121 protein-coding genes and 5 tRNA genes (1 of these 126 running past the window's edge) are annotated in these 115343 nt (G+C 42.4%); 95 read left to right on the top strand and 31 right to left on the bottom strand.

The window, feature by feature from the left end; genetic code table 11:
• From hisH to tatC, 9 genes are all read left to right on the top strand, one after another.
• Positions 1-464 carry the 3' portion of an imidazole glycerol phosphate synthase subunit HisH gene (gene hisH, locus PSU78_RS08275; protein ID WP_300386934.1) on the top strand. 190 nt of this gene lie to the left of the window's left edge, so the window shows 464 of its 654 coding nt (coding positions 191-654); its start codon lies off the left edge, out of view; its stop codon occupies positions 462-464.
• Positions 465-549: 85 nt separating this feature from the next.
• Entirely contained in the window at positions 550-1293 is a 744-nt protein-coding gene (gene hisA / locus PSU78_RS08270; protein WP_300386932.1) for a 1-(5-phosphoribosyl)-5-[(5-phosphoribosylamino)methylideneamino]imidazole-4-carboxamide isomerase, read from the top strand.
• A complete protein-coding gene (gene hisF, locus PSU78_RS08265; protein ID WP_300386930.1) occupies positions 1283-2047 on the top strand; it encodes an imidazole glycerol phosphate synthase subunit HisF in 765 nt (254 codons plus the stop codon). Before hisA ends, hisF begins: the two co-directional genes overlap by 11 nt.
• Positions 2044-2442, top strand: coding sequence for a phosphoribosyl-AMP cyclohydrolase (hisI, locus tag PSU78_RS08260; protein ID WP_300386928.1), 399 nt, complete (start codon positions 2044-2046; stop codon positions 2440-2442). Before hisF ends, hisI begins: the two co-directional genes overlap by 4 nt.
• The gene (locus tag PSU78_RS08255; protein ID WP_300386926.1) at positions 2435-2764 is read left to right on the top strand and encodes a phosphoribosyl-ATP diphosphatase; all 330 of its coding nucleotides are present in this window, start codon (positions 2435-2437) and stop codon (positions 2762-2764) included. The genes hisI and PSU78_RS08255 overlap by 8 nt, the downstream gene beginning before the upstream one ends.
• Positions 2764-3102, top strand: coding sequence for a histidine triad nucleotide-binding protein (locus PSU78_RS08250; protein ID WP_300386924.1), 339 nt, complete (start codon positions 2764-2766; stop codon positions 3100-3102). Before PSU78_RS08255 ends, PSU78_RS08250 begins: the two co-directional genes overlap by 1 nt.
• Before the next feature lie 21 nt (positions 3103-3123).
• Positions 3124-3330, top strand: coding sequence for a Sec-independent protein translocase subunit TatA (tatA, locus tag PSU78_RS08245; RefSeq protein ID WP_300386922.1), 207 nt, complete (start codon positions 3124-3126; stop codon positions 3328-3330).
• Between the two features lie 5 nt (positions 3331-3335).
• On the top strand, positions 3336-3737 hold the full coding sequence (gene tatB / locus PSU78_RS08240) for a Sec-independent protein translocase protein TatB (RefSeq protein ID WP_300386920.1): 402 nt from the start codon (positions 3336-3338) through the stop codon (positions 3735-3737).
• Positions 3738-3743: 6 nt separating this feature from the next.
• Positions 3744-4487, top strand: coding sequence for a twin-arginine translocase subunit TatC (gene tatC / locus PSU78_RS08235; protein WP_300386918.1), 744 nt, complete (start codon positions 3744-3746; stop codon positions 4485-4487).
• 36 nt (positions 4488-4523) lie between these two features.
• Here the strand turns inward: tatC and PSU78_RS08230 are convergent, their stop codons facing one another.
• Positions 4524-5708 carry a Do family serine endopeptidase gene (locus tag PSU78_RS08230; protein WP_300386916.1) on the bottom strand — a complete coding sequence of 395 codons (1185 nt, stop codon included), beginning with the start codon at positions 5706-5708 and terminating at the stop codon, positions 4524-4526.
• Positions 5709-5886: 178 nt separating this feature from the next.
• Here PSU78_RS08230 and PSU78_RS08225 point away from each other — a divergent pair, with 178 nt between their 5' ends.
• From PSU78_RS08225 to rplQ, 52 genes are all read left to right on the top strand, one after another.
• A complete protein-coding gene (locus tag PSU78_RS08225; protein WP_300386914.1) occupies positions 5887-6636 on the top strand; it encodes a Nif3-like dinuclear metal center hexameric protein in 750 nt (249 codons plus the stop codon).
• A 183-nt stretch (positions 6637-6819) separates the two neighbouring features.
• A complete protein-coding gene (gene petA / locus PSU78_RS08220; RefSeq protein WP_300386912.1) occupies positions 6820-7446 on the top strand; it encodes a ubiquinol-cytochrome c reductase iron-sulfur subunit in 627 nt (208 codons plus the stop codon).
• Positions 7447-7449: 3 nt separating this feature from the next.
• A complete protein-coding gene (locus PSU78_RS08215) occupies positions 7450-8790 on the top strand; it encodes a cytochrome b N-terminal domain-containing protein (protein WP_300386910.1) in 1341 nt (446 codons plus the stop codon).
• A 22-nt stretch (positions 8791-8812) separates the two neighbouring features.
• On the top strand, positions 8813-9520 hold the full coding sequence (locus PSU78_RS08210) for a cytochrome c1 (protein WP_300386908.1): 708 nt from the start codon (positions 8813-8815) through the stop codon (positions 9518-9520).
• A 2-nt stretch (positions 9521-9522) separates the two neighbouring features.
• Entirely contained in the window at positions 9523-10122 is a 600-nt protein-coding gene (locus PSU78_RS08205) for a glutathione S-transferase N-terminal domain-containing protein (protein WP_013147024.1), read from the top strand.
• A gap of 11 nt (positions 10123-10133) precedes the next feature.
• Complete coding sequence (locus tag PSU78_RS08200) at positions 10134-10556, top strand: ClpXP protease specificity-enhancing factor (RefSeq protein WP_300386905.1); 423 nt, start codon at positions 10134-10136, stop codon at positions 10554-10556.
• A 45-nt stretch (positions 10557-10601) separates the two neighbouring features.
• Positions 10602-10677: transfer RNA gene (locus PSU78_RS08195), tRNA-Thr, on the top strand.
• 73 nt (positions 10678-10750) lie between these two features.
• Positions 10751-10835 (top strand) — tRNA-Tyr (locus tag PSU78_RS08190).
• Between the two features lie 78 nt (positions 10836-10913).
• Positions 10914-10989 (top strand) — tRNA-Gly (locus tag PSU78_RS08185).
• A gap of 23 nt (positions 10990-11012) precedes the next feature.
• Positions 11013-11087 (top strand) — tRNA-Thr (locus PSU78_RS08180).
• 118 nt (positions 11088-11205) lie between these two features.
• Positions 11206-12396 carry an elongation factor Tu gene (gene tuf, locus PSU78_RS08175; protein ID WP_300386885.1) on the top strand — a complete coding sequence of 397 codons (1191 nt, stop codon included), beginning with the start codon at positions 11206-11208 and terminating at the stop codon, positions 12394-12396.
• 77 nt (positions 12397-12473) lie between these two features.
• Positions 12474-12549: transfer RNA gene (locus tag PSU78_RS08170), tRNA-Trp, on the top strand.
• A 52-nt stretch (positions 12550-12601) separates the two neighbouring features.
• Positions 12602-12949 carry a preprotein translocase subunit SecE gene (gene secE / locus PSU78_RS08165; protein ID WP_300386903.1) on the top strand — a complete coding sequence of 116 codons (348 nt, stop codon included), beginning with the start codon at positions 12602-12604 and terminating at the stop codon, positions 12947-12949.
• Positions 12949-13485, top strand: a complete 537-nt coding sequence (nusG, locus tag PSU78_RS08160) for a transcription termination/antitermination protein NusG (protein ID WP_013147028.1) — start codon at positions 12949-12951, stop codon at positions 13483-13485. The genes secE and nusG overlap by 1 nt, the downstream gene beginning before the upstream one ends.
• Before the next feature lie 96 nt (positions 13486-13581).
• Positions 13582-14013 carry a 50S ribosomal protein L11 gene (rplK, locus tag PSU78_RS08155; RefSeq protein WP_300386901.1) on the top strand — a complete coding sequence of 144 codons (432 nt, stop codon included), beginning with the start codon at positions 13582-13584 and terminating at the stop codon, positions 14011-14013.
• 1 nt (position 14014) lies between these two features.
• Positions 14015-14701 carry a 50S ribosomal protein L1 gene (gene rplA / locus PSU78_RS08150; protein ID WP_300386899.1) on the top strand — a complete coding sequence of 229 codons (687 nt, stop codon included), beginning with the start codon at positions 14015-14017 and terminating at the stop codon, positions 14699-14701.
• A 372-nt stretch (positions 14702-15073) separates the two neighbouring features.
• On the top strand, positions 15074-15565 hold the full coding sequence (gene rplJ, locus PSU78_RS08145; protein WP_300386897.1) for a 50S ribosomal protein L10: 492 nt from the start codon (positions 15074-15076) through the stop codon (positions 15563-15565).
• A gap of 40 nt (positions 15566-15605) precedes the next feature.
• Positions 15606-15980 (top strand): 50S ribosomal protein L7/L12, encoded by a 375-nt coding sequence (gene rplL / locus PSU78_RS08140; RefSeq protein ID WP_300386895.1) that lies wholly within the window; start codon positions 15606-15608, stop codon positions 15978-15980.
• A gap of 194 nt (positions 15981-16174) precedes the next feature.
• Positions 16175-20347, top strand: coding sequence for a DNA-directed RNA polymerase subunit beta (gene rpoB / locus PSU78_RS08135; RefSeq protein WP_300386893.1), 4173 nt, complete (start codon positions 16175-16177; stop codon positions 20345-20347).
• A gap of 47 nt (positions 20348-20394) precedes the next feature.
• Positions 20395-24639: a DNA-directed RNA polymerase subunit beta' gene (rpoC, locus tag PSU78_RS08130; protein WP_300386891.1), complete on the top strand. Its 4245-nt coding sequence runs from the start codon at positions 20395-20397 to the stop codon at positions 24637-24639.
• 170 nt (positions 24640-24809) lie between these two features.
• Positions 24810-25196 (top strand): 30S ribosomal protein S12, encoded by a 387-nt coding sequence (gene rpsL, locus PSU78_RS08125; RefSeq protein ID WP_013147035.1) that lies wholly within the window; start codon positions 24810-24812, stop codon positions 25194-25196.
• A gap of 115 nt (positions 25197-25311) precedes the next feature.
• Entirely contained in the window at positions 25312-25782 is a 471-nt protein-coding gene (rpsG, locus tag PSU78_RS08120) for a 30S ribosomal protein S7 (protein WP_292841752.1), read from the top strand.
• 97 nt (positions 25783-25879) lie between these two features.
• A complete protein-coding gene (fusA, locus tag PSU78_RS08115; RefSeq protein ID WP_300386887.1) occupies positions 25880-27970 on the top strand; it encodes an elongation factor G in 2091 nt (696 codons plus the stop codon).
• A 42-nt stretch (positions 27971-28012) separates the two neighbouring features.
• Positions 28013-29203, top strand: coding sequence for an elongation factor Tu (tuf, locus tag PSU78_RS08110; RefSeq protein WP_300386885.1), 1191 nt, complete (start codon positions 28013-28015; stop codon positions 29201-29203).
• A gap of 118 nt (positions 29204-29321) precedes the next feature.
• Positions 29322-29630, top strand: coding sequence for a 30S ribosomal protein S10 (rpsJ, locus tag PSU78_RS08105; protein WP_013147038.1), 309 nt, complete (start codon positions 29322-29324; stop codon positions 29628-29630).
• A 132-nt stretch (positions 29631-29762) separates the two neighbouring features.
• Positions 29763-30422: a 50S ribosomal protein L3 gene (gene rplC / locus PSU78_RS08100; protein ID WP_300386883.1), complete on the top strand. Its 660-nt coding sequence runs from the start codon at positions 29763-29765 to the stop codon at positions 30420-30422.
• On the top strand, positions 30422-31048 hold the full coding sequence (gene rplD / locus PSU78_RS08095; protein ID WP_300386881.1) for a 50S ribosomal protein L4: 627 nt from the start codon (positions 30422-30424) through the stop codon (positions 31046-31048). Before rplC ends, rplD begins: the two co-directional genes overlap by 1 nt.
• Positions 31045-31359, top strand: coding sequence for a 50S ribosomal protein L23 (gene rplW / locus PSU78_RS08090; RefSeq protein ID WP_013147041.1), 315 nt, complete (start codon positions 31045-31047; stop codon positions 31357-31359). The genes rplD and rplW overlap by 4 nt, the downstream gene beginning before the upstream one ends.
• 11 nt (positions 31360-31370) lie before the next feature.
• On the top strand, positions 31371-32204 hold the full coding sequence (gene rplB / locus PSU78_RS08085) for a 50S ribosomal protein L2 (RefSeq protein WP_013147042.1): 834 nt from the start codon (positions 31371-31373) through the stop codon (positions 32202-32204).
• Between the two features lie 3 nt (positions 32205-32207).
• Positions 32208-32483, top strand: a complete 276-nt coding sequence (gene rpsS / locus PSU78_RS08080; protein ID WP_013147043.1) for a 30S ribosomal protein S19 — start codon at positions 32208-32210, stop codon at positions 32481-32483.
• 9 nt (positions 32484-32492) lie between these two features.
• Positions 32493-32822: a 50S ribosomal protein L22 gene (gene rplV / locus PSU78_RS08075; RefSeq protein WP_013147044.1), complete on the top strand. Its 330-nt coding sequence runs from the start codon at positions 32493-32495 to the stop codon at positions 32820-32822.
• Positions 32823-32831: 9 nt separating this feature from the next.
• Complete coding sequence (rpsC, locus tag PSU78_RS08070) at positions 32832-33557, top strand: 30S ribosomal protein S3 (RefSeq protein ID WP_300386876.1); 726 nt, start codon at positions 32832-32834, stop codon at positions 33555-33557.
• Complete coding sequence (gene rplP, locus PSU78_RS08065; protein ID WP_013147046.1) at positions 33541-33957, top strand: 50S ribosomal protein L16; 417 nt, start codon at positions 33541-33543, stop codon at positions 33955-33957. Before rpsC ends, rplP begins: the two co-directional genes overlap by 17 nt.
• Before the next feature lie 16 nt (positions 33958-33973).
• Positions 33974-34168, top strand: a complete 195-nt coding sequence (gene rpmC / locus PSU78_RS08060) for a 50S ribosomal protein L29 (RefSeq protein WP_300386873.1) — start codon at positions 33974-33976, stop codon at positions 34166-34168.
• A 2-nt stretch (positions 34169-34170) separates the two neighbouring features.
• Positions 34171-34416, top strand: coding sequence for a 30S ribosomal protein S17 (gene rpsQ, locus PSU78_RS08055; RefSeq protein ID WP_300386871.1), 246 nt, complete (start codon positions 34171-34173; stop codon positions 34414-34416).
• Between the two features lie 225 nt (positions 34417-34641).
• On the top strand, positions 34642-35010 hold the full coding sequence (gene rplN, locus PSU78_RS08050) for a 50S ribosomal protein L14 (RefSeq protein WP_013147049.1): 369 nt from the start codon (positions 34642-34644) through the stop codon (positions 35008-35010).
• A gap of 8 nt (positions 35011-35018) precedes the next feature.
• Positions 35019-35336: a 50S ribosomal protein L24 gene (gene rplX, locus PSU78_RS08045; RefSeq protein ID WP_013147050.1), complete on the top strand. Its 318-nt coding sequence runs from the start codon at positions 35019-35021 to the stop codon at positions 35334-35336.
• 8 nt (positions 35337-35344) lie between these two features.
• Positions 35345-35884 (top strand): 50S ribosomal protein L5, encoded by a 540-nt coding sequence (gene rplE / locus PSU78_RS08040; protein WP_013147051.1) that lies wholly within the window; start codon positions 35345-35347, stop codon positions 35882-35884.
• Positions 35885-35887: 3 nt separating this feature from the next.
• A complete protein-coding gene (rpsN, locus tag PSU78_RS08035) occupies positions 35888-36193 on the top strand; it encodes a 30S ribosomal protein S14 (protein ID WP_013147052.1) in 306 nt (101 codons plus the stop codon).
• A 15-nt stretch (positions 36194-36208) separates the two neighbouring features.
• Positions 36209-36604 (top strand): 30S ribosomal protein S8, encoded by a 396-nt coding sequence (gene rpsH, locus PSU78_RS08030; RefSeq protein WP_013147053.1) that lies wholly within the window; start codon positions 36209-36211, stop codon positions 36602-36604.
• A gap of 10 nt (positions 36605-36614) precedes the next feature.
• Positions 36615-37148: a 50S ribosomal protein L6 gene (gene rplF / locus PSU78_RS08025; protein ID WP_300386867.1), complete on the top strand. Its 534-nt coding sequence runs from the start codon at positions 36615-36617 to the stop codon at positions 37146-37148.
• A 10-nt stretch (positions 37149-37158) separates the two neighbouring features.
• Positions 37159-37512: a 50S ribosomal protein L18 gene (gene rplR / locus PSU78_RS08020; protein WP_300386865.1), complete on the top strand. Its 354-nt coding sequence runs from the start codon at positions 37159-37161 to the stop codon at positions 37510-37512.
• A gap of 27 nt (positions 37513-37539) precedes the next feature.
• Positions 37540-38052, top strand: coding sequence for a 30S ribosomal protein S5 (rpsE, locus tag PSU78_RS08015; RefSeq protein WP_013147056.1), 513 nt, complete (start codon positions 37540-37542; stop codon positions 38050-38052).
• Positions 38053-38054: 2 nt separating this feature from the next.
• The gene (gene rpmD / locus PSU78_RS08010; RefSeq protein ID WP_300386862.1) at positions 38055-38252 is read left to right on the top strand and encodes a 50S ribosomal protein L30; all 198 of its coding nucleotides are present in this window, start codon (positions 38055-38057) and stop codon (positions 38250-38252) included.
• The gene (gene rplO / locus PSU78_RS08005) at positions 38252-38692 is read left to right on the top strand and encodes a 50S ribosomal protein L15 (RefSeq protein WP_300386860.1); all 441 of its coding nucleotides are present in this window, start codon (positions 38252-38254) and stop codon (positions 38690-38692) included. Before rpmD ends, rplO begins: the two co-directional genes overlap by 1 nt.
• 10 nt (positions 38693-38702) lie before the next feature.
• Positions 38703-40028, top strand: coding sequence for a preprotein translocase subunit SecY (gene secY, locus PSU78_RS08000; RefSeq protein WP_300386859.1), 1326 nt, complete (start codon positions 38703-38705; stop codon positions 40026-40028).
• Between the two features lie 50 nt (positions 40029-40078).
• The gene (gene rpmJ / locus PSU78_RS07995) at positions 40079-40192 is read left to right on the top strand and encodes a 50S ribosomal protein L36 (protein ID WP_013147060.1); all 114 of its coding nucleotides are present in this window, start codon (positions 40079-40081) and stop codon (positions 40190-40192) included.
• A 169-nt stretch (positions 40193-40361) separates the two neighbouring features.
• Positions 40362-40724, top strand: coding sequence for a 30S ribosomal protein S13 (rpsM, locus tag PSU78_RS07990; RefSeq protein WP_013147061.1), 363 nt, complete (start codon positions 40362-40364; stop codon positions 40722-40724).
• 67 nt (positions 40725-40791) lie between these two features.
• Positions 40792-41181, top strand: a complete 390-nt coding sequence (gene rpsK, locus PSU78_RS07985; protein ID WP_013147062.1) for a 30S ribosomal protein S11 — start codon at positions 40792-40794, stop codon at positions 41179-41181.
• A gap of 43 nt (positions 41182-41224) precedes the next feature.
• Complete coding sequence (gene rpsD / locus PSU78_RS07980; protein ID WP_013147063.1) at positions 41225-41854, top strand: 30S ribosomal protein S4; 630 nt, start codon at positions 41225-41227, stop codon at positions 41852-41854.
• A 109-nt stretch (positions 41855-41963) separates the two neighbouring features.
• Positions 41964-42950 (top strand): DNA-directed RNA polymerase subunit alpha, encoded by a 987-nt coding sequence (rpoA, locus tag PSU78_RS07975; RefSeq protein WP_300386854.1) that lies wholly within the window; start codon positions 41964-41966, stop codon positions 42948-42950.
• A 37-nt stretch (positions 42951-42987) separates the two neighbouring features.
• On the top strand, positions 42988-43377 hold the full coding sequence (rplQ, locus tag PSU78_RS07970; RefSeq protein ID WP_300386852.1) for a 50S ribosomal protein L17: 390 nt from the start codon (positions 42988-42990) through the stop codon (positions 43375-43377).
• 76 nt (positions 43378-43453) lie between these two features.
• On the opposite strand, the gene PSU78_RS07965 is transcribed toward rplQ, so the two are convergent.
• Positions 43454-43711, bottom strand: coding sequence for a glutaredoxin family protein (locus PSU78_RS07965; protein ID WP_300386849.1), 258 nt, complete (start codon positions 43709-43711; stop codon positions 43454-43456).
• Positions 43712-43918: 207 nt separating this feature from the next.
• On the opposite strand from PSU78_RS07965, the gene PSU78_RS07960 reads away from it, so the two are divergent.
• Both PSU78_RS07960 and PSU78_RS07955 read left to right on the top strand, forming a co-directional pair.
• A complete protein-coding gene (locus tag PSU78_RS07960; RefSeq protein WP_300386846.1) occupies positions 43919-45253 on the top strand; it encodes a CorA family divalent cation transporter in 1335 nt (444 codons plus the stop codon).
• Between the two features lie 66 nt (positions 45254-45319).
• Positions 45320-46588: a mechanosensitive ion channel domain-containing protein gene (locus PSU78_RS07955; protein ID WP_300386844.1), complete on the top strand. Its 1269-nt coding sequence runs from the start codon at positions 45320-45322 to the stop codon at positions 46586-46588.
• Between the two features lie 96 nt (positions 46589-46684).
• On the opposite strand, the gene rpmG is transcribed toward PSU78_RS07955, so the two are convergent.
• The 5 genes from rpmG to coaBC all read right to left on the bottom strand — a co-directional run bounded on the left by rpmG (position 46685) and on the right by coaBC (position 51232).
• A complete protein-coding gene (gene rpmG, locus PSU78_RS07950) occupies positions 46685-46840 on the bottom strand; it encodes a 50S ribosomal protein L33 (protein ID WP_013147069.1) in 156 nt (51 codons plus the stop codon).
• A 12-nt stretch (positions 46841-46852) separates the two neighbouring features.
• On the bottom strand, positions 46853-47089 hold the full coding sequence (gene rpmB / locus PSU78_RS07945; protein ID WP_013147070.1) for a 50S ribosomal protein L28: 237 nt from the start codon (positions 47087-47089) through the stop codon (positions 46853-46855).
• A gap of 165 nt (positions 47090-47254) precedes the next feature.
• Positions 47255-47707, bottom strand: coding sequence for a dUTP diphosphatase (gene dut, locus PSU78_RS07940; RefSeq protein WP_300386838.1), 453 nt, complete (start codon positions 47705-47707; stop codon positions 47255-47257).
• Positions 47708-47836: 129 nt separating this feature from the next.
• On the bottom strand, positions 47837-49942 hold the full coding sequence (locus tag PSU78_RS07935) for a TonB-dependent receptor (RefSeq protein WP_300386835.1): 2106 nt from the start codon (positions 49940-49942) through the stop codon (positions 47837-47839).
• Between the two features lie 87 nt (positions 49943-50029).
• Positions 50030-51232 (bottom strand): bifunctional phosphopantothenoylcysteine decarboxylase/phosphopantothenate--cysteine ligase CoaBC, encoded by a 1203-nt coding sequence (coaBC, locus tag PSU78_RS07930; protein ID WP_300386832.1) that lies wholly within the window; start codon positions 51230-51232, stop codon positions 50030-50032.
• A 14-nt stretch (positions 51233-51246) separates the two neighbouring features.
• Here coaBC and PSU78_RS07925 point away from each other — a divergent pair, with 14 nt between their 5' ends.
• The 4 genes from PSU78_RS07925 to PSU78_RS07910 are packed head-to-tail and all read left to right on the top strand — an operon-like array spanning position 51247 to position 56110.
• A complete protein-coding gene (locus tag PSU78_RS07925) occupies positions 51247-53355 on the top strand; it encodes a PEP/pyruvate-binding domain-containing protein (RefSeq protein WP_300386829.1) in 2109 nt (702 codons plus the stop codon).
• A 45-nt stretch (positions 53356-53400) separates the two neighbouring features.
• Positions 53401-54165, top strand: a complete 765-nt coding sequence (locus PSU78_RS07920) for a hypothetical protein (protein ID WP_300386826.1) — start codon at positions 53401-53403, stop codon at positions 54163-54165.
• A gap of 13 nt (positions 54166-54178) precedes the next feature.
• The gene (gene radC / locus PSU78_RS07915; protein WP_300386823.1) at positions 54179-54853 is read left to right on the top strand and encodes a DNA repair protein RadC; all 675 of its coding nucleotides are present in this window, start codon (positions 54179-54181) and stop codon (positions 54851-54853) included.
• 9 nt (positions 54854-54862) lie between these two features.
• Complete coding sequence (locus PSU78_RS07910) at positions 54863-56110, top strand: DUF4010 domain-containing protein (RefSeq protein ID WP_300386820.1); 1248 nt, start codon at positions 54863-54865, stop codon at positions 56108-56110.
• 18 nt (positions 56111-56128) lie between these two features.
• Here PSU78_RS07910 and PSU78_RS07905 read toward each other — a convergent pair whose 3' ends face one another.
• From PSU78_RS07905 to PSU78_RS07895, 3 genes are read right to left on the bottom strand one after another with little or no spacing between them, the layout of a single operon-like run.
• Complete coding sequence (locus tag PSU78_RS07905) at positions 56129-56557, bottom strand: DUF6691 family protein (protein WP_300386817.1); 429 nt, start codon at positions 56555-56557, stop codon at positions 56129-56131.
• On the bottom strand, positions 56554-56985 hold the full coding sequence (locus PSU78_RS07900; protein ID WP_300386814.1) for a YeeE/YedE family protein: 432 nt from the start codon (positions 56983-56985) through the stop codon (positions 56554-56556). The genes PSU78_RS07905 and PSU78_RS07900 overlap by 4 nt, the downstream gene beginning before the upstream one ends.
• Positions 56986-56991: 6 nt before the next feature.
• Positions 56992-57687 carry an MBL fold metallo-hydrolase gene (locus tag PSU78_RS07895; RefSeq protein WP_300386811.1) on the bottom strand — a complete coding sequence of 232 codons (696 nt, stop codon included), beginning with the start codon at positions 57685-57687 and terminating at the stop codon, positions 56992-56994.
• 90 nt (positions 57688-57777) lie between these two features.
• Here PSU78_RS07895 and PSU78_RS07890 point away from each other — a divergent pair, with 90 nt between their 5' ends.
• From PSU78_RS07890 to PSU78_RS07865, 6 genes are all read left to right on the top strand, one after another.
• Positions 57778-58104 carry a helix-turn-helix transcriptional regulator gene (locus PSU78_RS07890; protein ID WP_300386808.1) on the top strand — a complete coding sequence of 109 codons (327 nt, stop codon included), beginning with the start codon at positions 57778-57780 and terminating at the stop codon, positions 58102-58104.
• Complete coding sequence (locus PSU78_RS07885) at positions 58101-58439, top strand: TIGR01244 family sulfur transferase (protein WP_300386806.1); 339 nt, start codon at positions 58101-58103, stop codon at positions 58437-58439. Before PSU78_RS07890 ends, PSU78_RS07885 begins: the two co-directional genes overlap by 4 nt.
• Position 58440: 1 nt before the next feature.
• The gene (locus tag PSU78_RS07880) at positions 58441-59253 is read left to right on the top strand and encodes a sulfite exporter TauE/SafE family protein (protein WP_300386803.1); all 813 of its coding nucleotides are present in this window, start codon (positions 58441-58443) and stop codon (positions 59251-59253) included.
• Between the two features lie 116 nt (positions 59254-59369).
• Positions 59370-60176, top strand: a complete 807-nt coding sequence (locus PSU78_RS07875) for a tetratricopeptide repeat protein (protein ID WP_300386800.1) — start codon at positions 59370-59372, stop codon at positions 60174-60176.
• A 44-nt stretch (positions 60177-60220) separates the two neighbouring features.
• Positions 60221-60787 (top strand): DUF4337 domain-containing protein, encoded by a 567-nt coding sequence (locus PSU78_RS07870; protein ID WP_300386797.1) that lies wholly within the window; start codon positions 60221-60223, stop codon positions 60785-60787.
• Between the two features lie 19 nt (positions 60788-60806).
• Positions 60807-61508: a DUF1345 domain-containing protein gene (locus PSU78_RS07865; protein ID WP_300386794.1), complete on the top strand. Its 702-nt coding sequence runs from the start codon at positions 60807-60809 to the stop codon at positions 61506-61508.
• 78 nt (positions 61509-61586) lie between these two features.
• Here PSU78_RS07865 and PSU78_RS07860 read toward each other — a convergent pair whose 3' ends face one another.
• A complete protein-coding gene (locus PSU78_RS07860; protein WP_300386791.1) occupies positions 61587-63416 on the bottom strand; it encodes an ABC transporter transmembrane domain-containing protein in 1830 nt (609 codons plus the stop codon).
• 167 nt (positions 63417-63583) lie between these two features.
• Between PSU78_RS07860 and PSU78_RS07855 the strand changes: the two genes are divergently transcribed.
• The 3 genes from PSU78_RS07855 to PSU78_RS07845 are packed head-to-tail and all read left to right on the top strand — an operon-like array spanning position 63584 to position 66115.
• Positions 63584-65653 carry a carbon starvation CstA family protein gene (locus PSU78_RS07855; protein WP_300386789.1) on the top strand — a complete coding sequence of 690 codons (2070 nt, stop codon included), beginning with the start codon at positions 63584-63586 and terminating at the stop codon, positions 65651-65653.
• A gap of 1 nt (position 65654) precedes the next feature.
• A complete protein-coding gene (locus PSU78_RS07850; protein ID WP_300386786.1) occupies positions 65655-65858 on the top strand; it encodes a YbdD/YjiX family protein in 204 nt (67 codons plus the stop codon).
• Entirely contained in the window at positions 65831-66115 is a 285-nt protein-coding gene (locus tag PSU78_RS07845; RefSeq protein ID WP_300386784.1) for a TIGR03643 family protein, read from the top strand. Before PSU78_RS07850 ends, PSU78_RS07845 begins: the two co-directional genes overlap by 28 nt.
• 26 nt (positions 66116-66141) lie before the next feature.
• On the opposite strand, the gene PSU78_RS07840 is transcribed toward PSU78_RS07845, so the two are convergent.
• Together PSU78_RS07840 and lgt are read right to left on the bottom strand one after the other, a co-directional pair.
• Positions 66142-66342, bottom strand: coding sequence for a hypothetical protein (locus tag PSU78_RS07840; protein ID WP_300386781.1), 201 nt, complete (start codon positions 66340-66342; stop codon positions 66142-66144).
• 221 nt (positions 66343-66563) lie between these two features.
• Entirely contained in the window at positions 66564-67349 is a 786-nt protein-coding gene (gene lgt / locus PSU78_RS07835; RefSeq protein WP_300386778.1) for a prolipoprotein diacylglyceryl transferase, read from the bottom strand.
• Positions 67350-67636: 287 nt separating this feature from the next.
• Here lgt and PSU78_RS07830 point away from each other — a divergent pair, with 287 nt between their 5' ends.
• The 4 genes from PSU78_RS07830 to PSU78_RS07815 all read left to right on the top strand — a co-directional run bounded on the left by PSU78_RS07830 (position 67637) and on the right by PSU78_RS07815 (position 73593).
• Positions 67637-70123 (top strand): EAL domain-containing protein, encoded by a 2487-nt coding sequence (locus PSU78_RS07830; RefSeq protein ID WP_300386775.1) that lies wholly within the window; start codon positions 67637-67639, stop codon positions 70121-70123.
• An 84-nt stretch (positions 70124-70207) separates the two neighbouring features.
• The gene (ilvD, locus tag PSU78_RS07825) at positions 70208-72058 is read left to right on the top strand and encodes a dihydroxy-acid dehydratase (protein ID WP_300386772.1); all 1851 of its coding nucleotides are present in this window, start codon (positions 70208-70210) and stop codon (positions 72056-72058) included.
• Between the two features lie 60 nt (positions 72059-72118).
• Complete coding sequence (locus PSU78_RS07820) at positions 72119-73048, top strand: D-hexose-6-phosphate mutarotase (protein ID WP_300386769.1); 930 nt, start codon at positions 72119-72121, stop codon at positions 73046-73048.
• Positions 73049-73275: 227 nt separating this feature from the next.
• Positions 73276-73593 (top strand): c-type cytochrome, encoded by a 318-nt coding sequence (locus PSU78_RS07815; protein ID WP_300386766.1) that lies wholly within the window; start codon positions 73276-73278, stop codon positions 73591-73593.
• Positions 73594-73732: 139 nt separating this feature from the next.
• Here the strand turns inward: PSU78_RS07815 and PSU78_RS07810 are convergent, their stop codons facing one another.
• From PSU78_RS07810 to PSU78_RS07800, 3 genes are all read right to left on the bottom strand, one after another.
• Positions 73733-75091 (bottom strand): sodium-dependent transporter, encoded by a 1359-nt coding sequence (locus tag PSU78_RS07810; RefSeq protein ID WP_300386763.1) that lies wholly within the window; start codon positions 75089-75091, stop codon positions 73733-73735.
• A gap of 27 nt (positions 75092-75118) precedes the next feature.
• The gene (locus PSU78_RS07805) at positions 75119-76447 is read right to left on the bottom strand and encodes a sodium:alanine symporter family protein (RefSeq protein ID WP_300386760.1); all 1329 of its coding nucleotides are present in this window, start codon (positions 76445-76447) and stop codon (positions 75119-75121) included.
• Positions 76448-76530: 83 nt separating this feature from the next.
• The gene (locus tag PSU78_RS07800; protein WP_300386757.1) at positions 76531-77847 is read right to left on the bottom strand and encodes a M18 family aminopeptidase; all 1317 of its coding nucleotides are present in this window, start codon (positions 77845-77847) and stop codon (positions 76531-76533) included.
• A 299-nt stretch (positions 77848-78146) separates the two neighbouring features.
• On the opposite strand from PSU78_RS07800, the gene eat reads away from it, so the two are divergent.
• From eat to eutC, 3 genes are all read left to right on the top strand, one after another.
• A complete protein-coding gene (gene eat / locus PSU78_RS07795; RefSeq protein WP_300386754.1) occupies positions 78147-79505 on the top strand; it encodes an ethanolamine permease in 1359 nt (452 codons plus the stop codon).
• A 150-nt stretch (positions 79506-79655) separates the two neighbouring features.
• Positions 79656-81053: an ethanolamine ammonia-lyase subunit EutB gene (locus PSU78_RS07790; RefSeq protein WP_367186334.1), complete on the top strand. Its 1398-nt coding sequence runs from the start codon at positions 79656-79658 to the stop codon at positions 81051-81053.
• Between the two features lie 25 nt (positions 81054-81078).
• The gene (gene eutC, locus PSU78_RS07785; RefSeq protein ID WP_300386748.1) at positions 81079-81924 is read left to right on the top strand and encodes an ethanolamine ammonia-lyase subunit EutC; all 846 of its coding nucleotides are present in this window, start codon (positions 81079-81081) and stop codon (positions 81922-81924) included.
• Between the two features lie 53 nt (positions 81925-81977).
• On the opposite strand, the gene PSU78_RS07780 is transcribed toward eutC, so the two are convergent.
• The 6 genes from PSU78_RS07780 to dusB form a co-directional block, all read right to left on the bottom strand.
• Positions 81978-82982 (bottom strand): helix-turn-helix domain-containing protein, encoded by a 1005-nt coding sequence (locus tag PSU78_RS07780; protein WP_300386745.1) that lies wholly within the window; start codon positions 82980-82982, stop codon positions 81978-81980.
• 292 nt (positions 82983-83274) lie between these two features.
• Entirely contained in the window at positions 83275-84213 is a 939-nt protein-coding gene (hemF, locus tag PSU78_RS07775) for an oxygen-dependent coproporphyrinogen oxidase (protein WP_300386742.1), read from the bottom strand.
• Positions 84214-84215: 2 nt separating this feature from the next.
• Complete coding sequence (gene purD, locus PSU78_RS07770; protein ID WP_300386739.1) at positions 84216-85484, bottom strand: phosphoribosylamine--glycine ligase; 1269 nt, start codon at positions 85482-85484, stop codon at positions 84216-84218.
• 57 nt (positions 85485-85541) lie between these two features.
• Complete coding sequence (purH, locus tag PSU78_RS07765) at positions 85542-87149, bottom strand: bifunctional phosphoribosylaminoimidazolecarboxamide formyltransferase/IMP cyclohydrolase (protein WP_300386736.1); 1608 nt, start codon at positions 87147-87149, stop codon at positions 85542-85544.
• A gap of 53 nt (positions 87150-87202) precedes the next feature.
• Entirely contained in the window at positions 87203-87436 is a 234-nt protein-coding gene (locus PSU78_RS07760; protein WP_300386733.1) for a helix-turn-helix domain-containing protein, read from the bottom strand.
• The gene (gene dusB / locus PSU78_RS07755; RefSeq protein WP_300386730.1) at positions 87436-88473 is read right to left on the bottom strand and encodes a tRNA dihydrouridine synthase DusB; all 1038 of its coding nucleotides are present in this window, start codon (positions 88471-88473) and stop codon (positions 87436-87438) included. The genes PSU78_RS07760 and dusB overlap by 1 nt, the downstream gene beginning before the upstream one ends.
• Positions 88474-88648: 175 nt before the next feature.
• Between dusB and PSU78_RS07750 the strand changes: the two genes are divergently transcribed.
• Complete coding sequence (locus PSU78_RS07750; RefSeq protein ID WP_300386727.1) at positions 88649-89944, top strand: MFS transporter; 1296 nt, start codon at positions 88649-88651, stop codon at positions 89942-89944.
• A 1-nt stretch (position 89945) separates the two neighbouring features.
• On the opposite strand, the gene PSU78_RS07745 is transcribed toward PSU78_RS07750, so the two are convergent.
• Both PSU78_RS07745 and PSU78_RS07740 read right to left on the bottom strand, forming a co-directional pair.
• Entirely contained in the window at positions 89946-90227 is a 282-nt protein-coding gene (locus tag PSU78_RS07745) for a YkgJ family cysteine cluster protein (RefSeq protein ID WP_300386724.1), read from the bottom strand.
• A gap of 14 nt (positions 90228-90241) precedes the next feature.
• Positions 90242-90994: a molybdopterin-binding protein gene (locus tag PSU78_RS07740; protein ID WP_300386721.1), complete on the bottom strand. Its 753-nt coding sequence runs from the start codon at positions 90992-90994 to the stop codon at positions 90242-90244.
• A 174-nt stretch (positions 90995-91168) separates the two neighbouring features.
• Between PSU78_RS07740 and PSU78_RS07735 the strand changes: the two genes are divergently transcribed.
• A complete protein-coding gene (locus PSU78_RS07735; protein WP_300386719.1) occupies positions 91169-92350 on the top strand; it encodes a diguanylate cyclase in 1182 nt (393 codons plus the stop codon).
• 101 nt (positions 92351-92451) lie between these two features.
• Here PSU78_RS07735 and PSU78_RS07730 read toward each other — a convergent pair whose 3' ends face one another.
• The 3 genes from PSU78_RS07730 to PSU78_RS07720 all read right to left on the bottom strand — a co-directional run bounded on the left by PSU78_RS07730 (position 92452) and on the right by PSU78_RS07720 (position 95710).
• Positions 92452-93228 carry a hypothetical protein gene (locus PSU78_RS07730; RefSeq protein ID WP_300386716.1) on the bottom strand — a complete coding sequence of 259 codons (777 nt, stop codon included), beginning with the start codon at positions 93226-93228 and terminating at the stop codon, positions 92452-92454.
• 125 nt (positions 93229-93353) lie between these two features.
• Positions 93354-94892 (bottom strand): alkaline phosphatase, encoded by a 1539-nt coding sequence (locus PSU78_RS07725; RefSeq protein WP_300386713.1) that lies wholly within the window; start codon positions 94890-94892, stop codon positions 93354-93356.
• Between the two features lie 47 nt (positions 94893-94939).
• The gene (locus tag PSU78_RS07720) at positions 94940-95710 is read right to left on the bottom strand and encodes an FxDxF family PEP-CTERM protein (RefSeq protein ID WP_300386710.1); all 771 of its coding nucleotides are present in this window, start codon (positions 95708-95710) and stop codon (positions 94940-94942) included.
• Positions 95711-96114: 404 nt separating this feature from the next.
• Between PSU78_RS07720 and PSU78_RS07715 the strand changes: the two genes are divergently transcribed.
• Positions 96115-96849 (top strand): PEP-CTERM sorting domain-containing protein, encoded by a 735-nt coding sequence (locus PSU78_RS07715; RefSeq protein ID WP_300386707.1) that lies wholly within the window; start codon positions 96115-96117, stop codon positions 96847-96849.
• Positions 96850-96930: 81 nt separating this feature from the next.
• On the opposite strand, the gene polA is transcribed toward PSU78_RS07715, so the two are convergent.
• Positions 96931-99717 (bottom strand): DNA polymerase I, encoded by a 2787-nt coding sequence (gene polA, locus PSU78_RS07710; protein ID WP_300386704.1) that lies wholly within the window; start codon positions 99715-99717, stop codon positions 96931-96933.
• A gap of 184 nt (positions 99718-99901) precedes the next feature.
• On the opposite strand from polA, the gene PSU78_RS07705 reads away from it, so the two are divergent.
• The 4 genes from PSU78_RS07705 to PSU78_RS07690 all read left to right on the top strand — a co-directional run bounded on the left by PSU78_RS07705 (position 99902) and on the right by PSU78_RS07690 (position 102906).
• Positions 99902-100630, top strand: a complete 729-nt coding sequence (locus tag PSU78_RS07705; RefSeq protein WP_300386701.1) for a TIGR00730 family Rossman fold protein — start codon at positions 99902-99904, stop codon at positions 100628-100630.
• A gap of 81 nt (positions 100631-100711) precedes the next feature.
• Positions 100712-101092, top strand: a complete 381-nt coding sequence (locus PSU78_RS07700; protein WP_300386698.1) for a DUF2782 domain-containing protein — start codon at positions 100712-100714, stop codon at positions 101090-101092.
• A gap of 102 nt (positions 101093-101194) precedes the next feature.
• Positions 101195-102157 carry a homoserine kinase gene (gene thrB / locus PSU78_RS07695; RefSeq protein WP_300386694.1) on the top strand — a complete coding sequence of 321 codons (963 nt, stop codon included), beginning with the start codon at positions 101195-101197 and terminating at the stop codon, positions 102155-102157.
• An 11-nt stretch (positions 102158-102168) separates the two neighbouring features.
• Positions 102169-102906, top strand: a complete 738-nt coding sequence (locus tag PSU78_RS07690) for a BPSS1780 family membrane protein (protein WP_300386691.1) — start codon at positions 102169-102171, stop codon at positions 102904-102906.
• Positions 102907-102943: 37 nt separating this feature from the next.
• On the opposite strand, the gene uvrD is transcribed toward PSU78_RS07690, so the two are convergent.
• Entirely contained in the window at positions 102944-105142 is a 2199-nt protein-coding gene (uvrD, locus tag PSU78_RS07685; RefSeq protein ID WP_300386688.1) for a DNA helicase II, read from the bottom strand.
• A 365-nt stretch (positions 105143-105507) separates the two neighbouring features.
• On the opposite strand from uvrD, the gene PSU78_RS07680 reads away from it, so the two are divergent.
• On the top strand, positions 105508-109455 hold the full coding sequence (locus PSU78_RS07680; RefSeq protein WP_300386685.1) for an EAL domain-containing protein: 3948 nt from the start codon (positions 105508-105510) through the stop codon (positions 109453-109455).
• A 165-nt stretch (positions 109456-109620) separates the two neighbouring features.
• Here the strand turns inward: PSU78_RS07680 and groL are convergent, their stop codons facing one another.
• Positions 109621-111264 carry a chaperonin GroEL gene (groL, locus tag PSU78_RS07675; RefSeq protein ID WP_300386682.1) on the bottom strand — a complete coding sequence of 548 codons (1644 nt, stop codon included), beginning with the start codon at positions 111262-111264 and terminating at the stop codon, positions 109621-109623.
• Between the two features lie 114 nt (positions 111265-111378).
• On the bottom strand, positions 111379-111669 hold the full coding sequence (locus PSU78_RS07670) for a co-chaperone GroES (RefSeq protein WP_300386679.1): 291 nt from the start codon (positions 111667-111669) through the stop codon (positions 111379-111381).
• A 280-nt stretch (positions 111670-111949) separates the two neighbouring features.
• Here PSU78_RS07670 and PSU78_RS07665 point away from each other — a divergent pair, with 280 nt between their 5' ends.
• The 4 genes from PSU78_RS07665 to PSU78_RS07650 all read left to right on the top strand — a co-directional run bounded on the left by PSU78_RS07665 (position 111950) and on the right by PSU78_RS07650 (position 115255).
• Positions 111950-112510 (top strand): hypothetical protein, encoded by a 561-nt coding sequence (locus PSU78_RS07665; RefSeq protein WP_300386675.1) that lies wholly within the window; start codon positions 111950-111952, stop codon positions 112508-112510.
• 11 nt (positions 112511-112521) lie between these two features.
• The gene (locus PSU78_RS07660) at positions 112522-113580 is read left to right on the top strand and encodes an aldo/keto reductase (protein WP_300386672.1); all 1059 of its coding nucleotides are present in this window, start codon (positions 112522-112524) and stop codon (positions 113578-113580) included.
• Positions 113581-113634: 54 nt separating this feature from the next.
• A complete protein-coding gene (locus PSU78_RS07655) occupies positions 113635-113976 on the top strand; it encodes a zinc ribbon domain-containing protein YjdM (protein WP_300386669.1) in 342 nt (113 codons plus the stop codon).
• A 148-nt stretch (positions 113977-114124) separates the two neighbouring features.
• Positions 114125-115255 (top strand): phospholipase A, encoded by a 1131-nt coding sequence (locus tag PSU78_RS07650; RefSeq protein ID WP_300386666.1) that lies wholly within the window; start codon positions 114125-114127, stop codon positions 115253-115255.
• The last annotated feature ends 88 nt before the right edge of the window (positions 115256-115343 follow it).

Below are 115343 nucleotides of genomic sequence, written 5' to 3'. Positions count from 1 at the left end.
CTAGAGGCTTGCGCAATTCAGTGATGCATGCAGCCAACAATAAACCATTTCTAGGTATTTGTATCGGTTTGCAGATGCTATTTGAACATTCTGAAGAAGGCGATGCTGCTGGATTAGGCTTGTTTAAAGGCAGTGTTAAGCGCTTTGCTGCAACTGAAATGCATGATGAGAATGGTGCAAAGTTAAAAGTGCCGCATATGGGTTGGAATCAGGTCTATCAAAACCAACAGTCGGAAGCGCATGCATTATGGAACAATATAGAAGACGGTGCGCGTTTTTACTATGTGCATAGTTATTATGTGCAGCCTGATGATGCACGTATTGTCGGTGCTTATAGCGAGTATCCCAAACGATTTACAAGCGCGATAGCACGGGATAATTTGTTCGCAGTGCAGTTTCATCCAGAAAAAAGTGCAACGGCAGGCTTGCAAATGTTAAGCAATTTCGTAAACTGGTTACCTTAAATAAAGGTAAGCTTGAAGTTATTTTTACCATATTTTTTAATCACTTCATTTCAATTTTTATCAAATAAATCAATATCAAATCATTATGTTAATTATCCCAGCAATTGATCTTAAAGACGGCCACTGTGTAAGACTAAAACAAGGCTTAATGGAAGAATCCACTGTATTTTCTGAAGACCCAGGTGCCATGGCGCGCCATTGGGTAGATAGTGGTGGTAAACGCTTACATTTAGTTGATTTAAATGGCGCTTTTGCAGGTAAACCTGTCAATGAAGCCGCTATTAAATCTATTGTTCGTGCGGTTGGTGGTGAAATACCTATTCAACTCGGCGGCGGTATTCGCGACCTTGAAACGATAGAGCGTTATTTAGATAACGGCATTGACTATGTGATTATCGGCACAGCAGCGGTAAAAAACCCAGGTTTCTTGCATGAGGCTTGTGATGCGTTTCCTGGTCAAATTATCGTTGGGTTAGATGCAAAAGAAGGCAAAGTCGCTGTGGATGGCTGGTCAAAACTGACAGGTCATGATGTGATTGATTTAGCGAAAAAATTCGAAGGCTATGGCGTTAGCTCGATCGTTTATACCGACATTGGTCGTGATGGCATGTTAACTGGCGTAAATATTGAAGCGACTGTCGCTTTAGCCCAAGCGCTAACAATCCCAGTGATTGCTTCTGGTGGCGTGACTAATTTAGACGATGTACGTAAGCTTTGTGCCGTAGCGGCAGAAGGTATTATTGGAACGATAACTGGTCGTGCAATTTACGAAGGTACGTTGGATTTTACTGCGGCACAACAACTGGCAGATGAATTAAGTGCTCGCTAAACGCATTATTCCATGTCTAGATGTGACTGACGGACGCGTAGTTAAAGGCATTAACTTTCTAGAGTTACGCGATGCGGGCGACCCTGTTGAAATTGCTAAACGCTACGATGACCAAGGCGCTGATGAACTCACATTTTTAGATATTACTGCCAGCTCAGATAATCGAGGTTTGATTCTACATATAATTGAAAAAGTCGCTTCTCAGGTTTTTATACCATTAACGGTTGGCGGCGGGGTGCGTGAAGTTGAGGATGTGCGTAGGCTATTAAATGCTGGTGCAGATAAGGTTAGTATTAACACTACTGCAGTGCTCAATCCGCAGATGGTGCAAGATGCGGCAAGTCGATTCGGTACGCAATGTATTGTAGTTGCGATTGATGCTAAAAAAGTAGATAACCAACCTTTTGAGTGGGAAGTGTTTACTCATGGTGGTCGCAAAGCCACTGGCTTGGATGCTGTGAAATGGGCTGAGTATATGGCTCAACTAGGCGCTGGTGAATTGTTAATCACGAGTATGGATAGAGATGGCACAAAAATTGGCTTTAACAACCCATTAAATAGAGCTATTTCAAATGCTGTAGATGTGCCGATTATCGCTTCTGGCGGCGTGGGAAATCTGCAGCATTTGGTTGATGGTGTGAACGAAGGCGGCGCAGATGCCGTACTGGCTGCGAGTATTTTTCACTATGGTGAATATACAGTTAAACAAGCCAAAGAGTATATGCAGAAAAATGGTATTGAGGTAAGACTTTGAGTTGGTTAGATGACGTTAGTTGGGATGCAAACGGTCTTGTACCCGTCATCGCGCAAGAACATGACACGGGGCGCATACTCATGTTTGCCTGGATGAATCGCGAAGCCTTGCAATTGACCAGTGACACTAAGCAAGCTGTGTATTGGTCACGTTCGCGCAATAAATTATGGCGTAAAGGTGAAGAGTCAGGTCATGTACAACGTGTGCATGAGATTCGTTTAGACTGCGATGAAGATGTCATTCTGATTAATGTAGAACAAGTCGGTGGTATTGCTTGTCATACTGGAAGACATAACTGTTTTTTTAAAAAGCTTGAAAATGACGAGTGGCTTGTAGATCAGCCTGTTATTAAAAACCCAGACGAAATATACACGGAAGTTAAAAAAAGTGAGTGAAACATTAAATCGCTTGGCGGAATTATTGGAGCAGCGCAAGAGTGCAGATCCACAAACTTCTTATGTGGCTAAGTTATATGCCAAAGGCATGGATAGCATACTTAAGAAAGTTGGAGAAGAAGCCGCTGAAACTATTATTGCCGCGAAGAATGGCGATAATGAGCATCTCATCTATGAAACTGCAGATTTATGGTTCCATACTTTGGTGATGTTGGCACAGGCAGGTTTAAAGCCTCAAGACGTATTGGATGAGTTGGCAAGACGTGAAGGCCTCTCAGGCTTGGTAGAAAAGGCTTCTAGAGTAGAAGAGGGCTCAAAATAATGAGTGCTGATTGTATTTTTTGTAAGATAGTCGATGGCAGTATTCCTGCAAAGAGAATCTATGAAGATGACGATGTCATTGCCTTTCATGACATTAATCCATCTGCTAGAGTACATTTTTTAATTGTTCCCAAACTGCATATTGAAAGTCTAGCCAGTTGTGAAGCGCATGATCAAGCTTTGCTTGGCAAAATGCTTTTACTCGCACCGAAACTTGCAAAAGAGCAAGGTTTGGCTGGTTTCAAAACGCTGATTAATACAGGTAAAGATGGCGGTCAGTTAGTATTTCATATTCATGTGCATGTGCTAGGTGGCGGTAATGTGCCACTTACAGTTTAATTATATTTCTGGAGAATTATCATGGGTTCATTTAGCATTTGGCATTGGTTAATTGTATTGTTGATCGTGGTATTGGTATTTGGTACTAAAAAGCTTAAAAATATTGGCGGTGATGTGGGCGGCGCGGTCAATGAGTTCAAAAAAGCGATGCATGATGATAAGGTTGCTGATAGCAAAGAGACTAGTAATACTATCGAAGGTGAAGTCACGAGCAAAACTAAGCAATAACGGATATGTTTGATGTTTCCTTCTCAGAGTTAATCGTTATTGCAGTGGTGGCTTTGATTGTCATCGGCCCAGAAAAGCTGCCTAAGGTGGCGCGTACGCTGGGTGCGCTTGCTGGTCGCATGCAAAGATATGTGGCGCAAGTGAAAGAAGAAGTGAACCGAGAGGTACGTTTTCAGGAGCTGCAACAATTGCAGCAAGAGATTCAAGAAACGGTCACTAAAACCAAAGAGACGATTGAATCAAGCGTGCAAAATAGCATAGGGGCGGTTTCTAAGGAGGTTTCTGAGTTTAAATTAGAGGCTAGTCATCCGAAAGCGCCAGAGGTAGAGTCTATAGATGTGACATCTATAGATACAAAACCTAAAGCCAAAAGAACCCGCACTAAAAAAGTCCCAACTACAGAATAAACCCTAGTGACCCCTACAGATAACTTCATTTCACACCTAATTGAGTTGCGCGACCGCTTATTACGTATCGTGCTGGGCTTTATTGTCGTCTTCATCGGATTTTTCCCATTTGCCAATAAGATTTACGCGCTGTTAGCAGCACCATTGCTCAGTAAGCTGCCTGCAGGTGGCCAAATGATAGCTACAGCAGTTACCACGCCATTCTTTGTGCCGATGAAAGTGGCCATGATGGCAGCATTTATTGTTTCATTACCGCATACCATGTATCAAGTTTGGTCATTTATAGCACCTGGTCTTTATTCTCATGAAAAGAAATTCATGATTCCAATGATTATTGCCAGTAGCCTGCTATTTTTATCGGGCATGGCATTTGCCTATTTTGCGGTGTTTCCCGTAGTGTTTGGCTTCATTGTAGGTTCGGCGCCAAAAGGTGTTGCGGTGATGACTGATATTAGCAACTACTTAGATTTTGTCTTAACTCTATTTTTTGCTTTTGGTCTAGCGTTTCAAGTGCCAATCGCCGTGGTGATGACTGTGCGTTTTGGTTGGTTAACTGTCGCTCAGCTTAAAGAGGCGCGTGGGTATGTGGTGGTTGCTGCGTTTATCATTGGCGCGATATTCACCCCTCCAGATATTATTTCTCAGTTTATGTTAGCTATGCCAATCTGGATGCTATTTGAGCTTGGCTTAATTGTGGCGTCATTCACTAAGCAAGCTCCAACACAGGCTATACTGCCACCAAAATCATAAGGCTGCTGGCTTAGAGCAAAGAGTGGGGTTAATCGCTTACTCCTTCAATAAAGCAGGCTTCGGGCGCTTGCCAATCAGTACGGCGATGCTCAGTCTTTGTTCTGCTCTTGCGATTTTGAATGTCGCCTTTTGATTGGGCTGGAGTGCAGCAATTAAATTCAACATGTTGCTCGTGTCAGCAATCGGTTTGTTGTCAATCGTCAATAAAATATCACCCGCGCGAAGCCCAGCTTTTTCTGCAGGACTATTCTTCAGTACGCCAGCGATTAATGCACCTTCCGCCGCCTGTAGTTTGAATGATTCGGCAAGCTCAGGGGTAATGTCTTGCGCCTCAATACCTATCCAACCCCTAGTCACATTACCTTGGCTGACAATTTGATCCATGACTTGGCGCGCCAAGGTTGCTGGAATAGCGAAGCCGATACCCATAGACCCGCCGCTACGAGAGTATATGGCACTGTTAATGCCCACTAGGTTACCCTCAGCATCAATTAAGGCGCCACCTGAGTTGCCTGGGTTAATTGAAGCGTCAGTTTGAATAAAATTTTCAAAAGTATTAATGCCCAAATGGTTGCGACCAAGCGCGCTAATAATACCTTGCGTTACTGTTTGACCAACGCCAAAAGGGTTGCCAATGGCTAAAACAACATCACCAACACTTAGTTGGTCTGAACTGGCAAAAGTGATTGCTGGTAAATTATCGGCTTCAATTTTAATTAAAGCTAAATCGGTGTCTGGGTCTGTGCCAACTACCTTGGCGGACATTTTACGGCCATCTGCAAGTGCAATTTCGATTTCATCTGCTGCGGCTACCACATGGTTATTTGTTAAAATTAAACCTTGTTCGCTGACGATAACGCCAGATCCAAGGCTATTCTCAGGTTGAGTCTGAGCATCAGGGTCATCCAGTTGGTCGCCAAAAAACTGACGAAAAGCTGGGTCGTCTAAATATTTCTGATGTGGGTTTTCTGGCGCCTTTTTACTAGTGAAAATATTGACTACAGATGGCATCGCTTTTTTCACAGCTAGACTATAAGAGCTAGCTAAACTGCTGCCATTATTAGGTTCAGCTTGCTTTACCAATAAGGTATTATTGGGTTTGGCCAGCATGTTTTCCAACAAACTTGGGAAAAAAAGCCGCAGTACAAAAATTAGCGCCAAACAAACTGTGACTGTTTGAGCAAAAATGAGCCATAATTTTTTATGTAGTTGATTATTCATTTTGGTGATGGCATTTTGTAATGGTTAGAGTAATGATAGAAAAGCCGCGTTCATTAAAATGATGATTGTATCCATTTGAAGTTAATGTTGCGTTTGTTTGAGTAATGTCATGTACGCAATCTAATATCAGGCTATTCTAGCGAATATTCAAGAGTGATGTGATAAAAAGGTCGTAAAAATGGTAAAACTGAATGAGTTACTTCATTATACCCAAGAACTTATGCAGGTTGAGCGCTTCAAAGACTACTGTCCTAATGGTTTGCAGGTAGAGGGGCGACCAGAAATTAGAAAAATAGTCACAGGTGTGACGGCTAGCATGGCGCTACTCGAAGCAGCAAAACAAGCAGATGCTGATTTGATTTTAGTGCATCATGGTTATTTTTGGCGTAATGAAGATCCTCGAGTGGTTGGTATTAAGCGCAGTCGATTAGCGTTTTTGTTAAAAAATGACTTGAACTTAATGGCATATCATTTGCCACTAGATGCGCATGCTGAGTTTGGTAACAATGTGCAGCTTGGGCAAGTGTTGGGAATTACACCTAGTGGTTTTGCTGGAGAATCTAAACTCATGGCTTATGGCGCGTTGGTTAAGCCTGTCACGCTAGCAGTGTTTGCGGCACAAATTGAATCAACTTTGCAGCGTACACCATTGGTAATAGGCGACCCTCAGAAAATAGTGCAGAAAGTAGCTTGGTGTACAGGTGCTGCGCAGGGATACATTGATGCCGCGATTGAGGTAGATGTGGATGTGTATATTAGCGGTGAAATTTCTGAACAAACCACGCATCAATCGATTGAGTCGGGTGTGTCATATATTTCTGCGGGGCATCATGTAACAGAACGTTATGGTGTTCAAGCATTAGGTCAGCATTTAGCTGAGAAATTTAATTTAATGCACGAGTTTATAGATATAAAAAATCCAGTTTAGTTGTTTTATTTCAGTCACTTATAAAATAAAGCTTTAATTAGCTTGTAAAGAATTGTATAATCGCAGCCTTTATAATTGCGTCGTATTTTTGAGCTTCTAATTTTTTTAATGTAAAAATATAGTTAAGCGGATTGATGTTGGCCCCCAAAAGGCAAGAATTCATAATCAGTAGCCGAGGAAATCATGTCAGACAATCACAGTGACAAGCATCAAGCTGGTTCGCAGTCAGAACCAGCTAGTACTTCAGTAGATTTAGAAAAACGTAAATTTTTAATTGCCACTTCTGCTGTTGGTGCGCTAGGTTGCGCTGCTGCTGCTGTGCCATTTGTTAAAAGTATGACGCCTAGCGAACGCGCTAAAGCTGCAGGTGCGCCAGTTGAGGTCGATATTGCTAAAGTTGCGCCGGGTGAAATGATGGTCGCGGAATATCGCGGTCAGCCAGTATGGATTATCCATCGCACTAAAGAAATGCTTGAAAAGCTTGCTCACCATGATGCGCAGTTAAAAGACCCTAAATCTGAAGTGCCTCAGCAGCCAGATTATTGCAAAGAGAATGATCGTGCAATTAAGGCTGAATATGCGGTGATGTTGGGTACTTGTACGCACTTGGGCTGTTCTCCAAACTCACGTTTTGATGTGACGCCAGATTGGGATGGCGGTTTTGTTTGTCCGTGCCATGGTTCTAAGTTTGATCTAGCTGGACGCGTGTTTCAAGGTTCGCCTGCACCAACCAATTTGGTGGTGCCAAAGTATCATTATTTAACTGAAACTACGTTGCTTATCGGTGTCGATCCTGAAGGGAAGGCTTAAATCATGACGAATAAATCTGTAACAGAAAAAAAATCAGTATTAGCTGGCGCTATAGAAAACACTGTTAATTGGGTGGATGAGCGTTTTCCACTTACTAGCAATGTAAAAGCGCATTTGACCGAGTATTACGCGCCAAAAAACTTCAATTTTTGGTATTTCTTTGGCTCGCTAGCAATGTTGGTGTTGGTGATTCAAATTGTCACTGGTATCTTTTTAACGATGCATTACAAGCCGGATGCTTCACCGCTTGATGGTATTTTAGGTAATCCATCAGTGGCTTTTGCATCAGTAGAATACATTATGCGCGACGTGCCTTGGGGTTACGTGATCCGTTACATGCACTCTACAGGCGCTTCAATGTTCTTTGTGGTGATTTATTTGCATATGTTCCGCGGTATTATTTACAGTTCGTATCGTAATCCGCGCGAGCTTATTTGGTTATTCGGTATGGGTATTTTCTTGGCGTTAATGGGCGAGGCATTTTTTGGTTACCTATTACCTTGGGGTCAAATGTCTTACTGGGGTGCACAAGTAATTACTAGTTTGTTTGGTACGGTACCATTGATTGGGCCTGACTTAATGGAGTGGTTGCGTGGTGATTATCTAGTGGGTGATGCTACCTTAAACCGCTTTTTTGCATTCCACGTGATTGCATTGCCTTTAGTATTGCTGGGTTTGGTTACAGCGCATTTAATTGCGTTACATGAAGTGGGTTCAAATAATCCTGATGGCGTTGAGATTAAAAAAACGAAAGACAAAAAAACTGGTATTCCATTAGATGGCATTCCATTCCATCCTTACTATACTGTTAAAGATATGGTCGGTGTAGTGGTGTTCTTAATCGTATTTTCGGCTATTATTTTCTTCGCACCTGAAGTGGGCGGCTACTTCTTAGAAGCTAATAATTTTGTGCCAGCTAATCCGCTAGTAACGCCTTCACATATCGCACCTACTTGGTATTTCACGCCGTATTATTCAATATTACGTGCAGTGCCGCCAATTGGTGTTTCACAGTTTCCAGGCGTTGTTGCAATGGGTCTGTCAGTAGTTGTGTTTGCCTTCTTACCTTGGTTGGATAGAGGTGCAGTCAAGTCAATTCGTTATCGCGGCACGCTTTACAAAAAATGGCTTTTTGCCTTTGTTGTGAGCTTTTTAGTGCTGGGTTATTTGGGCACAGTGCCTGCCGATAAGTTTGGTCAGTTTGGTGCTTGGTTAGGTAAAGCGGATATTGCTACGGTAGTCGCACGTATCTTTACCGTCGTTTACTTTGCTTTCTTCTTGCTTATGCCGTGGTACACAAAACGAGATAAAACCTTGCCAGTGCCAGAAAGAGTAACGGGGTAATATCATGAAAATTAAAAATATAATGAAAAAATCTTTATTGGCTCTAGCCTTGATTCCAAGCTTATTGTTAACGCAGCTAGCAGTTGCTAATGAAAGCGTGCATTTAGATCAGGCGCCGATAGATGCGTCTAATCACGACTCTTTGCAACGCGGTGCGCGTACTTTCATCAATAGTTGTTTGAATTGTCATAGTGCAAGCTTTATGCGTTATAACCGGTTACAAGAGATCGGTTTAACGGAAAAGCAAATTAAAGATAATTTACTTTTTGCGGGTGAAAAAGTTGGCGATACCATGAAGGTCTCTATGAATAAAAAAGAGGCTAAAGTATGGCTAGGCGTTGCGCCACCAGATTTGTCGGTAGAAGTGCGCGCGCGCGGCGCCGATTGGGTTTATACCTATCTGCGTAGCTTCTATCGCGATGATGCGCGTCCAACAGGTTGGAATAACGTGGTGTACGATAAAGTGGCAATGCCGCACGTGCTTTATGAGCTGCAGGGCGAGCAAGCCTTTAATCATGAGACGCATGAGCTTACGCTAACTAAGCCAGGTAAGCTCAGCACGGAAGAATACAACACTTTAATTGGTGACTTAACCAACTATATGGCCTTTATGGCCGAACCTGGCAGGCAACAGCGCAATCATTTGGGCTGGTTTGTACTACTGTTTTTAGGAGTGTTGTTGGTACTTACTTACAAACTCAAAAAAGCTTATTGGAAAGATATACACTAAATATGATGACCTTATACTCGGGGACAACTGATCCCTATAGCCACCGCTGCCGTATTGTTTTGTTTGAGAAGGGCATGGATTTCCAAGTAATCGATGTTGATCTCGCAAACAAACCAGAAGATTTGGCCGTAATTAACCCATACAACCAAGTGCCAGTCTTGGTTGAGCGTGATTTGGTGTTGTCGGAAGCTAATATTATCAATGAATATATTGATGAGCGTTTCCCGCATCCGCAGTTGATGCCGCCAGATCCAGTGATGCGTGCGCGTGCAAGATTGTTTTTATATAACTTTGAAAAAGAGTTATTTGATCATATTAAAGACATTGAGTCTGGCGATGATGAAAAAGCAGATAAAGCACGTATTACTATTCGTGATAATTTGACGCAGCTAGTGCCGATTTTCTCTAAACAGAATTATTTGTTGGGTGATGATTACTCAATGTTGGATGTTGCGGTAACGCCATTATTGTGGCGTTTGGGTCACTACGGCATTGACTTGCAAAACCAAGCTGCACCAATATTAAAATATGCAGAGCGTTTATTCTCAAGACCATTGTACTCAGATGCAATGACGCCTTCAGAAAAAGCGATGCGTAAATAATAGTATATTCAATGGCTAATTTCACCTCAACTAAACCCTATATGGTGCGTGCTATACACGAATGGTGTATGGATAATGGCTGCGCGCCGCACTTACTAGTCGCGGTAGATAGTCACACCCGCGTACCTGTGGCGTATGTTAAAAATGGTGAAATTGTATTGAATGTTAATTACACGGCGACCAAAGACTTGCTGATAGACAATGAAGCGATTAGCTTTTCAGCAAGATTTGGTGGTGTTTCGCAAAATCTCTATGTGCCTATGCACGCAGTAAAAGGTATTTTTGCACGTGAAAATGGTCAGGGGATGTTCTTTGAAGTAGAAGATGTTTCAGTTTTTGCGGGTAAAAATGAAGCATCAGATGGCCAAGCGCAGCCTTCTGAAGATAAAAATGCAATAAAAAATAAAAAACCTACATTAACTATCGTAAAGTAGGTTACTTTTTTAAAAATATCAGTATAATACGCAACTCAAATAAACGCCGGATTAGCTCAGTTGGTAGAGCAGCGCACTTGTAATGCGAAGGTCGTCAGTTCGATTCCGACATCCGGCACCAAATTCTTAAACGTTTACCCTTTTATACAATTTGACAGTCAGTCAAATTTTCAGCATAATCGCGGGTTCGGTTTGGAGGGGTGGCCGAGTGGTTAAAGGCGACGGACTGTAAATCCGTTCTCTCAGAGTACGAAGGTTCGAATCCTTCCCCCTCCACCAAAGTTTGTAACACACCGATTGTGCAAAAGTAGTAGCTGTATATAGTTTGAGCCTGTTGGCGCTGGTTAAGATGGATGCGCGGGTGTAGCTCAGTTGGTAGAGCTTCAGTTTTCCAAACTGAATGTCGCGAGTTCGAGTCTCGTCGCCCGCTCCAAAGACTGGGTACGCAGAATAAGCGCCCATGTGGCTCAGTGGTAGAGCACTCCCTTGGTAAGGGAGAGGTCGCGGGTCCGATTCCCGCCATGGGCACCAAGTGATATATTGAAAATTTAAAGTTGTATCAATTTGATTTAGGTAAGTTTAATTTGAACAAGTTTTGTTAATTCTAATAAAACTTATAGTTAATAAAATATTGTAAAGGACTGAAGCAATGGCAAAAGGTAAATTTGAGCGGACCAAGCCGCACGTTAACGTAGGCACAATTGGCCACGTTGACCATGGTAAAACAACACTAACAGCAGCGATTACCACAATCCTGTCTAAAAAATTCGGTGGCGAAGCAAAAGCCTACGATCAAATTGATGCAGCACCAGAAGAAAAAGCACGTGGTATTACCATTAATACAGCCCACGTTGAATACGAAACAGCAAACCGCCACTACGCACACGTAGACTGTCCAGGCCATGCTGACTATGTTAAAAACATGATTACCGGTGCAGCACAAATGGATGGCGCGATCTTAGTATGTTCAGCCGCTGATGGTCCTATGCCACAAACCCGTGAACACATCCTATTAGCACGTCAAGTGGGTGTTCCATACATTGTTGTATACCTAAACAAAGCAGACTTAGTAGACGATGCTGAACTATTAGAACTCGTTGAAATGGAAGTGCGTGACTTGCTAAGCAAATACGACTTCCCTGGTGACGATACACCAATCATCACAGGCTCAGCACGTGCAGCATTAGAAGGCGACCAAACAGAAATCGGCGAGCCATCAATCTTCCGCCTGGCAGAAGCATTAGATACCTACATCCCAATGCCAGAACGCGCCATTGACGGTACATTCCTCATGCCAGTTGAAGACGTATTCTCAATCTCAGGTCGTGGTACTGTAGTAACAGGCCGTATCGAACGTGGTATTGTAAAAGTCGGTGATGAAATTGAAATTGTTGGTCTAAAACCAACCGTAAAAACCACCTGTACTGGTGTTGAAATGTTCCGTAAACTACTAGACCAAGGTATGGCTGGTGATAACGTAGGTGTATTACTACGTGGTACAAAACGTGAAGACATCGAACGTGGTCAAGTATTAGCTAAATCAGGCTCAATCAAACCACACACAAAATTCACAGCAGAAATCTACGTGCTAGGTAAAGATGAAGGTGGTCGTCACACACCATTCTTCCAAGGTTACCGTCCACAATTCTACTTCCGTACCACAGACGTAACGGGTGCAGTAGAATTGCCAGAAGGCACAGAAATGGTGATGCCAGGTGATAACGTATCAATCGTAGTCACATTGATCTCCCCAATCGCGATGGAAGAAGGCTTACGCTTCGCTATCCGTGAAGGTGGTCGTACTGTGGGTGCTGGTGTTGTTGCTAAAATTATTGAATAGTAAGAAGTTTTAAATAAAAAGCTACGCTAACAACCCAGCGTAGCTTTTTAAGTTGTGAGGCGTTAAGCCTAAACTACAGGCCAATAGCTCAATTGGTAGAGTATCGGTCTCCAAAACCGAGGGTTGGGGGTTCGACACCCTCTTGGCCTGCCAAATTTGAAGTGATGTTTTAAACATTATTTAAGTAACGCTAATTAAGTAAATTATGATCAACAAAATTAAGTTGTTGGTGGCATTTTTGCTACTCGCTGCAGGCATTGCAGGATTTTACCTGCTGGCAGATAAAGCTACCGTGTTGCGCATACTCGCAGTACTTGCTGGCTTAGGTGCTTCTATTGCAGTGCTATGGACAACACCTATTGGTCAGCAGTCACTAGTCTTTATCGGTGAGGCTGTAGCTGAAGCGCGTAAAGTGGTGTGGCCAACACGTAAAGAAACAACGCAAACTACTTTAGTGGTGTTTGTGTTAGTGGTGATTATGGCTGCATTCTTAGCGGTGGTTGATATCGGATTTGCATTTATGGTGCAGTGGTTAATGGGACGGGGCGCGTAATGAGTATGAAATGGTACGCGGTGCAAGCTTTCTCAGGTTTTGAGAAGTCAGTACAAAAAGGTTTAGAAGAGCGCATCGTTCGCACTGGCCTACAAGAGCAATTTGGTCAGATTCTAGTTCCAATCGAAGAAGTGATTGAGATGAAGGCTGGTCAAAAAACCATCTCTGAGCGCAAGCTTTACCCAGGTTATGTGCTAGTGCAAATGGCGATGACTGACGAAAGCTGGCATCTGGTTAAAAGCACTCCACGTGTCACCGCGTTTATTGGGGGCAGTGCGCAAAAGCCTACCCCAATCAAAGACAAAGAAGTGGATATCATCTTGCAGCGCATTGATGATAGTAAAAGTAATCCTACGCAAAAACTTACCTTTGAAAAAGGCGAGTCAGTGCGTATTGTTGATGGTCCATTTAAAGACTTCTCTGGCAACGTTGAAGATGTTAACTACGAGAAAAGTAAGTTACATGTGTCTGTTGTAATCTTTGGACGCTCAACACCAGTTGAACTTGAGTTCAGTCAAATCGAAAAAGAAGTTTAGTCAGGCCTGGATTTAATAAGAAGTAGTATTTAAGTAGTTATGTTTAACGGGGAGCTAAAGTAATTTAGCGATATTACCCATTTTAGGAGTTATACCATGGCAAAGAAAGTCATTGGCTACATTAAACTGCAGATCCCTGCAGGTAAAGCCAACCCAAGTCCACCAGTCGGTCCAGCATTGGGTCAACGCGGTTTGAATATTATGGAATTTTGTAAGGCATTTAATGCTGCAACGCAAGGCGTAGAGCCAGGCTTGCCAATTCCAGTAGTGATTACAGCGTTTGCTGATAAGAGCTTCACTTTTGTGATGAAAACGCCTCCGGCGACTATTCTGATCAAAAAAGCTGCGAATATCACTAAAGGTTCACCTACACCACATACTAATAAAGTGGGTAAAATTACTCGCAAACAAGCTGAAGACATTGCAACTACAAAAATGCCTGACTTAACAGCGTCAGATATGGATGCTGCGGTGCGTACTATTGCAGGTAGCGCACGTAGTATGGGTATTGAAGTGGAGGGTGTATAACATGGCTAAAAGAATTGATGCACTACGTGCAAAAGTAGACCGTAATAAACTTTATCCAGTGGCTGATGGTTTAACTATTGTTAAAGAAAATGCAACTGCAAAATTCAATGAGTCAATTGATGCTGTTGTGAATCTAGGTATTGATGCACGTAAATCTGACCAATTGGTTCGTGGTGCTTTAGTATTGCCTAACGGTACAGGTAAAACAACGCGCGTTGCAGTATTTGCACAAGGTGCGCAAGCTGAAGCGGCTAAAGCGGCTGGTGCTGATATTGTTGGTTTTGAAGACTTAGCTGAACAAGTTAAAGCTGGTGTAATGGATTTTGACATTGTTATCGCAACACCAGATGCTATGCGTATTGTGGGTGCTTTAGGTCAAATCTTAGGCCCACGTGGTTTAATGCCAAATCCAAAAGTAGGTACTGTGACACCTGATGCTGCTACTGCTGTTAAGAATGCAAAAGCTGGTCAAGTGCAATACCGTACAGATAAGGGCGGTATTATCCACTGTACAATCGGCCGTGCTTCTTTCACCGTTGAGCAGTTGCAAGGTAACTTGTTAGCTTTGGTTGATGCTTTAAATAAAGCAAAACCAACTTCAACAAAAGGTGTTTACCTTAAGAAATTATCTATTTCTAGTACTATGGGTGCTGGTGTACGTGTAGATCAAGCAAGTTTAGTAGCTTAATAAAGAATGATGATTGGACTTGCTAAGCTAAGTCCAATCGCAAAGGGCTTTGGGCTCATTGATTAGTTAATTAACTTGACGAATCAATGAGGTTATCAAAGACCGTAGGTGTCCGAAAGGGCTTAATGTCAGTGGTTTATAAGTGGGTGAAGAAGTGCTGGTGTGAGTATATGCGCTTTAACCTCTGCTTTAAATTTGCTAAACCCTACGCAGATGGCGCATCCCTAAACAGGAAAAGTATCTCCTAGTGAATGATCGCCGTAAAATGGTTTTTAGTGTTTCTGATACTAAGAGCAGATTCTGTTTTAGTAATAACTTTATTATTCTTTAATTTTATTATTTAGGCAGAGATTTTAACGGAAGGAGAAGACCTTGAGTCTAAATCTTACAGAGAAAAAAGCAGTAGTTGCTGAAGTAAGCGCGCAAGTTGCGGAAGCTCAAGCAATTGTTCTTGCTGAATATCGTGGTATGGGCGTGGCTGACATGACTGTATTACGTGCAGATGCTAGAAAATCAGGCGTGTATCTACGTGTGTTGAAAAACTCATTAGTACGCCGTGCAGTTGAAGGCACAGCATTTTCAGCATTAGCAGACAGCATGATTGGCCCATTGGTGTTTGGTATTTCATCAGACCCAGTTGCTGCGGCTAAAGTGTTGAACAATTTTGCAAAAACTAACGACAAGTTCGTGATTAAAGCGGGTGCTATTCCGAATCAGTTAATGGATGTTGCTGGCGTACAAGCCTTAGCATCTACACTAAGTCGTGATGAATTGCTTGCTAAGTTTGCTCGTACGCTCAACGAAGTGCCAACCAAATTCGCTCGCGCGATGGCGGCAATTCGTGATGCTAAAGAAGCAGCTTAATTCATTTAACTACATTATTAAATTATAGGAAATATTCAAAATGGCTATTACAAATGCAGAAATTTTAGATGCAGTAGGCAGTATGTCAGTTTTAGATTTGACAGCATTTATTAAAGAAATCGAAGAAAAATTTGGCGTATCAGCAGCAGCGGTAGCTGTAGCAGCTGGTGCTGCAGGTGCTCCAGCAGCAGCAGCAGCTGAGCAAACTGAATTCACAGTGTTTATTTTAACGGCTGGCGAACAAAAAGTTAGCGCAATTAAAGCTGTTCGTGAATTAACTGGTTTAGGTTTGAAAGAAGCTAAAGACTTAGTTGATGGCGCACCAAAAGCTGTTAAAGAAGGCGTAAACAAAGCTGATGCTGATGCAGCATTGAAAAAATTGATTGAAGCTGGTGCAACTGGCGAAATTAAGTAATCACTTTGTTTTAGTGTGATTTAGGCTGACGGGAAACCGTCAGCCTTCGCCGTTTCTAGCTGCGTAAAAAATGTAACAAAATGTAATTAAATTTCGTACTTAACATGAAGTTAGAAATAAAAATACTTTCAACGTTTTAGATTCAACTCTATAACAAGTATTTTAATTTCTGCCCTCAAACAATAGGAGATGCAATGAGCTATTCCTTCACCGAAAAGAAGCGCCTTCGTAAAAGTTTCGCCAAGCGCGAAAGTGTTCAAGAAATTCCATACTTGCTTGCAATGCAGTTAGAGTCATATAAAGCATTCTTACAAGCAGAAATTCCAGCAGATAAGCGTACAGAAGATGGTTTACAGTCAACTTTCGCTTCAGTTTTCCCTATCATCAGCCATTCAGGTAACGCACGTTTAGATTACGTAAGTTATCAATTAGGTGCTGAGCCTTTTGATGTAAAAGAGTGTCAACAGCGTGGTTTAACTTACGCTGCACCTTTGCGCGTAAAAGTCCGTTTGACCATTATGGACAAAGAAGCTTCTAAACCAACGGTTAAAGAAGTGAAAGAGCAAGAAGTTTACATGGGCGAATTGCCTTTGATGACGGAGAATGGCTCGTTTGTGATTAACGGTACTGAGCGTGTGATTGTTTCTCAATTGCATCGTAGCCCAGGCGTGTTCTTTGAGCATGACCGTGGTAAAACGCATAGCTCAGGCAAATTGTTATTCTCGGCACGTATTATTCCTTACCGTGGCTCATGGTTAGATTTCGAGTTTGATCCTAAAGACTACTTGTATTTCCGTATTGATCGTCGCCGTAAAATGCCAGTGACCATTTTGCTTAAAGCACTTGGTTACACACCAGAGCAAATTATTGCTACATTCTTTGATTTCGATACATTCCACGTCAGTGCAAAAGGTGTTGAGTTCACATTAGTACCAGATCGCCTACGTGGCGAAGTTGCTAAGTTCGACATCGTCGCTAAAGATGGTGAAGTATTAGTTGCTAAAGACAAACGTATTACCGTAAAACATATCCGTGATATGGAAAAAGCTGGTGTAAGCAAAATTGCTGTGCCACAAGACTTTATTCTAGGTCGTGCGATTGGTAAAAATATTGTCGATAAAGAAACTGGTGAAATCGTTGCGAATGCCAATGATGAAATTACAGAATCGTTGTTAGAGAAATTAGTCGACGCAAAAGTAGGCGAAATTAACACGCTCTATTCTAATGATTTAGACCACGGCGACTATATCTCTCAAACATTACGTATTGATGAAATTCCTGACCAATACAGCGCACGTGTTGCGATTTACCGCATGATGCGCCCAGGCGAGCCACCAACTGAAGATTCAGTTGAAGCTTTATTTAACGGTTTATTCTTCAATGAAGATCGTTATGACTTGTCACGTGTTGGTCGTATGAAGTTTAACCGTCGCGCATTCCCAGAGAAAGCGGAAGACCGTCAATCAAACTGGATGCGCAAGTTCTACGAGACTGTAGGCCCACGTGGTGCTGAAGGTGCTTATATCCTTTCAAATGACGATATTCTTGCTGTTATCGGCGTGTTGCTTGAGTTACGCAATGGCCGCGGCGAGATTGATGATATTGACCATTTAGGTAATCGTCGTATTCGTTCAGTTGGTGAGTTGGCAGAGAATCAATTCCGCACAGGTTTGGTTCGTGTAGAACGCGCTGTTAAAGAGCGTTTGTCACAAGCTGAGTCGGATAACTTAATGCCACATGACTTGATTAACGCTAAACCAGTGTCTAGCGCGATTCGTGAATTCTTTGGTTCAAGCCAATTGTCACAATTTATGGATCAAACCAATCCATTGTCTGAAATTACGCATAAACGTCGTATTTCTGCATTAGGCCCAGGCGGTTTGACACGTGAACGCGCAGGTTTCGAAGTGCGCGACGTTCACTCTACTCACTATGGCCGTATGTGTCCAATTGAAACGCCAGAGGGTCCAAACATTGGTTTGATTAACTCTTTAGCTCTGTACGCACGTACTAACGAATACGGTTTCTTAGAAACACCGTATCGCCGTGTTGAAGGCAATAAAGTATCTGACACCATTGACTATCTTTCAGCGATTGAAGAAAGTCAGTACATGATCGCGCAAGCGAATACAGACTTAGATACTAAGAACATGTTTGTTGAAGACTTGGTTTCATCACGTCATCACAACGAGTTCACAATGACTCAGCCAGACCGCGTTCAATATATGGACGTTGCGCCAGGTCAAATTGTATCTGTTGCGGCTTCATTGATTCCATTCTTGGAACACGATGATGCGAACCGCGCATTGATGGGTGCCAACATGCAGCGTCAAGCAGTGCCATGTCTACGTGCTGAAAAAGCCGTGGTTGGTACGGGTATTGAACGTACGGTTGCGGTTGACTCTGGTACTACAGTGCAAGCACGTCGTGGCGGTTTAGTGGATTACGTTGATTCAGGCCGTATTGTGGTTCGTGTCAACGATGACGAAGCAAAAGATGGTGAAGTTGGTGTAGATATTTACAACTTAACTAAATATACGCGTTCAAACCAAAACACAAACATTAACCAACGTCCTTTAGTTCGCGTAGGCGATAAATTGGCGCGTGGTGATGTGATTGCGGATGGTGCTTCTACGGATATGGGTGAATTGGCTTTAGGTCAAAACATGTTAGTAGGCTTTATGCCTTGGAACGGTTATAACTACGAAGACTCGATTTTGATTTCTGAGCGCGTTGTGGCTGATGATCGTTACACTTCAATTCACATTGAAGAGTTAACTGTTGTTGCTCGCGATACGAAACTTGGTGCTGAAGAGATTACACAGGATATTTCAAACCTAAGCGAGCGTATGTTAGGTCGTTTAGATGAAGTGGGTATTATCTATATTGGTGCTGATGTTGAAGCGGGTGATGTACTTGTTGGTAAAGTGACACCAAAAGGTGAAACGCAACTGACACCAGAAGAGAAGTTGTTACGCGCTATTTTCGGTGAAAAAGCATCTGACGTTAAAGATACTTCATTGCGCGTGCCTTCAGGCATGAGCGGTACAGTGATTGACGTACAAGTATTTACCCGTGAAGGTTTAGAGCGTGATTCACGTGCACAACAAATTATCGATGATCAGCTAACGCATTACAAACAAGACTTAGCTGACCAAATGCGTATTGTTGAAGACGATGCATTCGGTCGTATCCGTCGTTTGATTGAAGGTAAAACTGCCACTGGCGGTCCTAACAAACTGAAAAAAGGCGATACTTTAACTGCTGAGTACTTGGCATCAGTAGGTCGCTATGACTGGTTTGATATTCGCTTAACTGACGAAGAAACAGCGCGTCAATTAGAGCAGTTAAAAGACAGTTTGGCACAAGCGCGTGTTAACTTTGACAGCAAGTTTGAAGAGAAAAAACGTAAATTAACGCAAGGCGATGAGTTGCCAGCTGGCGTACAAAAAATGGTTAAAGTGTATTTAGCTGTTAAACGTCGCATTCAGCCTGGTGATAAAATGGCTGGTCGTCACGGTAACAAGGGTGTTATTTCAAAAATCTGCCCAATTGAAGATATGCCGCACATGGCGGATGGTACACCAATGGACATCGTGTTGAACCCGCTAGGCGTTCCTTCACGTATGAACATCGGTCAGATTTTAGAGGTTCACTTGGGTTGGGCTGCTAAAGGTCTAGGTTTGCGTATTGATGAAATGTTGCGTGAAGAAGCTAAAGTGGCTGAAATTCGCAAGTTCCTTGAGCAAATCTACAACGACAGCACAGGTAAAAAAGAAGACATCAATTCGTTTACTGACACTGAAGTATTAGAGCTTGCACGCAACTTAACAAACGGTGTGCCTTTTGCAACGCCAGTGTTTGATGGTGCGGCAGAATCTGATATTAAAGCGATGCTTGATTTAGCTTACCCTGATGATGCAGCACGTACAAAACAGTTGCAATTCCATGCTGGTAAAACACAAGTAACATTGTTTGATGGTCGTACTGGTGATGCATTTGAACGTCCAGTGACAGTTGGTTATATGCACGTATTGAAATTGCATCACTTGGTGGATGACAAAATGCATGCACGTTCAACAGGTCCGTATTCTCTTGTTACGCAACAACCATTGGGCGGTAAAGCTCAATTCGGTGGTCAGCGTTTCGGTGAGATGGAGGTTTGGGCGCTTGAAGCTTATGGTGCTTCATATACATTGCAAGAAATGCTGACAGTGAAGTCTGATGACGTGACTGGCCGTACAAAAGTATATGAAAATATTGTTAAAGGCGAACACAAAATTGATGCTGGTATGCCGGAATCATTCAACGTGTTAGTGAAAGAAATTCGTTCACTTGCTATCGACATTGACCTAGACCGCAATTAATTTATATACATGCGCCCTCAAGTGGGCGCATTGTAAGGAGAACAGACTTGAAAGCTCTATTAGACTTATTTAAGCAAGTTACCCAAGAAGAAGAGTTCGATGCTATTAAGATCGCACTCGCTTCACCTGAAAAAATCCGTTCATGGTCATATGGCGAAGTTAAAAAGCCAGAAACTATCAACTACCGTACATTCAAGCCTGAGCGTGATGGCTTGTTCTGTGCAAAAATCTTTGGCCCGATAAAAGATTACGAGTGCCTATGCGGTAAATACAAACGCTTAAAACATCGCGGTGTAATTTGTGAAAAATGTGGCGTTGAAGTGACATTGTCAAAAGTGCGTCGTGAGCGTATGGGTCATATTGACCTAGCATCACCAGTAGCGCATATTTGGTTCTTGAAGTCATTACCAAGCCGTTTAGGTATGGTGTTGGATATTGCTTTACGTGATATTGAGCGCGTATTGTACTTTGAAGCATTTATCGTAGTGGATCCAGGCATGACGCCGCTTACACGCGGTCAGTTGTTAACTGAAGATGACTACTTGGCAAAAGTTGAAGAATACGGCGACGAATTCAATGCTGTCATGGGTGCAGAAGCGGTGCGTGAGTTATTACGTACAATGGATATTGAGCGTGAAGTGGTTCAATTACGTCAAGATCTGGGCGCAACAGGCTCTGAAGCAAAAATCAAGAAAATTGCAAAACGCTTGAAAGTACTAGAAGCGTTCCAAAAATCTGGTATTAAGCCAGAGTGGATGATTCTTGAAATCTTGCCGGTATTGCCACCAGAATTACGTCCATTAGTACCATTGGATGGTGGACGATTTGCAACGTCTGATTTGAACGATTTATATCGTCGCGTGATTAACCGTAACAACCGCTTAAAACGTTTGTTAGAGTTAAAAGCACCTGAAATTATCGTACGTAATGAAAAACGTATGTTGCAAGAAGCGGTGGATTCACTATTAGATAACGGTCGTCGCGGCAAAGTGATGACTGGTGCTAACAAGCGTCCATTGAAATCATTGGCTGACATGATTAAAGGTAAAGGCGGTCGTTTCCGTCAGAACTTGTTGGGTAAACGTGTGGATTACTCAGGTCGTTCAGTAATTGTGGTTGGTCCACAACTGAAATTGCACCAATGTGGTTTACCTAAGAAAATGGCTTTGGAATTGTTCAAACCATTCATTTTCCATAAATTGGAAGTGTTAGGTATTGCAACAACGATTAAAGCTGCGAAGAAAAAAGTAGAAGAAGAAGGACCAGAAGTTTGGGATATTCTCGAGGATGTTATCCGCGAGCATCCAGTATTACTTAACCGTGCACCTACATTGCACCGTTTAGGTATTCAAGCTTTTGAGCCGATCTTGATCGAAGGTAAAGCGATTCAATTGCACCCATTAGTTTGCGCGGCATTCAACGCCGACTTCGATGGTGACCAAATGGCTGTTCACGTTCCATTGAGCTTAGAAGCGCAAATGGAAGCACGTACTTTAATGTTGGCTTCAAACAACGTGTTGTCTCCAGCAAACGGTGAACCAATTATTGTGCCGTCACAAGATATCGTGTTGGGTCTTTATTACATGACGCGTGAAAGAGTAGCCGCTCGCGGTGAAGGCATGCGCTTTGCTGATGTTAAAGAAGTGCAACGTGTGTATGACCAAGGCTTAATTGACCTTCATGCCAAAGTTACCGTGCGTATTAAAGAATACGAGCTAGATTTAGACGGCGTTAAAACTGAAAAAATCAATCGTTACGAAACAACGGTAGGCCGTGCATTATTGTCACAAATTCTACCTGCTGGTTTAGCTTATAGCAATCTAGATAAGGCATTGAAAAAGAAAGAAATTTCTAAATTAATCAATGCTTCATTCCGTAAGGTGGGTATCCGCGAAACAGTTATATTCGCTGATAAGCTTAAAGATGCTGGTTACTCATACGCAACTAAAGCTGGTATCTCTATCAGTATTAACGATATGTTAGTACCAAAAGAAAAAGGCGGGTTGATTGCTGCTGCTGAATCTGAAGTGAAAGAAATTGAAGATCAGTACGTTTCAGGCTTGGTAACTCAAGGTGAGCGTTACAATAAAGTGGTGGATATTTGGGGTCGTGCAAGTGATAAAGTTGCTGATGCCATGATGAAGCAACTTAAAGAAGAAGATGTATTAGACGCTGATGGCAAGCAAGTGAAAGACAAAGCAGGTAAAGTGCTACGTCAAGAATCATTCAATGCTATTTACATGATGGCCGACTCTGGTGCGCGTGGTTCTGCAGCGCAGATTCGTCAGTTAGCTGGTATGCGTGGTTTGATGGCTAAACCAGATGGTTCTATCATTGAAACGCCAATTAAAGCGAACTTCCGTGATGGTCTAAACGTATTGCAATACTTTATTTCAACCCACGGTGCTCGTAAGGGTCTAGCCGATACTGCGTTGAAAACAGCGAACTCTGGTTACTTAACACGTCGTCTAGTGGACGTAACGCAAGATTTAGTCGTGACTGAAATTGACTGTGGTACTAGTGATGGTTTGGTGACTAAAGCCTTAGTAAAAGGCGGTGAAGTAATTGAGCCGTTGCACGATCGTATTTTAGGTCGTACTGCTGCGCTTGATGTAGTTAACCCAGAAACGCAAGAAGTGATTTACCCAGCAGGTACATTATTGGGTGAAGATGAAGTTGAGCACCTTGATGCGCTTGGTATTGATGAAGTGAAAGTGCGTACTGCACTTACCTGTGATACGCGTTACGGCATCTGTGCTAAATGTTATGGACGCGACCTAGGTCGTGGCAAATTGATTAGTATGGGTGAAGCTGTAGGTGTGATTGCGGCGCAATCAATCGGTGAGCCTGGTACGCAGTTGACAATGCGTACGTTCCATATTGGTGGTGCGGCATCACGTGCGGCTTCAGTGTCGCAAGTTGAAGGTAAGTCTAACGGTGTGTTGAACTTCACTTCTACGATGCGTTACGTAACGAATGCGCGTAATGAGCAAGTAGTGATTTCACGTAATGGTGAAGTGATTATTGCTGATGAAAACGGTCGTGAGCGTGAGCGTCATAAAGTGCCATACGGCGCAACATTGCAAATTACTGATGGTAAAACTGTAAAAGCGGGTCAAGCGATTGCAACTTGGGATCCACATACCCGCCCAATTATTACTGAGTACGCGGGTCAAATTAAATTTGAAAACGTGGAAGAAGGTATTACCGTTGCTAAGCAAATCGATGATGTAACAGGTTTGTCATCATTGGTAGTGATCGATCCTAAACAACGTGCTGGCCAAACTAAAGGTCTGCGTCCACAAGTTAAATTGCTGGATGCTAATGGCGTTGAAGTGAAAATTACGGGTAGTGAGCAGTCTGTCAATACGACATTCCAATTGGGTTGCATTATTACTGTTAAAGATGGTCAAGCAGTAGGCGTTGGTGAAGTGATTGCACGTATTCCACAAGAATCATCTAAAACACGTGATATTACTGGGGGTCTTCCACGCGTCGCTGAGTTGTTTGAAGCACGTTCACCAAAAGATGCAGGTATGTTAGCTGAAGTGACAGGTACAGTGTCGTTCGGTAAAGATACTAAAGGTAAACAACGTTTAGTGATTACTGATTTAGATGGCATCACCAGCGAGTTCTTGATTCCTAAAGATAAACACGTAACGGCGCATGATGGCCAAGTGGTGACTAAAGGTGAGAGCATTGTTGATGGCCCAGCTGAACCGCAAGATATCTTGCGGTTACAAGGTCGTGAAGCTTTAGCACGTTATATTATCGATGAAGTGCAAGACGTTTATCGTTTACAAGGTGTAAAGATTAACGATAAGCATATTGAGGTGATTGTACGCCAAATGCTACGTCGTGTACGTGTGACAGATGCTGGCGATACAACCTTCATCATGGGTGAGCAAGTTGAGCGCGCAGATCTATTGTCGCAAAATGAGCAAGTTGTTCTTGAAAATAAACGCCCAGCTGAATTTGAGTATGTGTTGCTAGGTATTACTAAAGCATCATTATCTACAGATTCATTTATCTCTGCGGCTTCGTTCCAGGAAACAACACGTGTGTTAACTGAAGCGGCTATTTTAGGTAAACGTGATGAATTGCGTGGCTTGAAAGAAAACGTGATTGTTGGACGCTTGATTCCAGCAGGTACGGGCTTGGCATACCATGATGCGCGCAAGCGTGCGGCGGTAGCAGGCAGCGCTCCAGCTAAAGAAATTCCAGCTGAAGCATTATTTACGGAAGCTGAAGTTCCAGCGGTAGAAGTAGTAAGTGAAACGGCAGCAGAATAAAATCAAACAATTAAAGGCTTGACAATAAAAGTCAGGCTAAATAGAATGTTGGGTTTTTCAGGATAGCTAAATTGTCAGCGATGACATTGCTATCCTGATTTGTTTTGCAAAATTTTAAAAGTAATATTTGAAGACATCAATTTAGATGACTTAAATTAGGGATTAGGGCAATGCCAACCATCAATCAGTTAATACGCAAACCACGCGCTAAAGTGGTCACAAAAAGTAAAGTGCCAGCACTTGAATCATGTCCACAAAAACGTGGTGTATGTACTCGTGTTTATACAACAACACCTAAAAAGCCGAACTCAGCTTTACGTAAAGTTGCAAAAGTACGTTTGACTAATGGCTACGAAGTGATTAGCTATATCGGCGGTGAAGGTCATAACTTGCAAGAGCATAGCGTGGTATTGCTACGTGGTGGTCGTGTAAAAGATTTGCCGGGTGTGCGTTACCATATGGTACGTGGTAGTTTGGATACGGCCGGTGTTAAAGACCGTAAGCAATCACGTTCTAAATACGGTGCTAAACGTCCTAAAGCGGGTAAAGCAGCGTAATTTACTTTGCGTAATGTGTTCGTAATGTATTGCGCATAAGATATGCATTTAAGCGGCTGAGATGCCTTGCTAATGTATTTGCTAGCAAAATTAATTTAATAGAATAGAGAAAATAATGCCAAGACGTAGAGAAGTCCCCAAACGCAACATTCTTCCTGATCCAAAATTTGGAAGCCAAGAAGTATCAAAATTTGTAAACGTATTAATGACAGGTGGTAAAAAATCTGTTGCAGAGCGTATTCTATACGGTGCGTTTGATCAAATTACTGCTAAAACAGGTAAAGATGCTTTGGAAGTATTTACCCTTGCATTAACAAACTTACGTCCATTAGTGGAAGTTAAAAGCCGTCGTGTTGGTGGTGCTAACTATCAGGTGCCAGTTGAAGTGCGTCCTAACCGTCGTAGTGCCTTGGCGATGCGTTGGATGCGTGATGCAGCGCGTAAACGTGGTGAGAAGTCAATGGGCTTACGTTTAGCTGCTGAGTTAACTGAAGCTTCTGAAGGGCGTGGTTCAGCAATGAAAAAACGTGAAGAAGTTCACCGTATGGCAGAAGCGAATAAAGCATTCTCACATTTCAGATTCTAATATTTGAATGTTGTTTGTTTGGCCTAAGTAAGTGCTTAGGCTATTTGCATCGCTCTTTAAGAATTTAAGCAATAATATTTAAGTAAAGGTAATAGCCGTGGCTCGTATAACCCCTATTGAACGCTATCGTAACATTGGTATTTCTGCGCACATTGATGCAGGTAAAACTACAACGACTGAACGTATCTTGTTTTACACAGGCGTAAACCACAAAATTGGTGAAGTGCACAATGGTGCTGCAACAATGGACTGGATGGAGCAAGAGCAGGAGCGCGGTATTACTATTACTTCAGCGGCAACTACTTGCTTCTGGAAAGGTATGGCTGGTCAATTTGATCAACACCGTATTAATATTATTGATACTCCAGGCCACGTTGACTTTACGATCGAAGTAGAGCGTTCAATGCGTGTGCTTGATGGTGCATGTATGGTGTATTGTGCTGTGGGTGGTGTTCAACCTCAGTCTGAAACTGTATGGCGCCAAGCAAATAAATACAAAGTGCCTCGCTTAGCGTTCGTTAATAAAATGGACCGTGCTGGTGCTAACTTCTTTAAAGTGTACGATCAAATGCGTGCGCGTCTAAAAGCAAATCCAATTCCTTTACAAGTGCCAATCGGTGCGGAAGATAAATTCGAAGGCGTTGTTGATCTAATTAAGATGAAAGCTATCTACTGGGATGATGCTTCACAAGGTATGAAGTTTGACTACCGTGAAATTCCAGCAGACTTAAAAGCTGAATGTGATAAATGGCGCGAAAACATGGTGGAAGCGGCAGCTGAAGCTACTGAAGAGTTGATGAATAAATACCTTGAAGAAGGTGATTTGTCAGAAGCTGACATCATGGCTGGTTTGCGTATGCGTACTATCGCCTTTGAAATTGTACCGATGGTGTGTGGTTCAGCTTTCAAAAACAAAGGTGTTCAAGCCATGTTGGATAAAGTTGTTGAGTTGATGCCAGCTCCAACAGATATTCCTCCAACTAAAGCTGAAGACGGTGAAGGTAATGAAATCCGCCTTAGAGCTTCTGATGATGAGAAATTCTCAGCGTTGGCATTTAAAATCATGACTGACCCGTTTGTTGGCCAATTGATTTTCTTCCGCGTTTATTCTGGTGTAATTAACGCGGGTGACACGGTGTACAACCCAATTAAGGGTAAAAAAGAGCGTATCGGTCGTATCGTGCAAATGCACGCAAATACACGTGAGCCTCTAACAGAGGTTCGTGCAGGTGATATTGCTGCAGCTATTGGTTTGAAAGAAGCGACTACAGGTGATACTTTATGTAGCTTGAATGATGAAATCATTTTAGAGCGCATGATATTCCCGGAACCAGTGATTCACGTTGCTGTTGAGCCAAAAACAAAAGCTGACCAAGAAAAAATGGGTGTTGCTTTAAACCGCTTGGCGCAAGAAGACCCATCTTTCCGTGTGAAAACCGATGAAGAAACAAACCAAACGATTATTTCTGGTATGGGTGAGTTGCATCTTGAGATTCTAGTAGACCGTATGCGTCGTGAATTTAACGTTGAAGCTAACGTTGGTGCGCCGCAAGTGGCTTACCGTGAAGCGATTAAGAAAAAGGTTGAAGTTGAAGGTAAATTCGTTAAACAATCTGGTGGTAAAGGTCAGTATGGTCATGTGTGGCTAATTCTTGAACCAAATGAGCCAGGTAAAGGTTTTGAATTTATCGATCAAATTAAGGGCGGTACAGTTCCGCGCGAGTTTATTCCTGCTGTTGAAAAAGGTTTACGTGAGACTATTCCGTCAGGCGTATTAGCTGGCTTCCCAGTAGTAGACGTTAAAGTGACATTGTTTGATGGTTCATACCATGATGTTGACTCGAACGAAAACGCCTTTAAGATGGCAGCTTCAATCGGTTTCAAAGATGGTATGCGTAAAGCAGACCCAATCTTGCTAGAGCCTATGATGGCTGTAGAAGTTGAAACGCCTGAAGATTACATGGGCGACATCATGGGTGACTTGTCATCTCGTCGCGGTATGATTCAAGGTATGGAAGATAATGCAACAGGCAAAGTGTTGCGCGCTGAAGTGCCATTGGCTGAAATGTTTGGTTACTCAACCACTGTGCGTTCGTTGTCGCAAGGTCGCGCAAGCTATAGCATGGAATTTAAGCACTACACAGAAGCACCAAGAAACGTGGCTGAAGCCATTATGAATAAGAAGTAATTAAAAACTATTCTTAATATATTAAATTTAAAGGAAAATTAAATGGCAAAAGGTAAATTTGAGCGGACCAAGCCGCACGTTAACGTAGGCACAATTGGCCACGTTGACCATGGTAAAACAACACTAACAGCAGCGATTACCACAATCCTGTCTAAAAAATTCGGTGGCGAAGCAAAAGCCTACGATCAAATTGACGCAGCACCAGAAGAAAAAGCACGTGGTATTACCATTAACACAGCCCACGTTGAATATGAAACAGCTAACCGTCACTACGCACACGTAGACTGTCCAGGCCACGCCGACTATGTTAAAAACATGATCACCGGTGCAGCACAAATGGATGGCGCGATCTTAGTATGTTCAGCTGCTGATGGTCCTATGCCACAAACACGTGAACACATCCTATTGGCACGTCAAGTTGGTGTACCATACATCGTTGTATACCTAAACAAAGCAGACTTAGTAGACGATGCTGAACTATTAGAACTAGTTGAAATGGAAGTACGTGACTTACTAAGCAAATACGACTTCCCAGGTGACGATACACCAATTATCACAGGCTCAGCACGTGCAGCATTAGAAGGCGATCAAACAGAAATCGGTGAACCATCAATCTTCCGTCTAGCAGAAGCGTTAGATACCTACATCCCAATGCCAGAACGCGCCATCGACGGTACATTCCTCATGCCAGTTGAAGACGTATTCTCAATCTCAGGTCGTGGTACTGTAGTAACAGGCCGTATCGAACGTGGTATTGTAAAAGTCGGTGATGAAATTGAAATTGTTGGTCTAAAACCAACCGTAAAAACCACCTGTACTGGTGTTGAAATGTTCCGTAAACTACTAGACCAAGGTATGGCTGGTGATAACGTAGGTGTATTACTACGTGGTACAAAACGTGAAGACATCGAACGTGGTCAAGTATTAGCTAAATCAGGCTCAATCAAACCACACACAAAATTCACAGCAGAAATCTACGTGCTAGGTAAAGATGAAGGTGGTCGTCACACACCATTCTTCCAAGGTTACCGTCCACAATTCTACTTCCGTACCACAGACGTAACGGGTGCAGTAGAATTGCCAGAAGGCACAGAAATGGTGATGCCAGGTGATAACGTATCAATCGTAGTCACATTGATCTCCCCAATCGCGATGGAAGAAGGCTTACGCTTCGCTATCCGTGAAGGTGGTCGTACTGTGGGTGCTGGTGTGGTAGCTAAAATCATCGAGTAAGATGATTTTAACTAAAGCATATTGAGTAATTGTAATAAATAGGTAGTTTAATCAAGCGGCAGAGTGAACTCTGCCGTTTCGCTCTTTGAAAAGTAGTAAATTAGAAAGGCAGTAAATAATGTCAACACAGAAAATTCGTATTCGTCTTAAAGCATTTGACTATCGTTTGATTGATCAGTCAGCTCAAGAGATCGTAGAAACTGCCAAACGTACAGGCGCTGTGGTAAAAGGTCCAGTGCCATTACCAACACGCATCGAACGTTTTGATATTTTACGTTCACCTCACGTTAATAAAACTTCACGTGATCAGTTCGAGATTCGTACACACCAACGTTTGATGGATATTGTTGATCCAACAGATAAAACAGTGGATGCGTTAATGAAGTTAGATTTGCCAGCTGGTGTGGATGTGGAAATCAAGCTGTAAGAATTTAAGTAGTAAAAATGTTGTTGTAATAAACTGGTTGTAAAAATATTGAGGGTTCGGTATAATCCGCCCTCTTTCACAGAAGTCGGTCAATTGTAATCGACTTTTTAACTAAATAATAAGGATACGATCATGAGCTTAGGGCTTATTGGTCGCAAAGTGGGTATGACCCGCGTGTTTACTGAGGACGGCGCAAGCATCCCAGTAACCGTGTTGGAAGTTGTACCTAACCGCGTGACACAGATCAAGACGATCGCAAGCGATGGCTATACTGGCCTTCAAGTTGCTTACGGTACACGTCGTGCTAGCCGCATCAACAGTGCATTGACTGGGCATTATGCCAAGTCAGGTTCTGCTGCAGGCGCTGGTATACATGAATTCCCAGTGACTAGTGATGTTTTGGCTAATTACACTGCAGGCGCAAATATCTCTGTTGATATTTTCCAAGCGGGTCAAATAGTAGACGTTACTGGTATTTCTTTGGGTAAAGGCTTTGCTGGTGCTATCAAGCGTCATCACTTTAAGTCTAACCGCGCATCTCACGGTAACTCTAAATCACATAACGTACCTGGTTCTATTGGTATGGCGCAGGATCCAGGTCGAGTATTCCCTGGTAAGCGTATGCCTGGTCACTTAGGTGCAACTAAGGTAACAACACAGAACCTAGAAATCGTTCGTGTTGATGCTGAGCGTAACCTATTGTTGATTAAAGGTGCAATCCCTGGTTCTAAAGGCGGCGATGTTGTTGTGCGCCCAGCTATTAAAGCTAAGCTTCAGAAGGGGATGAAATAATGGAACTGAAATTACAAGACAAAAATGGTAAAGCGGTTAAAGTTGGCGTAACTGTATCTGACGATACTTTTGGTCGTGAATTTAACGAAGCTTTAGTGCATCAAGTGGTTGTAGCTTACATGGCTAATGCCCGTACAGCAACACGTGCACAAAAAGGCCGTGGTAATGTTGCGCATACTACGCACAAGCCATACGCACAAAAAGGAACGGGTAATGCACGTGCTGGTATGACGTCTAGCCCAATCTGGCGTGGAGGCGGCCGTGCATTTCCTAGCTCACCGCTAGAAAACTTCAGTCATAAAATTAACCGTAAAGCTTACCGTGCTGGTATGCAAACGATTTTATCTGAATTAGTTCGTCAAGAGCGTTTGAATGTGGTTGAAGAATTTGTTGTAGCTACCCCTAAAACTAAAGCTTTTGCTGAGAAAATTAAAAATCTAGGTTTTGAAGGCGGCGTATTAGTGCTGACTGATGGCTTTGATGAAAACTTATATTTATCTTCACGTAACTTGATTAACGTCATGGTGGTTGAAGCGCAATTTGCTGACCCAGTCAGCTTAGTGCGTTTCCCAAATGTAGTGGCTACAGTTGCTGCGGTGAAGAAACTTGAGGAGATGTTAGCATGATGACCGCTATGACTAAAACTCAAGATCGCTTGTTGCAAGTAATCTTAGCACCACAAATCACTGAAAAAGCAACTTACATTGCTGATAAGCATCAGCAAATTGCTTTCATCGTACGTACTGATGCAACTAAACCAGAAATCAAAGCTGCAGTTGAGCTTGTTTTTAAAGTTGAAGTTGAAAAAGTTTCTACGATCAATGTTGGTGGTAAAACAAAGCGCGCTGGCAAAAGTATGGGCAAGCGTAAAGACTGGAAAAAAGCTTATGTAAGCTTGAAGCCAGGCCAAGAAATTAACTTCGCAGCGGCTGAATAAGGAGAGATGAGATGGCATTAGTTAAAGTCAAGCCAACGTCCCCGGGTCGTCGTGGTGTAGTAAAGGTGGTAACACCTGACCTTTATAAAGGTAAACCACACGCACCGCTGTTGGAGAGTCAAAGTAGAAACGCAGGTCGTAATAATAACGGCCGTATTACAGTGCGTCACCAAGGTGGTGGTCATAAGCAGCATTATCGTTTAATTGACTTCTTACGCAATAAAGCTGGTATTCCAGCGACAGTGGAACATATTGAATATGATCCAAACCGTACGGCACACATTGCTTTGCTTTGTTATGCTGATGGTGAGCGTCGTTATATTATCGCTCCACGTGGCGTAAGTGCTGGTATGCAATTAATTAGTGGTTCAGAAGCGCCTATTAAAGTAGGTAACGCGATGCCGCTACGTAACATTCCAGTAGGTAGCACGATTCACTGTATCGAATTGCAGCCTGGTAAAGGTGCGCAAATTGCTCGTTCAGCAGGTACTTCAGTACAATTGCTAGCGCGTGAAGGTGCTTATGCTCAATTGCGTTTACGTTCAGGTGAAGTTCGCCGCGTACACGTTGATTGCATGGCAACTTTAGGTGAAGTGGGTAATGAAGAGCATTCACTACGCTCAATCGGTAAAGCTGGTGCAATGCGCTGGCGTGGTGTTCGCCCAACCGTTCGCGGTGTGGTGATGAACCCGGTAGATCACCCGCATGGTGGTGGTGAAGGTCGTACAGCTGCAGGTATGAATCCAGTTAGCCCATGGGGTGTTAAAACTAAAGGTTATCGTACACGTAGTAGTAAGCGTACAGATAATATGCGTATTAGTCGTCGTCCGAGAGGCGTAAGGTAATTTATGGCACGTTCACTTAAAAAAGGTCCATTTATTGATGGTCATTTGGCTAAAAAAGTAGAGGTTGCAGCTGCAGCGCGCGATCGTAAACCAATTAAGACTTGGTCACGTCGCTCTACAATTTTCCCGGATTTTATCGGTCTTACTATTGCAATTCATAATGGTAAGCAACACATTCCAGTGTTGATTTCTGAAAACATGGTAGGTCACAAGCTCGGTGAATTTGCGTTAACGCGTACATTCAAAGGTCATGCAGCCGACAAAAAAGCTAAGAAGTAGGAGCTGAAGATGCAAGTATCTGCAATATTAAAAGGTGTTCATCTCTCTCCTCAAAAGGCTAGATTGGTGGCAGACCTTGTTCGTGGCAAGAAAGTAGATCACGCACTTAACATTCTTAATTTCACACCTAAAAAGGGTGCTGAGATCATTAAGAAGGTGGTTGAGTCTGCAATCGCTAACGCGGAACATAACAATGGCGCTGATATCGACGAATTGAAAGTTACTTCAATTTATGTTGATAAAGGTATTGTGCTTAAACGTATTCGTCCACGTGCAAAAGGTCGCGCTGGTCGTATTACTAAACCAACCTGTCACATTCATGTGACAGTCGGTAACTAAGGGATAATCATGGGTCAGAAAATTCATCCAATTGGTTTCCGTCTGAGTGTCCAAAAAAACTGGTCCTCACGTTGGTATGCCAATAGCAAGAACTTCCCTGCAATGTTGCAAGGCGACATTAAAGTACGTGAGTTCTTAAATAAAAAATTAGCCAGTGCTGCTGTAAGCCGTATTTTGATTGAGCGTCCTGCAAAGAATGCAAAGATCACTATTTATAGTGCGCGTCCTGGTGTTGTTATCGGTAAAAAAGGTGAGGATATTGAGTCTTTGCGCGCAACTTTACAAGGTTTAATGGGCGTACCAGTTCATTTAAACATTGAGGAAGTTCGTAAGCCTGAAATCGATGCAGCATTGATTGCGCAATCTATTGCTCAACAACTTGAAAAACGCGTGATGTTCCGTCGTGCTATGAAGCGTGCAATGCAAAATGCAATGCGCCTTGGTGCACAAGGTATCAAAATCATGAGTTCAGGTCGTTTAAACGGTATCGAAATTGCTCGTACTGAATGGTATCGTGAAGGCCGTGTGCCATTACATACACTTCGTGCTGACATTGATTACGGTGTTGCTGAAGCTTCAACGACATACGGTATTATCGGTATTAAAGTTTGGGTATTCAAAGGCGAAATCTTTGCTGGTAACGTACAAGCTCCTATCGGCGCTACTACAACTCCAGTTGCTGAGCCAGAGAAAAAAGTAAGAAAGCCGAGGGCTAAAGATGCTACAACCGTCTAGACAAAAATATCGTAAGATGCAAAAAGGCCGTAACAAAGGCATTGCAACTACGGGTAATAAAGTAAGTTTTGGTGATTTTGGTTTGAAAGCAGTAGGCCGCGGCCGTTTAACTGCACGTCAAATTGAAGCTGCTCGTCGCGTTATGACTCGTCACATTAAACGTGGTGGTCGTGTATGGATTCGCATATTCCCGGATCAACCAATTTCTAAAAAACCTGCTGAAGTACGTATGGGTAATGGTAAAGGTAGTACAGAGTACTACGTTGCTCAAATCCAACCAGGTAAAATGTTATACGAGATGGACGGAGTAAGCGAAGAGCTTGCACGTGAAGCGTTCCGTTTGGCTGCTGCAAAGTTGCCAATTGAAACGACATTCATGACTCGCCAAATCGGTAGTTAAGGATAAGGAAGCTAAAATGAAAGCAACCGATTTAAGAGTAAAAAGCGTTGAAGAGCTAAATGCAGAGTTGATTGAATTGCGCCGTGCGCAATTCTCTCTACGTATGCAAGTAGCAACTCAGCAATTATCTAAAGTAGATCAGCTAGGTAAAGTACGCAAAGATGTAGCGCGTGTGAAGCTTGTGTTAGCTGAGAAAGCGAAACAGGCATAATCATGACTGAAACGACAAAAGTAGTACGTAGCTTAACAGGCCGCGTAACAAGCGACAAAATGGATAAAACAGTTACGGTGTTGGTTGAGCGTAAAGTTAAACATCCGTTGATTGGTAAAGTTATTCGCCAGTCTAAAAAGTTTCATGCACATGATGAAACTAACAGCTGTAAAGAAGGTGACATTGTAACGATTGTTGAAAGTCGTCCGCTTTCTAAAACAAAAAACTGGGTTGTTAAAGCAGTTTAAGTAAAAGTAAGTTCAATTAGCGTAATTATTAGTAATAGTAATTGCGCTAATTGATGATGCAAGTTATAATGTTTGGCTATTTAGGCGAGCGACTTTTAGTAAAAAATAAGTCATAAGCTCTCGCCCCAATACTGACCGGGTCTATCGGCCGTGTTAATTGAAAGATAATTTTCAATTAAAAATGGCTGGTGTTGGTTTTAACGGATTAAGTTGGAGTTTATTCTCATGATTCAAATGCAATCTCGGCTTGAAGTTGCCGATAACACTGGTGCGCGCTCTGTGCAATGCATCAAAGTGTTAGGTGGCTCTAAACGTCGCTACGCTGGAATAGGCGATATCATTAAAGTGAGCATCAAAGATGCTGCACCACGTGGTCGCGTAAAAAAAGGCGAAGTTTACAGCGCGGTAGTTGTGCGAACTGCTAAGGGTGTTCGTCGTCCAGACGGCTCATTAGTTAAGTTCGATGGCAATGCTGCGGTACTGTTAAATAATAAGCTAGAACCGATTGGTACCCGTATATTCGGGCCAGTAACACGTGAATTACGTACTGAAAAATTCATGAAAATCGTTTCATTAGCGCCAGAAGTGTTGTAGGAGCTCACATGAACAAAATTCGCAAGGGTGATCAAGTCATCCTAAATACCGGTAAAGACAAAGGTAAGCAAGGTACAGTTATAGGTATTCTTGATTCAGGTCATGTTGTTGTTGAGGGTCTTAACTTGGTTAAGAAACACGCAAAAGCAAACCCGATGAAAGGTATCGCTGGCGGCATCATTGCTAAAGAAATGCCATTAGACATTTCTAACGTTGCTTTATTTAACAGCGCGACCCAAAAAGGTGATCGCGTAGGCTTCAAGACATTAGATGATGGTCGCAAAATTCGCGTATTCAAATCTAATGGCGAAGCAGTGGACGCATAGGAAGAATTATGGCGCGCTTAAAAGATTTTTATAAAGACTCAGTTGTTAAATCTATGACTGAGCAATTTGGTTACACTTCAGTAATGCAAGTGCCTCGTATTGATAAAATCACTCTTAATATGGGTGTTGGCGAAGCGGTTGCAGATAAAAAGGTAATGGAACACGCTGTTGGCGATATGGAAAAAATTGCTGGTCAAAAAGCAATTGTTACTAAAGCTAAAAAATCAGTGGCTGCATTTAAGATTCGTGATGACTATCCTGTTGGTTGTAAAGTAACTTTGCGCCGTGAACGTATGTATGAGTTCTTGGATCGTTTGGTTACTGTAGCAATTCCACGTATTCGTGACTTCCGCGGTATTTCTGCGAAATCATTTGATGGTCGTGGTAACTACAACATGGGTGTTAAAGAGCAAATCATTTTCCCTGAAATTGAATACGATAAAATCGATGCAATTCGCGGAATGAATATCACTATTACAACTACTGCGAAAACGGATGAAGAGGCAAAAGCTTTGCTTGCTGCGTTTAGTTTTCCTTTCAGAGGTTAAGTCATGGCTAAAACCTGTATGACAGAGCGCGAAATCAAACGTCGCGCAACTGTAAGTAAATTCGCTGTAAAACGTGCTGCACTTGAAGCGGCAATGAATGACGTTACTGCAACTGCAGAGAGTCGCCTTGAAGCGCGGATGAAATTCCAAGCGCTTCCACGTAACTCTAGTCCAGTTCGTCTTCGTAATCGTTGTGCTTTAACTGGTCGCCCACGTGGTGTGTTTAGTAAATTCGGTATTGGGCGTAGTAAATTACGCGATTTAATGATGGCTGGCTTCGTGCCGGGCGTTACTAAAGCCAGCTGGTAATAGGAGGATATAGCTATGAGTATGAGTGATCCGATTGCCGACATGTTGACGCGTATTCGTAATGCGCAAATGGTTAACAAAGCGGTTGTTGCTATGCCTTCATCAAATGTTAAGACTGCTATTGCTAGCGTGCTTAAAGAAGAAGGTTACGTAGAAGATTTTGCAGTGCAAACTGAAGGTGGTAAAGCTACTTTAACTATTAGCTTGAAATATTATGCTGGTCGCCCAGTTATTGAGCGTATACAGCGTATTAGCAAGCCGGGTTTGCGTGTATATAAAGGGTCTCAAGAGATTCCTAAAGTAATGAATGGCCTTGGTGTGACGATTATGTCTACATCTAAGGGTGTAATGACAGATCGTAAAGCACAAGCAGCCGGTATCGGTGGCGAAGTGTTGTGCGTAGTGGCTTAAGGAGAAGCAAATGTCACGTGTTGCTAAAAATCCAGTCGCTATTCCAGCTAAAGTTGAAGTGGTATTAAGTGCTAATTCAATTGATGTTAGCGGTCCATTAGGTAAATTATCACATCCACTAACAAGTGCGGTTGTGCTTAAGCGTGAAGGTGAGACGATTACGTTTCAAGCTTCAAGTGATGCGCAACACTCACGTGCAATGTCAGGTACATTGCGTGCATTAGTGGCAAATATGGTTAAAGGTGTTTCAGAAGGCTTTTCACGTAAGTTAACACTTGTTGGTGTTGGTTACAAAGCTGCTGCACAAGGCGCTATATTGAACTTAGAGTTAGGTTATTCACATCCAATCAACCACAAAATGCCAGCTGGCGTGACTGTGGCAACTGCTACGCCAACAGAAATCCTGTTAACAGGTGTTGATAAGCAAGTGATTGGCCAGGTTGCTGCACAGATTCGTGCTTATCGGGCGCCGGAGCCATATAAAGGCAAGGGTGTTCGTTACGCTGATGAAGTTGTTGCGATTAAAGAAACCAAAAAGAAATAAGGCTTAAAAAATGAACATCGTAAATAATCGCTTGCGTCGTGCACGTAAAACCCGTGCCAAAATTGCAGAGCTAAAAGTTACACGTCTAAGTGTGCACCGTACTAATACGCACATCTATGCACAAATTATTGCTGAATCTGGCGATAAAGTAATTGTTAGTGCTTCAACGGTAGAAGCTGACGTTCGTAAAAATATTAAAAATGGCGGCAATGTGGAAGCAGCTGCAGCTATTGGTAAACTTATTGCTGAAAAAGCGGTTAAAGCTGGTGTTACAACTGTTGCTTTTGATCGTTCAGGCTATAAATATCACGGTCGTATTAAAGCGTTGGCTGATGCCGCTCGCGAAAACGGCTTATCCTTCTAATTGGTCTGATTGCTAAAGAGGTTAATGATGGCGAGAGAAATGGAACAGCAACAGCAGCAGACTGATGGTTTGCGCGAAAAAATGATTGCAGTTAATCGTGTAAGTAAAACGGTTAAAGGTGGTCGTATCATGAGTTTTGCAGCTCTTACAGTAGTTGGTGATGGCGATGGTGCTGTTGGTATGGGTAAAGGTAAAGCACGTGAAGTACCTGTAGCTGTACAAAAAGCAATGGATGAAGCACGTCGTGGTATGTTGAAAATCAACTTAACTAACGGTACTTTACATCACGCAGTGACTGGTGTGCATGGCGCAGCTAAAGTGTTTATTCAACCAGCTTCAGAAGGTACAGGCATTATCGCTGGTGGTGCAATGCGCGCTATTTTTGAAGTGATGGGTGTTACTAACGTTGTGGCTAAATGTATTGGTTCAACTAACCCTTATAATTTGGTTCGTGCTACTTTAAATGGCCTAGAGTCAATGAATACACCAGCAGAAATCGCAGCTAAACGCGGTAAATCAGTTGAAGAAATTAGAGGCTAATCATGGCTAAAACACAGAAAGTTGCGACACCTATCAAGGTGACGTTGGTTAAAAGTACTATTGGTCGCATTCAATCACATAAAGCTACCGTTACAGGTTTAGGTTTACGTCGTATGCACCATACAGTTGAGTTACAAGACACTCCAGCAATCCGCGGTATGATCAATACTGTGGGCTATCTATTAAAGGTAGAAGGATAATGCAATTAAATACAATTAAGCCTGCTGAAGGCGCAAAGAAAGAACGTCGCCGTGTTGGTCGTGGTATCGGTTCTGGTTTTGGTAAAACTGCTGGTCGCGGTCATAAAGGTCAGAAGTCACGTACTGGTGGTTTTCATAAAGTCGGTTTTGAAGGCGGACAAATGCCTATTCAACGTCGTCTACCAAAACGCGGTTTTAAATCAATGACTAAAGCTAAGACTGCACATGTGCGTACTAGTGAATTAGCGCTGGTTCCAAATGAAGTGATCGATTTGTTAGCTTTAAAAGCAGCAAATATCGTTTCTGGCACAGTTAGAAATGCGAAGTTATTTTTATCTGGTGATGTAACTGCAAAATATAATATCCAAGGCTTATTGTTAACTAAAGGCGCTCGCGCCGCAGTTGAAGCAGCTGGCGGTAAAATTTTAGAAGCTGCGTAAGAGTATAGTTTTGGCACAGGATAGTTTATTAAAAACAGCGTCAAAAATGGGCGAACTTAAAAGTCGCCTGCTTTTTGTGCTAGGTGCGTTAATCGTATATCGTTTAGGTGCTCACGTACCTGTTCCTGGAATTGATCCAGTAGTTCTAGCTAAGCTATTTGAATCGCAAAGCGGTGGCATTTTAGGCATGTTTAACATGTTCTCAGGTGGCGCTCTTTCTAGATTCACAGTGTTTGCTTTAGGTATCATGCCGTATATTTCTGCCTCTATTATTATGCAGTTATTGTCGGCGGTGTCACCTAAGTTAGAGCAATTGAAAAAAGAAGGCGAAGCTGGTAGAAGAACCATTACAAAATGGACACGCTACGGCACAGTTGTTTTAGCTGCATTTCAGGCTTTAGGTATTGCCATTGCCCTTGAAGGTCAACCTGGTTTAGTTATTGATCCAGGTCTAGCGTTTAGATTAACTGCTGTCATTACTTTGGTCAGCGGTACTATGTTTATCATGTGGTTAGGTGAACAGATTACAGAACGTGGCATTGGTAATGGTATTTCTATCATCATTTTTGCTGGTATTGTTGCGGGTTTACCTAAAGCAATTGGTAGTTCGGTAGAGATGGCTAATTCAGGTGGATTTGGAGCAGCCGGTCCTTTAATTTTATTCTTTTTGTTAGTCACTATTGTTCTTGTGACAGCATTGGTAGTATTTGTAGAGCGTGGCCAACGTAAAATTACTGTCAACTACGCTAAGCGTCAGGTTGGCAATAAAGTTTACGGTGGGCAAACGACTCATCTACCGTTGAAATTAAATATGGCAGGTGTTATTCCTCCAATTTTTGCTTCTAGTATTATTTTGTTTCCAGCAACGTTGGCAAACTGGTTTAGTGGTAAAGAAAGTATGTACTGGCTGAAAGATATTTCTAACGCATTATCACCAGGTCAGCCGATTTACATTTTGTTCTTTACCGTCGCTATTGTGTTCTTTTGTTTCTTTTACACTGCATTGCAGTTTAATCCAAAAGACACAGCTGATAACCTAAAGAAAAGTGGTGCGTTTGTTCCTGGGATTCGTCCGGGCGATCAAACTGCAAAATACATCGATAGAATTATGGGTCGTTTAACATTAATCGGTGCTATCTACATTACGTTGGTTTGTTTGTTACCAGAGTTTTTAAGATTGAAATTTAATACGCCGTTTTATTTTGGCGGTACATCATTGCTAATTATTGTTGTTGTTACGATGGATTTTATGACGCAAGTCCAGTCACATCTGATGTCGAATCAATATGAAGGATTGCTTAAAAAGGCTAACTTCAAAGGTAATACACAAAAGTAATTAATAGTAATAATTTAGAACCTGTAGTTTAAGAAGTGATGGAGTTATAAATGAGAGTTCGTGCATCTGTAAAAGCATTATGCCGTAATTGTAAAGTTGTTCGTCGTCGTGGCGTTGTACGTATCATTTGTACAGATCCACGTCACAAACAACGTCAAGGTTAATAGATTTTTATTAATCCAATGAGTGGTTGTTTTATTACCATTCATTAAGTTGGTCAATATTTTAATTGATCAGAAGATAAGCTAATTGATATAAATTGGTTTTACTGTTAAAATCGTCGGCTTTTTTAAAGCAATAGATTTTTAGGTAAACCTAAATTTGGAGTAAAGTATGGCGCGTATTGCAGGGGTAAACATCCCAAATAACAAACATGCTGACGTTGCATTAACTGCAATTTTCGGTATTGGACGTGTTACAGCACAAAAAATCTGTGCTGCAGCTGGCGTTTTAGCAACAACAAAAATGAAAGATTTAAATGACGCAGATGTAGATAAATTGCGTGATGAAGTTGCTAAAGAAAAAGTTGAAGGTGATTTACGTCGTGAAGTATCTATGAACATCAAACGTTTGATGGACTTAGGTTGCTATCGCGGTATTCGTCATCGCCGTGGTTTGCCAGTTCGTGGTCAGCGCACAAAAACAAATGCGCGTACACGTAAAGGTCCAGTTAAAGCGATTAAACAAGCTAAATAAGCTGTTGATTAGCTCAAAATTTTAGGTTTACAAATTTTAGTAAGATTATTGGTAAGGATAGTGCAACATGGCAAAAGCTAATGTACGCGTAAGAAAAAAAGTTAAAAAGAATATTGCAGAGGGCATTGCCCACGTGCATGCATCTTTTAACAATACCATCATCACCATTACAGACCGTCAAGGTAATGCGTTGTCATGGGCAACTTCAGGTGGTCAAGGCTTTAAAGGCTCGCGTAAGAGTACGCCTTTTGCTGCTCAGGTTGCTGCCGAAGTGGCTGGTAAGTCAGCGCAAGAAAATGGTGTTAAGAATTTAGAAGTGCGTATTAAAGGACCAGGCCCAGGTCGTGAATCTGCAGTGCGCGCACTTAATGCAGCTGGTTTTAAAATCACCAGCATTACTGATGTGACGCCAGTGCCACACAACGGCTGCCGTCCACCTAAAAAACGCCGCATTTAAGTTGAGCTTAAGCTCACTTTAGTAGAGATAACAGGAGAATCCCTTGGCTAGAAATTTAGACCCTAAGTGCCGTCAATGTCGTCGTGAAGGCGAAAAGCTTTTTTTAAAAGCTGAAAAGTGCTTTACAGACAAATGTGCAATCGAAAAACGTAACTTCCCACCAGGTCAGCACGGTCAACGTCGCAACCAACGTCTATCAGACTATGGTGTTCAATTGCGTGAAAAACAAAAAGTTCGTCGTATTTACGGCGTTCTAGAAGCTCAATTCCGTAGCTACTACGCTGAAGCTGATCGTCAAAAAGGTATTACAGGTGAAAACTTGTTACAACTTTTAGAGTGTCGTTTAGATAATGTTACTTACCGTATGGGTCTTGGTGGTTCACGCACTGAAGCACGTCAAATTGTTCGTCACAACAGTATTTTAGTAAATGGTCGCCGCGTAAATATTCCTTCATACCAAGTCAAAGCTGGTGATGTTGTGAGTGTGGCCGAGTCATCTAAAACACAGTTGCGTATCAAAGGCGCTCTTGAAGCTGCTGAACAACGTGGCTTCCCAGCATGGATCGAAGTTGATGTTAAAGCGCTTAAAGGTACATTTAAGGCTAAACCACAACGTGATGAGTTGCCGCCAACAATCAATGAATCATTGGTAGTTGAGCTTTACTCAAAATAATTAAGATTTAAATTGTTATGTTAGGTGAGCCGTTTACGGCTCACCTAAATATTTACTCTAAGCGCTAACAAGTTAATAGAGATTAATACAAAAATTAAAAGGTATAACTATGCAAAACAGTCCTACCGAATACTTAAAACCACGTGTAGTAGATGTTGAGGTGTTGTCTCCATTGCGTGCACGTGTAACACTAGAACCTATGGAACGTGGTTTTGGTTACACTTTAGGTAATGCTTTACGTCGCGTTCTATTGTCTTCAATTCCTGGCTTCGCTATTACAGAAGTTAAAATTGATGGCGTTGTACATGAGTATTCAACTTTAGATGGCGTTCAAGAAGATGTAGTAGATATCTTGCTAAATCTTAAAGGTGTAGCTTTAAAATTAAATACTAAATCAGAAACAATTTTGGTGTTAAATAAATCTGTTGAAGGTGTTGTTACAGCGGCTGACTTTGAAACAGGTCATGATGCTGAAATCGTTAACCCTGATCATGTGATCGCTCATCTTACAAAAGGTGGCAAGTTAAATTTAGAAGTTAAAGTAGCAATGGGTCGTGGTTATCAACCAGTTCCAGCACGTCAAAAAGCAAATGAAGAAGACCGTGTCCTAGGTTTTATCATGGTTGATGCATCATTTAGCCCAATCAACAAAGTGAGCTATCAAGTTGAAAGCGCACGTGTTGAGCAACGTACTGACTTGGATAAGTTGGTCATGGATGTTGAGACTAATGGTGTGATTGAGCCTGAGCAAGCTATTCGTGATGCTGCGCGTATCTTAATGGGTCAATTGTCTGTATTTGCTGATTTAGAAGGCGCACCAAGTGAAGTTGAAGTGAAATCTGCACCACAGGTTGACCCAATTTTATTACGTCCTGTAGATGATTTGGAATTAACTGTTCGTTCAGCAAATTGCTTGAAAGCTGAAAATATATTCTACATTGGTGATTTGATTCAACGTACTGAGAATGAGCTGTTAAAAGCGCCAAATCTTGGCCGTAAATCATTGAATGAAATTAAAGATGTACTTGCAACTCGCGGCCTAACATTGGGCATGAAACTAGAAAACTGGCCACCAGTTGGGCTTGAAAAAGCTTAATAGACCAGCATAAATAAAGAAACTTTAAGGAATTACTATGCGTCACGGTAATAGCAATCGTAAATTAAATCGTACAAGCAGCCATCGTGCAGCTATGTTCCGCAATATGACAGCATCGTTGCTACGTCATGAAGTGATTAAAACTACTTTGCCAAAAGCAAAAGAGTTGCGTAAATTTGCAGAACCTTTAATCACATTAGGTAAAACACCTACTTTAGCTAATCGTCGTTTAGCGTTCAGTCGCTTACGTGATCGTGATATCGTGGGTAAGTTATTCGGTGAATTAGGTCCACGTTACCTTACGCGTAATGGCGGTTATTTACGTGTGCTTAAATGTGGTTTCCGTAACGGCGATAACGCACCAATGGCTTTAGTTGAATTAGTTGATCGTCCTGACACAGGTGCAGATGTAGTGGTTGCAGATTAAGTTCTGTAATTATTGATTAGTTAGTGAAAAAGCCAGCTTTTGCTGGCTTTTTGCTTATGTGGAAACAGTTATTCATTTAGCTTTTGATTTCGCTGTTCCTTAGTAGTAACTTGATGTCATCTTCATTAAATGGCCAGAAAATTTCATCTTTAGTATCTACTCTTCTCAATACTGGAATTTTGATTTCATAGATTTCATACAAGCTTGCGTTATCTGCTATTTCAATCGAGGTCCATACTAACTCATACTCAAGACTTAATTTAAGTAGTAATGCCTCGGCCTGCTCACATAAATGACAGTGTGAAGTTGAATACAGAATAAGATTTGTAATCATTAATATTTGTCCATTTAACACACAAAGTCTAATATTAAATATTAACATTGTTTAGATTTCTACAGATTTGGCTGTAAGCAATTCAACATTAACAAGCAAAGTATTTCGTGTGCTCATTGTTAGTGCACTATTTGCGGCTAATTGAATTACTGCGTGTTAGAATTGGGGCTAAATTGATAGTATCGTTATGAATTAAAGGCAGCTCAAATGAGTGAACTCGAAAGCATTCAAGAATCACGTGCTAAAGTTAAAGGCATGATAGAGAGACATAAACTTGTTGAAGACTTGGTGCATCGTCAAGACATGCAACGCCATGACTTGGTTGAAGGGATGGTGCACCAAAATAACCTATCGGAATTACGTCGACTTTTAGATAAGCTCGAAACTCAAGCGATAGCAAGCATACTTGAATCATTGTCTACGGAAGATTGTAAGATCATTTGGCCGCTAGTCAGTGAGGAGCGCAAAGAGGAAATTTTGCTTGTGGTGTCGGATTCTGTTCGTGTGGAATTAGTCTCGGAGCCTAAGCCTACCAATCAAAGTATGGTGATCCGCGTGTTTGATTTGCACGAAGGAAAGCTGAGGCAAATACCCATTTATAATAGAGAGGATTTGGTGCAAGCTAAGCCTATCTGGGTTGACCTTGTTACACCAGAAGACGAGCAGCTCGCCTGGGCAAAGGAAATCTTTGGCGTTAATCTGCCCAATCCTAAAGAGTTAACGGATTTAGAAACTAGTGCCCGTTTTTATGAAGAGGAAAACGGTGAAGTACATTTGCACTCTGCGTTCTTGCTTGAGCGTGAAAACGAGTCGCGAAATGTCGCCGTAGCATTTATTCTCAACAAAGGTACGCTATTTTCAGTGAGAAGCGAGGAGCTTCCAGTATTTCGCTTACAGCGCTTGAGAGCGCGCGCTCAGGCTGGCTATGTTTCTGAAGCGAAAGATGTACTACTAGATCTTTACGCAGCCGATGTTGAGTATTCAGCAAATGCATTAGAGGACGAGTATGTGCGTCTGGAAGAAGTTGGCAGGCAAGTATTTAGATCGCACATGACCAATGAACAGGCAGCAAAAATACTGACTGATATTTCTGTAGAGGAAGACCTAAATGGTCGTATACGCCGCAATGTTCTAGATACACGCAATGCATTATCTTTTTTAATGCGACGTAAATTCTTATCAATCGCACAACATGAAGATGTGCGTGAAATTTTGCGTGATATTGAGTCGCTAGACGGACATACCACTTTCTTGTTTAATAAAATTAACTTTCAAATGGACGCCACTGTGGGTTTCTTGAATGTAAATCAGAATAAGGATCTTAAGCGTTTAACCGTAATTAGTGTTGTGATTATGCCGATCAATGTTTTGGCTGGCATCGGCGGTATGTCTGAGTTTTCTATGATGACGCATGCTATTCCGTGGCCTATCGCATATAGCATATTCATTATTGTGATGATAGGAATAGGTTTATTGACTTATATTGGATTGCGTCATTTAGAAAACCGTAAAATAAAGAGTCATCGAATGGAAAGTCATTAGTTTGATATATTCAGCTACAAGTATTTCCATTGTCACTAATTTACTTCAGATTAGAAACTCATTGAAATGAACCCAGAAATACATTTGTTGTGGAAAGAAATGTTAGCGGATTTATCGACCACAGCTGCACTGTGGGAGCTGACGATAATTGCCGTTGCATGTGGTATAGCATTGGCAGTTAACGGCGCCTTGCGCGCTTATGTAATGCGTAATGCACCAGAAAAATGGAGGTTGGGCATAGGTGGTGCTAATCGTGTTTTATTTCCTTTGTCCACACTTATATTTGTTCAAATTGGTAAGATAGCTATGTCGCATTGGCAACATACTAGTTTGCTGCAATTAACCAGTACGTTGTTGTTCGCCATGGCTATCATCAGGTTAGCTGTTTATGCAATACGCTACATTGTTGCACCTGGTGGCCTGCTAAAGACTTTAGAGAATACAATATCGACGTCAATTTGGGCTGTGCTCGCTTTGCATTTAAGTGGCTTGCTGCCGGAAATTTTTCAGGTGCTTGAAGATGTGAAGTTTAAGATAGGCAAGCACCCAGTTGACTTGTTATTAGTTTTGCAGGCAGTGTTGACTATTCTTGTTACGATTTTTATCGCGCTATGGATTAGTCGTGTAATTGAAAACAAAGTCATGCGAGCAGAGCATGTGAGCGTTAATCTGCGCGTAGTCATGACTAAACTATTGCGCATGCTTTTATTAACGATAGCGCTCTTAATTGCACTCTCAGCAGTAGGTTTAGATATTACCTTTCTATCGGTTTTTGGTGGTGCATTAGGTGTGGGTTTAGGTTTAGGTTTGCAAAGGATTGCTAGTAATTATGTGAGTGGATTTATCATTCTGCTCGATAAATCTATGCAAATTGGCGATGTGATTACTGTCGATAAGCATTATGGTGTGATTAATGACTTACGCTCCCGCTATATGATATTAGCAAAACAAGATGGTACGCACGTGATTATCCCTAATGAAGCCTTGGTGACAACTTCTGTTGTAAATCACTCGCTGATTGAACATAAAGGTCGCATACAAATTAACTTAAGTATTAGCTATAAGAGTAATTTAGAGCGCGCTATGGCGTTGATGCATGACGAGGCAATGCAGCAGGAGCGGGTGTTAATGAAGCCGTCGCCAGATGTGCTAGTGAAAGGATTTACCGAGAACGGAATCGATTTAAGTTTGACGGTGTGGGTAATGAATCCTGAGTCAGGCGGAGGAGCACTACAGTCTTCACTTTATTTATCAATATGGCGAGCCTTTGAGGCTAACGGTATTGTCTTTGCTAAGTCAGATGCGGCCGCAAAGCTTGCTGAGGCGACCGCTTAGATGTCAACCAGTAAAATAAGTTAAGAATAGATAATAAAAAACCCGCGAATAGCGGGTTTTTTATTAAACTAAACTTAGCATATCTAAATATAGATATTATTTAAGTTTAGTTTCTTTGTACATAACGTGTTGGCGCACTACTGGATCAAATTTCTTGATTTCCATTTTGCCAGGCATAGTACGTTTGTTTTTAGTAGTGGTATAAAAATGACCTGTACCAGCACTAGACTCTAATTTGATTTTTTCGCGCATGATATTCTATCCTTAGATTTTCTGGCCAGCTGCACGCATATCAGCAAGCACGGCATCAATACCGTTTTTGTCGATTGTACGTAACGCATTATTAGTAATGCGCATGCTTACCCAGCGATTTTCGCTCTCAACCCAAAATTTGCGGTTTTGCAAATTAGGTAAAAAACGACGTTTTGTTCTGTTATTAGCGTGAGAAACATTGTTACCCACCATTGGCTTTTTGCCAGTTACCATACATACACGTGCCATGGTTAATCTCCAAACTTCTGCTTTTTTTGAAAGACCGCAATTATAGTATGAAAGCCAACTTATTCTCAAGAGAAATATCAGAAAAAATCAATAATATTCAAGATTTAACGGATATTTAAGCGTTAGCTATGATTAATGTTGGAATTCAGTCCTCAATGCGGCTAATTAATGTTTACCTGTGCTACCAAATCCACCTTCGCCACGCTCGCTTGCATCAAAGTCATCTACCAGATGAAAGTCAGCTTGCAGAACAGGTACGATGACTAATTGCGCAATGCGCTCCATAGGGTTTAACTCGAATGCGGTGTTGCCTCTATTCCAGCACGACACCATGAGTTGACCTTGATAATCAGAGTCAATCAAGCCAACCAAGTTGCCTAGAACGATGCCATGTTTATGGCCAAGCCCTGAGCGCGGCAAAATGAGCGCGGCGTGATATATATTATCTAAATGAATCGCCATGCCAGTTGGAATGAGCGTAGTTTCACCAGGTTGTAACGTGATGGGAGCGTCAATACATGCGCGTAAATCTAGCCCTGCTGAGCCTTCTGTGGCGTAGGTGGGCATTTGCTCATGTAGGCGGTCATCTAGAATTTTTAGGTCGACGATAATTTTCATAACATTCTCATTAATATGAATTAGTAAATAGCGAATATATTTTAGGTTAGCATTAAACACTAATTATAGTTATTAAAAAAGCCAGTAAGTATGCTCACTGGCTTTTAGTTAATATTTTAGTTTCGAAAATTAGTTAAATTTATAATTAGCATTAACGCCTAATAAGTAATTACGCCCTGCAGATGGTTCATAGAAGCGGTCATTTGTGTCATTAATTCGCACTGAGCCTATATAATCTTTATCAAACATATTTTCAATACGAAGGTATTCACTTAAAGTGAAGCTTGCTAATTTTTGTTCGAAGCCTGCGCGAATATTAAATATTGTATAAGCTGGAGCTGAGTCAGTATTTCTATCATCCACATAGACCTTACTGTTGTGGCGGCCTTCAAATGCTGTAGAAAAGCCTGCTGATGGGGCTTTCCAAGAAACTTCAGCATAGAGTTGACTGCGATAGGTGCCTGGAATGTAGTTCCCAGAAGCAACTTTGCCTTTGCTACCAGTGAAGGCATCGTCAAATCTAGCATCTAAATAGGTGTAGGCAGCATATAAGCCAATATTATGTTTTAGTCGTGTATCGGCAGAGAATTCTAAGCCTTTACGTTTAGTTTTACCTGCGTTGGCATAAACAGCATATGGCGCGCCAGAAATAGCAACTATTTCTTTATCGGTATTTGTTTGGAATATAGATACATTAACGTTTGTATTGTCTGTTATAAATGATTTCAAACCGATTTCATAGTTGTCACTGGTGCTTGGTTTGATGTTGAGGTTTGGCCCAGTGCCACTAGATGAGTTATCGTATGCAACTTCAATAAATGTAGGTGTCTCAAAGCCTTTACCATAGTTTGCGTATAGATTTAATGTTGGCGTTGCTTTCCAAACGGCGCCTATGACGGGTGTCGTTTTTTCATGCGTTACGCTGCCAGAGGTGTCACGAAATTTACCTGTATTAGTTGAGTTTACTAAATTATCTTCAACTTCTAATGTTACTTTAGTTCTTCTCACACCAGCATGCAAATCAACATTATCTAATATGGCCCATTGTCCTTGAATGTACTGGTCGAAATTGGTTGAAATGTTCTCTTCATCACGATTTACATTGGCTAAGTTTGATGATGGTAATGTAATACCATTGGTGGTATTGATATCCATACGTGCATCGTTCATTTTCCCGTAAGTTATCCCCACAGATATAGAATAAGGTCTGTTGATAAGCTCGCCTTTATGGTTCCAGCGTAAGTCAGTACCCCAAAAATCACGTGAAATGATGCTAGCGCGTCCAGAACCTGTAGAATTTAAAGCCAAATGCTGCTCATTTTCTCGCGTGCCAACATAAGTCATAACATTGATTGAGTTATTCATGTTTAAGGCGTGTTCAAGATTGAACCCAACTTGTGTATGGCTGCGGTAAACGCGAGTATTTGATTTTATTGAGCCAGGCGTAACGCTTTCTGGGTTGTTAAAAGCAGCAGCACGCTCTAAGCCAGAGGGATCTTCAGCTTTTTGGTCAAACCAGTTTACCATTGATGTAAGTTTGGTATCTTCATTTAAGTTGATTTTAAATTTTGCTGTTGCTTGCTGTTTATCTGCTGAGTTATGGTCGCGGTAGCCGTTAGTTTCAAAGTTTGAGACATTCAATAAATACTCTAGATTTTCTGATGTGCCCGTTGCATTTAGCACTTGTCTTTTTGTGTCATAGCTACCAAGCATTACTGAGCCGCCTACCTCTAGATTCTTAGGAGCATCCTCAGTTAAAAGCTGAATCACACCACCTGATGAGTTGCCGTAAAGTGAAGAAAATGGGCCTCGCATAACCTCAATACTTTTAACTGCCGATAAATCTACGACGCCAGGCTGACCTTGGCCATCTGGCATGGTCAAAGGAATGCCATCAACGTATACACGGACGCCACGCACACCAAAGCTAGAACGAGAGCCAAAACCGCGGCTAGAGATTTGTGGGTCTTGAGATTGATTGTTACGATTTTGTGCAGTGATGCCAGGTACTCTTATTAAGCTTTCAGAAAGTGTCATTTGCAATTGACCGTCTTGAATGTCTTTTTTCTCAACAACGTCAATGGCGACAGGTAAGTCAAAACTATTTTGTTCTGTACGTGTAGCGGTTACAACTACAGGTGCAAGTGATATGGTGTCTTCAGCGTAGGCTTGTGGAGAAACGATCGCTGCGATTAATATAAATAAGGGTTTTCTGTTCAGCGATTTGATTTTCATGGCGAATTGCATTCATTTTTGGAAAGGTTGCATAATATATTGCCTTATAGATCAAGGCAATGAAGAAAACCATGATTAATGCAAGGGTTAAATGCCGCTCATATTCGCTATGTGCTGTAACAATAGTTTGGCCACTTCGGCTTTAGGGGCGCGTTGTATTGGGTGCGCACCATTTTGATCAATAAGTGTGACGCTGTTTTCTTCGCTTCCCATGGCATCGTTAACTAGATTTGCGACGATTAAGGGTAGTTTTTTCGCTTTACGTTTGGTTTCGGCGTATTCGAGTAAGTGTTCAGTTTCTGCTGCAAAGCCTACGCAAAATGGCGCGTTGGGCAGGCTGGCAACATCTGCCAATATGTCTTTGTTCGGTGTGAGCTCTAGTGTGAGTGGCGACGTGCTTTTTTTGATTTTTTCGTGATGTTGCGTCACTGGGCGGTAATCAGCTACGGCGGCTACTGCGATGAAAATATCCTGATGGATAACATTGTTCATCACTGCCTCATACATGGCCTGAGCGCTTGCGGCTTTGATGTTGGTGGCATTTGTTATTTTATTGAGCGCAGTTATTCCGCTAACTAACGTTACTTCTGCGCCCATATCAGCTGCCGCTTGAGCAATAGCGTAGCCCATTTTTCCTGAGCTTAAGTTGGTGATACCGCGCACAGGGTCTATCATTTCCAATGTGGCACCAGCGGTAATCAGCACACGTTTTCCAGCTAATAATTTAGGTGTAAAGTGAGTGTTTACTAACGCTAGTAGAGCCTCCGCTTCTAGCATTCTGCCTAAGCCAACTTCGCCACACGCTTGTTCGCCGCTATCAGGGCCTAATATGCTAATGTCATCTGCAATCAGCTGATTGATATTGCGTTGCGTGGCTGGGTTTTCCCACATTTGTTTGTTCATGGCTGGCGCGACTAATAGTGGACAATCCCTTGCCAAACATAATGTGGAAAGTAAGTCATCCGCACGACCATGCGCTAGTTTTGCTAAAAAATCTGCACTGGCGGGGGCGACTAAAATCGCATCTGCCTCACGACTTAATTCTATATGTGGCATGCCGTTGCTAATGCTGCTATCCCACATGTCAATAAACACGGGTTTGCCAGACAGCGCCTGCATAGTTACTGGTGTAATGAATTGGCAAGCGGCAGCGGTCATGACTACTTGTACGTCGTAATTGGCTTTAACTAGCAGACGCACTAGTTCCGCAGCCTTGTATGCCGCGATGCCGCCAGTAATGCCTAGTACCAGCTTTGTTGAAACTATTCGTTTATTTATCTGCGTTGTCATGGTAGATTTTGCTTATGCTAAAAACAATAAAATTGCTGAAAATTTCAGATACAAGTTCAAGTTTAACATGGGTGGTTATGCTGTGTGCAAGTATGCTGCTTAGCACCACTTCGGCAGAAGCGCGGCGTATGAATCCTGTTTTAATAGATTCCGTTGACAATAATCAGATAAAAACTCAGTCAACGCCTGTTGCAGGCATTATGTGTAAAGATTGCACAAATACAAAACCGCCCACGGAAGCGCCTTCTGGTCGAGTGTGGCAAGCAGAAGTGCGGGATATAGCGACTTGGAAGCAGCTAAGTAAACCGCTTCGAGATGCTGAGTTTAGTAAGTTTGTGATAGATCTGAAAACCAACAAGATTTACTTTGTTGATAGTAATGTGTTTATGCTACACGCAGATTTTGTGGTGGATTATTTGAAAAAAATTCCGCGTACCGTAGCCAATATGAAAGCTTATAACCGGAATTACAGCACTAAAAAACCACAGTTTATTTTGGGTTATTTAACTCACTATCCTAAGTTAGACTTATCTAAACAAGATACAAATGCAACGCCCCATGATTTATGGACTTTCTCATTTTGGGAGGGCGATACTATTCAAGCGCAGGATATTCAGCTGGCTTATAAGCGCTTGCAACAAACGTTTACCGTTGCGCCCTTGGTATTTAGACCTGACTCATCTGAGCAAGAGCGCGTAGCCAACCAGTTAAAATCATTTCATATTCCAACTATCAATAACAACCAAATTTATCAGTCGCTACCCTATCAGGCATTTAACACTGGCAGTGCGATTGGCCGCTTGGTGATCGTGCCGCCAACGACACCAATTGAAAACTTAACATTTGATGAGGATGATATTGTGTTGTTGCAAAGTAGTTATCCTGATATTTCACCAGTAGCAGGTGTAATTACCACGCAGTTTTCTACACCGTTATCTCATGTGAATTTGCGTGCAAGTGCATGGGGGGTTCCTAACGCGACTATCAAAAGTGCTGCTAATGAGTTTAAGGGTTTTGATGGAAAGCAGGTAGTTTATGAGGTGACTGAAGCTGGTTATCACATGCGGCTGGCAACGGAAGTTGAGGTAACACAACATAAGAATAACAAGCTCGCTAAAGCTGCAGTTGTCATGCCTGCTGCCGATTTAACGACGACAGCATTATTACCACTGAATAAAATCAGCGCTGAAGATGCCAATAAATACGGCGCTAAAACCAGTAATTTAGGCGAAATGGTGCGTGCCAACAACAATTTGAATATCCCTGATGGCTTTGGCATCCCTTTTAGTTATTACCTTGCGCATATCAAGCTACATCATATCGATCAATTGATAGTGAATGTTTTAAACGACCCAAAATTTAAACAAGATGCGAATTGGCGTAAAAAACACTTAGAAGATATTCGTTTTTCGATTACAAATGCGCCGCTAGCTCTGAGCAGCTTTAATAAAATTCAAACACAGTGGCAAAAACAGCTAGGTGGCAGAGGTGTGTTTGTGCGCAGCTCTACTAATGCAGAAGATTTAAAAGGTTTTAACGGCGCTGGGCTTTATGACACGGTGCCTAACGTAAAAGATAAAAAAGCCTTGGAAGCTGCAATTAAGCAGGTATGGGCGTCGGTTTGGAATTTACGTGCAGTTGAAGAACGTACACACTTTGGTATTCCGCATGAACAAGTTTATCCAGCTGTGTTGATACAATCTGCCGTCAATGCCGCAGCGGCAGGTGTGTTATTGACCACAGATATTTGGGGACATCAAACGACTACTTATACCATTAACGCCAAATGGGGTTTGGGTATGCGCGTAGTTGAAGGGCAAAAGATTGCTGAGCAGATTTTGTTTGATACCAGCAATAATGGCACGCGCGTGATTAGCCGCTCGGATGAGTCGACCATGTTAGTGGCTAATCCCAAAGGCGGCATGATGGAGAGACCCGTTACAAAAGGTACGGCGATTTTGACAGAGAAGCGTGCCAAAATGTTGGGTCAAGCTGCGCAGCATGTTGCTGAGATTTTTAATCAAACGGATGTGTTAGATATTGAGTGGGTGCTAGAAACCCAAAGCGGCCAAGATGTTTTTTGGATAGTCCAAGCCAGACCATATGTGACTAATAAGTACTAAAATCAATTGTCAAAAAATTATTCAAGAAAATGAAAGTCATTGGGTATGTGGAAGAAAATTAGAATCATTATTTTATTATTGATTTTAGCGACCGTTGTACAAAATACTTGGTTGGATAAAGCTGATTTAGCATGGAAAGATAATTTCTATGTTGCGCTCTATCCAGTCAATGTCGATAATAACGCCAAAGTGAGTGATTACTTACGTACCTTAACGCGTGAGGATTTTGAGCCAGTAGCAGAATACTTTGCAATTGAAGCGGAGCCGTATCATTTGGGTTTACGTCGACCAATAGAAGTGCAATTAGGGGCACAAGTGACGGATATTCCACCAGCACCGCCTAAGGATGGAAGTGTTTTAGGCACGATTGTTTGGAGTTTAAAATTTAGATATTTCGCATGGCGTCATAGCCCTAAAGTTAATGTTAAACCTGCGATTCGGTTGTATTTACTGTATTACGATCCAGTTACTCACCCACGTTTAAGTCACTCAACCGCGCTTAATAAAGGCAGAATTGGTCGCGTGAATTTGTTTGGTGATAGTGCCTACTCAAAGCAGAACTTGGTGATTTTGTCGCATGAGTTACTGCACACGCTTAATGCTAACGATAAGTACGATTTGGCGACTTCTATGCCTGTCTACCCAGATGGCTTTGCCGAGCCCGATAAGTCACCACTTTATCCGCAAGACTTGGCTGAGTTGATGGGTGGGCGAACGCCAATTAGCGAAAATAAAGCTGAAATTCCTAAAAGCTTGAAGCAGACGTTAATTGGTGCAAAAACCGCTCGTGAAATTGGTTGGCTGAAATGATGAAGGAGTAAATATGGCAATTACCGATTGGCCTGCAAGCGAGCGTCCACGTGAAAAGCTATTAGAGCTTGGCGTAGAAGCGCTTTCTGATGCTGAACTGCTCGCCATTTTTTTACGTGTGGGGGTAACGGGTAAAAGTGCGGTAGACTTAGCACGCGATTTGCTCACGCAGTTTGGCAGCTTAAACGGCATTTTTGCTGCACAAGTGAGTGAATTAACGCAAGTACACGGCATAGGCACTAGTAAATATGTGCAATTACAAGCCATTTTTGAAATGAGCCGCCGCGCCCTAAACGAGCAAATGCAAGTGAAAGATATACTCAGTTCACCCAAGCAAGTGCGTGATTACCTTTGTTTGAAATTAGGCAATCTGACGCGTGAAGTATTTTTTGTCTTGTTTTTAGATGCACAAAATAGAGTAGTGACGACTGAAGAAATGTTCAGCGGCACACTCACGCAAACTAGTGTATACCCGAGAGAAGTCGTTAAACGCGCATTGCACCATAATGCTGCCAGCGTGATTTTTGCGCATAATCATCCCTCTGGCATTGCTCAGCAAAGCCAGGCTGATGAGTTAATCACAAAGCAATTAAAAGAAGCCTTGTCGCTAGTGGATGTAAGGGTATTAGATCATTTTATTGTTGCTGGCAATACTACGCTTTCATTCGTTGAACGCGGGTTGTTGTAAACTAGGTTGATGGAACACATTTTAATTAATAACTCACTTTGGCTGAACTTGGCCGTGTCTTTAGGTATAGGGCTTTTAGTGGGTACCGAGCGTGAACGTAGTAAAGGTGTCGATCCTGATAGGTCGTTAGCGGGAATACGTACTTTTACTATTGCCTCCTTGCTTGGCGCGGTAAGTACAATCATTAGTTTTTGGCTGTTAGTTGTCGCAGTCGTCAGTGTCACTGTTTTTGCTGCCATTTCCTATGCGGTGAGAGTCAATAAGCACCCCGGATTAACGACAGAGATCACACTAATTTTTACGTTGATCCTAGGTGGGTTAGCGCTTACTGCCCCGTCTTTAGCTGCTAGCCTTGCGGTAACAGCATCCATACTACTAGCTGCAAAAGAGCCTATTCATGGTTTTGTTCGCGGAACTGTGACTAAAGATGAGTTGAATGATTTTTTAATACTTGCGGCAGCTACGCTGATTGTGTTGCCATTAGTGCCAAATGAACTTATTGGGCCATTTAATGCAATCAATCCGAGAAATCTTTGGTTAATTGTAATATTAGTGATGTTTATTAGTGCGCTGGGTCACCTTGGATTACGCTTGCTTGGTGGGCGTATAGGCTTGCCAATAGTGGGTTTGGTTTCTGGTTTTATTTCTAGCATTGCGACGATAGGAGCAATGGGTGAGCGCGCTAAAGAAATACCAGCTTTAATGGGTTCGGCGGTATCAGGCGCTTTATTGTCCTGCCTTTCTACTGTTTTGCAGTTAACTCTATTGCTTGCCGCAATTCATAGGCCAACATTACAAGCTTTAGCTGTACCACTGATTTTTAGCGGTGTTTCGATAGCAGTTTATGGCTTGTTAGTCACGCTAAGTTCATTCCATCACCATGGCGCAGAAATGACCAAGCCAACCCGATCCTTTAGTGTTAAAACTGCACTCATCTTGGCTGCGGTCATTGCAGTTGTATTGATTGCTTCCGCGGCGCTGAAGGCATGGTTTGGTCAAGCGGGGCTCGTCGTTGCATCGGCAGTCGCAGGGCTGGCAGACGTGCATGCTTCAACAATTTCTGTTGCTTCCTTGGCCGCTGCTGGTAACCTAAGTGCAGCCAATGCTGTCATTCCTATACTCGTTGCTTTTTCAGTCAATACTTTATCCAAAATAGTCGCATCCATCGCGGGTGGTGGCAAGGCATTTGCACTTCAAGTGGTGCCTGGATTAATCATACAAGTTGCAGCAACGTGGCTAGGTTGGTGGTTATTCTGAGTTTAAAGCTCATTATGTTTAATGTTTTAACTGCGCTAATTTCAAATATATCTGGTCGTGCAAAATCATACCAATAAGCATTGCTGCGACAAATATCCACGCTTCTTTTAACCCTGCGCCAAATGCAACAATTGCTGGCCCTGGGCAAAACCCAGCTAAGCCCCAGCCAGCTCCAAATAATACACTACCAATAATGAGCTCTTTTGTGATGTGTGTTTTGCCAGGCAAGTGAATTGCCTCATTAAAAACAGTTAAAGGCTTATTTTCAGCACGCCTAAAAGCAAAAAAACCAATCAATATAGCGCCTATCATCACAAAAGCTAAATTTGGATTCCATTTGCCAGTGACATCTAAAAAACTAATGATGTTTGCAGGGTTTGTCATCCCAGAAAGTATCAAGCCTATGCCAAATATAAGCCCAGCTAAGAGTGTGAGAATGTTTTTCAAAATTTTGTCCAGTGAAGTAGTAAGTAACAAATGATTACACCAGTCACCATGAAACTGATGGTTGCGACTAAAGAGCGAACTGATAATCTACTAAGTCCGCAAATGCCGTGACCGCTGGTACAGCCTGAGCTCATTCTTGTTCCAAATCCAACCAGAAGACCTGCAATAATTAGAGTTGAATTTGAGGCTGAGATTTCAGAAGTGGGTAATGGTGCAAAAAACTTATAAACATAACTAGACGAAAGCAAGCCAGCTATAAATAAAATCCTCCATAGATAATGATCTTTTGGCGTGTTTTTAACTTGCATTAAGGCACCAACAATTCCACTGATGCCAGCAATTTTCCCACTAGTAAGAATGAGTATTGCCGCAGAAAGTCCGATTAATAATCCACCAACTAGCGGTGAAATAAAGGTTAGGTCGCTCATTATAAATTATCCTTGCTGCGGCTCAGGCACGCCGCATTTGCGGTTTGCAGGGACAGCAATGTCCATTAAGTGAGGTTTCGGTAGGTTTAAGTGATTCATGATGCTAATGAATTCGTCCTTAGTTTTGTTAGCTAAACGCTGATTTGTGAGTTTCTCTTGTGCAATCGAACTGACTCTTCTGCCATTATAGTCATGGCCTGGAAAAACCAATGTTTCATCAGGCAAAGTGAATAATCTCGTAGTTATGCATTCATAAAGTTGACCTGCGTCACCACTTTGGAAGTCTGTTCTACCGCAACCATTGATCATTAAGCTGTCTCCAGTAAACAAGCGATCTTTCCACAAAAAACTAACGCTGCCAGCCGTATGCCCAGGTGTGGCAATGACTTTAATTGTTTCATTACCAAAAGAAATGACATCATTATCTTTAAGCTGAATGTCGGCAGTATCTGCACCACAGTCTTTACTTACAGCAGTTTTTGCATTGGTGATGTTTTTGAGTCTACCCCCAGCCGTAATGTGATCGGCATGTACATGTGTTTCTAGCGAATACAGCAGCTCAAATTGATTTGCTTTAATCACATATAGATACTGTTCAATATTTTCAGTAACTGGGTCAATTAATACGGCCTTTTTACTATCTGAATCAGTGAGTAAATAGGTGAGGGTTGATGAAGTTTGATCATAAAATTGCTTAAACATGATATCTCCTTTAATTACATTAATAAGCACTTGCTGTATTGTATAACAACATTATATAATTATATATATTATATTTTTATGTATTAAAAAATGCACACAGAAGAGTTAAATTTTGACGAATTAAGAGCCTCAGCAGATAAAGCGACCATGTTGTTGAAAACGATGGGTAATAGTGATCGTTTAATGTTGCTTTGCCAGTTATCACAGGGTGAAAAGTCAGTAGGCGAGTTAGAGGAGCTTCTGCAGATTAAACAGCCAACCTTATCTCAGCAACTCACAGTGCTTAGAGGTGCGGACTTGGTCAGCACTCGTCGCGAAGGAAAAAATATTTATTACATGATTTCGAGCTCTTCCGCATTAGCCATTATGAAAGTGCTTTACCAAGAAATTTGCATGCAATCAGGAAAACAAAAATGACATTAATAATTAATCAGTTAAATAAAGATTTTAGCTTTACCAGCCAAATTCATATGGATGATATTGGCGAAATCGCGGGTTTAGGTTTCAAAACTATTATCAACAATCGCCCAGATTTTGAAGGCGGTAGCGAGCAGCCAACTAGCACTGAAATAGAGGCTTTTGCAAAAATATACGGAATTTCTTATGCGTATATTCCTGTGATTCCCAATCAAATAACGCCTGAAAATATTGCCAAATTTAAACAGGCATTTGATGATGCGCCCAAACCAATATTAGGATTCTGTCGAACAGGAAATCGTGCGTCTACGCTTTTTCACTTAGCCTCAACATAAAATGCTAGACATCAACGTAGTCGCAATTCTACTTGGCTTATTTGTGGGTTTTGTCATGTCGGTTACTGGCGCTGGCGGCGCAATATTATCGTTACCTTTATTAGTGATATTCATGCATTTAGGAATGCGTGAAGCCGCGCCAATTGGATTGCTCGCAGTATCTCTTGCTGCAGGTGTTTCTAGCGTCATAGGGATAAAGCAGGGAGTAGTGAGGTATAAAGCAGCTAGCCTGTTAGCCTTAATGGGCGTTGTTATGTCACCGATAGGCGTTGTGCTTGCCCATCAAGTTTCAGCCACTTTTTTACAGATGATGTTTATTTTAGTCTTGCTGTATGTTTCGCTAAATGCATTCACTACCTCAAATAAAGTCCGTAACCCACAAGGGCATTTATTTAAACCTCAAGTAACACCATGTGAAATAAATCCTTCTACCTCAAAACTATTTTGGACAGCCTCTTGCACGAAGCGTCTACTTTTAACTGGCTCAGTTGCTGGATTATTATCTGGTTTGCTAGGTGTTGGTGGCGGCTTTGTTGTTGTGCCTACTATGCAAAAAATGAGTAATATGGAAAACCGTATGGTTGTTGCCACCGCGCTGGCCATGACCGCATTAGTTTCTATGGTGGGTGTTATATCCTATGCAGGTTATAACGCAATTAATTGGGTAGTTGCGGTGCCGTTTGTTAGCGCTACGCTTCTCGGCAGCTTGTTAGGTCGAGGTTATGCCAACAAAATTACATTGAGAAAATCAAAACTGATATTCGCTAGTATGAGTTTATTGATCGCGATATTGATGATGATTCGATTGATGTAGCTAATGCGCGATGACCAAAATCGTCAAATTAGAATTTACAAGAAAGTCAGTGTAAGCCTTTTGTAAGCATGCAAGCTTAATATGCAATATATTAATTTTTGTATAGGAGCTTGCATATGAATATAAAGTCATTAGTACAGACCGCAGCAATAGCGCTATCAATCTCATTTACAGTACCAGCATTTTCCGCTGATGATGCTTCGATGCATCAGGTTTACCTCGCCGCGGAAGCTGGTAAAATTAATGAGGCACAATCTATGATGGATAAAGTGCTGCATGATCATCCAAATAGTGCTAAAGCGCATTTTGTAGAAGCTGAGTTGTTAGCGAAACAAGGACGCTACACAGGTGCTCAAGATGAGTTAACTATTGCGGAGCGTTTGCAACCTAATTTATCGTTTGTTAAACCTCAAGCATTAGAAAAACTTAAAGCACAAATATCGACAGCTCATCCAGTTTCTCAAATACCTAGCAACCATAATTTCCAGTCAGCAAGTAGTGGTGCAACACCATGGGGAATGATTTTATTGATGGTCGGCTTAATTGCATTTATTTACTTAGCTGCAAAATGGATGACTAAGCGTAATGCTGATATGGTGCCTGTGAACTATTACCCTAATAATTCCAATCTTAACTCATCGCAATATGGGGCATCAGCTCCCCCAATGGGGCAAGCAAGTGGCGGCTTAGGTTCGACGATCATGAGTGGGTTGGCAACAGGCGCTGCAGTCGGTGTCGGCATGGTTGCAGGCGAAGCAATCATGCACCATTTTACTGATGGTGAGCGCAGCAATAATGACCTTATCAATACTGCACAGGCAAGTGATTGGCCAGAAAATAAAAATGATATGGGTGGTACAGACTTCGGTATTGCAGACAGTTCGTCATGGGATGATGCTTCAGGAAGTGATGACTGGAGCTAATTAAGCTGTTTTAAGCTGTCAGAATTGGTATCTAAAGGGCAAAAATGAGTGAAGAGTTTGAAGTAAAAGGTCCGCATGAAGAGGTTTTAGAAGCCAATGAAGAAAGTAACGGCTTTAACGCTAGGCTTGCGGTGATGACTGCTGTGATGGCTACTATTGGCGCCATACTTTCTTATGAAGCTAGTGTCACATTGGGCGAAGCGATTATTTTTAAAAATGAAGCGTCTATTCAGAAGACTAACGCGTCAGATCAGTGGAATTTTTATCAGGCTAAAAGCAATAAACAAAGCTTAGCTGAGTTGACAGTTAAATTAACCACTGGCAAAGATCACGATGAAAGTATCAATGACGCTAAACGCTTTAGTGCTGAGAAATCTGACATCAAAAAGAAAGCTGAGGGTTTCGAAACATTAAGTCATCAGGCTGACGTGCAGTCAGAGCATTCTATGCATCTCCATCATCGCTGGGCTACTGGTACGACTGCTTTACAGATAGCCATATCACTTGCTGCAATTGCATTACTCACACGTAGAAAGTGGTTGCAATATGCGAGTATCACTTGTGCTGCTATTGGGATAGGTTTCGGTATATGTGCTTGGTTTGGAATTTAACTTAACTCGAAGCTAATGAATGAAAAAACAATCAACGTCAGCAAACTTACAAAAAACACCTTGGCCAAAAATACTTCGTATCGTGTATTTACGACCACGATTATTCATTTCAATTATTTTCGGGGTGTTGGTAGCCATTTTTCTGCCGCAGTCTTTTGCTCTTCATACAGTGACGCGCGCAATTATCGGCTGGAATGCTGGCGCATGGCTTTATTTGATTTTTGCCTTCAGGATGATGTTTTGGACCACCCGCGAAAGAGTCCGCACCAGAGCGATCGAGCAAGATGATGGAAGACTGGTAATTTTGGGTATGGTGGTTATAGCCGCAATCGTGGCAATTGGCGCCATTGTTGCAGAGTTGTCAGTAGTGAAAGATATGCACGGCATGCTACGTTATGCTCATATCACTCTAGCAGTGCTCACTATTATGTCTTCATGGACATTTACTCAAGTCATGTTTGCGTTACATTATGCTCACGATTTTTATGTATCTAAAGAACGTAGTGATTCAGGTGGTTTGACGTTCCCAGGAACAGCCATGCCTGAATATAGCGATTTTCTTTATTTCGCTTGCGTAATAGGAACTTCAGGCCAGACGGCAGATGTAAGTTTTACAAATAGAAAGATGCGCCAAACAGGGTTGGTGCATTGCATTTTAGCTTTCTTTTTTAATACCACTTTAGTGGCTTTAACAATCAATATCGCGTCAGGCTTAATTTAACCAAGTGCAAAGTTGTGTTTAATCTAAGCTTAATAAACCCACAGGAGTCTTTATCTGTGGAGCAATATCGGCATCGAATTAAGCTAGTTGAAGTGCCGCTAAGCGCGAATATAGCCCACCTTGTTCACGTAGTTGCGCTGGACTACCAATTTCTATAATACGCCCATTTTCCAGCACGATAATTCGGTTGGCTTTTTGCACTGTGCTTAATCGATGCGCAATCATCAACGTGGTGCGGCCTTGCATCGCGGCATTTAAACCTCGCTGAACAAGTATTTCTGATTCTGCATCCAATGCGCTAGTGGCTTCATCTAATAACAAAATTGGCGCATCTTTAAGGATGGCGCGGGCGATGGCGATACGTTGGCGTTGCCCACCAGATAAACGGGTGCCGCGTTCGCCTAAAAAGGTTTGGTAGCCATCAGGCAGTTTATGCACAAATTCGTCTACTTGGGCGGCTTTGGCTGCGGCAATCACTTCATCATCAGTCGCATCAGGTTTGCCATATCGAATATTTTCCAGTGCGTTGGCTGAGAATATCACCGCATCTTGCGGCACAATGGCAATATTACTTCGTAAACTATTTAAGCTAAGCGTATCTATATTTTGTCCGTTGATACTGATTTGACCAGCATTTGCCTCATAAAACCTGAGCAAACATTGGAATAAAGTGGTTTTGCCAGCACCAGAAGGGCCAACCAATGCAATCGTTTCGCCAGCGGCAATGCTTAGTGATACGTTATCTAAAGCGGCAATTTGCGGACGCGATGGGTAGTAAAACACCACATTTCTGAATTCAATTGCGGCATGAGTTGGGTTGATTAGACTTTGTGCATTTGTGGATTCTTTAATTGAAACTTCTGCATGCAAAAGCTCAAGCAAGCGCTCGGTTGCGCCTGCTGCTCGCATTACATCTCCCCAAACTTCTGCCATTGTGCCTACCGCACCAGCTACCATCATGGCGTAAAGTACAAAACTAGCCAGCTCGCCGCCAGTCATAGTGCCAGCGCTGACTTGGCGCGCACCTATCCATAGCACAAAAATAATTGTGCCTAATACGGCAGTGACCATTAACATAGTCAGCATGGCGCGGACACGGACTCTTTTTAAAGCAGTGGTAAAACTAAGGTCGGCGCTTTTGCTAAAGCGTGCAATCTCGCGTTGTTCTTGGGTATAGGATTGCACAGTCGGCATGGCGTTAAGTATTTCACCTGCCATGGCAGAGCTGTCGGCTATACGATCTTGCGATTCACGTGAGAGCTTTTTCACTGAGCGACCAATGATAATAATAGGCAATATCAGCAATAACATTAGGCCAATATTCAGTGAAAATAAGTAAAAATTAGTCACCGCCAACATGACCATGCCACCAATGAACTGAAATAAACTCCGTAAACCCATAGAAATTGAGCTACCAACCACGGTTTGAATTAATGTGGTGTCGCCAGTGAGGCGAGAAAGCACTTCGCCAGTTTGAGTGGTCTCAAAGAACTGTGGTGATTGTGTCATGACTCGAGCATATACGGCGCTACGCAAATCAGCTGTCGCACGTTCGCCTACCCAAGAAACTGTGTAATAGCGAGATGCAATCATCAGCGCCCAAAATACCGCCAGCGCGAACATCACTAAAAAGTGACCATTTAAGCTTAATGAACCAATCAAACCTGGATGAGCAGCTGCAGAAGTTGCCTTCGTGACAAAACCAAAGTCGATTAAATCTCTAAAGGCTAGCGGTACCAATAATAGCGTGGCGGAACCTAAACACAGTAATATAAATGCCAGAAATACGCGTGAACGATAAGGGTGCAAAAATGGCCAAAGATTAGCTAGTGACGATAGTTTTTTAGCTGGAGATTTTGCGTGGAGAGATAAATCAGTTTTTGTCTTATTTGTATCAGTAGCTTGCATGCTTATCGGTTCAGTTAAGTTGTATTAATGACAGTATAACTGGCAACTGAAAACCATTTAGGTTCATTGCGACTCAAGTTCACAAATACAAAGTTTCCAATAAAGTTTTTAGCGTGGTAGCAGGTCTGATTTATACTTGGCGAATCTAATTATTTCAAATAGTCATTATGCATAAAAATTTCAAAATAATTATCTGGATTGCAGTGCTTGTTATAGGCGTTTCTGCAGTGAGTGCTATTGCGCTTAATCGCGGCGAAAGCATTAGCGCCATGTGGTTTATTACAGCGGCACTGTGTATTTACGCAATTGCGTATCGTTTTTATGCGGCTTGGATTGCAGCGACGGTATTAACCGTGGATGAAACCCGCGCTACGCCTGCTGAGAGGTTAGACAATGGCCGTGATTTTATTCCAACTAATAAATGGGTGGTGTTTGGTCACCACTTTGCTGCCATCGCAGGGCCTGGGCCTTTGGTTGGCCCTACTTTAGCCGCACAATTTGGCTATTTACCCGGCACGTTGTGGATTCTCATCGGCGCCGTATTAGGCGGCGCGGTGCAAGATATGGTGACCTTATTTTTCTCAACGCGCCGTAATGCTCGGAGTTTAGGGCAAATGGCGCGTGATGAAATTGGTCCAATTGGCGGCGCCGCGGCGCTTATTGGTACATTTTTAATCATGATTATTCTGATCGCGGTGCTGGGTTTAGTTGTGGTCAATGCGATGAAGCACAGTCCTTGGGCGACTTCTACTGTAGCAGCAACGATTCCAATCGCCATGATTGTGGGTTTTTACATGCGTAACTTCCGCCCAGGTCGTGTGTTAGAAGCTTCGGCATTAGGGGTAGTCTTGTTGTTATTAGCTGTTGTTGGTGGCGGTTGGATAGAGCACAACCAATCTTTACGAGGCTTGTTTGATCACGAAGGCTTAACGTTGGCTTGGGTGATTATTGCTTATGGTTTTGCGGCGGCAGTCATGCCAGTATGGTTGCTGCTGGCGCCACGCGATTATTTATCCACTTTTGTGAAGTTGGGCACAGTTACTTTGCTAGCCGTTGCGATTATCATTTTGCAGCCGCATATTCATATGCCAGCGATGACGCAATTTACGGATGGAACTGGGCCAATATTTGGCGGCAAGCTATTTCCATTTGTATTTATTACCATTGCTTGTGGTGCCATCTCAGGTTTTCATGCGCTTATTTCATCTGGCACAACGCCTAAGCTTTTAGCCAATGAACGCGATATTCGTATGATAGGTTACGGCGCCATGCTGCTAGAAAGCTTTGTGGCGATTATGGCGATGATAGCTGCCACAGTGCTAGAGCCTGGCGTATTCTTTGCTATTAACAGTCCAGCAGGCGTGGTGGGTAAAGAAGCTATTGACGCGATTGCCAAAATCAATAGCTGGGGTTTTGCGGTGAGCGTCGAGCAAATGAGTCAGCTCGCTAAAGACATGGGCGAAAGCAGCTTGTTTGCCCGTACTGGTGGCGCGCCAAGTTTAGCGGTGGGTATGGCCAGTATTTTTGGTAATGCTTTTGGTAAAAGCATGTTGGCACTGTGGTATCACTTTGCCATTATGTTTGAGGCGATTTTTATTCTTACCACGCTAGATGCTGGTACGCGCGTTGGACGATTCATGTTGCAAGATATGCTGGGTAATATTTGGCCAAAACTTGGCCGCACCTCTTGGATGCCATCTGTAATTTTCACCAGTGCGCTAGTGGTCGCTGGCTGGGGTTACTTCTTATATATCGGCGTGATAGATCCTAATGGCGGTGTGAACATTTTGTGGCCATTATTTGGTATTGCGAACCAAATGCTAGCAGCCATTGCCTTATGTGTAGCAACAGGAATTTTTGTTAAGTCTGGTAAAGCTAAATATGCTTGGGTCACAGGTTTGCCTCTAGTGTGGCTAGTCATTATTACCAGTAGCGCTGCATGGCAAAAAATATTCAGCGATGACGTTCGCGTTGGTTTTTTTGCTGCGGCAAATGATTTGGCAACTAAGTTGGCTGCAGGTGCGCTACCAGCAGAAAAGGCGGCAGTAGCGCCTCAGCTCATATTTAACCAGCAGCTAGATGCCTATTTAACGATGTTTTTTGTTGCCGTACTATGGGTAGTGATTGTTGACATGCTCTATGTCACCTATAAGTATTTAGCCGGTAAGCCTGTGTTACCTATAACAGAAGTGGCACGTGAGCCAAGTCGTTTGGTAGAGAATTGGGTGAGAGATTGATATGTTAGAAAAATTAAAAGATTTTTGGCGTTATGTCCGCCGCCTGACGGGCGATGACGCCTATGAGCAATACTTAAAGCATTTTGCAGAGAATCATGCGGGTCAAGAGGATTCTGTAGAAGGCGAGATTGCTCCGCTTACACGAGAAGCTTTTTTTAAAGAGTGGCAAGATAAAAAATGGAAAGGCATCAAACGTTGCTGCTAAGTGCAAATTTTAGTGAGGCTGACATTTCACGCATTATAGAAATGGCTTGGGAAGATAGAACCGCCTTTGAGGCGATTGAAGCGCAATTTGGCTTAAATCAAGATGGTGTGATTAAAGTGATGCGCGCTCATTTAAAGCTGAGTTCTTTCAAGCTATGGCGTGAGCGTACGCATGGGCAAAAGACCAAGCATGTAATGCTGAGAACCGCAGACGTCACGCGTCATCAGTCAAAACAGCACAACAAGTTGCACAGGTAGTTTTATACCAAAAGGCTAGAAAAAAACTACAAACTACGATATATGTTATCAATTTGCATCTCGTCTTGTTGTATTTCGTCAGAAATAGAAGCCTTTTCAAACTCATGCTCTGAGTCATCCACAGCATTCAAGAAATTAGGTGAATTAATATATAAAGGTTGAAACTCAGCCTTGAGATCACTTAATCCAGACTCTTTTTTGAACATTACTTCAAATAAATTTTTCATTTTCATTCACCTCAAATGGTCATGTACATTATTCAATATGCAAAGTACATACCATCTTTACGGCATGAAATGAGTAAAATTAAGTGATTGATTTATAAATATTATTAATTTGAGGTGATATGTGAAATTTAGAGTTGCAGATGTAACGCTAGATTGAGATGTTGGATTTTAATCGCTTGGTTTAGATTTTCATCATGGGCAAGACCAAGCGATTAAGTGTGCTAATTAAATCGTTGTTTTTGTGCCTGAATCCACATCCAGATGCCGAGTAATATCATCGGCAAACTTAGCCATTGCCCCATGCTAAAGCCCATCGACAACAAGCCTAAATAGGCATCTGGCTCGCGAGTATACTCAGCTAGAAATCTAAAACTACCGTAACCAATTAAGAATAAAGCTGACACCGCGCCAGTTTCGCGTGGTTTTGATGAATATATCCAAAGTGCAGAGAATAGTACGATGCCTTCAAGACCAAATTCATATAGTTGCGAAGGGTGACGCAATAGATTGTCCACTTTAGGGAATACCATGCCCCATTGAGCATTGGTCACACGCCCCCAAAGTTCACCATTAATAAAGTTGCCCATGCGCCCTGCACCTAGGCCAATGGGTACAAGTGGCGCTACAAAATCCATAATATTCAGCCATTTAACTTGGTATTTACGTGCAAATAACCACATTGCCACTAATACGCCTAAAAAGCCGCCATGAAAGCTCATGCCACCCTGCCACACTGCAAAAATCTCTAGTGGATGATGGATAAAGTAACTGAACTGGTAAAACAAAACGTAGCCCAGACGGCCACCTAAAATCACACCTAAAGCCCCAAAAAACAGCGCATCATCGAGCATTGCTATGGTCCAGCCATGCCATTTTCTGTGATTAATTTGCCATTTACCTAAGCCCAAAAATGCTAAGAATCCTACTAAGTACATTAGGCCGTACCAGTGAATACCAAACTTACTAAGGTGAATTGCTATCGGGTCAAAACTAGGGTGAACGAACATGAGAGGTGCGCTATTAAGTGAAGTTTGAATTTTACCTAAGTTTTAATAGTTAAAGGTTTAAATAAAGGTAATTAAATTGTAATGATCTTGAGCTTGTTATTTCTAGCAGGTTCTTTAGCTAAGCTTTGCAAGTCTGATCGCTATTCTGAATGCGGTTTAGATTGGCATAGTCAAAGTCCATAAACTTGGCGTATAGTTCAAATATTATGAATATCAATAACAATCTATTTTAATTAGACGATTTATTGAATTTAACACATTAGATGCAATTTTTGTCTGGGATATTTATGTCAGAATCAAATGCTTACATTAACACATCAGAATTGATTAATCTAAAGGCGGACAAAGGTTTAGCTGCTTATGTAAGCCTATGTGAAAGACTTTTTCTACTCGCGCAAGATAATATCTGCATGATTGATACCCATGGTAAACAGGTATATAGGAACCCTGCGCTACTTGCTTTAGACGCTGCATATGCTAACACCCATGCTGAAACAGCATGGAATAACGTTTGCCAAGAAGTGAATGTGCAAATGATGCGTGCGATGCATATGCGCACCAATACGACTTTTGACTTTAAGTGTGTAGGCCCAGTGGCGCAATATAATGTCTATGATTTACTGCATATAGCCCCAATCATTGATGAACAAAATCAAATCTTAGGCGTTCTAGCCATCGGTCGAGATCACGGTTTCTATAAACAAATTGAAAGTCAGGAAATCAGGCGCCGTGAATATTACTTACGTGCTTTATTGGATACCTTTCCATTTATGGTCTGGATGAAAGATAAAGAGAGTCGTTTTCTAGCTTGCAACGATGCTTTTGCTAAGGTGGCTAAGCAGCTTTCTGTATATGATCTAGAAGGTAAAACGGATTTCGATTACTTTTCAGCGGAGGCGGCTACTGGCTATGTCGAGGATGATCGAGAGGTGATGCAATCGGGTATTAGTAAAGTAGTCGTGGAGCCAATTGTAAAAAATAACGGTGAAACACATTGGGCTGAAACCTTCAAGTCTTGTGTTGTTGTGAATGACGAGGTGATCGGCACGGTTGGCTTTGCCCGCGATATTACTAAAGAGCAATACCTGCAGGCGCAAGTGGCCAAACGGCAGCAAGATTACATGACCTTGGTGAAGAATCTGCCAATTACCATTGTGCGATATGACTTGGATTGTAAGCGTATTTTTGTGAGTGCGCATTGTGATGAGCAATATGGCGTTTCAGACAAAGTTTATCTTTATAAAACACCTGAAGAGGAATGGAGTCCGTATATTCTTAATCTCTCTGCCAAGGAGTTTACTCTGCGACTTAAGCAGGTGATGCAAACACAAAAGAAGCAGTCGTTTGAATTGCACGCTAAGGTTGGTGAAGCCTTTTCTGTCAATCAAGTGAGGCTGATTGCCGAGTATGACGAGCATCACAATGTGACAGGTGCGCTAACCATAGCTACAGACATTACTGAGAATGCCGAGTATAGACAGACGATTGAGCATTTGGCATTTCATGATGTACTGACTGATTTACCGAACCGCAGATTCTTTAATCAAGCCTTAAATAAAGCGATTGAGCGAGCCGAGCAGAATCAAGCGCCATTTGCCGTACTCATCATGGATTTAGATCACTTTAAAACAATTAACGACACCATGGGACATGCCGTGGGTGATAAGTTATTGATCGGCGTGGCTAATCGCATTAAACAAAGTCCGGATGAAAGCTACTTCTTTGCTCGCATGGGCGGTGATGAGTTTGCCATATTGATTCATGGCTACGAAAGCACCGAAGCACTGATTGCAAAATCTACCCGTTTATTAGAGCAGGTTGTTCAGCCCTATTATATTGCAGGTTCGGGTTATTTTGTTTCAGCCAGTATCGGTGTTGCCTGTTATCCCAAAGATAGTCGTGACGTCGATGATTTGCTTAAATATGCTGATTCAGCCATGTACTCGGCCAAACAAAAAGGCCGAAATAATTGCCAATTCTACTCACCAGTATTAACGGAGGATATGAGATATCAACTAGAAATTGAAACAGCATTGCGATATGCGCTGGCTAAACATGAACTGTACTTAGAGTTTCAGCCAATTATTGATATGCAGACCAAGCGCTTAATTGGCGTAGAAGCCTTGTGTCGTTGGAGTAGTGCTACATTAGGCGAAGTTTCTCCAGCATCTTTTATTCAGGTGGCAGAAGAGTCTGGGCTCATTGTGGAGATTGGGCAGTGGGTCATCAAGCAAGGTTTTATTGCGGCAAAAATCATTAATGAAACCAGCGCAGCGCTTATTTCAGTATCGATTAATCTTTCATCTAGGCAGTTTGTTGAGCTTAACTTTTTGCAGCGAATCAAGGCGTTGCTGGATGAAACAAAATGCCAGCCTGCGTGGATAAAATTTGAAATCACCGAGGGATTGCTCTTGCAGGATGCTTATGAAGTGCATCGAGTGCTAGGTGCTTTTGATGAAATAGGCATTAGAATTTCTATCGATGATTTTGGTACAGGCTATTCAGCATTGGCTTATTTGAACAAATTTCCAATTCATCAAGTCAAAATAGACCGCTCTTTCATTAACGAAATTACGACCAATAGTAGCCATGCCTTATTAGTAAAAGCCATTGTTGCCATGGTGTATAGTTTGGGTAAAGAGCTGATTGCCGAAGGCGTTGAAACCGAAGCACAAGCCTGCTTGTTACAAAGTTATGGCTGCCAATATGCTCAGGGGTTTTTGTTTAGCAAGTCTGTAGGTTTAGATAATTTGATGTTGATGCTCAAAAAATAAACATATTTAATCCGCTCTAGCTTCACCATCTGGTCTAAAATTATACTTTACATATAGTACTCATTATTTTACGGATTTTTACCTATGCCAGTTTATCGTTCTCGAACCACTACTCACGGCCGCAATATGGCAGGGGCACGCGCCTTATGGCGTGCTACTGGCATGAAAGATGGCGATTTTGATAAACCTATCATTGCAGTTTGTAACTCATTTACGCAGTTTGTTCCAGGTCACGTACACCTTAAAGACTTAGGTCAGTTAGTTGCGCGTGAAATTGAGCGTGCAGGCGGCGTGGCAAAAGAGTTCAACACCATTGCTGTGGATGACGGTATTGCGATGGGTCATGGCGGCATGTTGTATAGCTTACCTAGCCGCGATTTGATTGCTGACTCAGTCGAGTACATGGTGAATGCGCACTGTGCGGATGCGTTGGTGTGTATTTCAAACTGTGACAAAATCACGCCCGGCATGTTGATGGCGGCGCTACGTTTGAATATTCCTGTGGTATTTGTTTCAGGTGGTCCAATGGAGGCTGGTAAAGTAAACTGGCAAGGCGAAATCTTGAAACTAGACTTAGTGGATGCCATGGTGGCTGCGGCTGATAGCAAAGTGAGTGACGAAAAGGCTGAGGCAATTGAGCGTTCAGCTTGCCCAACTTGCGGCTCATGCTCAGGCATGTTTACTGCCAACTCAATGAACTGCTTAACAGAGGCACTTGGTTTAAGTCTACCAGGTAATGGCTCTGCACTTGCCACGCATGGTGCACGCAAAGAGTTGTTCTTAAAAGCGGGTCGTTTGATTGTTGAATTGGCAAAACGCCATTACGAGCAAGATGATTACTCAGTGTTGCCACGCAGCATTGCTAATATCAAAGCGTTTGAAAATGCCATGGCACTTGATGTAGCGATGGGTGGCTCAACCAATACCGTATTACATTTATTAGCTGCTGCGCATGAGGCAGAGGTTGATTTCACCATGAGTGACATTGACCATATTTCTCGCAAAGTGCCTTGCGTATGTAAAGTGGCGCCAGCTACACAAAAATATCACATGGAAGACGTGCACCACGCAGGTGGCGTGATGGGTATTTTAGGCGAGTTAGACCGTGCTGGTGTGATTCATCGTGATACGCCAACCGTGCATAGCGCAACTTTGGGCGATGCGCTCGATAAATGGGACATCAAAGTCACACAAGATGAAGACGTTAAAAAATTCTTCCGCGCAGCACCAGGTGGTATTTCTACCACGATTGCCTTCAGTCAAAGTATGCTTTTCCCAACCCTTGATGATGACCGCGAAGAAGGCTGTATTCGTGACAAAGCCCATGCTTATTCACAAGATGGTGGCTTAGCTGTGTTGTACGGTAATATCGCTTTAGATGGCTGTATTGTTAAAACCGCAGGTGTAGACGATAGTATTCTTAAGTTCACAGGTCGCGCACGTATTTTTGAAAGCCAAGATGCTACAGTTGAGGCGATTCTTGCCGATAAAATAGTAGCAGGAGATGTAGTGGTGATTCGCTATGAAGGCCCACGTGGTGGTCCTGGCATGCAAGAAATGCTGTATCCAACTTCATATTTGAAGTCTAAAGATTTAGGCAAGGTATGTGCGCTACTGACAGATGGCCGCTTTTCAGGCGGTACGTCAGGTTTGAGTATTGGTCATGCATCACCAGAAGCTGCTGAAGGCGGCGCGATTGGTTTGGTTGAAGAGGGCGATACAATTGAAATCGACATTCCAAATCGTACAATTCATTTAGCTGTTTCTGATGAAGAAATGTCACATCGTCGCGCCAAAATGGTAGCTAAAGGTAAAGATGCTTGGAAGCCAGTTGGTCGTGTGCGCGCAGTTTCTCCTGCCTTGCGTGCTTATGCAGCAATGAGCACCAGCGCGGCACGCGGTGCAGTGCGCGATGTTAGCCAAATTGAAAAGTAAACTATAATCTATTTATAGAGCCTATTAATTAATCCGTGTAATCTAAGAGTAATGGATAAGATGAATACAGAAACACTAGAGCTAAACATGCCACAAACAAAAAAACGTTTAAAACTTCATGCGCATGTCATGCAAACGCAAGATGAAAATGGCTTGCAATATCTTGAAGTTGATAACCCGCTGTGTACGGCTAAAATTGCCCTACAAGGCGCGCATGTGATGGCTTGGCAACCCAAGTTTTTAACTGAGCCAGTGTTATGGCTTTCAAGCAATGCACGATATGTAAAAGGCCGCTCAATACGCGGTGGCGTGCCTATTTGCTGGCCTTGGTTCGGTGCGCATCCAACAGACAGTACTTTTTGCCCGCATGGCTTCGCAAGGGTTATTCCTTGGCGTGTGATTGATGTCGATGCCACACCAACAGGTGCTACGCGTATTATGTTGGAAATGGCCGATACGCCAGAAGCTCAGCGTCAGCTTTCATACCCATACACACTTGTCGCGACGATTACAGTTGGGCGACGTTTACGTGTTGATTTAGCCACGACAAATAAAGCTGATCATCCATTTGTGATTAGTGAGGCATTTCACACCTATTTAAATATTAGTGACATTGCCAATGTGAAAATTACAGGTCTGCAAGATTGTGTATATTCAGACAAAATGCTTAAATATGAACGTCATGTAGAGCATAACCCACTTACGTTTGACGGTGAGTTTGACCGTGTGTTTATCAACCATAGCTCGGATTGTACGGTACATGACAAGGGGTACAATCGCCTGATTCATGTTTCAAAATCAGGTAGTGACACCACAGTAGTGTGGAGCCCTGGTGCTGAAAAATCTGCACAAATGGCAGATATGGGTACGGCAGATGAATGGCGCAAAATGGTTTGTGTAGAAACGACAAATGCGATGGATAATATGGTAGTCATTAACCCTGGGCGTACCCATATAATCAGCGCAGAATATGCTGTTGAGACGCTGTAACTAATCTGTAACTAATAAAGTTTCGAAAGCTGTCAACGTACAAATATATAAAGGCGTTACATATTCACAGAGCATTGATAATGTTATAAGTTTGATGAAAACTTTAATTTATTAAGTATTCTTTAAGTAATTGATAAAGCTCACTTGTTTAAATTAAAATTGTAGGTATCATAGCTCGTTGCAAAAAAAATCAAACTAATTATTAAGTGTAAATTCAAGGAGATAGCATGAAAGCTTTAATGTTAACAATCGCTTTGGCTGGTTCAATGTTAGTTGCTGGTCAAGCAAACGCAGAAGATGCTAAAGCATTAGCACAAAAAAGTGGCTGTTTAGCATGCCACAGCGTAGATGCAAAAATTTTAGGCCCAGCGTATAAAGATGTTGCTGCAAAATACAAAGGTGATAAAGGCGCTGAAGCTAAGTTAGTAGCTAAAGTTAAAGCGGGTGGTAGTGGTGTTTGGGGTCCTATGCCAATGCCAGCAAACAGCCCACAAGTTAAAGACGAAGATATCAAAACTATCGTAAAATGGATCTTGTCACTATAATTTACTAGCTTTAGTTTAATCGCTATAAATAGCTCAGTAAGTTAAGTAGTAAATGAAAAGCCAGCTCAAAAAGCTGGCTTTTTCTATCAGTACGCTTTATTTATTGATGAACTGGATTTATTAATGAGAGCTGGCAGATTTATTTCACAAGCCCAAACAGATACAAGAACACTGCCCCAATAGCGATGGGGGCAATGTAGTTGTTAGTAAAGCGCCAGAGTTTGAAATGTTGATCATTTAAGTCTAACTCTTCTTGCGCATGGTGTTTATTCATAAAATAACCTGCAAAAATCGCCATCAATAGTCCACCAAGCGGCAATAAGATAGTGGAAGTTAGTTTATCCAGTGTTTCAAAAATATTCAGTCCAAATACTATTTTTATTGCTTTCCATTCGTTGAAAGATAACACCACGGCAGTACCAAGTATCCAAACGACTAGCCCAATTGCCCATGCTGCAGTATGGCGTTTAATTTTGGTGTTTTCTACAATCCATGCGATAGCAGGTTCAACCAATGAAATCGATGAAGTCCAAGCAGCAAATGCGACAAGTATGAAAAATAACATACCAATAAAGCCACCTGCAGGCATGTGACCGAAAGCAATCGGCAGCGTTTGAAATATTAGGCCTGGTCCTGCATTTGGCGCTAAATGATTGGCAAACACTAAAGAGTAAATGGCTAGGCCTACTAATAAACCAAGCATGGTGTCTGCCAGTGCAATGTAAATGGTAGTGCGCGCAATAGAGACATTACGCTGAAGGTATGAGCCATACACCATGACCGCGCCCATACCTAAACTAAGTGAAAAGAACGCATGCCCTAGGGCAGATAACACTGCAACGGGTTTGATTTTAGAAAAGTCAGGCTTGAACATGAATTGAAAGGCTGCATGCATATCACCCACTGACATGCTGTAGCCTAGTAATATCAACAGGATGGCAAACAGTGAAGGAATAAGAATGTTGTTAGCTTTTTCTAGGCCAGAGTTGACACCATGCGCTACCACGCTCATGGTCATGAACATAAATAATGTGTGCCAACCTAGTAGCTGCAATGGGGAGGCTAATAAAGCATCGAAGTTGGCGGTAGATTGCGTTGCAGTAATTTGACTAAAACTGCCACGAGCGGCTTCAATAATATAGGCTAGAACCCAGCCGCCAATAACGCTATAGAAGCTCAATATCAACAATCCAGTGAGCATGCCCATGCCGCCTAGATATTTCCAAGCCGTAGATCTTTTTGCTTCAATTGCGAGTGCTTGCATGCCATCAAGTGGATTTTTTTGTGCGCGACGACCGAGTAATATTTCAGTCATCATCAATGGGATGCCCACTAAAAAAATGCAGGCGACAAATACCAATACAAATGCACTGCCGCCATTCACACCTATCATGTAGGGTAGTTTCCAAATATTACCCAAGCCAATTGCCGAGCCAGCCGTGGCTAGCATGAATGTCCAGCGACTGTTCCAATGGCTACGGTGTGATGGATGGCTCATATTTTAGAAGTAGTTTAAAAATAACGATTAGTGTTTCTCGCTAAAGAATCTGTCAGTTTCTGCTTTGACTACTTTCGAGAGTAGTAATAAACCAATCAGATTCGGAATCGCCATCATGCCGTTCATTAGGTCTGAGAAATTCCAAACTAACTCTAGGCTCATGGTTGCGCCTACAATCACAGCAGCGGTAAAAACGACGCGATAAATAGCAATCGATTTAGAACCAAATAAGTACTCAATGGCTTTCTCACCGTAGTAATTCCAGCCAATCAATGTAGAGTAAGCGAATAATGCAGTTGAAATGGCGACGATGATTTTACCTGTATCGCCCAATGTTTCAGCCATGCTGGCACTGGTGAGTTCGCTTGCGCTTACACCTTGTGTCCAAGAAGTTGCCGTTAAGATGATCAGTGCGGTCATGGTGCAAACCACTAGAGTATCAATAAAGGTCTGTGTCATGCTAACCAAGGCTTGTTTCACTGGGTCGGCAGTGCGCGCTGCGGCGGCTGCGATTGGCGCAGATCCCAAACCAGACTCATTAGAGAACACACCACGAGCAATACCATAGCGCATGGCTGCTGCAATGGTAGCACCCGCAAAGCCGCCAGTGGCGGAGGCAGGGCTAAATGCGCTGGAGAAAATTAAACCAAAAGCATGTGGAATTTGGTCCGCATGAATAAATAAAACGACTAAGGAAGTGCTGACATAGCCCACAATCATAAACGGTACTAAGAACGAGGTGAATTTACCAATAGATTTAATGCCGCCAAGTATGACCGCGCCAGTGAGTATCATCAGCACCCAACCAGTAATATAGGGTGCGATATGAAAGGTGGATTCGAAAATTTTAGCGGTAGCATTGGCTTGCGTCATGTTGCCAATACCAAATGCGGCGCAGGCTGTGAATACTGCGAATATTGTCCCTAACCAAGGTAAGCCTGCCCCTTTGGCTAGGTAATACATTGGTCCACCACGCATGCCATGCGGGCCTTTTTCTCTGTATTTCATGGCTAATACGGCTTCTGAATATTTAGTAGCCATGCCCACCAAGCCCGTCATCCACATCCAAAATACTGCACCTGGACCGCCAAGTGTAATTGCGGTGGCTACGCCGACGATATTGCCAATCCCTACTGTGGCGGCAAGCGCAGTCATCAATGCCGCAAAATGCGAAATATCGCCTTCATGGTGATGGTCTTTGCGAAATACAAGTTTGAAGGCTAGTGGCAATGCACGAAACTGCATGCCTTTAAGTAAAATGGTGAGGTAAAGCCCAGTACCTACTAGTAGGGTTAACATTGGTGGACCCCACACCCAGCCAGAAAGAGTAGAGATGAGCGCCTCGAATGTTTGCATGCTGATTTACCAGTAGGTTGAATTAAGTTTGATTATAGACATAAATTCATTATTGTGTGCGGCACATAAACTCTCGCTTGCGACTAACTATTGAATAGCGCTTTCAATACAGCAATCATATAGCTGTGGTCTAGCACGCCAGCACTTTCGCGTATGCTGTGCATCGCCCACATCGGGTTGCCAACATCCACGCTTGCTACTCCAAGTTGAGCCGCTAATATCGGGCCTATTGTGCTACCGCAACCTAAATCGGTGCGATGCGCGTATTGCTGGTAAGGTACTTCTGCACGTTTGCAAAGCTGAATAAAGCGCGCGGCCGTATCTGCATTGGTGCTATAGCGTTGATTTGCGTTGGTTTTAATCACAGGGCCTTGGTTTACAAGTGCGTGGTGACAGGGTTCGTAGCTGCTTGCATGGTTAGGATGGAATGCATGAGCCATATCTGCACTCACAAAAAAGCTATTTGCGAGTGCGCGTAAACGGTCTTCTGTGCTTGTGTTGGTTGATGCGCAAATGCGCGTAATCACATCATTCATAAAGCTTCCACTTGCACCAGTTGCGCTTTCACTACCAACCTCTTCATGGTCAAATAGTGCGCAGATGTTAGTGCTATCTGGCTTTTTATCGCTCAATAAAGCGCTTATAGCCGCATGGCAAGAGGCGAGATTGTCTAATTGACTATTGGCGATAAACTCTTCATTTAGACCCCAAAAGCTACCTTTTTGTGTGTCGTAAACGCTTAAATCCCAAGTCATAATGTCAGCAGGTTCTACTTTTAATTGCTCTGCAAGCACGCTGGTTAGCTGTGTTTGTGCCTCGGCGCTGTCAGCAGCAAAGCCAAAAATAAGCGGTAAGCCAGTTTGTTTGTTAAGTACCAAACCCTTGTCATTCACCTCACGATTCATATGAATGGCGAGGTTAGGTAAGCGCACAACTGAACTGCTAAATTGTACGTGGCGCGCCACGTGTGAGTTGCCATCGCGCACCATCACGCGCCCAGCTAGGCTCAAATCGCGGTCGGTAAACGTAGCTAAAATAGGGCCGCCGTATACTTCAACGCCAAGTTGAGCAATGCCTTGGCTGCTGAATGCGGCTTTTGGCTTTAAGCGCAACCCAGGTGAATCAGTATGCGCGCCAACAATACGAAAACCTGTTTCTGCTAACGCTTGGTTGCCAATAACAAAGGCAATAATAGAAGCACCATCACGCACCACATAATAACGACCACTCTTTTTAAACTGCCAAGGCTGGTTTTCTATGAGCGGCTTAAAACCATTTTCTTTTAATAATTTCGCTACACTGTCAACCGCATGCCAAGGGCTTGGACTTGCGTCAATGAAGTTAAGCAAGTCTTGGGCTTGCACTTTTGCGTGGATCAGAGAGTTTGTTTCGACGGGCATTTTTGTCTTAAATATTTTACATAGATGCTGGAAGTTTATCATGCCAGTGTTTCATCACCAATTCTCCAATAATGTTGATATTGAGCGCTGAATATCACTAGTTAACCTTAATTTAAGAAGCCTGTTAAATATAAAACAACCAAAATGAACGAAGTGCTGATTGCCAAAATGGGATAGTGCAATTTCCTAAAAAGTTACACTATCGCATTCAGGCTAACATATTGTGGTCACAATGCTTTAAGTTGGTGACCATTAAGGGTGCCATTTTCATACAAAGGTTCATACTAAGGAGAGTAGTAATGAGTTCATCATTAAAAGCCACGCTAAATGGCTGGCATTTGTGGGGGTTAGCCGTTGGGTTGGTCATATCGGGTGAGTATTTTGGTTGGAGTTATGGTTGGGATAAGGCCGGCACGCTAGGCTTTCTTGTCACCTCTATTTTAATCGCAATTATGTATACAACATTTATTTTTAGTTTTACTGAATTAACAACTTCCATTCCTCACGCTGGTGGACCTTTTGCTTATGCACGACGTGCATTTGGCTCAAAAATGGCCTATGTAGCAGGGTTTGCTACGCTGGTTGAATTCGTGTTTGCACCACCTGCAATTGCGATGGCTATTGGCGCTTATTTGAATGTGCAGTTCCCGGGAGTTGATCCTAAAATGTTTGCGATGGGAGCCTATGTAGTATTTGTTGCCTTGAATATCATCGGTGTACGAATAGCTGCTACGTTTGAATTGTTCGTGACCATATTGGCTATTTTTGAATTGTTAGTATTTATGGGCGTGGTTTCACCGGGTTTTTCTATGAGCAATTTTGTGGCGAATGGTTGGGCTGGTCAGAATGATTTTAGTATGGCGGCTATTCCTGGCATGGTTGCCGCTATTCCTTTTGCTATTTGGTTCTTCTTAGCCATTGAAGGGGTTGCCATGGCAGCAGAAGAAGCTGAAGATCCTAAAAGAACTATTCCTAAGGCTTACATCGGTGGGATTTTAACTTTACTGGTGTTGGCAATTGGCGTGATGATATTTGCGGGTGGTGCAGGTGATTGGAAAGCACTTTCAAATATTAACGACCCATTACCGCAAGCCATGAAAATGATTGTTGGTGAACATAGTGGTTGGTTGCATATGTTGGTCTGGATAGGTTTGTTTGGCCTGATTGCCTCATTCCATGGCATTATTCTTGGCTACTCACGTCAGATATTTGCTTTGTCACGCGCAGGTTATATGCCCAAATACTTTGGTGAGGTTAATAATAAATTCAAAACGCCGCACCGTGCAATTATTGCTGGTTCAGTAGTTGGTGTTGCTGCGATTATGGGCGATAGCTTTCAATTTGCAGGTCAAACATTGACTGCAAACTTGATTACTATGGCTGTATTTGGGGCGATTGTGATGTATATCGTGTCAATGATGAGTTTGTTTGCACTACGTAAAAATGAGCCTAATTTAGAACGCCCATTTGCAGCCGTGGCCTATCCGCTATTTCCAGCAATTGCCTTGGGTTTAGCTGTGATTAGTTTGGTGACAATGATTTATTACAATCAACAATTGACTATGGTGTTTTTTGGTTTAATGGCGCTAGGCTATATTTACTTCAGTATGACGCAGCATCATCGTGATGCATCTGCTGATAATAAAGTCGCAGCCTAGGTGTTTTAGGGTTAAGTCGCGCTAGAGTTGATTTCTAGCGCGGTTAGTTTTATCTTTATGTGATGTGCATTTACTTTTAGTGATAGTCACTAAAAGTAAATGCACATCAAGTAATGATAGAAGAGTAAATAAAAGTGAAGTGAGTACATGATGAGCTATCAATATACTGCGGGAGTACATACTTATCAGTTCGCAGACCTGAAATGTGTGTTGGCTAAAGCAACTCCAGCGCGCTCCGGCGATTATCTTGCAGGTGTAGCTGCTGAAACCTATGCAGAACGCATGGCTGCCAGAATGTGTTTAGCTGCCATCCCACTTAAAAGGTTTTTGGAAGAGTTAATCATCCCCTATGAAACCGATGAGGTGACACGGCTCATTGTTGATACGCATGATAAGCAGGCATTTGCCGAAATTAGCCACCTGACTGTCGGCGATTTTCGTGATTGGTTACTATCTGATATTGCAGACTCTGCTACTTTAAAACGTGTGGCACCTGGTATCACTCCAGAGATGGCAGCCGCTGTGAGTAAACTGATGCGCAATCAGGATTTAATCCTTGTTGCTAAAAAATGTCATGTGATAACCGCATTTCGAAATACTATCGGCTTGCCTGGGCATATCTCGGTACGCTTACAGCCAAACCATCCAACCGATGATCCACGCGGCATTGCTGCCTCACTGTTAGATGGCCTGCTTTACGGCTCGGGTGATGCTGTGATTGGCATTAATCCTGCCACAGATAGCCTACCTGCTTTAATGAACTTATATTATTTGGTGGATGAAGTCATCAACCAATACAACATTCCTACCCAGTCCTGCATACTCACGCATGTGACAAACCAGATTCAATTGATTGAAAAAGGCGCGCCGCTCGACTTGGTATTTCAGTCTATTGCGGGTACCGAAAAAGCGAATAAAAGTTTCGGCATAGATATAGCGTTGCTTAAAGAAGCTCAGTCGGCAGCTTTGTCATTAAATCGTGGCACGGTGGGTAACAATGTCATGTATTTTGAAACAGGCCAAGGTTCGGTGTTATCCGCCAATGCTAATTTTGGCGTGGATCAACAAACCTGCGAAGCCCGTGCCTACGCGATTGCAAGGCATCTATCTCCTTTGCTGACTAATACCGTTGTCGGTTTTATTGGCCCAGAGTACCTATATGATGGTAAACAAATTATACGTGCAGGTTTAGAAGATCACTTTTGCGGCAAATTGTTAGGCGTACCTTTGGGTTGCGATGTTTGCTATACCAATCATGCAGAAGCCGATCAGGATGATATGGATACGTTAATGACTCTGCTAGCGACTGCTGGGTTGACCTTCATTATGGGCATTCCTGGCTCTGATGACATCATGCTTAACTATCAAACCACTTCATTCCATGATGCCTTATATCTGCGTAAAGTACTAGGTTTAAAAGCGGCACCAGAGTTTGAGCTATGGCTTAAGAAAATGAATATTATGGATGCACAAGGCCAGATGCAAGCCGTGAAGAGCGGGCATAGTATGTTGCAAAATATGCCCAAAAATTTACTGAGTGCGGCATAATTGTTTTATCAATATGGCGGAAAGTATGACTAAAAAACCAGATAGCGTATTGCCCGAAACTCCTGAAGTTTCAGACTCGCTTACAGCGGATGCTTTTTCCATAGATCCGTGGATACAGTTAAAAAAATTCACACAAGCTCGAATTGCATTGGGGCGTGTAGGCAGTAGCTTGCCAACTAAAGAAGTGCTTGATTTTGGTTTGGCACATGCAATGGCTCGTGATGCCGTACATTTAGCTTTAGATGTAGATGTGCTAGAAGCTGGTATTCAATCACAAGGCTTTAATACGCTTCGGGTGCACAGTCGCGCACCCGATCGCGCCAGCTATTTACTTCGTCCCGATTGGGGACGTAGCCTCAATCAAGATAGTTTGAATGTTTTAGAGGACTACAAAAAGCAGAAAGTTGATATAGCAGAGCCAATTGATTTTTTAATTGTGGTAGGTGATGGTTTATCATCCTTAGCTGTTTCACGGCATGTGCAACCCATGCTTGAAGCGCTTCGTAATGTCCTACCTGTGGAATGGAAGCTAGGCCCAGTAGTGATAGCTAGTCAGGCACGCGTCGCTATTTCAGATGAAATTGGGCAAGCGCTAGGGGCGCGTATGGTGGCTATGCTCATCGGTGAGCGTCCAGGATTGAGTTCGCCAGATAGTCTAGGGGTTTACCTAACATACTCACCAAAACGTGGTGGTAGCGATGCAGATCGAAACTGTATTTCTAACGTGCGTCCTGAAGGTTTGCATTATGCTGCGGCGGCTAAAAAGCTCGTGTGGTTAGCTAAAGAAGCATCAAGACTCAAATTGTCTGGTGTTGCGCTAAAAGATGAAAGTGATATGCAAGAAATCTCCCAGCAAACCTCGCTTGAATAGACAAAAAAGCTAAACTCTATGTTGATTCCCTTGCAGCAATGGGCTGCAAGTCATTAATGATTTTGGCGTCTTTTAAACGTGACTGATGGCAGCTCCCCAAACATCTTTTTATATTCCTGTGCAAAGTGCCCAAAGTGCCAAAATCCCCAATGCGCAGCAGCCTCAGTCACTGACTTCTCCGTTCTGAGCATCGCTCGCACGCCATTTAAACGCTCAGCTCTCAAGTAAGCCATTGGAGTAGTATTCAGCAGGTTTTGAAAGCAATATTGCAAAGTACGTCGACTGATACCTAGTTGTGTACATACTTCAGCGACACTTATTGGATCGTCTACATTATTTCGCACGAGTTCACGCGTTTCAGCAATAATGTGCCAGCATTTAGTATTGGTCATTGCCGCATGTTGTAGTGCTCTATCCCTTGAGTCTGGCGTGTCTACCAAACATTCAGTTAACAGGGAGATGACAGACTTGCTTAGAGAAGTGCGGTTTTTCTTGCTTTCTAATAGCTGAGGGTTCTGATTAATCATGGCAAATGCCCCTGTCATGAAGTCACGCACTGCACAGGTTCTGGTGTCGTCGATATGCAATAGATTGGCTTGTGAAATGTGATGCAATGCAAGCTCGGCATCTTCCGCGTTGAGTGTATTTAACAGCGCGTCACGTTTAACTGAAATTCCCGCCATCAACAATTGTGTTGGTGAGAAAAATTCAAATCCATTCACACCTGAAAAAACATGCATGGACTGATGATTGCATGCTGACCCACAAAATAAACCGTTGCCACTGAATTGAAGTGGCACGCCAACTGCTATGACATCCTCTTTCAGTTGGCCATTTTGAAATAAGCTTTGGCTGCTGTATTCTAAGAATAAGTGCATGTTGTCAAAGCGCATTTCAGAAACATAACCTTCAAAGCCACCAGATGAAAGTTGAGCATAACCTTGATTCCAGCCTTCCAGCAAAACGGCCTGCTCTTCAAAGTCTTTAGTAGACTGAAAATTTACTACAGATTCAGCTGAGCTATCTAAGGCTAATTCAGGTTGGGTAAGAACTCGCATTATGACACTCCATATTAACTGCTAATTAACATGCAATAAATATGCCAGTATAAACTGGCTTTATTTTTATAAATCAAGTAGATATTTGTATTTTAATGCACCAAAAGTTAGCGTATTGGTGCTTTGTGCATACTTTTGTAGCAGTATAATTTTACTTGGAAGGTGCTCAACTTCAACAGTTGCATGCAGGATAGTAGCAGAAAATAAATAATAATATGATTAATTGATTTGCTAAAAAATTAAGGGGCATTCGATGATGTCGAATGCCCCTTACGTGTTTAGAAAATGAGTTTTACGTTGCCAACGAAAGCCAATCTTTGTCAATCAGGAAGTCAGAGTAAAGTTTAGCTTCAGGGCTACCTGTTTCTGGTTTCCAGTCATAACGCCATTTAACGATAGGCGGCATCGATAGCAGAATAGATTCGGTACGACCATTCGATTGAAGCCCAAAAATCGTGCCACGGTCATAGATTAGATTAAATTCGACATATCGCCCACGACGATAAGCTTGAAAGTCACGCTCCCGTTCGCCATAAGGAGTATCTTTACGGCGTTGCACGATAGGCAAGTAAGCTTGCAGGAATGAGTCAGCGACTGCGCGATGAAAATCAAAGCTACGTTCAAAACCTAACTCGCTAAAATCATCGTAAAAAATACCGCCGATACCACGCGGTTCTTTACGATGTTTTAAGTAGAAATATTCGTCACACTCTTTTTTAAATTTCGGATAATAACTTGTATCAAAGGCATCTAATGCGGTTTTGTTGGTGCGGTGAAAATGTTCTGCATCTTCTTCAAAGCCATAATACGGCGTTAAATCCATACCACCACCAAACCACCAAATGTCTTGCTCGGACTCATTTTGGGCTTTGGCAATAAAAAAACGTACATTCATATGTACGGTTGGAATGTACGGATTGCGCGGGTGAAACACCAGTGACACTCCCATTGCCTCCCATGGGCGGCCAGCCGCTTCAGGATGCGCAACACTAGCTGCTGGTGGTAACTTTGTACCTAATACGTGAGAAAATCCGACGCCAGCACGTTCAAATACATTGCCTTCTTCAAGCAAGCAAGAGTTACCACCACCACCTTCAGGGCGTTGCCAGCTATCTTGCAGGAACGTTTTACCATCCACCAACTCAATGGCTTCTATAATTTTTGTCTGCAGTTTCTGCAGGTAATTGTAGATGTCACTAGTATTGATATGACTAGCGTTGGCAGTATTCATGATTAGCCTTTAATCGCGCGATAGCCAATATCTTTACGATATTGTGCGCCATTAAATTTAATTTCGTCGATGATTTTATACGCTTGCTGATGTGCAAATTTAACGGTTTCGCCTAATGCCGTGACGCAAAGCACACGACCACCACTCGTCAATATTTTGCCATCTTTAAGTGTGGCGCCAGCATGAAACACATGCGCATCCACTAGATTTTTTGGTAAGCCGGTAATTTCATCACCTAATCTTGGCGTGTCTGGGTAGTTGGCAGAGGCCATGACAACGCCGAGCGCTGTGCGTCTGTCCCATTCGGTTTCTGCTTGGTCTAATGTGCCATTTACCGCATGTTCTGCGAGTGCTACAAAGTCACTTTTAAGTCGCAGCATAATCGGCTGTGTTTCTGGGTCGCCCATACGGCAGTTAAACTCTAATGTTTTAACGCCACCATCTGGCGAAATCATCAAGCCTGCATATAGAAAGCCGGTGTAAGGAATGCCGTCTTTCATCATGCCATCAACGGTAGGGCGAATAATTTCTCGCATCACTTTTGCGTGAATTTCTGGCGTAACTACTGGTGCAGGTGAATATGCACCCATGCCGCCAGTATTGGGACCTTGGTCGCCATCTTGCAAGCGTTTATGGTCTTGGCTAGTGGCAAGCGCTAAAATATTTTTGCCATCTACCATCACAATAAAGCTAGCTTCTTCACCTGTTAAAAATTCTTCAATCACCACGCGTGCGCCTGCACTGCCTAGCTTGTTGTCAGAAAGCATCGCATCTATAGCTGCGTGTGCTTCGTCGTTAGACATGGCGACTACAACACCTTTACCTGCAGCTAAGCCATCGGCTTTAATCACAATGGGTGCACCTTGAGCTGTAACATAATCGTGCGCAAGTTTAGCATCGGTAAAAGTCGCGTATGCCGCCGTTGGAATGTTGTGGCGCACCATGAATGCTTTAGCGAAATCTTTTGAGCTTTCTAATTGCGCAGCGGCTTTAGTTGGGCCAAAAATTTTCAGACCATTAGCGCGAAATACATCTACAACCCCTTGTGATAAAGGCGCTTCTGGACCCACAACAGTCAGCTGGATTTGTTCTTTTAGCGCAAATTCTAGTAAGTCTTGTACGCTAGAAATCGGTACGTTGATCATATCAGGGTTGAGAGCGGTGCCAGCGTTACCAGGCGCGACATAGACGCGGCTAACTTCTTTATTCTGCGCAATTTTCCAAGCAAGCGCATGTTCGCGACCACCACTGCCAATGACCATTACTTTCATATTTTAGCTTTACCCTAGTTTTTATAGATTTTTAGTGGTGATTAGTGTCCGTGGTGACTAATGTCTAAAGTGGCGAATACCAGTCACTACCATGACCAAGCCGTGCTCATCAGCTGCCGCAATGACTTCTTCATCACGCATGCTACCACCCGGATGAATCACGCAGCTTGCACCAGCTTCTGCTAGCGCATCAATGCCATCACGGAATGGGAAGAAAGCATCAGAAGCCACCACTGAATTTTGCAAGCTTAAACCTGCATTTTGCGCTTTGATAATTGCAATTTTCGTGCTGTCGATACGGCTCATTTGACCAGCGCCTACGCCCAGCGTCATTTCGTTACCGCAGAAAACAATTGCGTTTGATTTCACATATTTCGCTACGCGCCAAGCAAATAGCATATCGGCCATTTGCTGTGGAGTTGGTTGTTTTTTGCTGATGACTTTTAAATCAGATTGGCTAATTTCATGATTATCAGCTGTTTGGATCAGGATGCCAGAACCGACACGTTTGCTTTCATGTGAGTTGCGACCTTGTTCCCAAGCCGTTGCCCCGCCAGTTGGCAATGCGATTTTAAGTACGCGAACATTCGCTTTTGCAGCAAAAATTGCCAGCGCTTCAGCGGTGTAATCAGGTGCAATCAGCACTTCCACAAATTGTTTGCTGACGATTTCTGCAGCCGCTTTATCAACAGTAGTGTTGAAAGCAATAATGCCGCCAAATGCGCTACTTGGGTCAGTTTGAAAAGCTTTTGAGTATGCGTCTAGGGCAGTTGCACCAAGCGCTACGCCACATGGGTTTGCGTGTTTAACGATGACACAGGCCGTAGTGTCGAAAGATTTAACCGCTTCCCAAGCAGCATCGCCATCGGCAATATTGTTAAAACTTAATTCTTTACCTTGCAATTGTTGCGCAGTCACCAATGAGCCATGCGCTGGGTGTAGGTCGCGATAAAAAGCCGCTTGCTGATGTGGGTTTTCGCCGTAGCGTAAATCTTGTACTTTGACAAAATTAGTGTTGCTTTGCGCAGGAAATTGATGCGATACAGGCTTTTTGCTCGCCATGCTTGCCGCATAATCAATAGCTGATAAGTAGTTACTAATGGCTGCATCATATTGCGATACGCGGTTAAATGCGGCAACTGATAGCGCAAAAGTTGTCGCTTCCGCAAGCGCGCCGCCAGTGCTTTGCAACTCGCTTACTACATCTGCATATTGGCTCGCATCGGTTAACACTGCTACGTCTTTCCAATTTTTTGCAGCAGAACGTACCATCGCTGGGCCGCCGATGTCGATATTTTCAATCGCATCTTCAAGTGTACAATTTGGCTTTGCAGCCGTGGCTTCAAAAGGGTAAAGATTCACCACGACCATGTCGATATTTGGAATATTAGCTGCTTTCATAGCGGCTACATGTTCAGGCAAATCACGGCGACCTAAAATACCACCATGTACTTTAGGATGCAGCGTTTTTACGCGGCCATCTAACATTTCAGTAAAGCCAGTGTAATCGCTGACTTCAATCACAGGAATTTGATTATCGCGGAATAGTTTCGCAGTGCCGCCAGTTGATAAGATTTCTACGTTTAATTTAGTTAAAGCTTGTGCTAATTCTAAAATACCTGATTTGTCTGAAACGCTGATTAGCGCACGTTTAATAGTTGCCATTTGAAAACTCTAGAGAAGAAAGTGATTAGTTGGAAGTGAATATTTGCTGTTGCTTATTCGATTTTGTATTGCTGCATTTTTTTACGCAGGGTGTTGCGATTTAAGCCTAGTATTTCTGCCGTTTTGCTTTGGTTGCCACCTGCGTATTGCAATGTGTATTCAAGTAATGGTTTTTCAATGCATGACAACACCATGTCATATAAGGCGTGCGGCGGCTCACCATCAAGATCTTTAAAGTATTGATCTAATGATAATGTTACGCTGTTAGCGAGTTCGCACGGATTCATTATGCCACCTTAAGAACTAGATTGTTGGAGTCAGTATTATCTGTAGAGTCGTATTGCAAACGGTGATCGCGACTTTGCAGATGATCAAAAAACTCATCAATCGCAGAAAGCTGCAAATCTATGGTTTGCAGTGTGTTCATATTATGGCGGAAGTTTGCAGAGTCTTTTAAACCCTTGGTGTACCAAGAAATATGCTTGCGCGCCATGCGCATACCAGTTAACTCGCCATAAAAATCATATAAATCATGCAGGTGTTCTAGCATGACAGCGCGAATTTCTGTGACTTCTGGTGCGGGTAAATGCTCACCGGTTTTAATAAAGTGTTCAATTTCGCGGAAAATCCAAGGTCTGCCTTGCGCGGCACGGCCAATCATGACCGCATCTGCCCCTGTGTAATCCAACACGAATTTAGCTTTTTCTGGGGTGGTAATATCCCCGTTGGCAATGAGTGGGATTTTGATCGCTTGTTTCACCGCAGCAATCGTGTCATATTCAGCATCGCCAGTGTACAAACACGCGCGCGTGCGACCATGCATTGCTAAGGCTTGAACGCCTAAGTCTTCGGCCATTTTGGCAATTTGCACTGCATTGCGATTGTTTTTATCCCAACCTGTGCGAATCTTTAAGGTCACAGGAACATCAACTGCATTCACGACTGCTCTTAAAATTTGTGCAACTAAGGGTTCATCTTTAAGTAATGCAGAACCCGCCATCACGTTGCAGATTTTTTTCGCAGGGCAGCCCATATTAATGTCGATAATCTGCGCACCATTGTCTACGTTATGTCGCGCCGCTTCAGCCATCATTTGCGGGTCTGCGCCAGCAATTTGCACTGAAATAGGGTCAACTTCACCTTCATGATTGGCTCTACGTAAGGTTTTTTCACTGCCGTAGAGCAAGGAGTTTGACGTCACCATTTCACTCACAGCCAAACCTGCGCCCATTTTCTTACATAGCTGGCGGAATGGTCTATCCGTCACACCAGCCATAGGGGCGACAATCAGGTTATTCTTTAAAATGTGTGAGCCGATTTGCATTGTTATTTAGTTTTTAGTAGTTTTTTAGCAATTTTGAATTGTTTCGAGCGAACTGCCTATTTTATACGCAAATGAAGTCTCAGAAAACTTAAATTTTTCGAATGATGCTAAGTTTGTATAATGTTGATGCGTACCTACAACACACTTACGCAACAAGCCATTTGAAAGCCTTACTTTGAATAATCAAAATTTATCTGTCAGTAGTCCATCAACCACGCACATTGCCTTTGCCAGCTTTATTGGTACGGCGATTGAGTTTTATGATTTCTATATTTATGCCATGGCGTCAGCATTGGTGATTGGACAAGTATTTTTTCCTGCGAGCGATCCTACCGCACAAGCGTTGAACGCTTTTTTAACATTCGGTATTGCTTTTATTGCAAGGCCATTAGGTGCGATTGTTTTTGGTCATTTTGGTGACCGCATTGGACGCAAAGCGACCTTAGCCGCTTCATTATTGGTGATGGGGGTTTCTACCTTGTTAATCGGTTGCTTACCTGGCTACGAAATTTTAGGCACTTGGGCCGCTGTGCTACTGTGTTTGTTGCGGTTTGGGCAAGGTTTAGGTTTGGGTGGTGAGTGGGGCGGCGCCGCATTATTAGCCACGGAAAGCGCGCCAGCAGGCAAGCGCGGCTGGTTTGGCATGTTTCCACAGCTTGGCCCATCAATCGGTTTTTTGCTGGCGACGCTAAGTTTTCTGGCTTTAACCCTATATTTATCTGACGATGCATTTAAAGCATGGGGTTGGCGCATTCCGTTTTTCGCGAGTGCTTTGTTGGTGTTGGTTGGGTTATATGTACGTTTTAAACTGGCTGAAACGCCTGCTTTTGCTAAGGCTTTACAACATCAGCAAACGCTCAAAACACCTATTAAATCGCTGTTGAGTCAACATTGGCGTCCTGTATTGCTGGGCGCATTTGCCATGACTGTTTGCTATAACTTGTTTTATACTGCGACTGTATTTTGCCTAAGTTATGGTACTAAAACACTCGGTATTCCGCGTGCTGAGTTTCTTCAAATGTTATGTATTGCTGTGCTGTTTATGGCAGTTATTACGCCAGTTTCAGCAGGTTTTAGTGATAAATTTGGTCGTAAACCCGTATTGTTAGCAGGCTGTTTTTTGGCGGTATTAGCTGGTTTTACCCTCAGTCCATTAATGGCTAGTGGTTCAAGTGTTTTAATTACCTTATTTTTATCCATCGCCTTACTCTTAATGGGCGCGACATTTGCGCCGATGGGCGCATTTCTGCCAGAGCAGTATCCTGTGGCCGTGCGCTATACTGGCGCGGGATTGTCTTACAATTTGGGTGGGATTTTAGGGGCTTCTACCGCGCCTTTTATCTCACAACTGTTGGTCGATAAAGGCGGTTTGGTTTGGGTTGGGTATTATGTTTCAGCGATGGCTTTAGTGAGTTTTTTGGCGGTGATGTTGATGCAGGAAACTAAGCAAGTCGATTTCAATAAGACTTAAATTACATTTTTCTATATCTGGTCTCCACATCTGGCTTAGTCAGGTGCTCTAAATTCGTTAGCCAAATCATTGCTTGCTCACGATCATCGCCACACATTTCTAGGCTAGCTTGTAATCCTGCACAAAACGCAGGTCGTTCAGGCTGACCAAAAATCATACAGCGGTTTCCAATATCCAATTGTATGCAACATACACCCGCAGGTTTGCCGTTAGGCATTCCGGGAATTGGGCTGTTAATAGATGGCGCAGTGCAACATGCGCCACAGTCAGATCTGCATTCCATTTAGCTAGTTTCCTTTATATATTTGCCCAAGGATAGCCAAGTGCAGTGACGCCTGATTTTAGAGCGTCCATTGCAAGTTTTACTTGTTCAGATTCACCTTTCATTCCTAGTTCCGTGGTTCTGCGCTGGTTGCTTCTGGGTAAGCTAAATAATTGCAACATAGGATATTGCGCCAACATATGGTTCATTAAATCAATTAAATCGCTCTCGCCAGCTTCGCTCACTAAGATTGAATCTTCCACATAGTTTTGCGTGTGAAATAAATGCGAGTAGTAGGTTTCTAGCACCCACTCCACCATGGGGTGTGCCATTTCAGGGAAGCCAGGTACAAAATAATGTTGATGAATGCTAAAACCTGCGACGCGATTGATCGGGTTGGGGATTAACTCACAACCTTTGGGGAAGTCAGCCATCAGCACACGTTTTGGGTAAGCACTTTCACCATATTGCGCTTCAATTTCTGCTACCGCGCGAGCGTGGCGTTCAATGGCTACACCAGCGGCATCCGCCGCACATTGCCTTGTAAAGTCATCAGGCGTTGCGCCTATGCCGCCAAAGCTAAACACAATATCACCATGCTCTTTGCTGCGCGCCATACTGGCTTTAAGTGAGTTGGTAATTTGCTCTGGAATATCGCCAAGATAATTCGCCCAAGCAAGCTGCAAGCCACGTGCGGAAAGTAGCTCAATGACTTTGCTTAAGTGTCTATCTTGACGCTTGCCTGAGAGAATTTCGTCCCCGATGATATAAATACCGAAATTTTGCATTGAATGATTCTATTCTTAAAAATTACAGTAACGCCATTTTAGTGTTATGGACAAAATTACTGAGCTATTCCTATAAGATGGACAAACTGATTGAGTAAAGCTATTGCATGTTACATAATGCAATGGTGAGATTATAAAACCAACCTAATAGTTCTTTGTAATAACTTAAATCAAATGAACGATACAAATAAAATGGCTGCCGTAAAAGCAGCACAGCTCCAGCAGATATTAGCTTGCAGTGCCAGAACAATACTGGCAGCTATTACCATGGCGTTTATTCTTGCGTACTTGCAAAGAGATGTGGCTTCTCATGAGTTACTGATTGCTTGGTTAATCGCTTCAGTTGGTGTAAATGCCATTCGTCTAGCCTTTACACGAAACTGTTTACGTGAGCCTACTGCCGATTTTAAAATGATTGAGAGTCGACTCAATAAGTTTCGGTTAGGTGTCATCGTTAGTAGTCTGCTTTGGGGTTCAATCAGTTTGTTCATTTTCACTCCCGAGCTACCCAGATATCACATGTTTGTGATCTATATCCTTGTCGGATTGTCAGCTAGCGCTGTCATTTCTTATTCCGCCGATGTTATTTGCGCCATGGCCTACACTTTATTATCGTTGTTACCTATGCTAATTCGGTCATTTTGGTTTGGCGATGAAATTTCTATTGCTATGAGTATCACAGGCTTCATTTATGTGGCTTACATGCTTGTCAGCATTCGTAATTTCAATCGCAGCATGACGGAAAATATTATTTTACGTTTTGATGCAGTCAAACGTGAAAATGAAATTAAACAGTTGGCTTTTTATGATCAACTCACAAACTTACCTAACCGTCGATTATTGCTTGATCGGCTAGACCACGCACTGACCGTGAGCGCGCGTTCTGGTAGGCGTGGCGCCTTGCTGTTTTTAGATTTAGATCATTTTAAAATGCTAAATGATACGATGGGGCATGCTATGGGTGACTTGCTCTTGAAAAAAGTCGCTGAACGCTTGCTACGTTGTGTGCGAGAAAGCGATACCGTTGCGCGTTTAGGCGGCGATGAGTTTGTCGTCATGCTGGAAGATTTAAGTGAGGATGTGGACGAAGCGACTAAGCAAGTAGAGAAAGTAGCAGACTTAATAATAGAAACACTTAATATTCCGTATATGCTCAATACGCTTGAACATAGCAGTACCCCTAGCATTGGCGTAGCGCTGTTTGGTGAGCATGGTAGCTCACATGAAGAGTTGCTAAAGCATGCGGATATTGCCATGTATCAGGCAAAAAGAGCAGGGCGTAATGTGGTGAGACACTTTGACTTTGCAATGCAACAAGCAGTCAGTACGAAAGACGCCCAAAGCGTAGTCAATTAAAAATTTTTTATTAAATGGCACGTGCTAAGAAAGCCACTTAAAAGAGCTGCAAATTAATTACTTGCAGCTCTAAGCAAGGTATTTACTTAATTAATAACTCTTTAATGATGATGCGCATGTAAGCCTGGCGCACCTTGTGCCTTAGCTAGCCACTCTTTAGCATCATCGTTTTGTTCCATATCACCAATGTCGGTGTAATACACTTGCTGGTAACTGCTTAATACTTCTTCAGTCGTTTTTGGTGCTGGTTTGTTAGCAGATAACGCTTTGCCTGCTACGTTTAATTGACGTAATTGAATCGTGACTTTACTTTTTGGGTAGGTATATTCAATCTTAACGGGAATATGCAACTGCGGTAACCAAAGCAGCTTTACTTTGGCATCATTGACCGTGCCTGCATGAATGGTACCAGTATAGCTTTCGACAGAGTATTCCCCATAATTTGCTGGTTTGTTACTTGTTTTTTTCAGACCTACAAGCTCAGCGTCTGAAACAAGTTGAGAAGTCACTTGCCATTGATTTTCATCAGCATTGATGCCTAACACTCTAAGATCATCAAATAGGTATTCAATGGCACGTTTATCTTCATGCATTAAAAATAAATAGCCAGTTTTACCATCTGGACTATGCCTCCAAATTTCGCCTCGTTTAGCGAGTTGGCCAGATTTACTGTCTATATCACGCAACTCCACCTGCTCAGATTGGCGCATTAACCACCACTGACGTTTAACAGCTTTTTTACATGGCATTGCACATTGTACTGTCTCAAATCTAGCATCTAATGTAGGTAAAGGTTCAGTTTCTGCATAGGCAAAAGTGCTGACTAATAACATTAAAGCCCCTAATAAATTACTCATACTTTTCAATAACACGGTCATGCTTTTTCCTTAAGTGATGCGCATCTAGCCATACTATTTAAACAATAAAAAGTCTGGCAATAGAAAAAAGGTGACTTGCATCGCAAGCCACCTTGTTCATTACAATTTATAAAGATTCAATTAGATTAAAAACCAAATGCATCTTTCATTACTTGGTAGATATAGCTTTGCTCTTGAACACCTTGCATTAAGTAAGCTTTAGGGCCGCCTGCAAAAATTGCAACATCTTCACCCGCATGCGTTTCTCCGCCTTGTAAAGGTACCGTCACTTCTTGATGGAAGTTAGGATCTTCAGTATTCACCGCGGTCATATCTTCAATACGACCAGCGCGCGCTGTTTGGTTGTACACTGCGTCACCAGCTTGATCTTGGTAATAACCAACACCGTTGGCAAAACCAATCGTTGTGTATGGTTTACCGTCAGTGGCTAAATCAGGCGTCGTTTTACCAGGTGAAACCACTTTACCCAAAATAGGGTTGCCGCGTTTTGGGTAACCTGCAATAGTTAATGTGTGGCTATGGTCGGCCGTTACAATCACCAATGTATCGTTCAAATCTACTTTTTCTAAAGCTTTTTTAACAGCATCTGAAAAAGCCACGGCATCGCTCAATGTACGATAAGCATTACCTGCATGAGAGGCATGGTCAATACGGCCGCCTTCAACCATTAAGAAGTAACCTTTTGGGTTGTTTTTTAACACATCAATCGCCTTATCAGTCATCTCTGCTAATGATGGCTCGCCAGCGGTATCAGCTGGGCGATCAAAATCATATTGCATATGTGATGGCTCAAACAAACCTAACAACTTTGTAGTTGAAGCTGGGTTAATGGCATCAAACTGCGCTTTATTCCAAACATATTCACCACCGAATTTACTTGTAAATTCGGTGGTCAGGTTACGACCATCGGTACGACGGCCTTTTGTAGTTGTATATTCTGGGTCAAATGCAGTATTTGGTAAGTAGTAAGTACGACCACCACCCAATGCCACCTCTAAACCATCGCCAATGCCGCCTGCACCAAAGTTATCAATCATTTGTGCAGCAATATCTTTAACGCCACCATTAACCGCGGCAGCAGGTAAGTTAGCGTTCGCTTCCCAATCGCGGTTAGATGTATGTGCGTACGTTGCTGCTGGTGTTGCATGTGTTAGGCGTGCTGTTGATACAATGCCTGTAGCACGACCACTGATTTCGGCTTGCTCAAGAATTGTGGCCACTTTATTAGCTTGAATCACAGCATTGCTTGGCTCTGAACGCACAACAGATTGATTGATAGACAACTCACCATCGTTAGTTTTTACGCCAGACACAATGGCTGTCATGGTTGGTGCTGAATCAGAGGTTTGTTGATTAGCAGAATAGGTTTTAGATAAGGCGACATAAGGTAGTTTTTCAAAAGCTAATTTGTTACGCTCGCCATCTAAACCTTTTTGCTGACCTTCAAAAATACGCGCTGCAGTCACAGTAGAAATACCCATACCGTCACCTACAAATAAAATCACATTTTTAGCGCGTTTAACGTTTGGTACTAATTTTTTAGCTGCAGCAAGTGAAGCAGCGCCATCATTTAACCAAGTATTGGCATCTTCTGCAAAGGCAAATGGTGTTGCAAACGTCATGATTACGGCAAGCGTAGTTGCCTTTAAAGTTAATTGTTTCATTGGTATTGCTCCCTTAAATATATTGCCTGAAATTATTGTATGTGGTTTTAAGCTTTGGTGCGGCGACGAGCCACAAACCCCATCAAACCAAGACCAGATAGCAACATGGCATAGGTGTCAGGTTCAGGCACTGGTGTGACAGATAAGCTGACGTTGTCGATACCTAGCTGCATTTGTCCCTCATTTGTCACGCTAGAAAAACGAAGTGTGTAAGATCCGCCAGCTGCAAGCGTGTTAGATAAATTGAATGAATAGCTTAGGTAAGGATTAGCAATATCACCACCAATCACACTGTTACCGTTTGAACCGCCCAAATACAAACTTTGCAAAATGTCGGCACTGTTAGTTGAAAATACGTTAGCACCAGCACTTAACAAATCAACACGTACATGTTGGTTTGAGTCAAAACTACCGCCTGTGGTGTAATCAAGCCCAGAAGCATTGATTTGCGTACCGTTGGTACTTTGATTATTAACAAACATTTGGAATGTTAGCGTTGCAGCGCTGACTGCGCCCGTACTAAACGTTTGATATAAAGCTTGGTTGCTTGGTGCAGCAGAGTCTAGCAAGCCATAATAATTGCCACTGGCGGCACCTACGGTGTTGCGACCACTTGCATCAGTCACTGTATCGTTTTCTACTAAAACGGAACCTAAAATTCCGTCTTCAGCCGTGTTCCATGAGTTGATGCTATACACATCAGCGCCTTGTGTCTCAAAGCCACCATTTTGTATCAGCTCAGCAGATACTGAAGGTAATGAAACCACACTTAAACCTACCAGCATTAAAGCTGCAGGAATTTTCTTAATCTTAATCATAAATTCTCCAAACGCACTTATTGAATAAATGCCGTCACATTAAATATCTACATATAACAAAGTGCGATACAAGTAATCGTGAGCGACATAGAGCTATCAGCAGTGCTTATGATGCATGCCATAAATGACAGAGAAATTAATTAGCCGTATATTTTTATAGTTCTTTTGGCGGATGGGTGAGGTTTAGATTTGTCATATTTGGTTTTACTAAATTGAATAACTTAACAATTGAATGTATTCATTTGTAGTTGAATGATTGCCGTTATTAAGTAACAAGTTTATCGGGTACTACTCCCAAATTGGGGATTGTTTTTAGGATAGGTGATATTTAATATTCAGCTTAATGTCTTTGCTAAAAGACGATTCAATTTTACTTTTAAGTAGTTTATTTTAAGGGATATAACATGAAAAAACTTCTGTTCATCGCGCTACTAGGCAGTTCATTTAGTGCAAATGCCGCCGTGACTACTTACTTCGGGGAAGATTTAGGTTTAGGTGAAGGCATCAAATTAGCTTCAACTCCCAATTCAAATGCAACTCAGGCTAATTTCTTATCATCACTCATCAATCCAGGCGTTGAGAACTTTGAGGCTTTTACTGATGGTACGACTAATCCAGCAGTTAACTTTGTTGGGGCTAGTGTTACCGCAACATTATCTGGAGGCAGCGTGATGAGCACTGCAAATGGAGTAACCAATGGCGCAGGTCGTTATGGAGTTTCTGGTGACCCTGATGGTAATGGTGTTGATAGTTACTACGAGACTAGAGGTGAGTTAAGTTTAACCTTTAGTAATCCAGTTGCCGCATTCGGTTTCTATGGCGTAGATATAGGTGACTTTAATGGTCAAGTAACGCTAACAACAAGTGGTGGATTAAACCAGTTTTTTAATGTTGGAAACACTTTAAATGGTTTGGGCGGTAGCGTGTTGTTCTGGGGCATAGTTTCTGACGCAGATACCTTTACCAGCATTACATTTGGCAATACTTCTAATGGAAATGATGCTTTCGTATTTGATAATTTCACTGTTGGCTCATTAGAGCAAGTTAAATCACCTGTCCCAGAACCAGAAACTTATGCCATGTTCTTAGCTGGATTGGGTTTTATGGGCTATATGGCTCGCCGTAGAAAAGACAGTTAGGTCTAGTTTAAGTCTAGGTTTGATGGCCAACAATAGGAGCTTCTGCTCCTATTTTTTTAAAAATATTTAGTATTGATTATATCAATGTGCAGCTTCCCAGTTACTACCTACACCCACCTCCGCTAACAAAGGCACATCTAACTTAGCCACACTTTGCATTAATTCTGGCAGTTTTTGTTTTACCAGTTCCAGTTCAATATCGGGCACTTCTAGCACCAATTCATCGTGTACTTGCATGATGAGTTTTGTTGCGAGTTTTTCGTCTTGTAGCCATTTGGCTACGGCAATCATTGCTAGTTTAATCAAGTCAGCCGCAGTGCCTTGCATCGGTGCATTGATGGCTGCGCGTTCTGCGCCAGCTCTTCTCATGCCGTTAGGGCTATTGATTTCTGGTACCCATAACCTTCGGCCGAAGTAGGTTTCTACATAGCCTTTTTGTTTGGCGATTTCTCGGGTGTTTTGCATGTATTCACGCACACCTGGGTAACGGGCGAAGTAGCGTTCAATATAGCTCGCTGCGGCGTCGCGTTCTATGTTGAGATTTTGCGCTAAACCGAATGCGCTCATGCCGTAAATTAAACCAAAGTTAATGACTTTGGCGTAACGGCGCTGTTCGCTGTCTACACTTTCGCGCTCTACGCCAAAGATTTCAGCCGCGGTGGCGCGGTGAATATCTTCATTATTAGCAAAGGCGGCTAGCATGCCTTCATCTTTTGATAAATGCGCCATGATGCGTAGCTCTATTTGTGAGTAATCGGCAGAAACAATATGCGAGCCGCTTGGTGCGATAAAAGCTTCACGAATACGACGACCTTCTGCTGAGCGCACAGGGATGTTTTGCAAGTTAGGGTCTGAGCTTGCCAATCTGCCAGTAATTGCCACCGCTTGGTTATAGCTGGTATGCACGCGGCCTGTTTGCGCATTAATCATTTTTGGCAGTTTATCTGTGTAGGTGGATTTGAGTTTTGCCAAACCGCGATACTCTAATAATACTTTAGGCAGTGGATGATCTAAGGCGAGCTCTTGCAATACGTCTTCATCAGTGCTTGGTGCGCCAGATGGCGTTTTTTTGGTCGGCTTAATGCCAAGTTTATCAAACAAAATCTCTTGTAGTTGTTTAGGTGAACCTAAGTTGAATGGCTGCCCAGCCAGTTCATAAGCTTGGTTTTCCAGTGCCACTAGTTTCGCGCCAATTTCATTGCTTTGAATATTCAGCATGTCTCGGTCAATCAACACACCGTTGCGTTCTATGGTGAATAGAATCTGCGAGCTTGGCATTTCAATTTGGCTATAAATAAAGTCTAGCTTGGCGTCATTGCTGATTTGTGGATACATTGCTTGGTGTAGTTGCAGCGTAATGTCGGCATCTTCTGCGGCGTATTCGCTGGCAACTTCTACCGTCACTTGGTTAAACGTGACTTGTTTTGCGCCTTTGCCTGCCACTTCTTCAAATGAAATGGTTTGTATGCCTAAGTGGCGTTCAGCTAGCGCATCCATGCCATGTGTTTTGTGCGATTCAAACACATAAGATTCCAACATGGTGTCATGCGTAATGCCATTAAGCGCAATGCCATGATTAGCTAACACGTGTTGGTCATACTTAAAGTTTTGCCCGACTTTTTTAATGGCTGGGTTTTCTAAAATAGGTTTAATTTTTGCTAGAGTTTCAGCAAAATTTAATTGTTCTGGCGCATCAAAGTAATCATGTTTTAGCGGCAAATAAGCCGCGCTACCCGCTTCTACACTGAATGACATGCCAACAATTTTTGCCGTCATTGGGTCTAGCGAGGTGGTTTCGGTATCGAAACACATCAATTCTGCGGCTTGCAATTTTGACAACCAAGCATCGAGTTGTTCATTGGTTAAAATAGTCTCAAAGTTGCGGCTGGTGTTCGCTGTAAATTGCGTCACTGCAAACATATCCGCAGTTTGAGCCGGTTGAATTTGTGAGCTTGGAAACTTTACGGGCGTATTGGTTGAAGTAGGAACAGGTGCGTTATCCTGCATATTTTCCAGTTCACGGCGCCAACTTTTAAATTCAAAACGGTCAAATAGCTCAGCTAGTTTGGCTTTGTCTATGGCTTGTGGAGCGAGGTCGCTTAAGTTCTCTTGTATGCCTACGTCACAACGGATGGTAATCAGCTCGCGTGCAGTCGGCAACCAATCTAATGCAGCGCGCAGATTTTCACCCACTTTGCCTGTGATTTTATCGGCGTTGGCGACAATATTATCTAATGAGCCATATTCTTTTAGCCATTTAACCGCGGTTTTTGGCCCAACTTTGTCGACGCCAGGCACGTTGTCTGAGGTGTCGCCAATCAGCACTAGGTAATCAACCATTAAGCCAGGCGGAATGCCGAATTTATTTTCTACGCCAGCAATATCCAGCACGTCATCGGTACGTCTAAACGCGTCGCGCATGGTGTTCACAACAGTGATATGTTCATTCACCAACTGTGAAATATCTTTATCACCCGTGGAAATAATTGTCCTAATGCCTTCGCGCTCGGCTTGCTTTGCCAACGCACCAATCACGTCATCGGCTTCTACGCCAGATTCTACAATAAGCGGCCAACCCATGGCTTTAATCGCTTCATGCAGAGGCTCAATTTGCAGACGTAAATCGTCTGGCATACTGGCTCGATTCGCTTTATATTCTGCATAAATATCATCACGGAACGTTTTGCCTTTGGCATCAAAAACGCAGGCGCTATAATCGCTAGGATAATCTTTATGTAAACGGCGCAACATGTTGAGCACACCTTGTATCGCCCCTGTGGGTTCATTTTGGCTATTTCTTAAGTCAGGCATAGCGTGAAAAGCACGATACAGGTAAGATGAACCGTCAACTAATAACAAAGTTTTCATATAAAATCCAGAGGTTGTCGTGATGCGTTGTTGCGCTATATTTTTACTTGATGTTTTAAAGCCGTTTGCATAATAAACCATATGCGGCTCGTCTTAAAAAAATTTTGCGCCTAGCCTCACTTAAACCTTTGAATTTTAAAGGTAAAAATAAAACATAAGAAGGCTAAATTAAGAGAATTAAATTATGTCGTTTACAAAAAAAATTCCAAAACTTGCTGACCCAGACGTGCGTGGGCAACATCAAACTGGCCATGAGTCATGGCATGCATTCGAGATTATGGCAGAATTCGTGGATGCCACGGAGCGCCTGAAAGAAATTACCCCAGCGGTTTCTATTTTTGGTAGCGCACGCACGCCAGTTGACCATCCTTATTACAAGCTTACTGAAGAAATCGCACGATTATTAAGTGATGCGGGATTCAGTGTGATTTCGGGTGGTGGCCCTGGCATTATGGAGGCCGCTAACAAAGGTGCATTTGCAGGAAAATCGCCGAGCATAGGGCTAAATATTGAGTTGCCTCATGAGCAAACGGGCAATCCTTATCAAGATATTAGTCAGAATTTTAAGCATTTTTTCATGCGTAAAGTCATGTTTGTTAAATATGCCAGTGCTTATGTGGTGATGCCAGGCGGTTTTGGTACGCTGGATGAAGTGATGGAGGCGATTACCTTGGTGCAGACTGGTAAAAGCTTGAAAATGCCGATTATCTTAGTAGGTGAAGCATTTTGGCGTGGCTTGGTAGAATGGGTTAAAACCACTTTAGTCGATGAAAAAATGATTTCGGCAGATGACCTAGATTTAATTCAAGTGATTGATGAGCCAAAAGCCGTTGTTGAAGCGATATTCAAACATTATGAAACACGTGGATTTAAGTTGTCTGTAGATGAAGAACGCGTACAGCTTTATTTATAGCAAATGCATTATATTGGTGTGTAATTTGCTAAAATCAGAAAATCAGGTTTCGATTCAATTTTAAAGAATAGGTGTCACACCATGCGTAAGATCTCTAAGAGTATTATCTGGAAAAATATAGCACTTTTGCTAGCGCTTGGTGTGGCGCAACTGCCTTTAATGGCTGCTGCGGAAACACCTAAAGCTAAAACGCCACCTGCTGACTTGCAACCGTTAGAAGACATTCCACCACCTGCCATGAGTAGTGATGAAAATGCCGACGAACCACAAGTCACCATTATCAAGAAAAAAGGTGAGACGATTGAGGAGTATCGCATCAACGGTCAGCTTTATATGATGAAAGTTACACCAGCACATGGGGTGCCTTATTACATGCACAAAGAAGACCAAAATGGTGGTTGGGTGAACGATGGCCCAAGCCAGCCTATGAGTATTCCTAAGTGGACGATTTTTAGGTTTTAATAAAACAAAAATGTATTAAATAAAGAGGGTATATCGCCCTCTTTATTTATTTAACATTCCCAAGACTAGTTACCCATTAATCACTTTATAACACTCTAATCTATGTCAGTATTTACCTCGGTCAGCATTCCACAATTACAAACTTGGTTGCAAGATTACGCGATAGGCGAACTTGTAGAACTAAAAGGTATTTCATCTGGCATTACTAACACTAATTACTTCGTCACGACTCAACATAATGGCAACCAGAGTAAGTTTGTACTGACCTTGTTTGAACACAATGCCTTAGAAGAGCTGCCATATTTTATTGATTTAATGAGCCATCTTGCAGCACACGGTATACCTTGCCCTAAGCCAATTGCAGACAAAGCAGGTGCTAGTTTGCACATGCTAAACGGTAAACCTGCCGCTTTAATTAGTTGCTTGAATGGGCAAGATATTGAAACACCAAATGTAATGCAATGCGGCGCTGTGGGTTCGGTATTGGCAAAAATGCATATTGCCGGACAATCTTTTGAAGCGGAATTTCCGCAACACGATAGTCATAATCAGCGTGGGTTGGATTGGCGTGTTAACGCCGCTACTCAAGTGTTGCCGCATTTATCAACGGCAGATCAGCAATTATTAAATGAGACTTTAGCATTTCAAGCGGAGTTTGATACTACACTGTTACCAATGGGCGTTATTCATGCGGATTTGTTCCGAGATAATGTGTTGTTCGAGGGCAATGAAATTGGCGGATTGATTGATTTTTATTATGCCTGCCACGATGTGCTTGCTTACGATTTAGCGATTGCTGTGAATGATTGGTGTGTGAATGCCGATGGTAGTTTAGATGCATCTAGGCTAGACGCTATGTTCAATGCTTACCAAGCGGTTAGGCCATTTACTTCAGCCGAACATATTGCATGGTCAGCCTTGCTACGCATTGCTGCTTTACGTTTTTGGTTGTCACGTTTGTATGATCAAATCTATCCGCAAGCGGGTGAGTTGACGCATGCAAAAGACCCTAACCATTTTCAAAGAATCCTGAAATTACGCACTAGTTTAGCTGAGTCAATTTAGAGAAAAATATCATGACCGAGAACTCAATCAATACCTCTTTAGAAAGCCGTCAGGTACCCGCAGGCAATGCTTGGGCTTGGATTGTGAGCGGCTTTAATTTATTTAAAGCTAACCCAGTGATGTGGATTGTGATTTTGCTGATTTATTTAGCAATCATTATTCCCATCTCACTCATCCCCGTGATTGGCTCTGTGGTCAGCACCTTATTAGCCCCTGTCTTTGCCGCAGGCATGATGTGGGGTTGTAAAGCACTCGTTCTAAAACAAGATTTAGAAATCAACCATTTATTTGAAGGTTTTAAGAAAAATACCGCGCAACTCATTTCAGTAGGCGGTATTTACATGCTGAGCCTGCTAATGATTATGGTGATGGTGGTTTTAACTCTGGATAAAGACACCATTGAGTTGTTAATGAAAGGACAAGAAGTTAGCCCAGCGCAAGCCAACGCCATGGTGTTGCCGATGTTAACCGCTATGCTTTTTATACTGCCGATATTAATGGCTTACTGGTATGCACCAGTACTGATTGGATTACACAATCTTAAAGTATTAGAAGCGATGAAGTTGAGCTTTATTGCTTGTCTAAAAAATATGCTGCCGTTTTTATTATACGGTTTGATTTTTATGCTGATATTAGTGGTGGCGATTATTCCATTTGGCTTAGGGTTAGTCGTTGCTATACCCGTGATGATGACCAGTTTGTATACTAGTTACGTGGATGTTTTTAACATCACAGAAACAGCAGATTAGCACACACCACTTAAATTAAGTGGCGTGTTGATTAGTTCTAAATCGGAGTGAGTTTAGCAAACTCCAGCGCTAACCATTTCAAACCTTCACGGCCAAAGTTTACCTGTACACGCATGTCGTTGGCGTTGCCTTCGTAACTTACTACCACACCATTTCCAAACTTAGTATGTGCAACTTGCTGGCCGATTTTCCACGGCATGGCGTTTTTCTGGGTACTGCTTTGTTGCTTACTCATCATGGCTGGCAGCTCGCTGTAGTCACGGTTACTGCCAGACCTAGCGGCAGGTTTGCTGTTTAAACGTTTGAGTAGTTCTTCTGGGATTTCATCTAAAAAGCGCGATGGAATGCCGTAGCGCACTTTGCCATGCAACATGCGGCTTTGCGCGTGGCTTAAGTACAGTCGCTGTCTAGCGCGGGTGACGGCTACATACATCAAGCGGCGCTCTTCTTCTAAGCCAGCATTCTCAAACAAACTCTGCTCATGCGGGCATAAGCCTTCTTCTAGACCACTAATAAATACAGCTTTAAACTCAAGGCCTTTCGAGGCGTGTACCGTCATCAACTGTAAAGCTTCACGGCCCACGTCTGCTTGGTGTTCACCAGCTTCTAAGCTGGCGTGGCTTAAAAATTGTGTTAGTAAGTCTTGATCAGTTTCGCCATCCACATTGTTGTGGTTGCCAAAATCTTTGTTGGTAAACGACACAGCCGCTGTCACCAACTCTTTCAAGTTTTCTATGCGGTCTTCACCTTCTTTGTCATTTTCATAATGGGCGGTTAGGCCAGACATAGTGATGGCTAACTCAGTCAGTTCACGCAGGCTAATGCCATAAGCATTGTCTACCATTTGTCTAATCAGGGCGACAAAGCCTTCAATGCCTTTAGCACCAAGTTTACCGTTGCCAACCTTGTTAATCGCCGCTTGCCAGATACTACAGTTTTCTGCGCGAGCTACTTCTTGTAACTGCTCTAGACTACGTGCACCGATGCCGCGTGTGGGAAAGTTAATGACGCGTAATAATGCCGTGTCATCATTTGCATTGGCAATTAAGCGCATATAAGCGAGCGCATGTTTAATTTCGGCGCGTTCAAAGAAGCGTAAGCCACCATACACGCGATAAGGCAAGTTAGCGTTAAACAGCGCTTGCTCCAAGATGCGTGATTGGGCGTTCGAGCGATAGAGCAGGGCGATTTCGCCTAATGACGTGCCTTCGCAATGTAGCATTTTAATTTCATCAACAATGAATTGCGCTTCATCAGTGTCATTATAAGCATCGTACACACGTACAGGTTCGCCTGCGCCTGCGCTCGTCCATAGGTTTTTACCTAGGCGATTATTGTTGTGCGAAATAATCGCATTGGCGGCATCTAGAATGTTGCTATGAGAGCGATAGTTTTCTTCTAGCTTTACTACATTCTGTACTTTGAAATCCCTCTCAAAATCGCGCATATTGCCTACGCGTGCGCCACGAAAACCATAGATGGATTGGTCATCATCACCTACTGCGAACATGCAATTGTCTTCACCCGCGAGCAGTTTAAGCCACAAATATTGTAGGCGGTTAGTATCTTGAAACTCATCGACCAATATGTATTTAAAACGGCTTTGGTAATGGCCGCGGATATTAGCGTCGCGCTCCAATAGCTCGTAACAACGTAATAGAAGTTCTGCAAAGTCAGCCACGCCATCGCGTTGGCATTGCTTGTCGTATTCATCAAAAATCTCGCGCATCTTGGTAGAGTGCGGATCGTAAGCCTCTACTGCATGCGCGCGTAGACCTTCGTCTTTGCAGCCATTGATAAAGTTTTGCACTTGCTTAGGCGGAAACTTTTCATCATCGACATTCATGAGTTTCATCAAGCGCTTAATCACAGATAATTGGTCTGCAATATCTAAAATCTGAAAGCTTGCAGGTAAACCAGCTTCGCGATGGTGAGCGCGCAATAAGCGATTACAAAGTCCGTGGAATGTGCCAACCCACATACCACGCGTATTGATTGGCAATGATGCCGTAATACGTGTGAGCATCTCTTTAGCGGCTTTATTGGTAAATGTCACGGCTAATAAACCCGTAGGCGAAACTTGTCCAGTTTGAATCAACCATGCGATACGCGCTGTGAGAACGCGTGTTTTGCCGCTCCCTGCGCCCGCTAAAATCAACGCAGATTGTTGCGGCAGGGTAACAGCTTCTAGTTGCTTATTATTAAGGCCAGTGAGTAATGTAGATTCGGTTTCCATGGTGATATTATCGCATGGGATGAGTTAAAATTTAGGAAGTAATCTGCTTACAAATCGATACAAAAAGTTACAAAAAATCGAGAACTAAAGCCAAATACGCTCTGTCTGAACTTACATGATGGCTGAATTAGTTTTTAGTCACCTTTCCGCTTCTTTCCTCCCTGAGCGGAAGCCTTAGCTAATAGGGCATTTTGCCCCGACTCTAACCCCTTTGAGTCGGGGCTTTTTTTTGCTGCCTTTTAGATATTTTCTCAAAACTCATTCTACAAATAAGCCAATAAAACTAAAGTTAATTAGCCCTTTGTTTGATTGGGCTTTGGATATTATATTAGTTTACGATGGGTAAATTATAAAAGGGGTTTGCTTTGCTAAAACCAGAAAATTCTGTGAATGAGTCAGCGCGACTTACAGCATTGGCACGTTATGAAGTACTGGACACAGTTAGCGAGCAAGAGTTCGATGATATTACGTTGCTCGCATCCCAAATATGTGAGGTGCCAATCGCTCTAATTTCTCTTGTTGATGGGGATAGGCAGTGGTTTAAAAGCCGTGTTGGCTTAGATGCTACTGAAACCCCACGAGACATTTCATTTTGTGGACACGCTATTCATGGAAATACCTTATTTGAAGTTTCAAATGCGCTTGATGATAGCCGGTTTGCAGATAACCCTTTAGTCAGTGGTGCCCCAGATATTCGTTTCTATGCAGGGATGCCCATTATCACTAGTGATGGTTTGGCGCTAGGCACTCTTTGTGTCATTGATAGTACCCCACATACCTTGTCTTCAAAGCAGCGCGATACTTTAGCCGTACTTGCGCGACAAGTCATGCGTTTACTTGAATCTAGAATAGCTTCAAAAAAAATACTACAGCTTTCTGAAGAGGTAAACCAAAAAGCTATTTTTAAGAGTGTGTTATTGGCTTCTGCGGCAGATAGCATTATTTCAACTACGCCTGATGGCGTTATTCTTACGTTTAACCAAGCGGCAGAGCGCTTGCTAGGTTATAAGCAAGAGGAGTTAGTGGGTCTTTACACACCAGCCATTTTTCACGATGCCGATGAGATAGTCGCTAAAGCGATTGAATTGAGTGTTGAGTTTAATGAAACGATAACACCAGGTTTTGAGGTGTTTGTTCATAAAGCTCGAAATGGAGTGGTAGATATCAATGAATGGACTTATGTCAATAAGCGTGGTGATAAAGTGTCTGTCAGGCTGGCAGTTTCTGCTATGCGAGATGAGCAAAATAATATTATTGGATATATTGGTATCGCTAGTGATATTAGTGAGCGTAAAAGTCAAGAGTATGCAATATTTACCGCTACAAGTCAGCTAGAAGCCTCTCTGGAGGCAATTCCTGATTTAGTATGGATGAAAAATATGGACGGTGTGTTTTTAAGATGTAATCGATCTTTTGAGCGCTTCTTAGGTAGCGACAAGCCCAATGTTATTGGCAAAACAGATTATGATTTTTTTGATAAAGAATCGGCAGATTTTTTTAGGTTGCACGATAGAAAAGCGGCAAATCAAGATTTCCCATTGATTACTGAAGAGTGGTTAACTTTTAATGATGGTTACTATGGCTTGTTTGAGGTCACTAAAACGGGCATTAAAGATAATGCAGGCAGTCTGATAGGTACGCTAGGTATTGCGCACGACATTACTGAACGTAAAAGCATTGAGTCAAAATTACGACGTCAGCGTGAGGCAATGCAGGCGCTTAATGATATTTCATCTCAAACAATACAAGTCGAATACGAAAAGCAATTAAGAGAGGCACTTGCTGTTGCTTGCAAGTATTTAGGGATGGAGTATGGAATATTAAGCAAAATTCAGGGTGAGAGTTGTTTCATTGATGTACAGGTTTCACCACCAGATACCATCTATGATGGCCTAGAATACCCTTTCGAAGATACTTATAGCTCACTGTTATTTCAAGCAGACGGCATTCTGTTTGTTGAACAGATGAAAAACTCTCGATATTCTAATCATCGATGCTATGCATTGATGGGCTTTGAATCCTTTATTGGTCTACCGCTTTTGTTAGATGGCAATCGGTATGGTTTGATATTACTTTCTAAACAAGCGCAGTTCAATAGTTTTGATGTCACTGTGATCGATTTCGTACATCTATTTTCACGCCTAGTAGTAAACCTTATCCGTCGTAATAATCTTTCTATACAAATTGCTAAGGGTAACGAACGATTAGATTTAGCGCTTCAAAGCGCTAGTCTAGGTTTGTGGGATCTAGACGTACCAACAGGTCAGACCTTTTATAACGCTCGTTGGGCCGAAATGTTAGGGTATGAATTATCTGAAATTGAACAGACATTGGATGCATTTGAGGGTTTACTGCATCCTGATGACAAAGCTGAAGTATTAGCTGCCTTGCAAGCGCATTTTAACGGTGAAACTTCAGACTTTTCATTGGAGTTTAGAATGCTGCACAAAGATGGTAGTTGGATTTGGGTTTACGATCACGGGCGAGTGATGGAGCGTAGTGCTGATGGTACTCCAATAAGAGTGCTCGGAACGCATATGGATATTTCAAAACGTAAGGCAACGGAGTTAATCGTTAACTCAAACGCCGAACTCTTACGAAGAACCAATAATATGGCAAAAGTGGGTGGATGGGAGTTTAATCTAGCGACCAGTAGTATCTACTGGTCTGAAGGTATCAAGCGCATTCATGAGGTAGATGATGATTATGTGCCAGAAATGAATAAGGCTATTGAATTTTATACACCAGAATCCAAACCAATTATTAGCTCAGCGGTGAATAGTGCGATTGAAAATGGCGTGTCTTGGGATTTAGAGCTGGAAATCATTACCGCAAAAAATAATCATAAATGGGTGAGGGCGCAAGGCAATGTTGAGTATGAAAATGCCAAAATTACGAGATTAGTTGGGGTATTTCAAGATATTACCCAGCAAAAGTTAGCGGACGATGCTATTAAAAAATTGGCTTTTTATGACGTGTTAACGCAGCTGCCTAATCGGAGGTTATTACTTGATCGACTAGATAGGGCCTTGCTCACTAGTGCAAGGAGCCTATGCTATGGTGCATTAGTATTTATAGATTTAGATAACTTTAAAACCTTAAATGATACGCTAGGTCATGATATGGGCGATGCATTGTTAAAGCAAGTTGCTACGCGACTTCAAGCTTGTTTAAGAGATTGTGATACGGTGGCCAGGTTCGGTGGTGACGAATTTGTCGTGATGCTTGACAATCTTGATACGGATTCTTATGAAGCCAAAAAACTGGTGGAAACTGTTGGTGCTAAGATAATTCAGGCACTTAATCAACCTTACGAGATAGTGCCACATGGCTATTACAGCACACCAAGCCTTGGAGCTACCATTTTTGTAGGTAAGAGTGATACGGTTGATGAAGCTTTGAAACGGGCGGATATCGCCATGTACCAAGCAAAATCTGCAGGTAGAAATTGTTTGCGATTTTTTGACCCAGAAATACAGGCAAACGCTGATACCAAGGCTATATTGGTTGATGCGCTACGCCATGGCATAGGTAATAATCAATTTGTATTGCATTACCAACCACAGGTAAATCGAACAGGTGTGCTGACTGGCGCAGAAGCCTTGGTTCGCTGGAATCATCCACAACAAGGTATGATTTCTCCGCTAGAGTTTATCCCACTGGCTGAAGAAATGGGTCTCATCTTACCTTTAGGAAAGTGGGTGCTAGAAACAGGCTGCAAACAACTCGTGACTTGGGCTGGGTCTGCAGAAACCGAACACTTGAATCTATCAATCAATGTGAGCGCAAGGCAATTTCATCAACCAGACTTTGTGGCACAAGTGTTAGACGTACTAAGTGTTACAAACGTAAATCCGCAGAGATTAAAACTAGAGCTTACGGAAAGTATGCTGGTGGATGACATGGACGACGTGATTTCTAAAATGACCTTGCTGCAAGCTGCAGGCATTAGATTCTCACTAGATGATTTTGGTACAGGATTTTCATCATTAAGTTATTTAAAACAGTTGCCGCTCTACCAATTGAAAATTGATAAATCTTTTGTGCAAGATGTATTGAGCGATCAAAATGATGCAGTGATTGCCCGCACTATTGTAGCGCTTGCAAGTAGTTTAGGGCTTTCAGTCATTGCCGAGGGGGTAGAGATTGAAGGGCAGCGAGAGTTTTTAGAAGGGATTGGTTGTTATGAGTATCAGGGTTATTTATTTAGTCGCCCACTCTCTATAGAGGATTTTGATGCTTATAGAAAAGCCTTACAAAAGATAGATATTGAGAGATTGTTGAAAAGTACAAGCTTGGTTGATGCAGACTAAGCCTAACTTAGGCTAATTTTGATTAATAGCTAGCAACATTTAAATTTATTTTTAAGACCGTATTTTTTGCGCAATAAAGCAAAAAGCCTCACGATCGTGAGGCTTTTTTACATTTTGTTATTGCATCAACTAAACTCGGCAAGTTGATGCAAAACCAAAAAATGCTTACATCATGCCACCCATGCCACCCATACCGCCCATGTCACCGCCGCCCATTGCTGGAGCGTCGTCTTTAGGTAATTCAGCCACCATGCAGTCTGTCGTTAGCATTAAGCCAGCCACTGAAGCAGCATTTTGCAATGCAGAACGAGTAACTTTAGTTGGATCTAAAATACCCATTTCAATCATATCGCCGTATGTTTCGTTAGCAGCGTTATAACCATAGTTGCCTTTACCTGCAGCAACGTTGTTTACCACGACTGATGGCTCAACACCTGCGTTTTGAGTGATTTGGCGTAATGGCTCTTCAACTGCGCGCAATACGATTTTGATACCAGCATCTTGGTCTAAGTTATCACCTTTAACCAAAGCAATCGCTGCACGTGCGCGAATTAATGCAACACCACCGCCAGCAACAATACCTTCTTCAACCGCTGCACGAGTTGCGTGTAGTGCATCTTCAACGCGCGCTTTTTTCTCTTTCATTTCGATTTCAGTAGTAGCACCCACTTTAATCACTGCAACACCGCCAGCTAATTTAGCTACGCGTTCTTGTAGTTTTTCACGATCGTAGTCGCTTGAAGCTTCGTCGATTTGTGTTTTGATTTGAGCGATACGTGCTTTGATGTTAGCTTCATTACCGGCGCCATCAATGATGATGGTATTTTCTTTGCCCACTTCAATGCGTTTAGCTTGACCTAAATTCTCAAGCGTTACATTTTCAAGTTTCAAGCCAACTTCTTCAGCAATCACTGTACCGCCAGTTAACATTGCAATATCTTCCAACATTGCTTTACGGCGATCACCGAAACCAGGCGCTTTAACTGCTGTTGTTTTCAAGATACCGCGAATGTTATTCACCACCAATGTTGCCAATGCTTCACCGTCAACGTCTTCAGCAATAATCAATAATGGACGGCCAGATTTAGCTACTTGCTCTAAAGTTGGTAATAAATCGCGGATGTTTGAGATTTTTTTGTCGTGTAATAATACGAATGGATTATCTAACAACGCAATTTGGCGCTCTTGGTTGTTAATGAAGTATGGTGACAAGTAGCCACGGTCAAACTGCATACCTTCAACTACGTCTAATTCGCTTTCTAGGCCAGAACCGTCTTCAACAGTAATTACGCCTTCTTTACCTACTTTGTCCATTGCATCTGCAATGATTTTACCAATAGTTTCATCAGAGTTTGCAGAGATAGAACCAACTTGCGCGATTTCTTTGCTAGTTGTACATGGTTTTGATTGCTCTTTTAAGTTTGCAATTGCTGCAGCAACCGCTTTATCGATACCACGTTTTAAATCCATTGGGTTCATACCGGCAGCAACAGATTTCATACCTTCACGGATGATTGCTTGTGCTAATACTGTAGCCGTTGTTGTACCGTCACCAGCGATGTCAGAAGTTTTTGAAGCCACTTCTTTTACCATCTGTGCGCCCATGTTTTCGAATTTGTCTTTTAGTTCGATTTCTTTCGCTACTGAAACACCATCTTTAGTAATCGTAGGAGCGCCGTATGAGCGCTCTAATACTACGTTACGGCCTTTAGGGCCCAAAGTAACTTTAACTGCGTTAGCTAAAATGTTCACGCCGTTTGTCATTTTTTGGCGAACTTCGTCACCAAATCTTACGTCTTTTGCTGCCATGTTAAATCTCCTAAAAATCTATTTAATTGTAGGTTGGGTTAGCGCAAAGCGCGTAACCCAACGATTGAGAGTTTGTCGGGTTACAGCCCATGGCCTAACCCAACCTACAAAAACTTAAGCCTCAACAATCGCCATAATGTCTTCTTCACGCATCACCAATAACTCTTCGCCATCAACTTTTACAGTTTGGCCAGCGTATTTGCCGAATAACACTTTATCGCCAACTTTAACGTCTAAAGCGATTACTTTACCGCTGTCATCACGTTTGCCAGAACCAATGGCTTGCACAATACCTTGATCAGGTTTTTCTGTAGCACTATCAGGAATCACAATGCCAGAAGCGGTTGTACGTTCTTCTTCTGAGCGTTTAACAATGACGCGATCGTGTAAAGGACGAATTTTCATAAGGTTCTCCAAAAATTAAATAACTAAAAATAAACATCACAATTAATTTATTAAAAATAACGCATTAAATTGTGAATTAAACTAATGTTGATCACACTAAAATATATTGCACATGGCTTGCATACCATGCAAAGCGATTGCGATTTTAGCACTCAAACAATGAGAGTGCTAGATGGTGTGTTGTTTATTGGGTTGGATTACAATATTTCAAGATTAAATATAGAAAAATTGCGATAAAAACCTTATGCTGTGACTTGTACTTAATATTTAAAGCAGGCCAATGTCACAAAACGAATCCGCGATTGAACAAATTAACTTAAGTTTTAATGAGCAAGAAGATAGACTGTTACTGAAAGTCGGTCTTGCTGATAAAACCGAGGTGGCCGTTTGGATTACGCGCCGTGTGTGTAAGGTGATGTGGAATTTGCTGCATGGCGTGGAGAATAGCACAATGCCAACTGCACCGCAATTTGCACTCCCTGCCATCGCAACACCTGATGCTAAGAAAGAGGCGATCGACAGCTTTTCACGCGAAGCCACTGAGCTGAAAGAAATCGAGAATCTAGACTTTAAATCTGAGTATCTTGTTGATCGTGAATCTCGCTCCGAAGTCCCCATGTTAGCTGCTCAATGCCTGATTGTTGGCATAGTTAACCTGCCTCCACAACTAGAGCTGCAATGCACAAACGGACAATCCGTTAAAATCGCACTTACTCCTCAACTTGTACATGCGGTTACCAATATGATGCAGTTAGCCACTCGCGAGGCGGGTTGGGATTTATTGATGACGGTTGATAATAGAGAAGTAAGCGTTATTTCATCACACCAAACGTTACATTAGGCGTATTAATCATGCAATATCGTCAATTAGGAAATTCGGATCTAAAAGTCTCTTCAGTCTGTTTAGGTACCATGACTTATGGTGACCAAAACACACAAGCAGAGGCACACGAGCAACTGGATTATGCTTTAGCACAGGGCATAAATTTTATAGATACGGCTGAAATGTATCCAGTGCCACCCAAAGCAGAAACCTTTACGCGCACAGAAACAATGATTGGTCATTGGCTTAAAAACCAAGCGCGCGATAAAATTATTTTAGGTAGCAAAGTCGCAGGGCGTAACCGTGGGCTAAGCTGGATACGCAATGGCGATGAATCTCTCACCAAAGCGAATATTCGCAGTGCTGTTCACGATTCATTAAAGCGCTTGCAGACTGATTATATTGACCTTTACCAATTGCATTGGCCAGAGCGCAATGTGCCATTATTCGGACAATATCAGTTTGACCCTACATTAGAGCTTGATGCGCAAAGCAATCAAAAAGACTGGGTGAGCATCCATACGCAATTAGAAATGCTAGCAGAGTTAATTGCTGAAGGGAAAATACGCGCCATTGGGCTTTCCAATGAACAGCCGTGGGGCATCATGGAGTTTCTGCGCATCAGCAAAGAATACAGCTTGCCACGCGTCGCTACCTTGCAGAATAGCTATCACTTAATGAATCGCACGATTGACTTTGGCATAAGCGAAATTTTGTATCGTGAAAATGTTAGTTTGCTAGCATATTCCCCGCTGGCTTTTGGGCATCTAACAGGTAAATACATTGATGACCCACAAGCTAAAGGTAGAGTCACTATGTTTTTGGGCTATGCGCAACGTTACAGTAAACCAAATGTTGTTGCCGCTAGTGCTGCTTATGCAAAATTGGCAAGTGATAACGGATTAACACCGACGCAATTAGCTTTAAGTTTTGTTATGCACCGTTGGAGTGTGACCAGTACCATTATTGGTGCGACCAGCATGGCGCAGTTGCAAGAAAATATAGGTGCTTGGGACACGACACTGTCGCCAGAAGTATTGCAAGAAATTGATAAACTGCATTTAGCGATGACAAATCCAGCACCTTAAATTTGCAGCAAGCTAAATTAGATTTTTAAAATGTTTGAATAGAAGAAAGTAATTATGAGCGCTTTACCAGCATGCCCAAAATGTAATTCAGAATACACCTATGAAGATGGCGATAATTACGTTTGCCCAGAATGTGCGCACGAGTGGCCAAAAAGTGCAGCAGTAGATGGTGCAGAGGAGTCAAAAGTCGTGCGTGATTCTAACGGTAATGTGCTGCAAGATGGCGATACCATCACCGTGATTAAAGACCTGAAAGTAAAAGGTTCATCATTGGTAGTTAAAGTGGGCACCAAAGTCAAAAATATCCGTCTTGTAGATGGCGACCATGATATTGATTGTAAAATTGACGGAATCGGTGCGATGAAATTGAAGTCCGAATTTGTTAAAAAAGCCTAAAGAGCTGGTTTTGCTTGTAAGATCCAAGGCATACGCAAAACGCAGTTTTGTAGTGCTGTATTAATCAAAGTATTAACGGAGTTTTTTATTCTCTTAGCTATTCAATAATAAATAATGCAACAACTTATTAATCATACGGATCACTTAGATGAAAAATGTTAAAAATAAAACTATGCGAGCGTTGTTGTTAGTTTTATGGATGCCTACCCTTGTATTTGCGCAAGAAGTTGTGACAGTAGAGCAAGCTTTAATCAAGTGTAAAAAACTTTACCCTAATGATTTTGAGGCAAAAAAACGCTTATCTTGCTTTGATAGTATCAACACACCTCAAGAAGTATTAGCAGAAGCTGCAAATACCCAAGCCAATAGCCCTGAGCAAGATAGCTCAATCAAATTAACCCCTGCCAGCAGCCCATCTATCGCCATTGAGAAATCTAGTCCTAAGTTAAGTTATTTGGAAAGAAAATGGCGGCTAACATCACAAGGTGACTGGAATGTAAGTGATTTTGAAACCTATAAATCTAATTACTTATTAATTACCAAAACTAACAACACGAATGATGTGCCTCAAACACCGACTCAGTTGAATAGTGTGGACAGAAATTTAGATGACAAAGACTTAAGTTTTCAGATTAGCTTGAAAACTGAAATGATGAGCAACATCCCCCTTATTCGTGACTTACCTTATGTCACCAGCTCAAGAATATGGGCGGCTTATACGCAGCAATCAAATTGGCAAGTGTTTGATTCAAAGGCATCAAGACCGTTGCGGGAGAATAATTATGAACCTGAAATAATGTTATCTTTGGGAATAGACAACGAGGTAAACGGAGATAAAAAACACTATATTCCAAGAATGCTGAATCTAGGTCTAGTGCATCAATCCAATGGACGCTCTAATCCTACCTCTAGAAGTTGGAATCGTGTCTATCTAGAGGGCGGTTGGGAGTTGACTGATCGTGTTTCACTTATGGTACGACCTTGGTGGCGAATCTCTGAGAGCAATGATGACAATCCTGATATTGAGAAGTATCTAGGTTATGGTGATATGTCTATCAGGTGGGAAGATGAAGTTCGCAAAAATGCGGCAACGTTGACGCTTAGGAATAATCTACGCAGCGATAATAAAGGTTATGCGCAATTAGACTTGCAAAGACAAGTATTCAATAACCCCTATTTAAAACTACATCTGATGGCTTCAACTGGCTACGGTGCAAGCTTACTGGATTACAACCACGACCAAACTATCTTAGGTATTGGCATTTCACTGGGCGAGTAAGCCAGTAGCCAAGATGGAATATATTAGAAAATTTTTTGGGGCTGTCCTAGATAACTAGCCCATATGTTTCTTAACCCATTGTTTTATT

It is taken from the genome of Methylotenera sp., assembly GCF_029945705.1.
Taxonomy (GTDB): Bacteria; Pseudomonadota; Gammaproteobacteria; order Burkholderiales; family Methylophilaceae; genus Methylotenera.
Note: the sequence above shows the minus strand (reverse complement) of the source record. Positions and strands in the feature narration are given on the sequence as shown.

Coding starts and splice junctions, on each gene's coding strand:
- hisA (WP_300386932.1), top strand. CDS start 550: ATGTTAATTATCCCAGCAATTGATCTTAAAGACGGCCACTGTGTAAGA.
- PSU78_RS08250 (WP_300386924.1), top strand. CDS start 2,764: ATGAGTGCTGATTGTATTTTTTGTAAGATAGTCGATGGCAGTATTCCT.
- tatA (WP_300386922.1), top strand. CDS start 3,124: ATGGGTTCATTTAGCATTTGGCATTGGTTAATTGTATTGTTGATCGTG.
- tatB (WP_300386920.1), top strand. CDS start 3,336: ATGTTTGATGTTTCCTTCTCAGAGTTAATCGTTATTGCAGTGGTGGCT.
- PSU78_RS08230 (WP_300386916.1), bottom strand. CDS start 5,708: ATGAATAATCAACTACATAAAAAATTATGGCTCATTTTTGCTCAAACA.
- PSU78_RS08225 (WP_300386914.1), top strand. CDS start 5,887: ATGGTAAAACTGAATGAGTTACTTCATTATACCCAAGAACTTATGCAG.
- petA (WP_300386912.1), top strand. CDS start 6,820: ATGTCAGACAATCACAGTGACAAGCATCAAGCTGGTTCGCAGTCAGAA.
- PSU78_RS08215 (WP_300386910.1), top strand. CDS start 7,450: ATGACGAATAAATCTGTAACAGAAAAAAAATCAGTATTAGCTGGCGCT.
- PSU78_RS08210 (WP_300386908.1), top strand. CDS start 8,813: ATGAAAAAATCTTTATTGGCTCTAGCCTTGATTCCAAGCTTATTGTTA.
- PSU78_RS08205 (WP_013147024.1), top strand. CDS start 9,523: ATGATGACCTTATACTCGGGGACAACTGATCCCTATAGCCACCGCTGC.
- PSU78_RS08200 (WP_300386905.1), top strand. CDS start 10,134: ATGGCTAATTTCACCTCAACTAAACCCTATATGGTGCGTGCTATACAC.
- tuf (WP_300386885.1), top strand. CDS start 11,206: ATGGCAAAAGGTAAATTTGAGCGGACCAAGCCGCACGTTAACGTAGGC.
- secE (WP_300386903.1), top strand. CDS start 12,602: ATGATCAACAAAATTAAGTTGTTGGTGGCATTTTTGCTACTCGCTGCA.
- nusG (WP_013147028.1), top strand. CDS start 12,949: ATGAGTATGAAATGGTACGCGGTGCAAGCTTTCTCAGGTTTTGAGAAG.
- rplK (WP_300386901.1), top strand. CDS start 13,582: ATGGCAAAGAAAGTCATTGGCTACATTAAACTGCAGATCCCTGCAGGT.
- rplA (WP_300386899.1), top strand. CDS start 14,015: ATGGCTAAAAGAATTGATGCACTACGTGCAAAAGTAGACCGTAATAAA.
- rplL (WP_300386895.1), top strand. CDS start 15,606: ATGGCTATTACAAATGCAGAAATTTTAGATGCAGTAGGCAGTATGTCA.
- rpoB (WP_300386893.1), top strand. CDS start 16,175: ATGAGCTATTCCTTCACCGAAAAGAAGCGCCTTCGTAAAAGTTTCGCC.
- rpsL (WP_013147035.1), top strand. CDS start 24,810: ATGCCAACCATCAATCAGTTAATACGCAAACCACGCGCTAAAGTGGTC.
- rpsG (WP_292841752.1), top strand. CDS start 25,312: ATGCCAAGACGTAGAGAAGTCCCCAAACGCAACATTCTTCCTGATCCA.
- tuf (WP_300386885.1), top strand. CDS start 28,013: ATGGCAAAAGGTAAATTTGAGCGGACCAAGCCGCACGTTAACGTAGGC.
- rpsJ (WP_013147038.1), top strand. CDS start 29,322: ATGTCAACACAGAAAATTCGTATTCGTCTTAAAGCATTTGACTATCGT.
- rplC (WP_300386883.1), top strand. CDS start 29,763: ATGAGCTTAGGGCTTATTGGTCGCAAAGTGGGTATGACCCGCGTGTTT.
- rplD (WP_300386881.1), top strand. CDS start 30,422: ATGGAACTGAAATTACAAGACAAAAATGGTAAAGCGGTTAAAGTTGGC.
- rplW (WP_013147041.1), top strand. CDS start 31,045: ATGATGACCGCTATGACTAAAACTCAAGATCGCTTGTTGCAAGTAATC.
- rplB (WP_013147042.1), top strand. CDS start 31,371: ATGGCATTAGTTAAAGTCAAGCCAACGTCCCCGGGTCGTCGTGGTGTA.
- rpsS (WP_013147043.1), top strand. CDS start 32,208: ATGGCACGTTCACTTAAAAAAGGTCCATTTATTGATGGTCATTTGGCT.
- rplV (WP_013147044.1), top strand. CDS start 32,493: ATGCAAGTATCTGCAATATTAAAAGGTGTTCATCTCTCTCCTCAAAAG.
- rpsC (WP_300386876.1), top strand. CDS start 32,832: ATGGGTCAGAAAATTCATCCAATTGGTTTCCGTCTGAGTGTCCAAAAA.
- rplP (WP_013147046.1), top strand. CDS start 33,541: ATGCTACAACCGTCTAGACAAAAATATCGTAAGATGCAAAAAGGCCGT.
- rpmC (WP_300386873.1), top strand. CDS start 33,974: ATGAAAGCAACCGATTTAAGAGTAAAAAGCGTTGAAGAGCTAAATGCA.
- rpsQ (WP_300386871.1), top strand. CDS start 34,171: ATGACTGAAACGACAAAAGTAGTACGTAGCTTAACAGGCCGCGTAACA.
- rplN (WP_013147049.1), top strand. CDS start 34,642: ATGATTCAAATGCAATCTCGGCTTGAAGTTGCCGATAACACTGGTGCG.
- rplX (WP_013147050.1), top strand. CDS start 35,019: ATGAACAAAATTCGCAAGGGTGATCAAGTCATCCTAAATACCGGTAAA.
- rplE (WP_013147051.1), top strand. CDS start 35,345: ATGGCGCGCTTAAAAGATTTTTATAAAGACTCAGTTGTTAAATCTATG.
- rpsN (WP_013147052.1), top strand. CDS start 35,888: ATGGCTAAAACCTGTATGACAGAGCGCGAAATCAAACGTCGCGCAACT.
- rpsH (WP_013147053.1), top strand. CDS start 36,209: ATGAGTATGAGTGATCCGATTGCCGACATGTTGACGCGTATTCGTAAT.
- rplF (WP_300386867.1), top strand. CDS start 36,615: ATGTCACGTGTTGCTAAAAATCCAGTCGCTATTCCAGCTAAAGTTGAA.
- rplR (WP_300386865.1), top strand. CDS start 37,159: ATGAACATCGTAAATAATCGCTTGCGTCGTGCACGTAAAACCCGTGCC.
- rpsE (WP_013147056.1), top strand. CDS start 37,540: ATGGCGAGAGAAATGGAACAGCAACAGCAGCAGACTGATGGTTTGCGC.
- rpmD (WP_300386862.1), top strand. CDS start 38,055: ATGGCTAAAACACAGAAAGTTGCGACACCTATCAAGGTGACGTTGGTT.
- rplO (WP_300386860.1), top strand. CDS start 38,252: ATGCAATTAAATACAATTAAGCCTGCTGAAGGCGCAAAGAAAGAACGT.
- rpmJ (WP_013147060.1), top strand. CDS start 40,079: ATGAGAGTTCGTGCATCTGTAAAAGCATTATGCCGTAATTGTAAAGTT.
- rpsM (WP_013147061.1), top strand. CDS start 40,362: ATGGCGCGTATTGCAGGGGTAAACATCCCAAATAACAAACATGCTGAC.
- rpsK (WP_013147062.1), top strand. CDS start 40,792: ATGGCAAAAGCTAATGTACGCGTAAGAAAAAAAGTTAAAAAGAATATT.
- rpoA (WP_300386854.1), top strand. CDS start 41,964: ATGCAAAACAGTCCTACCGAATACTTAAAACCACGTGTAGTAGATGTT.
- rplQ (WP_300386852.1), top strand. CDS start 42,988: ATGCGTCACGGTAATAGCAATCGTAAATTAAATCGTACAAGCAGCCAT.
- PSU78_RS07965 (WP_300386849.1), bottom strand. CDS start 43,711: ATGATTACAAATCTTATTCTGTATTCAACTTCACACTGTCATTTATGT.
- PSU78_RS07960 (WP_300386846.1), top strand. CDS start 43,919: ATGAGTGAACTCGAAAGCATTCAAGAATCACGTGCTAAAGTTAAAGGC.
- PSU78_RS07955 (WP_300386844.1), top strand. CDS start 45,320: ATGAACCCAGAAATACATTTGTTGTGGAAAGAAATGTTAGCGGATTTA.
- rpmG (WP_013147069.1), bottom strand. CDS start 46,840: ATGCGCGAAAAAATCAAATTAGAGTCTAGTGCTGGTACAGGTCATTTT.
- rpmB (WP_013147070.1), bottom strand. CDS start 47,089: ATGGCACGTGTATGTATGGTAACTGGCAAAAAGCCAATGGTGGGTAAC.
- dut (WP_300386838.1), bottom strand. CDS start 47,707: ATGAAAATTATCGTCGACCTAAAAATTCTAGATGACCGCCTACATGAG.
- PSU78_RS07935 (WP_300386835.1), bottom strand. CDS start 49,942: ATGAAAATCAAATCGCTGAACAGAAAACCCTTATTTATATTAATCGCA.
- coaBC (WP_300386832.1), bottom strand. CDS start 51,232: ATGACAACGCAGATAAATAAACGAATAGTTTCAACAAAGCTGGTACTA.
- PSU78_RS07925 (WP_300386829.1), top strand. CDS start 51,247: ATGCTAAAAACAATAAAATTGCTGAAAATTTCAGATACAAGTTCAAGT.
- PSU78_RS07920 (WP_300386826.1), top strand. CDS start 53,401: ATGTGGAAGAAAATTAGAATCATTATTTTATTATTGATTTTAGCGACC.
- radC (WP_300386823.1), top strand. CDS start 54,179: ATGGCAATTACCGATTGGCCTGCAAGCGAGCGTCCACGTGAAAAGCTA.
- PSU78_RS07910 (WP_300386820.1), top strand. CDS start 54,863: ATGGAACACATTTTAATTAATAACTCACTTTGGCTGAACTTGGCCGTG.
- PSU78_RS07900 (WP_300386814.1), bottom strand. CDS start 56,985: ATGAGCGACCTAACCTTTATTTCACCGCTAGTTGGTGGATTATTAATC.
- PSU78_RS07895 (WP_300386811.1), bottom strand. CDS start 57,687: ATGTTTAAGCAATTTTATGATCAAACTTCATCAACCCTCACCTATTTA.
- PSU78_RS07890 (WP_300386808.1), top strand. CDS start 57,778: ATGCACACAGAAGAGTTAAATTTTGACGAATTAAGAGCCTCAGCAGAT.
- PSU78_RS07885 (WP_300386806.1), top strand. CDS start 58,101: ATGACATTAATAATTAATCAGTTAAATAAAGATTTTAGCTTTACCAGC.
- PSU78_RS07880 (WP_300386803.1), top strand. CDS start 58,441: ATGCTAGACATCAACGTAGTCGCAATTCTACTTGGCTTATTTGTGGGT.
- PSU78_RS07875 (WP_300386800.1), top strand. CDS start 59,370: ATGAATATAAAGTCATTAGTACAGACCGCAGCAATAGCGCTATCAATC.
- PSU78_RS07870 (WP_300386797.1), top strand. CDS start 60,221: ATGAGTGAAGAGTTTGAAGTAAAAGGTCCGCATGAAGAGGTTTTAGAA.
- PSU78_RS07865 (WP_300386794.1), top strand. CDS start 60,807: ATGAAAAAACAATCAACGTCAGCAAACTTACAAAAAACACCTTGGCCA.
- PSU78_RS07860 (WP_300386791.1), bottom strand. CDS start 63,416: ATGCAAGCTACTGATACAAATAAGACAAAAACTGATTTATCTCTCCAC.
- PSU78_RS07855 (WP_300386789.1), top strand. CDS start 63,584: ATGCATAAAAATTTCAAAATAATTATCTGGATTGCAGTGCTTGTTATA.
- PSU78_RS07850 (WP_300386786.1), top strand. CDS start 65,655: ATGTTAGAAAAATTAAAAGATTTTTGGCGTTATGTCCGCCGCCTGACG.
- PSU78_RS07845 (WP_300386784.1), top strand. CDS start 65,831: ATGGAAAGGCATCAAACGTTGCTGCTAAGTGCAAATTTTAGTGAGGCT.
- PSU78_RS07840 (WP_300386781.1), bottom strand. CDS start 66,342: ATGAAAAATTTATTTGAAGTAATGTTCAAAAAAGAGTCTGGATTAAGT.
- lgt (WP_300386778.1), bottom strand. CDS start 67,349: ATGTTCGTTCACCCTAGTTTTGACCCGATAGCAATTCACCTTAGTAAG.
- PSU78_RS07830 (WP_300386775.1), top strand. CDS start 67,637: ATGTCAGAATCAAATGCTTACATTAACACATCAGAATTGATTAATCTA.
- ilvD (WP_300386772.1), top strand. CDS start 70,208: ATGCCAGTTTATCGTTCTCGAACCACTACTCACGGCCGCAATATGGCA.
- PSU78_RS07820 (WP_300386769.1), top strand. CDS start 72,119: ATGAATACAGAAACACTAGAGCTAAACATGCCACAAACAAAAAAACGT.
- PSU78_RS07815 (WP_300386766.1), top strand. CDS start 73,276: ATGAAAGCTTTAATGTTAACAATCGCTTTGGCTGGTTCAATGTTAGTT.
- PSU78_RS07810 (WP_300386763.1), bottom strand. CDS start 75,091: ATGAGCCATCCATCACACCGTAGCCATTGGAACAGTCGCTGGACATTC.
- PSU78_RS07805 (WP_300386760.1), bottom strand. CDS start 76,447: ATGCAAACATTCGAGGCGCTCATCTCTACTCTTTCTGGCTGGGTGTGG.
- PSU78_RS07800 (WP_300386757.1), bottom strand. CDS start 77,847: ATGCCCGTCGAAACAAACTCTCTGATCCACGCAAAAGTGCAAGCCCAA.
- eat (WP_300386754.1), top strand. CDS start 78,147: ATGAGTTCATCATTAAAAGCCACGCTAAATGGCTGGCATTTGTGGGGG.
- PSU78_RS07790 (WP_367186334.1), top strand. CDS start 79,656: ATGAGCTATCAATATACTGCGGGAGTACATACTTATCAGTTCGCAGAC.
- eutC (WP_300386748.1), top strand. CDS start 81,079: ATGACTAAAAAACCAGATAGCGTATTGCCCGAAACTCCTGAAGTTTCA.
- PSU78_RS07780 (WP_300386745.1), bottom strand. CDS start 82,982: ATGCGAGTTCTTACCCAACCTGAATTAGCCTTAGATAGCTCAGCTGAA.
- hemF (WP_300386742.1), bottom strand. CDS start 84,213: ATGAATACTGCCAACGCTAGTCATATCAATACTAGTGACATCTACAAT.
- purD (WP_300386739.1), bottom strand. CDS start 85,484: ATGAAAGTAATGGTCATTGGCAGTGGTGGTCGCGAACATGCGCTTGCT.
- purH (WP_300386736.1), bottom strand. CDS start 87,149: ATGGCAACTATTAAACGTGCGCTAATCAGCGTTTCAGACAAATCAGGT.
- PSU78_RS07760 (WP_300386733.1), bottom strand. CDS start 87,436: ATGAATCCGTGCGAACTCGCTAACAGCGTAACATTATCATTAGATCAA.
- dusB (WP_300386730.1), bottom strand. CDS start 88,473: ATGCAAATCGGCTCACACATTTTAAAGAATAACCTGATTGTCGCCCCT.
- PSU78_RS07745 (WP_300386724.1), bottom strand. CDS start 90,227: ATGGAATGCAGATCTGACTGTGGCGCATGTTGCACTGCGCCATCTATT.
- PSU78_RS07740 (WP_300386721.1), bottom strand. CDS start 90,994: ATGCAAAATTTCGGTATTTATATCATCGGGGACGAAATTCTCTCAGGC.
- PSU78_RS07735 (WP_300386719.1), top strand. CDS start 91,169: ATGAACGATACAAATAAAATGGCTGCCGTAAAAGCAGCACAGCTCCAG.
- PSU78_RS07730 (WP_300386716.1), bottom strand. CDS start 93,228: ATGACCGTGTTATTGAAAAGTATGAGTAATTTATTAGGGGCTTTAATG.
- PSU78_RS07725 (WP_300386713.1), bottom strand. CDS start 94,892: ATGAAACAATTAACTTTAAAGGCAACTACGCTTGCCGTAATCATGACG.
- PSU78_RS07720 (WP_300386710.1), bottom strand. CDS start 95,710: ATGATTAAGATTAAGAAAATTCCTGCAGCTTTAATGCTGGTAGGTTTA.
- PSU78_RS07715 (WP_300386707.1), top strand. CDS start 96,115: ATGAAAAAACTTCTGTTCATCGCGCTACTAGGCAGTTCATTTAGTGCA.
- polA (WP_300386704.1), bottom strand. CDS start 99,717: ATGAAAACTTTGTTATTAGTTGACGGTTCATCTTACCTGTATCGTGCT.
- PSU78_RS07705 (WP_300386701.1), top strand. CDS start 99,902: ATGTCGTTTACAAAAAAAATTCCAAAACTTGCTGACCCAGACGTGCGT.
- PSU78_RS07700 (WP_300386698.1), top strand. CDS start 100,712: ATGCGTAAGATCTCTAAGAGTATTATCTGGAAAAATATAGCACTTTTG.
- thrB (WP_300386694.1), top strand. CDS start 101,195: ATGTCAGTATTTACCTCGGTCAGCATTCCACAATTACAAACTTGGTTG.
- PSU78_RS07690 (WP_300386691.1), top strand. CDS start 102,169: ATGACCGAGAACTCAATCAATACCTCTTTAGAAAGCCGTCAGGTACCC.
- uvrD (WP_300386688.1), bottom strand. CDS start 105,142: ATGGAAACCGAATCTACATTACTCACTGGCCTTAATAATAAGCAACTA.
- groL (WP_300386682.1), bottom strand. CDS start 111,264: ATGGCAGCAAAAGACGTAAGATTTGGTGACGAAGTTCGCCAAAAAATG.
- PSU78_RS07670 (WP_300386679.1), bottom strand. CDS start 111,669: ATGAAAATTCGTCCTTTACACGATCGCGTCATTGTTAAACGCTCAGAA.
- PSU78_RS07665 (WP_300386675.1), top strand. CDS start 111,950: ATGTCACAAAACGAATCCGCGATTGAACAAATTAACTTAAGTTTTAAT.
- PSU78_RS07660 (WP_300386672.1), top strand. CDS start 112,522: ATGCAATATCGTCAATTAGGAAATTCGGATCTAAAAGTCTCTTCAGTC.
- PSU78_RS07655 (WP_300386669.1), top strand. CDS start 113,635: ATGAGCGCTTTACCAGCATGCCCAAAATGTAATTCAGAATACACCTAT.
- PSU78_RS07650 (WP_300386666.1), top strand. CDS start 114,125: ATGAAAAATGTTAAAAATAAAACTATGCGAGCGTTGTTGTTAGTTTTA.